General features: G+C 35.4%; 81 protein-coding genes (2 of these 81 cut by a window edge). 59 read left to right on the top strand and 22 right to left on the bottom strand.

Going from position 1 to position 115,343, the window contains the following annotated elements; genetic code table 11:
- From AC5YGG_RS03885 to AC5YGG_RS03875, 3 genes are all read right to left on the bottom strand, one after another.
- Positions 1 to 1,936, bottom strand: the 5' portion of a protein-coding gene (locus tag AC5YGG_RS03885; protein ID WP_496143132.1) for an alpha-ketoacid dehydrogenase subunit alpha/beta. 137 nt of this gene lie to the left of the window's left edge; only the first 1,936 of its 2,073 coding nucleotides appear in the window; its start codon is at positions 1,934 to 1,936; its stop codon lies beyond the left edge, outside the window.
- A 75-nt stretch (positions 1,937 to 2,011) separates the two neighbouring features.
- Complete coding sequence (locus AC5YGG_RS03880) at positions 2,012 to 4,108, bottom strand: S8 family peptidase (protein ID WP_496143131.1); 2,097 nt, start codon at positions 4,106 to 4,108, stop codon at positions 2,012 to 2,014.
- Positions 4,109 to 4,630: 522 nt separating this feature from the next.
- On the bottom strand, positions 4,631 to 6,784 hold the full coding sequence (locus AC5YGG_RS03875; RefSeq protein ID WP_496143130.1) for a S8 family peptidase: 2,154 nt from the start codon (positions 6,782 to 6,784) through the stop codon (positions 4,631 to 4,633).
- A 269-nt stretch (positions 6,785 to 7,053) separates the two neighbouring features.
- On the opposite strand from AC5YGG_RS03875, the gene dnaE reads away from it, so the two are divergent.
- The 3 genes from dnaE to AC5YGG_RS03860 all read left to right on the top strand — a co-directional run bounded on the left by dnaE (position 7,054) and on the right by AC5YGG_RS03860 (position 18,120).
- Positions 7,054 to 11,733, top strand: coding sequence for a DNA polymerase III subunit alpha (dnaE, locus tag AC5YGG_RS03870; RefSeq protein ID WP_496143129.1), 4,680 nt, complete (start codon positions 7,054 to 7,056; stop codon positions 11,731 to 11,733).
- A gap of 371 nt (positions 11,734 to 12,104) precedes the next feature.
- Positions 12,105 to 15,614, top strand: coding sequence for a T9SS type A sorting domain-containing protein (locus AC5YGG_RS03865; protein ID WP_496143128.1), 3,510 nt, complete (start codon positions 12,105 to 12,107; stop codon positions 15,612 to 15,614).
- Positions 15,615 to 15,738: 124 nt separating this feature from the next.
- Positions 15,739 to 18,120, top strand: a complete 2,382-nt coding sequence (locus AC5YGG_RS03860) for a T9SS type A sorting domain-containing protein (RefSeq protein WP_496143126.1) — start codon at positions 15,739 to 15,741, stop codon at positions 18,118 to 18,120.
- A gap of 205 nt (positions 18,121 to 18,325) precedes the next feature.
- On the opposite strand, the gene AC5YGG_RS03855 is transcribed toward AC5YGG_RS03860, so the two are convergent.
- Both AC5YGG_RS03855 and AC5YGG_RS03850 read right to left on the bottom strand, forming a co-directional pair.
- Positions 18,326 to 18,484: a hypothetical protein gene (locus tag AC5YGG_RS03855; RefSeq protein WP_496143125.1), complete on the bottom strand. Its 159-nt coding sequence runs from the start codon at positions 18,482 to 18,484 to the stop codon at positions 18,326 to 18,328.
- 43 nt (positions 18,485 to 18,527) lie between these two features.
- The gene (locus AC5YGG_RS03850; RefSeq protein WP_496143124.1) at positions 18,528 to 19,355 is read right to left on the bottom strand and encodes an ion transporter; all 828 of its coding nucleotides are present in this window, start codon (positions 19,353 to 19,355) and stop codon (positions 18,528 to 18,530) included.
- Between the two features lie 249 nt (positions 19,356 to 19,604).
- Here AC5YGG_RS03850 and AC5YGG_RS03845 point away from each other — a divergent pair, with 249 nt between their 5' ends.
- The 3 genes from AC5YGG_RS03845 (at position 19,605) to AC5YGG_RS03835 (ending at position 22,449) form a co-directional block, all read left to right on the top strand.
- Entirely contained in the window at positions 19,605 to 20,453 is an 849-nt protein-coding gene (locus AC5YGG_RS03845; protein WP_496143123.1) for a phage tail-like protein, read from the top strand.
- A 119-nt stretch (positions 20,454 to 20,572) separates the two neighbouring features.
- A complete protein-coding gene (locus tag AC5YGG_RS03840; RefSeq protein ID WP_496143122.1) occupies positions 20,573 to 21,670 on the top strand; it encodes a Nif3-like dinuclear metal center hexameric protein in 1,098 nt (365 codons plus the stop codon).
- 2 nt (positions 21,671 to 21,672) lie between these two features.
- A complete protein-coding gene (locus AC5YGG_RS03835) occupies positions 21,673 to 22,449 on the top strand; it encodes a zinc ribbon domain-containing protein (RefSeq protein ID WP_496143121.1) in 777 nt (258 codons plus the stop codon).
- A 776-nt stretch (positions 22,450 to 23,225) separates the two neighbouring features.
- Here AC5YGG_RS03835 and AC5YGG_RS03830 read toward each other — a convergent pair.
- The gene (locus tag AC5YGG_RS03830; RefSeq protein ID WP_496143119.1) at positions 23,226 to 25,004 is read right to left on the bottom strand and encodes an AMP-dependent synthetase/ligase; all 1,779 of its coding nucleotides are present in this window, start codon (positions 25,002 to 25,004) and stop codon (positions 23,226 to 23,228) included.
- Between the two features lie 355 nt (positions 25,005 to 25,359).
- Here AC5YGG_RS03830 and AC5YGG_RS03825 point away from each other — a divergent pair, with 355 nt between their 5' ends.
- Positions 25,360 to 26,499 carry an acyl-CoA dehydrogenase gene (locus tag AC5YGG_RS03825; protein WP_496143118.1) on the top strand — a complete coding sequence of 380 codons (1,140 nt, stop codon included), beginning with the start codon at positions 25,360 to 25,362 and terminating at the stop codon, positions 26,497 to 26,499.
- A gap of 22 nt (positions 26,500 to 26,521) precedes the next feature.
- Positions 26,522 to 26,887, top strand: coding sequence for a hypothetical protein (locus AC5YGG_RS03820; RefSeq protein ID WP_076552860.1), 366 nt, complete (start codon positions 26,522 to 26,524; stop codon positions 26,885 to 26,887).
- Positions 26,888 to 27,254: 367 nt separating this feature from the next.
- Here AC5YGG_RS03820 and AC5YGG_RS03815 read toward each other — a convergent pair whose 3' ends face one another.
- The 4 genes from AC5YGG_RS03815 to AC5YGG_RS03800 all read right to left on the bottom strand — a co-directional run bounded on the left by AC5YGG_RS03815 (position 27,255) and on the right by AC5YGG_RS03800 (position 31,645).
- On the bottom strand, positions 27,255 to 28,190 hold the full coding sequence (locus AC5YGG_RS03815) for a DUF4349 domain-containing protein (protein WP_496143117.1): 936 nt from the start codon (positions 28,188 to 28,190) through the stop codon (positions 27,255 to 27,257).
- A 241-nt stretch (positions 28,191 to 28,431) separates the two neighbouring features.
- Entirely contained in the window at positions 28,432 to 30,027 is a 1,596-nt protein-coding gene (locus tag AC5YGG_RS03810) for a peptide chain release factor 3 (RefSeq protein ID WP_496143116.1), read from the bottom strand.
- 192 nt (positions 30,028 to 30,219) lie between these two features.
- Entirely contained in the window at positions 30,220 to 30,924 is a 705-nt protein-coding gene (locus AC5YGG_RS03805; protein WP_496143115.1) for a hypothetical protein, read from the bottom strand.
- A gap of 7 nt (positions 30,925 to 30,931) precedes the next feature.
- On the bottom strand, positions 30,932 to 31,645 hold the full coding sequence (locus tag AC5YGG_RS03800; protein WP_496143114.1) for a hypothetical protein: 714 nt from the start codon (positions 31,643 to 31,645) through the stop codon (positions 30,932 to 30,934).
- A 96-nt stretch (positions 31,646 to 31,741) separates the two neighbouring features.
- Here AC5YGG_RS03800 and AC5YGG_RS03795 point away from each other — a divergent pair, with 96 nt between their 5' ends.
- The 8 genes from AC5YGG_RS03795 to AC5YGG_RS03760 all read left to right on the top strand — a co-directional run bounded on the left by AC5YGG_RS03795 (position 31,742) and on the right by AC5YGG_RS03760 (position 44,628).
- Positions 31,742 to 32,572, top strand: coding sequence for a CPBP family intramembrane glutamic endopeptidase (locus tag AC5YGG_RS03795; protein WP_496143113.1), 831 nt, complete (start codon positions 31,742 to 31,744; stop codon positions 32,570 to 32,572).
- Positions 32,573 to 32,603: 31 nt separating this feature from the next.
- Entirely contained in the window at positions 32,604 to 33,191 is a 588-nt protein-coding gene (rdgB, locus tag AC5YGG_RS03790) for an RdgB/HAM1 family non-canonical purine NTP pyrophosphatase (RefSeq protein WP_496143111.1), read from the top strand.
- A 130-nt stretch (positions 33,192 to 33,321) separates the two neighbouring features.
- On the top strand, positions 33,322 to 34,236 hold the full coding sequence (locus AC5YGG_RS03785) for a ribonuclease Z (protein WP_496143109.1): 915 nt from the start codon (positions 33,322 to 33,324) through the stop codon (positions 34,234 to 34,236).
- Between the two features lie 6 nt (positions 34,237 to 34,242).
- Positions 34,243 to 35,013, top strand: a complete 771-nt coding sequence (locus AC5YGG_RS03780) for a TIGR02757 family protein (RefSeq protein ID WP_496143108.1) — start codon at positions 34,243 to 34,245, stop codon at positions 35,011 to 35,013.
- Between the two features lie 13 nt (positions 35,014 to 35,026).
- Positions 35,027 to 35,581 carry a DUF1003 domain-containing protein gene (locus tag AC5YGG_RS03775; RefSeq protein WP_496143107.1) on the top strand — a complete coding sequence of 185 codons (555 nt, stop codon included), beginning with the start codon at positions 35,027 to 35,029 and terminating at the stop codon, positions 35,579 to 35,581.
- 203 nt (positions 35,582 to 35,784) lie between these two features.
- Complete coding sequence (locus AC5YGG_RS03770; protein ID WP_496143105.1) at positions 35,785 to 38,151, top strand: choice-of-anchor L domain-containing protein; 2,367 nt, start codon at positions 35,785 to 35,787, stop codon at positions 38,149 to 38,151.
- Between the two features lie 169 nt (positions 38,152 to 38,320).
- Positions 38,321 to 41,914 (top strand): choice-of-anchor L domain-containing protein, encoded by a 3,594-nt coding sequence (locus tag AC5YGG_RS03765; protein WP_496143104.1) that lies wholly within the window; start codon positions 38,321 to 38,323, stop codon positions 41,912 to 41,914.
- 347 nt (positions 41,915 to 42,261) lie between these two features.
- Positions 42,262 to 44,628 carry a choice-of-anchor L domain-containing protein gene (locus AC5YGG_RS03760; RefSeq protein ID WP_496143102.1) on the top strand — a complete coding sequence of 789 codons (2,367 nt, stop codon included), beginning with the start codon at positions 42,262 to 42,264 and terminating at the stop codon, positions 44,626 to 44,628.
- A 98-nt stretch (positions 44,629 to 44,726) separates the two neighbouring features.
- On the opposite strand, the gene rsmA is transcribed toward AC5YGG_RS03760, so the two are convergent.
- The gene (gene rsmA, locus AC5YGG_RS03755; protein ID WP_496143101.1) at positions 44,727 to 45,497 is read right to left on the bottom strand and encodes a 16S rRNA (adenine(1518)-N(6)/adenine(1519)-N(6))-dimethyltransferase RsmA; all 771 of its coding nucleotides are present in this window, start codon (positions 45,495 to 45,497) and stop codon (positions 44,727 to 44,729) included.
- A 91-nt stretch (positions 45,498 to 45,588) separates the two neighbouring features.
- Between rsmA and AC5YGG_RS03750 the strand changes: the two genes are divergently transcribed.
- From AC5YGG_RS03750 to AC5YGG_RS03720, 7 genes are all read left to right on the top strand, one after another.
- The gene (locus tag AC5YGG_RS03750) at positions 45,589 to 46,488 is read left to right on the top strand and encodes a cell division protein FtsX (protein WP_496143100.1); all 900 of its coding nucleotides are present in this window, start codon (positions 45,589 to 45,591) and stop codon (positions 46,486 to 46,488) included.
- A gap of 2 nt (positions 46,489 to 46,490) precedes the next feature.
- Positions 46,491 to 46,787, top strand: coding sequence for a DUF3098 domain-containing protein (locus tag AC5YGG_RS03745; protein ID WP_185116869.1), 297 nt, complete (start codon positions 46,491 to 46,493; stop codon positions 46,785 to 46,787).
- A 171-nt stretch (positions 46,788 to 46,958) separates the two neighbouring features.
- Positions 46,959 to 47,777: an undecaprenyl-diphosphate phosphatase gene (locus AC5YGG_RS03740; protein ID WP_496143099.1), complete on the top strand. Its 819-nt coding sequence runs from the start codon at positions 46,959 to 46,961 to the stop codon at positions 47,775 to 47,777.
- An 18-nt stretch (positions 47,778 to 47,795) separates the two neighbouring features.
- Positions 47,796 to 48,494, top strand: coding sequence for a tRNA pseudouridine(55) synthase TruB (gene truB, locus AC5YGG_RS03735; protein ID WP_496143098.1), 699 nt, complete (start codon positions 47,796 to 47,798; stop codon positions 48,492 to 48,494).
- Positions 48,491 to 49,066, top strand: a complete 576-nt coding sequence (locus AC5YGG_RS03730; RefSeq protein ID WP_496143097.1) for a hypothetical protein — start codon at positions 48,491 to 48,493, stop codon at positions 49,064 to 49,066. The genes truB and AC5YGG_RS03730 overlap by 4 nt, the downstream gene beginning before the upstream one ends.
- On the top strand, positions 49,066 to 49,788 hold the full coding sequence (rluF, locus tag AC5YGG_RS03725; protein WP_496143096.1) for a 23S rRNA pseudouridine(2604) synthase RluF: 723 nt from the start codon (positions 49,066 to 49,068) through the stop codon (positions 49,786 to 49,788). Before AC5YGG_RS03730 ends, rluF begins: the two co-directional genes overlap by 1 nt.
- A 186-nt stretch (positions 49,789 to 49,974) precedes the next feature.
- Positions 49,975 to 51,198, top strand: coding sequence for a YncE family protein (locus tag AC5YGG_RS03720; RefSeq protein WP_496143095.1), 1,224 nt, complete (start codon positions 49,975 to 49,977; stop codon positions 51,196 to 51,198).
- Positions 51,199 to 51,283: 85 nt separating this feature from the next.
- On the opposite strand, the gene AC5YGG_RS03715 is transcribed toward AC5YGG_RS03720, so the two are convergent.
- Both AC5YGG_RS03715 and AC5YGG_RS03710 read right to left on the bottom strand, forming a co-directional pair.
- Positions 51,284 to 52,564, bottom strand: coding sequence for a helix-hairpin-helix domain-containing protein (locus tag AC5YGG_RS03715; protein WP_496143094.1), 1,281 nt, complete (start codon positions 52,562 to 52,564; stop codon positions 51,284 to 51,286).
- A 375-nt stretch (positions 52,565 to 52,939) separates the two neighbouring features.
- The gene (locus tag AC5YGG_RS03710) at positions 52,940 to 53,281 is read right to left on the bottom strand and encodes a MerR family transcriptional regulator (RefSeq protein WP_065393769.1); all 342 of its coding nucleotides are present in this window, start codon (positions 53,279 to 53,281) and stop codon (positions 52,940 to 52,942) included.
- Between the two features lie 178 nt (positions 53,282 to 53,459).
- On the opposite strand from AC5YGG_RS03710, the gene AC5YGG_RS03705 reads away from it, so the two are divergent.
- Both AC5YGG_RS03705 and AC5YGG_RS03700 read left to right on the top strand, forming a co-directional pair.
- Entirely contained in the window at positions 53,460 to 56,135 is a 2,676-nt protein-coding gene (locus tag AC5YGG_RS03705) for a zinc-dependent metalloprotease (protein WP_496143093.1), read from the top strand.
- Positions 56,136 to 56,253: 118 nt separating this feature from the next.
- Complete coding sequence (locus AC5YGG_RS03700) at positions 56,254 to 57,135, top strand: AraC family transcriptional regulator (RefSeq protein WP_496143092.1); 882 nt, start codon at positions 56,254 to 56,256, stop codon at positions 57,133 to 57,135.
- Positions 57,136 to 57,165: 30 nt separating this feature from the next.
- Here AC5YGG_RS03700 and ccoG read toward each other — a convergent pair whose 3' ends face one another.
- Positions 57,166 to 58,608: a cytochrome c oxidase accessory protein CcoG gene (gene ccoG, locus AC5YGG_RS03695; RefSeq protein ID WP_496143091.1), complete on the bottom strand. Its 1,443-nt coding sequence runs from the start codon at positions 58,606 to 58,608 to the stop codon at positions 57,166 to 57,168.
- A gap of 256 nt (positions 58,609 to 58,864) precedes the next feature.
- Here ccoG and AC5YGG_RS03690 point away from each other — a divergent pair, with 256 nt between their 5' ends.
- On the top strand, positions 58,865 to 59,758 hold the full coding sequence (locus tag AC5YGG_RS03690) for an SMP-30/gluconolactonase/LRE family protein (protein WP_496143090.1): 894 nt from the start codon (positions 58,865 to 58,867) through the stop codon (positions 59,756 to 59,758).
- 99 nt (positions 59,759 to 59,857) lie between these two features.
- On the opposite strand, the gene AC5YGG_RS03685 is transcribed toward AC5YGG_RS03690, so the two are convergent.
- A complete protein-coding gene (locus tag AC5YGG_RS03685) occupies positions 59,858 to 61,165 on the bottom strand; it encodes a DEAD/DEAH box helicase (protein ID WP_496143089.1) in 1,308 nt (435 codons plus the stop codon).
- A 359-nt stretch (positions 61,166 to 61,524) separates the two neighbouring features.
- Between AC5YGG_RS03685 and AC5YGG_RS03680 the strand changes: the two genes are divergently transcribed.
- From AC5YGG_RS03680 to AC5YGG_RS03630, 11 genes are all read left to right on the top strand, one after another.
- Positions 61,525 to 62,526 carry a hypothetical protein gene (locus tag AC5YGG_RS03680; protein ID WP_496143088.1) on the top strand — a complete coding sequence of 334 codons (1,002 nt, stop codon included), beginning with the start codon at positions 61,525 to 61,527 and terminating at the stop codon, positions 62,524 to 62,526.
- A gap of 122 nt (positions 62,527 to 62,648) precedes the next feature.
- Complete coding sequence (locus tag AC5YGG_RS03675; RefSeq protein ID WP_496143087.1) at positions 62,649 to 63,380, top strand: DUF4280 domain-containing protein; 732 nt, start codon at positions 62,649 to 62,651, stop codon at positions 63,378 to 63,380.
- 27 nt (positions 63,381 to 63,407) lie between these two features.
- Entirely contained in the window at positions 63,408 to 65,861 is a 2,454-nt protein-coding gene (locus tag AC5YGG_RS03670) for a hypothetical protein (RefSeq protein ID WP_496143086.1), read from the top strand.
- Positions 65,842 to 67,056, top strand: a complete 1,215-nt coding sequence (locus AC5YGG_RS03665; RefSeq protein ID WP_496143084.1) for a hypothetical protein — start codon at positions 65,842 to 65,844, stop codon at positions 67,054 to 67,056. Before AC5YGG_RS03670 ends, AC5YGG_RS03665 begins: the two co-directional genes overlap by 20 nt.
- A gap of 476 nt (positions 67,057 to 67,532) precedes the next feature.
- Entirely contained in the window at positions 67,533 to 69,323 is a 1,791-nt protein-coding gene (gene rpsA, locus AC5YGG_RS03660) for a 30S ribosomal protein S1 (protein ID WP_068942351.1), read from the top strand.
- 202 nt (positions 69,324 to 69,525) lie between these two features.
- Entirely contained in the window at positions 69,526 to 70,941 is a 1,416-nt protein-coding gene (locus AC5YGG_RS03655) for a T9SS type A sorting domain-containing protein (RefSeq protein ID WP_496143083.1), read from the top strand.
- 258 nt (positions 70,942 to 71,199) lie between these two features.
- Entirely contained in the window at positions 71,200 to 73,839 is a 2,640-nt protein-coding gene (locus tag AC5YGG_RS03650; protein WP_496143082.1) for a T9SS-dependent M36 family metallopeptidase, read from the top strand.
- 127 nt (positions 73,840 to 73,966) lie between these two features.
- Positions 73,967 to 74,953 (top strand): EamA family transporter, encoded by a 987-nt coding sequence (locus AC5YGG_RS03645; RefSeq protein ID WP_496143081.1) that lies wholly within the window; start codon positions 73,967 to 73,969, stop codon positions 74,951 to 74,953.
- Between the two features lie 84 nt (positions 74,954 to 75,037).
- Positions 75,038 to 76,033 (top strand): alpha/beta fold hydrolase, encoded by a 996-nt coding sequence (locus AC5YGG_RS03640; RefSeq protein WP_496143080.1) that lies wholly within the window; start codon positions 75,038 to 75,040, stop codon positions 76,031 to 76,033.
- 2 nt (positions 76,034 to 76,035) lie between these two features.
- Positions 76,036 to 76,539, top strand: coding sequence for a DUF3592 domain-containing protein (locus tag AC5YGG_RS03635; RefSeq protein ID WP_496143079.1), 504 nt, complete (start codon positions 76,036 to 76,038; stop codon positions 76,537 to 76,539).
- A 286-nt stretch (positions 76,540 to 76,825) separates the two neighbouring features.
- Positions 76,826 to 78,913, top strand: a complete 2,088-nt coding sequence (locus tag AC5YGG_RS03630) for a M4 family metallopeptidase (RefSeq protein WP_496143078.1) — start codon at positions 76,826 to 76,828, stop codon at positions 78,911 to 78,913.
- Between the two features lie 66 nt (positions 78,914 to 78,979).
- Here the strand turns inward: AC5YGG_RS03630 and AC5YGG_RS03625 are convergent, their stop codons facing one another.
- On the bottom strand, positions 78,980 to 80,128 hold the full coding sequence (locus AC5YGG_RS03625) for a multidrug effflux MFS transporter (protein ID WP_496143077.1): 1,149 nt from the start codon (positions 80,126 to 80,128) through the stop codon (positions 78,980 to 78,982).
- A gap of 75 nt (positions 80,129 to 80,203) precedes the next feature.
- Between AC5YGG_RS03625 and AC5YGG_RS03620 the strand changes: the two genes are divergently transcribed.
- Together AC5YGG_RS03620 and AC5YGG_RS03615 are read left to right on the top strand one after the other, a co-directional pair.
- Complete coding sequence (locus AC5YGG_RS03620; protein ID WP_496143076.1) at positions 80,204 to 80,986, top strand: AraC family transcriptional regulator; 783 nt, start codon at positions 80,204 to 80,206, stop codon at positions 80,984 to 80,986.
- Positions 80,987 to 81,131: 145 nt separating this feature from the next.
- Entirely contained in the window at positions 81,132 to 81,635 is a 504-nt protein-coding gene (locus AC5YGG_RS03615) for an SRPBCC family protein (RefSeq protein ID WP_496143075.1), read from the top strand.
- 95 nt (positions 81,636 to 81,730) lie between these two features.
- On the opposite strand, the gene rplS is transcribed toward AC5YGG_RS03615, so the two are convergent.
- Positions 81,731 to 82,087: a 50S ribosomal protein L19 gene (rplS, locus tag AC5YGG_RS03610; protein WP_002980648.1), complete on the bottom strand. Its 357-nt coding sequence runs from the start codon at positions 82,085 to 82,087 to the stop codon at positions 81,731 to 81,733.
- 294 nt (positions 82,088 to 82,381) lie between these two features.
- Between rplS and AC5YGG_RS03605 the strand changes: the two genes are divergently transcribed.
- Positions 82,382 to 85,120 carry a fibronectin type III domain-containing protein gene (locus AC5YGG_RS03605; protein ID WP_496143074.1) on the top strand — a complete coding sequence of 913 codons (2,739 nt, stop codon included), beginning with the start codon at positions 82,382 to 82,384 and terminating at the stop codon, positions 85,118 to 85,120.
- 218 nt (positions 85,121 to 85,338) lie between these two features.
- Here the strand turns inward: AC5YGG_RS03605 and AC5YGG_RS03600 are convergent, their stop codons facing one another.
- The gene (locus tag AC5YGG_RS03600) at positions 85,339 to 86,877 is read right to left on the bottom strand and encodes a toxin-antitoxin system YwqK family antitoxin (RefSeq protein WP_496143073.1); all 1,539 of its coding nucleotides are present in this window, start codon (positions 86,875 to 86,877) and stop codon (positions 85,339 to 85,341) included.
- A gap of 365 nt (positions 86,878 to 87,242) precedes the next feature.
- Here AC5YGG_RS03600 and AC5YGG_RS03595 point away from each other — a divergent pair, with 365 nt between their 5' ends.
- Complete coding sequence (locus tag AC5YGG_RS03595; RefSeq protein ID WP_496143072.1) at positions 87,243 to 87,941, top strand: CoA transferase subunit A; 699 nt, start codon at positions 87,243 to 87,245, stop codon at positions 87,939 to 87,941.
- 5 nt (positions 87,942 to 87,946) lie between these two features.
- Complete coding sequence (locus AC5YGG_RS03590; protein ID WP_496143071.1) at positions 87,947 to 88,600, top strand: CoA transferase subunit B; 654 nt, start codon at positions 87,947 to 87,949, stop codon at positions 88,598 to 88,600.
- Between the two features lie 379 nt (positions 88,601 to 88,979).
- Here the strand turns inward: AC5YGG_RS03590 and AC5YGG_RS03585 are convergent, their stop codons facing one another.
- Positions 88,980 to 89,798 (bottom strand): DUF4197 domain-containing protein, encoded by an 819-nt coding sequence (locus AC5YGG_RS03585; RefSeq protein ID WP_496143070.1) that lies wholly within the window; start codon positions 89,796 to 89,798, stop codon positions 88,980 to 88,982.
- A gap of 244 nt (positions 89,799 to 90,042) precedes the next feature.
- On the opposite strand from AC5YGG_RS03585, the gene AC5YGG_RS03580 reads away from it, so the two are divergent.
- The 11 genes from AC5YGG_RS03580 (at position 90,043) to AC5YGG_RS03530 (ending at position 102,971) form a co-directional block, all read left to right on the top strand.
- Positions 90,043 to 92,292 carry a glycoside hydrolase family 20 protein gene (locus AC5YGG_RS03580; protein ID WP_496143069.1) on the top strand — a complete coding sequence of 750 codons (2,250 nt, stop codon included), beginning with the start codon at positions 90,043 to 90,045 and terminating at the stop codon, positions 92,290 to 92,292.
- Positions 92,293 to 92,310: 18 nt separating this feature from the next.
- Positions 92,311 to 92,949, top strand: coding sequence for a Crp/Fnr family transcriptional regulator (locus AC5YGG_RS03575; protein ID WP_496143068.1), 639 nt, complete (start codon positions 92,311 to 92,313; stop codon positions 92,947 to 92,949).
- Positions 92,950 to 93,122: 173 nt separating this feature from the next.
- On the top strand, positions 93,123 to 93,917 hold the full coding sequence (locus AC5YGG_RS03570; protein ID WP_496143067.1) for a sulfite exporter TauE/SafE family protein: 795 nt from the start codon (positions 93,123 to 93,125) through the stop codon (positions 93,915 to 93,917).
- A 141-nt stretch (positions 93,918 to 94,058) separates the two neighbouring features.
- Positions 94,059 to 95,474 carry an MBL fold metallo-hydrolase gene (locus AC5YGG_RS03565; protein WP_496143065.1) on the top strand — a complete coding sequence of 472 codons (1,416 nt, stop codon included), beginning with the start codon at positions 94,059 to 94,061 and terminating at the stop codon, positions 95,472 to 95,474.
- 11 nt (positions 95,475 to 95,485) lie between these two features.
- Entirely contained in the window at positions 95,486 to 96,049 is a 564-nt protein-coding gene (locus AC5YGG_RS03560; RefSeq protein WP_496143064.1) for a YeeE/YedE family protein, read from the top strand.
- Positions 96,050 to 96,071: 22 nt separating this feature from the next.
- Positions 96,072 to 96,548 carry a YeeE/YedE family protein gene (locus AC5YGG_RS03555; protein WP_496143063.1) on the top strand — a complete coding sequence of 159 codons (477 nt, stop codon included), beginning with the start codon at positions 96,072 to 96,074 and terminating at the stop codon, positions 96,546 to 96,548.
- A 98-nt stretch (positions 96,549 to 96,646) separates the two neighbouring features.
- The gene (locus AC5YGG_RS03550) at positions 96,647 to 97,651 is read left to right on the top strand and encodes an isoaspartyl peptidase/L-asparaginase family protein (RefSeq protein ID WP_496143062.1); all 1,005 of its coding nucleotides are present in this window, start codon (positions 96,647 to 96,649) and stop codon (positions 97,649 to 97,651) included.
- A gap of 149 nt (positions 97,652 to 97,800) precedes the next feature.
- Entirely contained in the window at positions 97,801 to 98,364 is a 564-nt protein-coding gene (locus AC5YGG_RS03545; RefSeq protein WP_496143060.1) for a hypothetical protein, read from the top strand.
- A gap of 13 nt (positions 98,365 to 98,377) precedes the next feature.
- Positions 98,378 to 99,040, top strand: coding sequence for a copper homeostasis protein CutC (locus tag AC5YGG_RS03540; RefSeq protein WP_496143058.1), 663 nt, complete (start codon positions 98,378 to 98,380; stop codon positions 99,038 to 99,040).
- 1,071 nt (positions 99,041 to 100,111) lie between these two features.
- Positions 100,112 to 100,498, top strand: coding sequence for a GxxExxY protein (locus AC5YGG_RS03535; RefSeq protein WP_496143057.1), 387 nt, complete (start codon positions 100,112 to 100,114; stop codon positions 100,496 to 100,498).
- Positions 100,491 to 102,971: a beta-mannosidase gene (locus tag AC5YGG_RS03530; protein WP_496143056.1), complete on the top strand. Its 2,481-nt coding sequence runs from the start codon at positions 100,491 to 100,493 to the stop codon at positions 102,969 to 102,971. Before AC5YGG_RS03535 ends, AC5YGG_RS03530 begins: the two co-directional genes overlap by 8 nt.
- A 186-nt stretch (positions 102,972 to 103,157) precedes the next feature.
- Here AC5YGG_RS03530 and AC5YGG_RS03525 read toward each other — a convergent pair whose 3' ends face one another.
- Both AC5YGG_RS03525 and AC5YGG_RS03520 read right to left on the bottom strand, forming a co-directional pair.
- On the bottom strand, positions 103,158 to 103,922 hold the full coding sequence (locus tag AC5YGG_RS03525) for a DJ-1/PfpI/YhbO family deglycase/protease (protein ID WP_496143055.1): 765 nt from the start codon (positions 103,920 to 103,922) through the stop codon (positions 103,158 to 103,160).
- Positions 103,923 to 103,949: 27 nt separating this feature from the next.
- Positions 103,950 to 105,047, bottom strand: a complete 1,098-nt coding sequence (locus tag AC5YGG_RS03520) for an alkene reductase (RefSeq protein ID WP_496143054.1) — start codon at positions 105,045 to 105,047, stop codon at positions 103,950 to 103,952.
- Positions 105,048 to 105,414: 367 nt separating this feature from the next.
- Here AC5YGG_RS03520 and AC5YGG_RS03515 point away from each other — a divergent pair, with 367 nt between their 5' ends.
- The 4 genes from AC5YGG_RS03515 to AC5YGG_RS03500 all read left to right on the top strand — a co-directional run bounded on the left by AC5YGG_RS03515 (position 105,415) and on the right by AC5YGG_RS03500 (position 112,510).
- Positions 105,415 to 106,323 (top strand): AEC family transporter, encoded by a 909-nt coding sequence (locus AC5YGG_RS03515; protein ID WP_496143053.1) that lies wholly within the window; start codon positions 105,415 to 105,417, stop codon positions 106,321 to 106,323.
- Between the two features lie 84 nt (positions 106,324 to 106,407).
- Positions 106,408 to 108,855, top strand: coding sequence for a replication restart helicase PriA (gene priA, locus AC5YGG_RS03510; protein WP_496143052.1), 2,448 nt, complete (start codon positions 106,408 to 106,410; stop codon positions 108,853 to 108,855).
- A 160-nt stretch (positions 108,856 to 109,015) separates the two neighbouring features.
- On the top strand, positions 109,016 to 110,485 hold the full coding sequence (dacB, locus tag AC5YGG_RS03505; RefSeq protein ID WP_496143050.1) for a D-alanyl-D-alanine carboxypeptidase/D-alanyl-D-alanine endopeptidase: 1,470 nt from the start codon (positions 109,016 to 109,018) through the stop codon (positions 110,483 to 110,485).
- 84 nt (positions 110,486 to 110,569) lie between these two features.
- Entirely contained in the window at positions 110,570 to 112,510 is a 1,941-nt protein-coding gene (locus AC5YGG_RS03500; RefSeq protein ID WP_496143049.1) for a M1 family metallopeptidase, read from the top strand.
- A 16-nt stretch (positions 112,511 to 112,526) separates the two neighbouring features.
- Here the strand turns inward: AC5YGG_RS03500 and AC5YGG_RS03495 are convergent, their stop codons facing one another.
- The gene (locus tag AC5YGG_RS03495; RefSeq protein ID WP_496143047.1) at positions 112,527 to 113,405 is read right to left on the bottom strand and encodes a cupin-like domain-containing protein; all 879 of its coding nucleotides are present in this window, start codon (positions 113,403 to 113,405) and stop codon (positions 112,527 to 112,529) included.
- Positions 113,406 to 113,552: 147 nt separating this feature from the next.
- Here AC5YGG_RS03495 and kbl point away from each other — a divergent pair, with 147 nt between their 5' ends.
- Both kbl and AC5YGG_RS03485 read left to right on the top strand, forming a co-directional pair.
- Complete coding sequence (gene kbl / locus AC5YGG_RS03490; RefSeq protein ID WP_496143046.1) at positions 113,553 to 114,749, top strand: glycine C-acetyltransferase; 1,197 nt, start codon at positions 113,553 to 113,555, stop codon at positions 114,747 to 114,749.
- A gap of 312 nt (positions 114,750 to 115,061) precedes the next feature.
- Positions 115,062 to 115,343 carry the 5' portion of a hypothetical protein gene (locus tag AC5YGG_RS03485; RefSeq protein WP_496143044.1) on the top strand. 369 nt of this gene lie beyond the right edge of the window, so 282 of the gene's 651 nt are visible here — the first part of the coding sequence; the start codon lies at positions 115,062 to 115,064; its stop codon lies beyond the right edge, outside the window.

The raw sequence follows: 115,343 nt of genomic DNA, 5'->3' as shown, positions 1-115,343 counted from the left end.
GGAAGCAGTTTTTAGAAATTCTGTGAGCAAATGCTTCAGCAAAAGAGTTGTTAAGCTGTTCTTCTGTCAGTACGATACATTTACCATGCGCTTTTACTCTTTCAAAAACCAATTCTTCATCTAAAGGAATTAAAGTTCTTAAATCAATAACTTCAACTCTTCCATTGAAATTTTTTGCAGCTTCTTTAGCCCAGTAAACCCCCATTCCGTAAGTAACGATTAATAAGGTTCTACCTTTTTCAGTTTCATTTTTTTCGGCTTCTATCACTACTTTACCTTTTCCAAACGGAAGGATATAATCTTCTGCCGGCTCGATAGTTTTAGCATCTTCTGTTCCCGGAACTTTGCTCCAGTACAATCCTTTGTGTTCCAGCATTACAACTGGATTCGGATCGTAATAAGCCGCTTTTAATAATCCTTTGAAATCAGCGGCATTACTTGGGTAAGCAATTTTAATCCCTTTGATATTGGCTAAAATACTCTCAACACTTCCACTGTGGTAAGGACCACCACCTCCGTAGGCTCCAATTGGAACGCGGATGATATTGCTTACAGGGAATTTTCCCTGACTTAAATAGCTTGATTTTGAAATTTCAGTAATCAATTGGTTGATTCCCGGATAAATATAGTCAGCAAATTGTACTTCCACGATAGGTTTTAATCCTACAGCGCTCATTCCAGCTGTGGAGCCAATGATATAAGCTTCCTGAATTGCCGTATTGAAAACGCGTTTGCTTCCGAATTTTTTTCCTAGCGTTACTGTTTCACGGAAAACACCACCAATTCTTTCTCCTACATCCTGTCCGTAAAGAAGAGCTTCCGGATGTTTCCACATCAATTCCTGTATCGCATGAATGGCAGCATCTACCATTACAATTTTTTCTCCGTTGGCAGGTTCTCTCGTTCCTGTTTCCTCCGTGATTGAGGTAGGAGCAAAAACATGCTGCATTACTGTTTCAGGCTTTGGATCTTCTGCATTTTTAGCTCTTTCAAAAGCTTCTTCAGCATCAAGACGTGCCTTTTTTGTAATTTGTTTTAAAAGATCTTCGTCAACGCCTGCTTCAAGCAATTGTTTTCTAAGGATTTCTCCCGGATCTTTAGCTCTATGTTTTGTTAAATCTTCTTCATCTCTATAGAATTCTCTTCTTACTCCTGAGGTATGATGCCCTATTAGTACTGTTTTTGCACAAACAACCAAAGGTTTTCTTTCTGTTCTTACAAAATCAACGGCTTTTTTCATTGCCTCAAAACTTTCAGCGAAGTCAGTTCCGTCCACTCTCATTCTGCTTAATCCTGAAAATCCTGCTACGAAATCATAAGCATCGCAAGTTCTTGCTTCTTCTTTGGTTACGGAAATTCCCCATTCATTATCCTGTACAAGGAAAATAATAGGAAGTTGATGCAATGCTGCGAACTGTAGAGCTTCGCTTACTTCACCTTCTGTTACAGAATTGTCCCCAAGACTGCAAACTACGACAGGATTATTTTCAAAATTCTGAAGTTCGAAGTCCTGAATGTATTTTATCCCCTGTGCAACTCCGGTAGTAGGAATAGTTTGCATTCCGGTAGCGGAACTCTGATGGATGATCTTTGGTTTGTTCTCATCTCTGCTTGAAGGGTGAGAGTAATAGGATCTACCTCCGGAAAAAGGATCTTCAGCTTTAGCCAATAACTGAAGCATCAGCTGGTACGGTTCAAACCCGATTCCTAAAAGGATGCTTTCATCTCTGTAATAAGGAGATACCCAGTCTTCTTTTTTTAACTGGTAGGCTGTTGCTAATTGGATGGCTTCGTGGCCTCTTGAAGTACTGTGAACGTATTTACAGATGTTTCTGTTTTCTTCGTAAATGTCGGCCATTGCTTTAGCCAGCATCATATGATTGTACGCTTTAAGTAAAATATCCTGAGAAACTTTTTCGTGAAGTGTATTTTCCATAGAAAGCAAATATACATAAAAAAACAAAATACTAACAACTGTTAGTATTTTGTAAGAAAATTATGGTTTTGATGATTATTCCTTAATCACTTTTTTAGTGATAATGTCTTTGTCTGTTTTTACTTCAATGATATAAATTCCTTTTGTATATGTCGATAAATCAATAGTTTCCTTTTCATTGCTGACTGTTCCGCTATGTAATTTTTTACCGGTCATATCATAAACTGTGAATGTAGATTTTTTAGGTGCTTTCAGGAGGTTTGTGACATCTTTTGTAACTGTAGGAGCTATGGAAAGACTGCCTAAAGATCCCGCTTTTGACTCTTGGGTAGCTAATACTTCATTATGACCTGTGACAATGATGGAATATCCTTGTGATGCTGCAGTCCCTAAGTCATTGACTAAATTCCCTTTGTTACTCACTTCAATTCGATATTGTCTTCCTGCTGTAGGAGTATTGATGATGATTTGTTCAACATTGTCTACCGTATTGTCGCCTGTAGTAGCAGGTGTCATTGGATTATTTGCATCAAGTCTCCAAGGCATGTAGGTTGTGTTGTTTGAAGTGTCTGTAATTCTAAGGTCAAGATCATTGATCAGCCTGGAAGCTCTTACATTATAACCTGCTAAATCTGTAGCAGGAAGATTGGTAAATGCAGGATCGGTCCAAACTATTGTTACTTTTAAAGGTTCGTTTCCTGAAGCAGATACATTTAAAGTATTAGGAATACCATTAGCAAGAATCAGGTCATCAAATATTACAGTATGATTAGATTTGCCAACAAGAAGTTCAGCTCCTTTCTGAGCGTTAATCAATCCCCATCCATACCAAGGATCTGGACCAATATTTCCGGCTTCCAGAGCGGAATGGATCATTAGATTTTTTGCAGAAGCAGCATTAAGGGAAGCATTGTTGAAAAGCTGTCTGTTGATTTGTGTCCATAAACCAATAATTCCCGTAACGGTAGGTGCAGAATAGGAAGTGCCGCTTCCATAGGAAATTCCAGCCTGTCCGAGGGCGTTTGTAGCTGCTGATACGACATTTGTACCTGTGGCAGTGATATCAGGTTTGATTCCGCCATCATCTCTTGGTCCGGCGCTGCTGTATTCAGAGTGAACTACGTTAGCAGCGGTAGAATATCGCCCGTCATTGGCTGTGATGACATCATTAGCTCCTACAACAATAATATTTTTTGCTAATGATCCGGCACCTATACAATCATAACCATTGGAACAGTTTTGTGGAGGGAAAGTGTCTGTCTCTGTAAATTCAACCCAGCGATAATTACCTGGACCTGCTGGTAAAGCTGGATTGAAGTTAATGTTAGGATAGATTTTGTCATCACCAGCCTCAGGACGATCACCAAAAGTATTTCCTGATGATTTTACAATAATATATGAGGGATTGCTGTAGATAATTTTGTCATAATCTCTGTCTTCAGCCTGATAAGTACCTTCTAAAGTGGTAGCAGTAGCAGGGCTTGTAAATGTTCCACTCCATATCCATATTCCCGTTGCTTCGTCTTGTCGCCAGCCTTGAGGGATTCCATATGAATGGTTGGATAGATTTGGAGCTGCAATCAGAATTTTCTGAAAAACATTGCTCCTTGTTGTATTTCCGGGTAATGTAGTGTCATCAAATGAATAGGAGTTCATTGTAGAATTTCGCGCTACACCCTGAAGGTTGAGGTTTGTAAATGTGGCTAATACAATACCTGCATTGTTTGTAAATGTACCGGTATAGTTGTATGGTCTTGATCCGATAAACCCTGCTACAGCTGTTGAATGTGAACTGTAACTGACACTGTCCGCAATCTCTCTGTTGGTGATTCTATTGGCAATATTATTGAAGAAAGGATGGGTTGCCAGTATTCTTCCGCCGTCAAATACTGTGATGTCAATATTTTCTCCATTAAATGAGCCTGCTAATCCTGTGATTTGTCCGCTTTGTATAAAATCAGCATTGGAGTTTATAGATTGCCTGTGGTCATTGGATGAATAAAATAAGGGGATTCCACTTGGTGTAAAGCCTGCCAGACTTCTTTTTTGTTCTCTAAAATCCTGTAAAATTCTATCCAGAGGATTTTTACTTTTTTCGTTTCGGATTTGCTTGCCGAAATAACTGTCAAATTTTTTGTTTTTTTCTATTCTCTGTTTTTCAAACTCTTTCATCAGAGTTTCTTTTTTCTGTTGTGAATTTGATAGTATTACAACAAATGCACTAATCGAAATAAAGATTTTTTTCATAATGTTTATAAAATATGTAAAGGTTGTGTGTTTTTATCAAATGTATGGATAATGTTGTTTGGTTTCTGATTCTGTGTTGATTATTTGCATTTTAAAGGAAATTGTTATTTAAAAACTATTTATGTGTTCATAATTTTATGTTATTTGTAAAAAATATAATTTATTTTTTTGATCAGGTTGGTATCAGTAATTATGAAATTGAAGATTTTTGTTTCGTTTTTAATGAATTAAATGAAAGGTAAAGAGAGATTTGATTGAATTGTAAGAGTGGAATGTTTTGATTACCAATATTTGATTTTTTTAAGTTGATAAATCAATAGTAATTGTTCTTGCTAGTGATGCCGTGTGTAATTTTAATGAGAATTAATAGAGTAAGGGAATTAATTTAAATGCAAAAAAAAGACACTGATTTCTCAGTGCCTTTATATAGGTTTCACGGTGATAAGATTACTCTTTAATCACTTTTTTAGTTACTACATCTTTATCGGTTTTTATTTCAATGATGTAAATTCCTTTTGTGTAAGCAGATAAGTCTACAGCTTCTTTTTCACTGTTGATGCTTCCGTTATGTAGCTTTTTACCAGAAAGGTCATAAATTGTGAATGTAGATTTTTTAGGAGCATTTAAGATATTAGTTATATCTTTAGTAATAGAAGGTGCGATAGCAAGCTCGCTTACAGCTCTACTGCCTTCTTTAGTTCCTAATGAACCTGTAGTATGACCTGTTACAATGATTGAGTAATTTTGAGGAGTTGCAACACCTGGAGTAGCGTTGTTTACCAATGTTCCTTTGTGAAGGATTTCAATCTTGTAGTCTCTTCCTGCCACAGGAGCGTCAATAATTACTTGCTCTATATTGTCAACAGTGTTGTCTCCTTTAGTTGCAGGAGCTGTTGGATTAATAGGATTAAGCTTCCATGGCATATATACTGTATTCGTAGAGGTGTCGGTAATTCTTAGATCTAGATCATTTATAAGCCTGGTGTTTCGGTTATTGTATGCTGCTTCCCAACTCAGATTTGCAGGAAGTTTAAATTCTGGGTCAATCCAGGAAATCGTTACTTTAAGAGGTTCACTTCCTGAAGCTTTTACGATTTTGGTATTTGTACTTGCATTGTTTAGAGTCTCTTCATTGAAAATTACAGTATTATTAGACTTTCCAACTAAAAGTTCAGCCCCTTTTTTCGCGTTGATGTATCCCCAGCCATACCATGCATCAGGACCTACAGTTCCTGCTTCAGACGCTGAATGTACCATCAGTGTTTTAGCTGTAGCAGCGGTCATATCTGCATTATTAAACATTGATTTATATATTTGCATCCAAAGTCCGATAATTCCTGTTACTTGCGGGGCAGCCATTGAAGTTCCACTGTTGATTTGCCAAGTAACGCTTCCTGTAGTGTTTTCTGCAGTTGATGCCATCCAAATATCTGATCCCGGAGCTGCAATGTCTGGTTTAATACCTCCGTCATCTCTCGGTCCGGCACTACTATAATCAGCTTTTACAACATCTGTTGGAGCGGTATATCTAAAGTTATTAGTAGTGATAACTTCTGTAGCAGCTACGACAATAATGTTTTTAGCTAGAGAGCCTGGTCCTATACAGTCTCCACCGTTGCCACAGTTTGTTGCTGGAAGAGTATCTGTTGCTGTAAATAAAGTAAGAGCTCCATTTTCGTTTGTGTAATATTTAGGAGCTGCTGATGCACCTGGTAAGGCAGGTCCCATACCAAAATAATTACCTGCAGATTTTACAATAACATTTGTAGGGTTGGTATATACAATGTTATCATAGTTTTGATCATTGGAAAAATAGGTGCCTTGCAGATCAAAAGTAGCATAAGGTTCAGTAGCAGTAGCAGGATAGTAATCACCATTCCAAACCAGAGCGGTTGCACCGGAAACTGTCGCGATATTCCATCCTGAATTACTACCGTAAGAGTGATTGGAAATTTTCGGCTGAGCTATGACTATTTTTTGAAATACATTACTTGTAGTTGTATTACCAGGTAGGGTAGTTGTAGCAAATCTATAAGAATTCATTGTTGAATTTAATGCTATTCCCATTGCATTTCCGGTAGTCGTTGTCCCATTAGGTGCTGTTGCAGTTAGGGGGGATGATTTTGCACCTATAATACTGGCAACACCAGTAGAATGTGCACTGTATAAATTTGTATCAGCTTCTTTGTTAGTGATTCTGCCAGCTGTATTGCTAAATGCAGGGTGTGCAGCATAAATTCTTCCTCCATCAAATACGGTATAAAGTATTCCTTCTCCATTGAAAGACCCTGCCAATCCAGCAACGCCACCCGCTGTAGTTAAAGCATCTACATTATTATTCAAAATTTGATTTTGATCATCTGCTTGGTAGAAATAAGGTTTGTTACGGAAAAATCCTGCAAGGTTAGCTCTTTCTTCTTCGATTTTTTTCTGAATGTCAGCTGACTTTGCAGCGCTTCCATACTTTTTAGCAACATAAGAGTCAAACTTAGCGCTGTTCTCTTTGTTTTGTCTTTCAAACTCTCTTTTTAATCCTTCATTGTTTTGCGCACTTAGCATTGAAATCGCTAAAGTACCGACCAAAAGTAAATGTTTCTTCATAATGGTTAGTAAAATATTAAAAATTGTAATTGTTCAAATATATGTTAAAATTATTTAATTTTTAATATTTTGTGTAATTAATTTATTTTTTTGCTTTGTAATAAGTGAATTTTATTATTGATGTAAAGTATTTATTTATAATTTTATATATGTTTTTGTTTTGTGAATTTGTAAAATATTAATCATTGTTTGCATTGGTGTTTTACATCAGTTATTGAAAAAAATGAAGTAACTTTACATTCTCTTTTTTATAAAAGTTAGAAAATTATATGTATTTAATTTTTGACACAGAAACAACCGGTTTACCAAAAAATTTCAACGCTCCGCTTTCAGATTCTGATAACTGGCCAAGAATGGTACAGATTGCATGGCAGGTGCATGATGATGATGGTAATTTAATTGAAAATCAGGATTATATAATAAAACCTGAAGGATACGATATTCCCTTCAATGCAGCTAGAATTCACGGGATAACGACGAAGATTGCCAATGAAGAAGGACGAGATCTTCAGGAAGTTTTAGAAGAATTTTCTAAAGTTCTTGAAAAGATAAGAGTCGTTTCCGGACACAATGTAGAGTTTGATTATAATATTGTAGGGGCAGAATTCTACAGAAAAAATATAAAGGATAACTTACAGGAAAAACCTAAGGCAGATACCATGATCTTAGGAACCGACTTCTGTCAACTGGGAGGAGGAAGAGGAGGAAGATTTAAGCCACCCAAACTTGAAGAACTTTACGAAAAACTATACGGTAATAAATTCGATGAAGCCCATAATGCAGCAGCCGACGTAAATGCCACGGCAAGGGCTTTCTTTGAAATGGTAAGGATAGGAGTGGTTCCTGCTGATGTATTGAAGATTTCAGAAGATCAGTTAAGTTACTTCAGAAGCCTTTATCCGGACCCGATCAAGCCTTTCAATATTGTTATCAGAAGGCAAGTTGCTGATTTTCACAATAAGAAAAAACAACAGGATTTCGGAAGTATTGATGAGATAGATCTAGGTAAATACTTCAATTTTAACAATCACAGTGTCTTTTCTACATTGATGGCAACTTCAAGTATTAATGACCTGATTAAAAAAGCTTCTGAAGAAAATTTCCCTGCTGTCGGAATGGTAGATCTTGGGAATATGATGGGGGCTTTCAAATTTGTTTCAGCGGTAGAAGGAGCGAATAGTGATCGTGCGAAAAAACATAAAGAATATTTAGCAAAAAAACAGGAAGCAGAAGAAAACGGAACTGAATTTAATGAACAGGAACCGATTGCTGACCCTTTAATTCCTGTGGTGGGCTGTGAGTTTTATATCTCAGAACGTTATGAGCAAAAACAGTTTACCAAAGATGATCCGGATAGAAGGACTCAGGTAGTTCTTTTGGCAAAAGATTTTAATGGGTATAAAAACCTGGCAAAACTTTCCAGTATAGGTTTCCTCAAAGGATTTTATTTCGGAGTTCCTAGGATAAGCCGAGAGCTGATTGCTGAATATAAAGATGGCTTAATTGCTTTAACATCGGGTATTTTCGGAGATATTCCGGATGCGGTCCTGAATACGGGGGAGCAAAAAGGTGAGGAGCTTTTCAAGTGGTGGAAAGATACTTTTGAGGATGATTTCTATGTACAGCTTCAAAACCACAAACTGCCTGAAGAAGAGCATTTAAACGAAGTTTTATTATATTTTGCTGATAAGTATAATGTTAAAATTCTGGCTCAGAACGAAACATTCTATACTAATAAGGATGATTCCAACATTCAGGATATTGTAAGTTGTATCAAAGATGGTGAAAAACTGTCAACCCCTATTGGAAAGGGATTTGGTAAGAGAAGAGGACTTTCAACCGGAGAATATTATATTAAGAATTCTGATGAAATTAAGGAAGCGTTTCTGGCGTATCCTGATGCATTTGAAGCTTACGAAGAATTCTTTGCAAAGTTTAAACCTTATACCTTAAAAAGAGATGTACTTCTTCCAAAATTTGATATTCCTGAAGAATTTATTCATCCAGAGGACGATATAGACGGAGGAAAACGTGGTGAGATGGCTTATCTTACACATTTGACATATGAAGGAGCAAAAAGGAGATATGTTGATTCAGGGATTATGACTGAAATTTCTGAGGAAATTAAAGAACGTCTTGATTTCGAATTGGAAGTAATTGCCAATACAGGATATCCCGGATATTTCCTTATTGTACAGGACTTCTGTAATGAAGCCCGTAATATGGGGGTTTGGGTAGGTCCGGGAAGAGGATCAGCTGCTGGATCAGCAGTAGCTTATTGTATTGGAATTACCAATGTAGACCCCATTAAATATGACCTCCTTTTTGAGAGATTCCTGAATCCGGAAAGGGTTTCAATGCCTGATATTGATATTGACTTTGATGACGAAGGTAGAGACAGAATTATCAAATGGGTAGTTGAAAAATATGGAAAAACTCAGGTGGCACAGATCATTACTTATTCGGTGTTAGGTGGAAAATCTGCCATTAAAGATGCCGGAAGGGTTTTGGATGTACCTATTCCTGATACAAATAATATTGCCAAGCTGATACCTCCGAGCCCGGGGATGAACATTGCAAAAGCTTTAGCTAAATATGATAAATTAAAACCGGAAGAACAGATGCTCGTTGATGAAATGAGATATGTTCTTGACAGTCCTGATGATGCGCGACATGGAGTATTAGCAAGTGCTAAAAAAATGGAAGGCTGTATCAGAAATACCGGAATTCATGCCTGTGGTGTAATTATTACCCCGGAAGATGTGAGTAACCTGGTACCAGTGACGATTGCTGCAAAAGATGCTGATATCTTAGTTTCGCAGTTTGATAACTCGGTGGCTGAAAGTGCAGGTCTTCTGAAAATGGACTTCCTTGGACTGAGAACGCTTACCATCATTAAAGATGCATTAAAGCTCGTAAAGGCAAGATATGATATAGATATTGATCCGGATCTTATTCCACTGGATGATACCAAAACTTATCAACTATTTAAAGAAGGACGTACAGTAGGGATTTTTCAATATGAAAGTCCCGGGATGCAAAAATATATGAGGGAGCTGAAGCCTACGGTTTTCGCCGACCTTATTGCAATGAACGCATTATACAGACCTGGTCCTATTAAATATATTCCAAACTTTATTAACAGAAAGCATGGAATTGAAGAGATTGTTTATGACTTACCGGAAACAGAGGAATATTTAAAGGAAACCTACGGAATTACCGTTTATCAGGAGCAGGTAATGCTTTTGTCCCAAAAACTGGCAAACTTTACAAAGGGTGAAGCAGATACCTTGAGAAAGGCAATGGGTAAGAAGCAGATCGACGTTCTTAATAAAATGTACCCTAAATTCATTGAAGGCGGAAGAAAAAATAATCTGAATGAAGAAAGACTAGAGAAAATCTGGAATGACTGGAAAGCCTTCGCTGAATATGCATTTAATAAGTCTCACTCTACCTGTTATGCATTTATTGCTTATCAGACAGCCTATTTAAAAGCGAATTATCCTGCCGAATATATGGCGAGTGTAATGAGTAATAACATTAACAATACGGACTCAATCACCATGTTTATGGAAGATTGTAAAAGTATGGGAGTGGATGTTTTAGGACCTGATGTAAATGAATCCCAATATAAATTCTCTGTAAACGAAAAAGGACAAATCCGTTTTGGTCTAGGTGCAATAAAGGGAATTGGGGAAGGACCAAGTGAGGCAATTACAAGAGAAAGACAAAATGGAAGATTTAAAAATATCTATGATTTCTTTGAAAGGATTTTACCTTCTCAAATGAATAAAAGAGTAGCGGAAAGTTTAGTGCTTGCCGGAGCTTTTGATGAATTGGATGTTTTCCACAGAGGTCAGTATTTTGATATTGATATGGCGGGTAGAACAAATCTTGAAAGACTGATCAGATACGGACAGAGTTTCCAGGAAAGTAAAAATGAAATGGAGCATTCATTATTTGCAGATTTTGCAGATGAAGTTCAGATTGAGCAGCCAAAATTACCTCCTTGTCCGGAATGGCCCAATATGCATAAGCTGAATAAAGAAAAAGAAATCATTGGATTCTATCTTTCTGCTCACCCGTTGGATGAATTTAAATATCAATTCCAGTTCATGCAGGGTAGACTTTCCAAAAAAAATGTGCTGGAAAAGGAAGAAGAAGAAAAAGCAGTGTCGGATGATGCTCCTGTTTTAGAAGTTGATTCTCAGGATGAGGCAGCGGATATTACAGAAATTATCTCAGATGATATTGTTGCTGGAGAAGAAGAGGTAGTAGAAGAAACTACGAAAAAAGCAGAACCAAAAGGAGCTTTTGGATTTTTGAATCTCGATGAGGTGGATGCTTATAAAGAACAGGCTTTTGCCAATAAGCCGGATGAACTCTTTGAAGAGAAGAAGAAAGACTGGAAAACGCTTCAGAAAGAAAGAGAAAATGGTGGTGGCGGTAAAGAATATACTGTTGCAGGTTTAATTACCGAATATAGAGTTCAGGATGGGCTCAGAAGTGGTGAAAAAGTAGCTTTTGTGACATTGGAGGATTATTCGGGTTCTTATTCTTTCAGATTGGGAGACCGGGATTATATGAGGTTGAAGGAAAAACTGGAGGTTCAGAGGTTTGTGATCTTCAAGATTAAATTTGCTCAGGTGAAAGACGGAAGAGTATTCGTGAATGTGAATGATGTGATTGAGCTTCAGGAAGCATTTGAAAGATTTGCAAAAAGTATCTCTCTTGTCATGGATGTTATGGATGTAAGACCTGAGGATCTGGATTTCTTCAGAACGGTTCTTGATAGAAATAAAGGTAATCAGAAATTAAAATTCTTTATCAAAAATATTGAAGATGACTCTCATATTGAAGTGCAGTCTATGAAGCATTCTGTGGACCTCAACGGGGACCTGATCAAGGAAATTCAATTGCTTAATAAATATGAATTCTATTTAAATTAAACAATACAACATCTTTGTTTTAAAAAGTGGCTTTTTGCCACTTTTTTTGTTTTAGTATGTAATCAATTGTATGTTCAATAAGATCAAGTGTAAAAGTTGGGAACTATTACCAAATTTATACTTTTTATTGGATCAATAAGGTGTTTTATAGATGACAGCTAGGGGTTGGTTTTATTATGTATCTATTTGATTCATATCAGGTTATTTATATTGTTTTTGAATTGTTTGATATGTGTTAAAATTAAATATATGTTTAATTTTATGTAATAATAATATTGTTTTTTAATTTCTTAATTAATAAATTTTAATAATTTATGATATTGTGTTAAATATTTTATACATTTATCGCCTAACTATTATTATTACTATTTATGAAAAAAATTCTACTCATGTGCTTGTTGTCTCTCGGAGTAGGGGCTTCAGCACAGATCCAGGTCAATGATGGCTTTGAGGGAAGTTCTTCGTTGCCTTCGGGATGGACTTATTCTGCGCTGCCGTCATCCGCAACACAAAATGGTACTGTCGGAATGTGGTCAAGTGGTACCGCTTGTGCCGGAACAAATATGGTATACAGAAATATTTATTCCGGTGTTACCTCTCAAAGTATTATCTATTCTACAACTTTTTCAAACGGTTTAGCACTTGATTACTCTTTCCAATATGCTGCGAAGGGATTTGGAACAGCAGGTGTTATCAAGGGTAGTGTGACTGCGGAATATTCAATTGATGGTGGTTCAACGTGGGTGCCATTAATGAACCCTGTAGTTCTTGATAGCCCGAACGCAACTCCGGTTCCGTGTACCACTGTATCGGGAACACTTCCGGCGGGAGCTGTTCCGGCTGGAGCTAATTTTAAATTAAAACTTACTGGTAGCTACACATCACCGGCAGATTTTTATATTGGCTTTGATGAGGTAAAATTAAATCAACCTGTGGTAAGTATTCCAAATTGTACAACATTAACTGCCCCGGTAAATGCTGCAACAGGTGTTTCCAGAACTCCAGTGCTTAAATGGAATCCTACAGCAGGAGTTTCAGCTTATATAATTAATGTAGGAACTACCCCTGGCGGAACTGATATAATCAATAATTTAAATGTCGGAAATGTTGTTACTTATACAATTCCTGCTGCAAATACTTTGAACTATTCCACTACTTATTATGTAAAAGTTATTCCTACAAATAATTTCGGTAATGCTATCAACTGTACAGAAAGCAGTTTTACTACTGCGGTTATAGCTTGTCCTAGCGTTTCTTCACCTACGAATAATGCTACGGCTACGGGAATTACACCTGCTATAAGCTGGTCTGCTGTTTCCGGTGCTACGGGATATAGATTAACTGTAGGGACAACTTCCGGAGGAACGGAGATTCTTAATAATGTTGATTTAGGTGATGTATTAACATATACTTTTCCTTCAAGTCTAAATTACAATACATCTTATTATTATACTGTAAATTCATATCAGGGTACAAACAGTACGTCTGCATCATGTACGGTAAGAAAATTTACAACAAAATATCCTTCGCCTGCCAATGATGACTGTGCAAATGCTATTCCTTTAGGAGTAAATCCTGATATGAGCAGCTGTGCAATTAAAGGAACAGGAAATACAGCCGGGGCAATATCTTCTTCAGGTATGCCAACTTGTTCTGGTCTTAGTGGTACGCCTGATGACGATGTTTGGTATAGTTTTGTAGCTACCAAGGCGACGCATACGGTTACTTTATCTAATATTGTATCAACAGGAGCTAGCACTACAACGGATATGTATTTTCAGGTATTAAGTGGGACTTGTGGAAACTTTACCAATTTAGTCTGCAGTGATCCAAATAGTACTACCGTTACGGGATTAACTCCTGGACAAACTTATTATGTAAGGGTTTATACCTATAGTTCTGGTAGTGATTATACAGCTAGTTTTGATATTTGTATTGGAACATTGCCTGCTGCACCTGCTAATGATGACTGCGCAAATGCTGTACCTTTGATGGTAAGTGCTGGTTCATTATGTACAAATCCAATAGCAGGAACTACCCTGGGGGCTACCGAGTCAGTTGTCGCAATTGCTCCGTGTACAGGCACTGCTGATGATGATGTTTGGTATTCGTTTGTGGCAACTTCTGCATCTCATGTTGTTGCTTTAACAGATGTGGTGTCGGTAGGAACATCTTTATCTACAAATTTATATCTACAAGTATTAAGCGGTGCTTGCGGTTCTATGACAAGTGTTTTATGTGATACGAGTTATGGGTCACCAGCTATATTGACCGGCTTGACACCAGGGACTACTTACTATGCAAGAGTTTATAACTCTAATACAGGACCTGCAAATGCTAATACATTTAGTATTTGTGTAACAACACCGGTAGCGCCATCTAATGATGATTGTGCGGGTGCTATTGCTTTAACGGTAAATCCAACTACGAACTGTGCTGTAGTAACTGCGGGAACTACTCATAGTGCTACCAATTCAAACGTGGCGATATCTCCGTGTACAGGAACCGCCGATGATGATGTTTGGTATACTTTTACAGCGACTAATCCTTCTCATATAATTACTCTGTCTAATGTGGTTTCTACAGGAAATAACTCTTCTACGAGCTTATATATGCAAATAATGAGTGGAGCGTGTGGTACATTGACCAGTGTTAAATGTTCAACGGTAAATGCGACCATGGCTGAAGGACTTACAGTGGGGCAGACTTATTATGTAAGAGTTTATAATTCAAATGGCTCAGGATATTCAAATAGCTTTAATATCTGTGTAGGAACGCCACCACCGCCACCTGCCAATGATGATTGTGCAAATGCGGTACCTTTAACGGTAAATCCTACTCTAACATGTACAACGGTAACAGCGGGAACTACAACAAGTGCAACGAATTCCAATGTGTCAACGGGTTCATGCTCAGGAACTCCGGATGATGATGTTTGGTATACGTTCACAGCTACAGGAGTTTCACATGTGATTACATTATCTGATATCGTTTCTACAGGAATCTATTCTTCTACAAGTTTATATTTACAGGTATTTAGCGGAGCTTGTGGAACAATGACAAGCGTTAAATGTTCCACTTCAGGTACTGCTTTAGTTGAAGGATTAACGGCAGGGCAAACTTATTACGTTAGAGTTTACAATTCAAACGGTTCAGGATATTCAAATAACTTTAAGATTTGCGTGGGCACACCACCGCCGCCACCTGTTAATGACGAATGCTCGGGAGCTATAGCATTGACTCCTGGTGCTAATTTTAATGCAAATGCAATTATAGCAAGCAATGCTTCCGCTACTACAAATGGAACTTCTTCATGTGTAAGCACGGCATCTAACAATGTGAATAATGTTTGGTTCTCGGTTGTTGTTCCGCCGTCAGGAAGTATTACAATTGAGACTGGTGCAGCACCGGGTTCATCATTCAATGATTCTATTATGGAAGTGTACAGCGGAACTTGCGGATCATTAACTTCTTTAGGATGTAATGACGATATTGTTACCACGACTAATATTTTCTCTAAAGTTTCTGTTACAGGGCAAACGCCGGGTTCAGTCATTTATATAAGTGTTTGGAGATACGGATCAAAGCCGGATGGTGATTTTAAAATCTCAGCTTATGATGCATCTTTGTCAACGTCTGAAACTTCAGTCGTTAAAAGCGATATCAAAGCTTATCCGAATCCATTTACCGATGTTCTGAATATTTCGGATTCATCTAAAGTACAATCGGTATCCGTTGTAGATCTTGCAGGAAGAGTAGTGAAAACAATCAATACTCCTTCATCAGTTCTTCAATTGGGAGACTTAAAGCAAGGAATGTATCTGATAATATTAAATATGAAAGATGGTTCCAGACAGGTGATAAAATCAATTAAGAAATAAACCTATCAATATAATTATTTGAAGCGACAACTTAACGGTTGTCGCTTTTTTTTAATATTTTTTTAATGTTGTATTAAAAATATTATTAAATTGGTAATCTAATAACTCCTTAAATAAATTGTATATGAAGAAAATCTTACTTTTCTGCTTGCTGTCAGTAAGCATGATTCTTAGTGCTCAAATTACTTTAGGTGACGGAAGCACAAGCACGGGAATTGCACCCGTAAATACATTTTATGGGTATTCCTATACCCAACAGATTTTTACAAAACAGGAAATCAATGCCAATGCAGCCGGTAATATTACCGGTCTTAAGTTTTACATGAAGCCTAACGAAAACATTGATGATTCTGATGAATGGGTTGTTTATCTTGGACATGCCTCAACGTCTAATTTTACCTCCACTTCCAGTTGGCTGCCTCTTAGTGAATTAACGGAAGTGTACTCAGGAAACGTTACTAACGAAAATGGAGTGGTGGAAGTAACATTTACAACACCATTTCCGTATAATAACACTCAGAACTTAGTAGTTGCAATAGATGAAAATGCTCCAGGATATGATAGTAATAATATATTCTATGTATTTGGCACAAGTTCAGGACAGAATAAGACACTTGCATACAGAAGTGATGATAATGACCCTGATCCCGCTAGCCCTCCTACAGGCAGTTTCATAGGCTACAGATCAGTGATTGCTTTTACAGGGCTTACGCCTAACCCTATTCCTTTGTGTGCTACTATAACTTATCCTGTGAATAATTCAAGTACAGTACCAGTGTCACCAGAAATTAAATGGTCTTCGGTGTCTGGTGCTACAGGTTATAAGATTTCGATAGGAACAACGCCAGGTGGAACGGATGTTGTTAATCAACAATTAATATCAACAACAACCTTTACTCCATCTGCACCACTTGCACTTAATACAACCTATTATGTAAGAGTGATTTCAGTGGGTACAGGAGGAGATTCCTCAAGCTGTACAGAAGTGAAATTTAAAACATTACCTCCTCCGCCTGCAAACGACGAATGTACGGCTGCTGTAAATTTAACAGTGAATCCTGGTATGAATTGCGTCAGCTCTGTTGCCGGATCTACACTTTCTGCAACAGATTCAGGCTTGGATCCGGATCCTTGCTACGGTGAAGCAGATGATGATGTATGGTATAAATTTACAGCTACCCAAGCCGCTCATATTATATCGCTTAGCAATATTACCTCAGTAGGAGCAGAAAGCAGCACATATCTTAATATGCAACTTTTAAGTGGAGGCTGTGACGGCTTAGCAAGTGTTGCTTGTGGTGATAGTGAATCTTTAGTGGCTTCAAACCTTACAGTTGGTGAAACTTATTATGTAAGAGTATACAGTTATTTTGGTCAGGGATATGCCCAAAGCTTTACTATATGTGTAGGAACATTGCCGCCACCTCCTACCAATGATGATTGTACCAGTGCGGTAACACTTACTGTTAATCAGGATATGAATTGTGGAGTCAAAACATCAGGACATACATTGGGGGCAACAGATTCAGGAATAGATGCGTCCCCTTGTTATGGTGAAGCTGATGATGATGTATGGTATAAATTTACAGCAACTGCAACTTCGCATTTTATTTCATTAAGCAATTTAGTTTCTATTGGAGAAGAATATGGCTATGGAGCAGCATTCCAGGTATTTAGTGGTGATTGTACAGGTTTGGCAAACGTTGATTGTGTGCCATCTTATGAAGGATCTAAAATGATTTCTGATCTTACGGTAGGAGAAACATACTATGTAAGAGTATTTACACAGTATGCTGATGAAGCTCAAAGTTTTGATATCTGTATTGGCACAATACCTCCGCCTCCTGCAAATGATGACTGTGGAAGCGCTTTAGTGGCATCCGTATTCCCTTACACATATACTCAATCTGATGCAGCGGGAGCAACTAATAATAACGGATTTATCACGGCTTGTACTGACGATGGAATGAATGATGGAACATGGTTTACTTTTACAGGTGACGGTTCTACTTATGATATTGCGATATCAATGCCGACAGATAGTTATTTTGATGCTAAAATTGGAGTATTCTCAGGCAGCTGTGATAACCTTACTTGTGTAGGAAGTGTTGATGATGGTTCTACGGCAGAAGGAGAAGCTATATCGGTTTCAACAGTTGCCGGAACAGTATATTATGTAAATGTAGGGGGGTATGCTGATGATGAAGATCAAGTAGAAGGAACCTTTACCATTACAATTAATAGAGAAACGCTTGGAACTTCAGAAACTTCTAAGATTAAAAAAGAAATAAAAGTTTATCCGAATCCATTCGTTGAGTTTTTAAATATTTCAAAAGTAGAGGATGTGAAATCTATTTACATTGTTGATGTTTCCGGAAGAGTGGTGAAAACTATAGACAAACCTTCTTCATCTCTTTATCTAGGAGACCTAAAACAAGGAATGTATATTGTAGTACTGAATATGAAAGACGGATCTAAACAAACCGTAAAAACAATTAAAAAATAGTTAGTAATTCATAAAAGACGGATCCAGATCCGTCTTTTTGTTTTTTGAATACTGAAGTCGTCTCGCCTTGGAAAAAAGGTTTGAAAAAATCGATGTTGGAAAACATAGACTCTTTATAAAATCAAGATGACTTGACTATAAAAAAGATGATCAGAGAATTCTCTGATCATCTTTTTATTCTAAGTAATATCTATCAATGATCACTTTATTTATTCGGTACAGGTTGTATGTCACCTGTATTCATCAGATCGAAAACAGTAGGGAAGAACGTGACAAGGATAAAGTAAATGATAATCATAAGCACGATAAGTACAAAGAGAATGATGACTAAGCTATTCGGTTTGTTTTTCTTTTTTGGTTCCATGATTTTGTGGTATTTGGTGAATAGATTAAACTAATACCAAATATTAAGCTAATTTCTTGCCACATTGTTTGCAGTACCTTGCATCATCATCAATATCTTCGTTGCCACAACGGTCACAAACCTTTTCAAGATTCTGTCTTTTGTTTCTCATCTCAGCCGTTACAATTCCCGTAGGAACAGCAATAATGGAATAACCAGCCAGCATCAGAATAACCGCAAAAAACTTTCCCAATGGAGTAATAGGGGAAACGTCTCCGTATCCAACAGTTGTTACCGTTACTACAGCCCAGTAAATAGACTGTGGAATCGTTTCAAACCCTTGTCTTCCTCCTTCTACCATAAACATTAAAGAACCTACAATCACGGAGAAAATGATTAAAAATAAAAGAAATATATAAATCTTTCTTGAGCTGTTTTTTAATGCCCTTACAATAAGATATCCATCGTTCATAAAATCCAGCAAATTGAAGATTCTAAAAATCCTCAACATTCTCAACATTCTGAATATCAGGAAATATTTTGTGATAGGAAAGAAGAAGCTTAGATAAAAAGGGACCAAAGCCAGAAAATCTATGATTCCGAAGAAACTGAAAATATAGCTCCGTTTATTTTTTACCACTGCAATCCTCATAGAATACTCAATAGTAAAGAAAATAGAAATCACCCATTCTAAAATAAGAAAAGTATAATGGTATCTTTTGTCCAGAAGCGGTACACTTTCCATCATAATAATGGCGGTACTTGCGAGAATTAAAGATAATAATATAATATCAAATAATTTTCCGAGTCTCGTATCGGAGCGGTAAATGATTCGATAAAGGAATCTTTTCCAAAGTTTGTCTTCAGGAACAAGGTTATGTTCTCTTTCCATTTAAATTAAGTTATTTCACAGCGAAGTTAATAATTTTAGCGAAGTATAGGTTAAATAGTTGACTGTTAAAAGAAAGTTTAAAATGTTAAAAGTTTTTCTGTCATTAAAAAGTGAATTATTACAATTAAATATCATGGTTTTCAGTGAGTTAGCTTATTTAATTTACAAATAAAATATAACAAATAAAAATTTATTTTTTAACATATTCTTAAATGGAGTTTGTAATTTTATACTACAAAAAGTACGATCATGAGAAAATTATTAACCACGTTTATTCCGATTTTAGTATATGGTCTTTCGTATGCTCAGGTTGGGATTAATACAACATCTCCTAATGGAGCTACAATACTAGATATCGTATCCAATCAGAAAGGTATTCTTATTCCCCGTCTTACCGATGCAGACAGAGATACCAACCTTGCTGATAATGACGTTTTAACAGTGCCGCCTGCAGGTGTTGTCAATGCTAATCTTACCGCAGGAACCCTTATTTTTAATACGACAACTAATAACTTCCAGTATTGGGACGGTACCCTCTGGAGACAGCTTTTTGTTCCCACATCCTCTCAGGCTGGTAATGACGGTGTCGTTAAAGTGAATTCTGGAAACGCAAATGCAAAACCTTCCCTCAATTTAGTGGCGTCAGGAAATACATACGGTCCAAGACAGCAGGTACTTTACGCAACACCATTGATGTTTGCAGCAAGCCCTACTACAAGCTGGCCTGAAACAACAGTCCCTTTTCCTGGGCTTACTGCAAATATCTATGATAATACATCCGGAAAATGGAGGGAAAATGAAATTTCAGGGCAGGTACATGTTTGGAGACTCATTGCCAATGTCATTCCCGGATCCAATTCATCAGGATCAGTTAAGGCTACATTTTTGAATCCCGATTCAGGGTTTGAAGTAAATTCAATTCAGCTTCTTCCAAGCGGTTCCAGTGGTTCCGGAAAGCTGCTAACATTTTATTTCTATACCATTGCAGACCCTGCCAGTTTAGCACCAGGAAAGGGATATCAGCTTTTTTTAGAATCAGACACAGGCTGTAATGTCATTGTAGAATCTTTTACGAGAGTATCCCTGTTCAAAGACTAGAACAATTTTTTATGATTAAGATTAAGTCGGTCCGCAAGGTCCGGCTTTTTTATTACCAGATAAATTTTTATGAATATTCGTAAAATTAATATCTTCGCCGTACTGTAAAATATAGAGTAATGAAGCTAAAAACTGTAATTTCAAAAATAGAAGAGGAAATAAGCATCAGGCAGGCAGAAGATTTTGATAATGTAGGATTATTATGCGGGGTTCGGGACCGCGAGGTATCCGGAATTCTGGTTTGTCATGATGCATTGGAAAATGTAGTAGAAGAAGCCATTGAGAAAGGATGCAATCTGATTGTATGTTTTCATCCTATCATATTTTCCGGGCTGAAATCTTTAACAGGAAAAAATTATGTAGAAAGAGCCGTTTTAAAAGCTATTGAAAATAAAATTGCGATCTATGCCATTCATACTGCTTTTGATAATGATTTTTTCGGGGTAAACCATGGAATATGCAGTCAGCTGGGGCTAAAGAATATGAAAATTCTACAGCCAAAAGAGAATAACTTAAAACAACTGACAGTCTTTGTACCTAAAGATTATTCCGAAAAAGTAAAAGAAGCGATGTTTTCTGCAGGAGCGGGAAGTATAGGTTTTTATGATGAATGCAGTTTTACAGTCAATGGAAATGGAACATTCAGACCAATTGAAGGCTCAAATCCATTTTCAGGACAGCAGAATATTCGGGAAAATGCCGATGAAGATATGATCTCTGTAATTTTTGAAACTCCTAAAGAAGGACAGATCATCGGTGTAATGAAAGCTGTCCATCCCTATGAAGAAGTCGCTTATCAGGTGTATAGCCTTGATAACAAGAATCATCATGCCGGTTTGGGAATGTATGGCGAATTGGAAGTAGAAATGGAAGAACAGGATTTCCTGAAATTTGTGAAGGAAAAATTTGGTTTGAAAGTTATTAAACACTCGGCTTTTAATAACAAAAAAATTAAAAGAGTAGGGGTTCTTGGAGGTTCTGGTGCCAGTGGAATCCGATCTGCAGTTGCCAAGAAATGTGATGCTTACCTTACCGGAGATCTTAAATACCACGACTATTTTCTTGCCGAGTCTAAAATGCTAATCTGCGATATAGGACATTATGAATCAGAACAATTTGTAAGTCAACAATTATTTGAAATTTTATCACAAAAATTTAGTACATTTGCAATTTCAAAATCTATTGAAAAAACAAACCCAGTAAATTATTTCATTTAAATATGGCAAAAACCAACGATATTTCAGTTGAAGAAAAATTAAGAGCTTTATACGATTTACAGATCATTGATTCAAGATTGGATGAAATCCGAAATACTAGAGGAGAATTGCCAATTGAAGTTGAAGATCTTGAAATCGAGATTGAAGGTCTTGAAAAAAGAGCTGAAAAATTTCATGCAGATATCAAAGATCAGGAAGATCAGATCAAAACAAAGCATGAAGTTATTAACCATGCAAAAACTTTAATTGAGAAATACAAGTCTCAGCAGGATAACGTAAGAAACAATAAAGAGTTTGAAGCATTAGGGAAAGAAATCGAATTCCAGGATCTGGAAATCCAACTTGCTGAAAAGAGAATTAAAGAATTCGGAGCTAAAATTGCTCACAAAAATGAAACTTTAAGCGAGCTGAATGGAAAAATCAACGATTTAAAAAGCCACTTGAAATTCAAGAAAGAAGAACTAGATGGTCTTATCTCTGAAACTCAAAAAGAAGAAGAATATTTATTAGAGCAATCTAAAGAATTCGCTGGTAAAATCGACGAAAGATTATTAGCTTCTTACAACAGAATCAGAACAAACTCTATCAACGGTCTTGCGGTAGTAGGATTAGAAAGAGGAGCTCCAAAAGGATCTTTCTTCACAATTCCACCACAAAAGCAAATGGAAATTGCTCAGAGAAAGAAAATCATTATTGATGAGCACTCTGGAAAAATCCTTGTTGACGATGAGTTGGTAATGGAAGAAAACGAAAGAATGAAATCCGTAATTAAATTCTAATTATTGATTTTCAACAATACAAAAGCTGTTTCATATTGAGACAGCTTTTTTTATTTTTATTCAACACAGATTATAAAAATATTATTAGCAAATAGCGGTATTCATTGATAAAAATAGCATGTGCTTTTTGTTATTCCGTAGGAATCTAAACCTCGTTATAAATAATATATTTTAAATTTTGAATGATAACAATGTTAATAGCAAATAAATATTGTCTAAAACCAATCCAATAAATGGGGTGATTGTATTAATAAGAGAACTACGGATCAGGAGCAAAAGTTGAGGGCTACGCAAAAAGTTTTGTTAATCTGAAGAAAAAAACAAATTATCTTTTTACTCCTCTAAGCTTTATACTTAATTTCTATAAACGCAAAGACATGATGGAATTGATTATTGATAAGAGAGCTAAGGAAGCGACAAAAGTCGCTGATGAAGCGATGTAGATACGCGTACGCTTAGAAAGAATCAATACAATTGATATCAACCTTTGCTTCCTAAAATATAACACCAGATAGTAGAAATCCTTTGCGTTAAATTTTAAAATTAAAATGATCTAAATATTCTAAGCCCCACAACTTTTGCGTTTGATCCAGAACTACTTTGTCATAGCAATGAAAATGAAAAATATTAAAACCAACAAGAAAATAAATTCAATAGAAATGGGCTTTAGTCCATTATAACAATAAGAAACTCCATCGGCTTTAGCCAAAATTTAATATCATTAAAAGTCAAAAACCACAAAAAAACCGCTTCACAATTTGAAGCGGTTTTTTATTTTATTCATGATGATCATACATTTTATTGTAAAGCGCAATAAACTTCTCTTTCACTGCTTTTCTCTTCAGTTTCAATGTAGGAGTAAGAAGTCCGGATTCAATACTCCAAACTTCAGGAGTCAATTCTATCTTTTTAATCTTTTCCCAGTTTCCAAGATGTTCATTGATGCCATCCATTTCCTTTTCAATTCTTTGCTTCAGTTCAGGACTTTTTGCAATTTCTTGTGGTGTGGAACCAATAGAAAGATTATTTCTCATTGCCCAGCTTTTTGCGAATTCAAAATCAGGTTGTACGAGTGCACAAGGCATTTTTTCGCCATCACCTACTACCATGATCTGTTCGATGAACTTCGAAGCTTTTGCCAGATTTTCAATGGTTTGAGGAGCTATGTATTTTCCACCTGAAGTTTTAAACATTTCTTTTTTACGGTCAGTGATCTGTAAAAATCCGTCACTGTCGATATGTCCGATATCTCCTGTTTTAAAGAATCCGTCACTTGTAAATGCTTCTTTTGTCATCTCGTCGTTTTGGAAATAGCCTTTGAAAACAGATGGACCTTTAACAGTGATTTCACCATCTTCCTGAATTTTGACCTGTAAGTTATCTAACGGAACACCTACCGTTCCTACTCTCATTTTTTCAAAACTGTTCACTGCAATTACAGGAGAAGTTTCTGTTAATCCATAACCTTCCAAAATCGGGATTCCTGCGTTCTGAAACATTAAATTCAGTCTTGTAGATAATGCCGCTGATCCGGAAACCAAAGTGATAATTTCTCCTCCTAAACCCTCTCTCCATTTAGAAAATACAAGCTTATCTGCAATCAGTTCCTGAATTCCGGATGGTTTTGAAATGGTTTTCTTTTTACTGATTAAGTTGAGTGCCCAGAAGAATATTTTAGACTTTAAACCTCCCGCAGAAGAACCTGTATTATAAATTTTATCATATACTTTTTCCACCAGTCTTGGAACTACGGTCATGTAGTGGGGCTTTACTTCTTTTACGTTTTCACCCATTTTTTCGATGCTTTCAGCGAAATAAAGAGAAAAACCATTGTATTGATAAAGGTAGAAAAGCATCCTTTCAAAAATATGACAGATAGGGAGGAAGCTTAATGCTCTTGTTTCCTTATAATCAAGGCTTTTTTTCTTAGGAATTCTAGGAATTGATCCCAATACATTGGAAACAATATTATTGTGAGTAAGCATAACTCCTTTTGGTCTTCCGGTAGTTCCGGAGGTATAGATAATAGTGGCAAGATCTTCTGTATTGATCGCATTGGAAAGGTCTTCCACCTCAATCTGGGTAGATTCATCTTCACCAAGATCAATAATTTCGCTCCAGTTGGCAGCCCCGCTTATTTTATCAAAAGTAAATATTCCCTGTAAGCTAGGGATATTATGCTTTACTTTCATCACTTTATTAAGAAGCTCTTTGTCTGAAACAAAGCAATACTGTATTTCTGCATTATTGAATATAAATTCATAGTCTTCCGGAGAAATACTTGGATAAACCGGTACTGAAACCACTCCGATCTGTGAAAGCCCGAAATCCATAATTGCCCATTCCGTACGGGAATTGGTAGTAATCAAAGCAATCTTATCACCAGGTTTTATTCCTAGCTTCAATAATCCTCTGGATATCTTATTTCCCTCATTAATAAACTCCTGAGTAGAAGTTTTTTTCCATTCACCCTGATACTTTGTTACAAACATATCCGTTTTAGGATATTTTTCTAAAGCGTAGTGCGGAATATCGAATAATCTCTTGATCGTCATGATTTTTTAAATAATTTATAAAGAAATTTAAATATAAGCATTTTTTTTAATTTTAGACCTCTGAATGCAATAATTAGAAATAAGTTCAATGTCTACCATAATATATTGTATCATAAGGGGTGCCACACAGTGCAAAACATAAGAATAATTAGATTCCTTTTTTTAGAGATATTCTCTGTTTTTTATTAAATAAGACGAATTATATAGTTGATATTTTATCTTAATATCCTGAATCTTTTATATCGAATTCTATATATTTCCATGTTCCTTTATTACAGCCATTTTACGCATTCTAATTTATTTTTTCAGATTTGCTTAAAAAGTGTAAATTTACGGCTATCTAATTATTTTTTTTATGGACTTTAATTTATCGGAAGAACAGCTGATGATTCAGCAGGCGGCAAGAGATTTTGCACAAAACGAACTATTACCTGGAGTTATTGAAAGAGACCGTGACCAGAAATTCCCTGTTGAGCAGGTGAAGAAAATGGGTGAAATGGGACTGTTAGGTATGATGGTTGACCCAAAATACGGAGGAGCAGGTATGGACAGCGTTTCTTACGTGCTGGCAATGGAGGAGATTGCAAAAGTAGATGCATCTGCTGCGGTTGTAATGTCTGTAAACAACTCATTGGTTTGTGCCGGTCTTGAAAAGTTTGCTTCAGAAGAACAAAAAGTAAAATATCTTACTCCATTGGCAAGCGGACAAGTGATCGGAGCATTTGCTTTATCTGAGCCGGAAGCTGGTTCTGATGCAACTTCTCAGAAAACAACTGCTGAAGACAAAGGAGATTATTACCTTTTAAATGGGATCAAAAACTGGATTACGAATGGAGGAACTGCTTCTTACTATATCGTAATTGCACAGACAGATCCTGAGAAAAAGCATAAAGGAATCAATGCTTTCATCGTAGAAAGAGGATGGGAAGGTTTTGAAATCGGACCAAAAGAAGATAAATTGGGAATCAGAGGAAGTGATACACACTCTTTGATCTTCAACAACGTAAAAGTTCCAAAAGAAAACAGAATTGGTGCTGACGGATTTGGTTTCAATTTTGCAATGGCTGTATTGAACGGAGGAAGAATCGGTATTGCTTCTCAGGCTTTAGGTATCGCTTCTGGTGCTTATGAATTGGCTTTGAAATATGCTAAGACAAGAAAAGCATTTAAAACTGAAATCATCAACCACCAGGCTATCGCATTCAAATTAGCAGATATGGCTACTCAGATCACGGCAGCAAGAATGCTATGTTTCAAAGCAGCTTGTGAGAAAGATGCAGGAAAAGATATCTCTGAAAGCGGAGCTATGGCAAAATTATATTCTTCTCAAGTTGCAATGGATACTACTATTGAAGCTGTTCAGATTCACGGTGGATATGGATATGTGAAAGAATACCACGTAGAAAGATTAATGAGAGATGCAAAAATCACTCAGATCTACGAAGGAACTTCTGAAATCCAGAAAATCGTGATCTCCAGAAGTATCGCAAAATAAAAATTAACAAAACACACTCCCTATGAAAAAATCTTTGTGGATTACCCTCGGTGTCGTACTGCTATTGTTAGGAGTATTTGTATGGTATAAGTACTTCTTCGTTTTCGGAGAAGGCGTAAAATCCGGATACCTGAACTATGCCATGAAAAAAGGCTACGTCTTCAAAACCTATGAAGGTAAATTGATTCAGGAAGGATTTGGAAAAGGTAAAACAGGAACTATTACAAGCTATGAGTTTGAATTTTCTGTAGATGACCCGGAAGTTTTCAAACAATTGGAAACAAACAGTGGTAAAACCTTTGATCTCCATTACAAAGAATACAATGGCGCACTTCCATGGAGAGGAAACACAAAATTTGTTGTAGACAAAGTAGTGAATATGAAATAATTTGAAAGGCTTCCAATTTTATTGGAAGCCTTTTTTATGAGTAATAAGTAATGAATAATAAGCAATAAAGGGTGTTTCTGTTAAATTTCAATATCTCTATATCAATTAAAGGCTTCTCTCTATCATAGGTTTATATTACCCGATTTTGTCATCCTGTAAGAATCTCATCCATGCATTTTTTCAAATACCAATTTTCTATTTGATCTCAACATCAATAGGAGTGAGCTTTAGCCTGCTCAAAATAAATTATCTGAATCCATAGGCTTTAGCCGGAATTTATTTTCCATCATCATTACCTATCACATTCCTTATTCTTAGAAACAAAAAATCCACCCTCAGGATGGACTTTGAAATCTATTGAAAATCTTTATTTCGAAACATTGCTTTTTTTCTTTTGATAGAAGTAATATCCCGCTCCTCCAATTATAAATACAGGCCATAGAGGAAGAAGAAAAAGAAAAACAGATGTAATAACATCCCATCCTGATTCTATTGCAGCCAGTGATTTTCCACCAAAGGTTTTAGGCTCTTTTTCAATTTCAGTTTTATCGGTGATGTTCACACTAATATTACAAATTGTATTATCAGCATAAGTACGTCCGGAAACCTGTACGTCTTTAGTTTCAATATCTCCTACATTCGAATTGATAGCTTCCATTAAACCATCAAAATGCTGAATCGGAACTTTGATATCGATGCTGTAAATTTTTTGGTTTTCTTCACGGTAGCTTGCCGATTCAATATAAGATTGATTTTCACTTTTAATATAGCCATTATTCTTAAGAGCTTCGTCTTTAATGATTTCCTTTACAGTTTCTGCATTGTCTGCACGGATGACAAGATATCCTGTTTTTACCATTTTATCTTTAGGAACATTCAGTTCGTAGCTGTCGTTTTTAGGCTTTTCTTTATAAACTACTTTAGTTTCTTTAATGACTTTAGGAGCTGGAACATTGACAACAATTTTTTCAGATTTTTCAGCTGCTGTAGAATCTTTTTTCTCAATTTTTGACTCCAGTTTAGCAGATGCAATCTTTTCTGATAAGGAATCTACCATTTTAGAAGTACTTTCTATCTTATCCTGAATATCGTTTTTAGCCCCTTCAATATCCTTTATTCTGATACCTGCAGAATCAAGAACTTGATTAGCTGTTTTCGTAGCGTTATCAACTGCGTCTGTGGTTGCAGTTGCTGTACTGTCTAAATTGTGAAGGGCTCCTTCTATCTCAGATTTTGAAGAATTACCTTTTTGACACATGATAAATGTGCTTGATATAGCAATGAGTAATATGAACTTTTTCATAACGTTTATTTTTTGATGAAGTAAAATTAGTTATGAAGTCTTTGTACTGCTTGTAAATGGAATGTATTATAATCGTAAAATTGTAATTGATAGATTTTCAGTTGTTTGTATTTGTTTTACAAGAGTTTTACAAATCGTTTTTTATACAGCATTTGTTTGTTTACTGACCATAGATCATAAAAAAATCCGCAGAAAAAATCTGCGGATCTGTATTTTTAGCAATTTAACTTTTTTGCTTTAATTAATGCTCTCTGAATTCACTGATAAAGTGAAGCTTCACATTCGGGAATTTCTCCTGAGTCATGTGAATCGTGAAAGAAGAATCTGCTAAGAATACCAATTGGTTGTATTTATCTCTGGCAAGGAATCTTTGTTTCAATCTTGCAAACTCTTTAAATTCTTCTGATTTCTCATCAGCTTCTACCCAACATGCCTTGTGCATAGAAAGAGGTTCATAAGTACATTTTGCACCATATTCGTGCTCTAAACGATATTGAATAACTTCATACTGAAGCGCTCCAACAGTTCCGATGATCTTTCTTCCGTTCATTTCAAGGGTGAATAACTGAGCAACTCCTTCATCCATCAGCTGATCAATACCTTTTGCCAATTGCTTAGCTTTAAGCGGGTCATTATTATTGATATAACGGAAGTGCTCCGGAGAGAAGCTTGGAATACCTTTGAAACTTAGCTTTTCACCACCTGTCAAAGTATCACCGATTCTGAAACTTCCCGTATCATGAAGTCCTACAATGTCTCCAGGGAAACTTTCTTCCACAACTTCTTTTTTATCAGCAAAGAAAGCATTTGGAGAAGAAAATTTCATCTTTTTATTTTCTCTTACCAATAGGTAGTTTTCATTTCTTCTGAATGTTCCGGAAACAATTTTTACGAAAGCTAATCTGTCTCTGTGTTTAGGGTCCATATTCGCATGGATCTTGAAAACAAATCCTGTGAAAGTATTTTCTTCAGGTTTTACCATACGAAGATCACTCTCTTTTGGTTGTGGCATCGGAGCAATATCAATGAAAGCATCCAATAATTCACGAACTCCAAAATTATTCAGGGCAGAACCAAAGAAAACCGGCTGAAGATCACCTTTCATATAATCATCACGATTAAATTCAGGATATACAGACTGGATTAAGTCAAGCTCTTCTCTTAAAGTTGCTGCTGCTTTTTCACCAATTACATCATCTATTGAAGTGTCATTGATATCATCAAACTTAATAGAATCTCCAACTTTCTGCTTTTTTTCTTCCAGGAATAGCTGGATGTTATTTTCCCAGATATTATAGATCCCCTGAAAGTCACTTCCCATTCCAATTGGTAGAGAAAGCGGACAAACCGTTAACCCTAATTTCTGCTCCACTTCATCCAAAAGATCGAAAGCATCTTTACCCTCACGGTCAAGTTTATTGATGAATACTAACATCGGAATGTTTCTCATTCTACAAACCTGAACCAATTTCTCAGTCTGTTCCTCAACCCCTTTTGCAACGTCAATAACAACAATTACCGAGTCTACAGCCGTTAAAGTTCTGTAAGTATCTTCAGCAAAGTCTTTGTGACCGGGAGTATCGAGGATATTTATTTTATGGTCTCTATATTCAAAAGCCAATACGGAAGTTGCCACGGAGATTCCTCTCTGTCTTTCAATTTCCATAAAGTCGGAGGTAGCCCCTTTTTTTATTTTGTTGGATTTTACCGCACCCGCTTCCTGGATTGCCCCCCCGAAAAGAAGAAGCTTTTCCGTAAGAGTCGTTTTTCCGGCATCCGGGTGGGAAATGATCCCGAAGGTCTTTCTTTTTTGTATTTCTTTGATTAAGTCTGACATATCGTATTTTGAATTTGCAAAAATCGTGATTTTTTATGAGGTTTTCAAATTTAAATGAAGACAATATTAATCAAGGGAAAAAGAGAGATTGATAATAGCAGGTAAAAGAAGAAATGATAAGGAGATTTTCCCTTTTATCGCGGTCTGTTTTACTTTGTAAATAGAATTGTACAACGAGCTTCTCTATATTGTTTAACGCCATATGAGCAGCGAAATAGAATAAATTAACGCAACAATGGCAAACGTAAAAAGAATGGCTACAAGATATTCAAACAGACGATTATCTTTTACCGGCGGAAAGTCAGGAGTAAGGCTATAGTGTTCAATCGTTTGCGGGCTTATCCTCAGATCGGGTCGGAAGCACTGGATTCCCCTTAAAAACTGGCGGTACATTTCAAACTGATTACTCAGAATAACATACTCAAAGTTGAAATCTATAGGAGTCATTACCGTTTCACCCGATGGATTTTTAAGATATATGTTCAAATACGTTTTGGGATATTTTACTCCTACGCTGTAGATATAAGCGTCATATGATCCATTTTTAGCCCGTTGGAGATCATAATATAAAATAGTATCGATAATATTGCCTGAATTACTATAAAAAGTGATCCCTCGTTTATCTATAACGGCTTTTCGGATGTGTTCTTTTTTCCGGTAGGTTAAACCCATGACCAGAGCTGCAAAACAAAAAACTAATAAAAGCTGGGCAAAAATAAGGATGCACAAAATACCGGGCTCATTTTGTAAATAGCCTTTAAAGTGGCTATATATATTTTCGGAAATAACTCCAATGATGACAACAATAATGAGGACAACCACCCATATCATTCCCATCAGAAGATAAGTGATTGTTTTATTAATTTTAGAGGTGACCGTCTGGAACTTTTCTACCATATCTATGCTATTTGGATAATAAAAATGGAATTCCTATAATAATACCACTAATAATAAGGGCGGTAAGAATTAAAACCCAGCCACCTGATGAAATCCCTTTTCTTTTATTAACTTTCCATGTCTCGGGATCAATAGAGAAACTTCTGAGCGCCATCGGATCTATTTTTAAATCCGGACGAAAAATTGATATCCCGTGCATAAAGTGGGCGTGTAAGGTAAATTTATTTTTTACAACATGAAGAGGCAGATTAATATCAATACGTTGGGTTTCTAGACTTTTTTTCTCTTGCTGCACAGTAACTTCCAATAAAGGAATCATACTTGAACCTATTGGTGTTACGGTATAAATATCAAAATTCTGCTTTGAAGGCTGAAGCTCTGTATATAATATCTGCCGTACGATTTCATTTTTTGAATTGTAAAATAAAAGTCCGGAGCTGTCTACTACAATTTTATTGGTAATATTCTTTCTTCTGATGATATAATGCCGGATAACGGGAATTAAAACCAAGAGTGAAATACTCCAACAGATCAATGCGGTGGCAAGGATGTCTTCCAGTCCTCTTTTATAAATTCCATAAATGGGTCCAAGTACAAAAAGACAGAAAAAGGAAAAAACGATTCCAAAAAATATGATCTGCAGCACAAAAGTAGAGAATCTGTTAATTTTAGATTCAATGCTTGGAAATATAGCTTCTGTATTGGTTTTTGTGATATTCATGGCAAAGAAGGGCTAATTTAAGTATTTTCTTTTTTAGTTGCCTGTAGCAATCAAAAAAATTATCTTTGTTTCAATAAACTTTTACAGAACATAAGAATGGAAAAAAGCAGGTATCCGAAGTTTACTTTCACATGGTGGGGTGCTGTTACTTTAGTGGTAGGATTATTGGTAGGAACAATGGCTGTTTCTTTATTCAGTGCTTTTTGGAAAGTAGTTTTTAGGGAAAATATTGAGCTTAAAGATTGGTTTCTGATGGTTGCCAATTCTGTAGGTTTCGTTACAGCAATTGCTTTCTTCGATTTCTTTATTGTAAGAAGAACAACTCAAAAGAAACTTAATTTTAACCTTTCTTCAGTTAATTTTTATACCTATCTTCTCATTTTCCCAATGATGGCGGGAATGATGTTTATTTCAGAGTTTATTACCTCCTTAATCCCGACTTCAGGACCGTTCTTCGGTGATTTTTATGAATATTTTACCCAATTAATGAGCCAATTGACGGATGATCCTGTTATTATGATCATTATGACCGTAATTTTGGCACCTGTTTTTGAGGAAGTTATATTCAGAGGAATCATTCAGAAAGGATTGATCAATAAAGGAACCGAACCCTGGAAAGCTATTTTATATGCTGCCATTATCTTTGGAATAGTACATGGAAATCCTTGGCAGTTCATCAGCGCTGTCATGCTGGGATGTGTTCTGGGATTGGTGTATCATAAAACAAAATCTTTACTGATGCCTATATTACTGCACGCGTTTAACAACCTTACGTTGTCATTGCTGGTGCTGTATGGTAAGGAAGAGAGTTTTGCAAAAGTTTTTAATGTTTCAGAATGGCTTATATTGGCAGCAGGATTAATACTTTTTTCCCTGTTTTACTATCTTTTTATGAAGAAATATAAAGTGCATTACTCTGAAATTTAAGTGAATATCAGCTAAAAAAGTAAAATTGAAAATGAATATAGACATGGAATTATTGGTAGCCACACACAACGAACATAAAAAAGAAGAGATTCAACAGATTTTAGGAAATGATTGTATCGTGAAAAGCCTTACGGACTACAATATTCATGAGGAGATTGTAGAAGATGGAGATTCTTTTCATGCCAATGCTTTAATCAAGGCAAAATATTGTTTTGAAAAAACAGGAGTTCCAAGTTTAGGGGATGACAGTGGTTTAGTAGTGGAGTCTTTAGATGGAAGACCGGGAATTTTCTCGGCACGTTATGCAGGAGACCATGATTTTGCTAAAAATATCGAAAAGGTATTGGAGGAAATGACTGGGATAGAGAACAGAAAAGCTTATTTTGTGACCGTTTTATGTTATTATGACGAAAACGGAGCCCAATACTTTGAAGGTAGAGTTCATGGAAATCTGCTGACTGAAAATAAAGGTTTCAAAGGATTCGGATATGATCCTATTTTTGTTCCTGAAGGGCATGAAAAAACCTTCGCAGAAATGAATCCTGAAGATAAAAATAAAATCAGCCACCGTAAGCAGGCATTAGATCTGTTTATGGATTTTTTAAAGGTTGCTGAATAACAGAAGCAGATTATACAAAACCATTTCTTTAAGAAGAGAAGTGGCTTTGTATGCTTATCCTTTTAAATCTGAAGGTAAAATATACGTTTTCAATTTTCTGTCGTACATTTGTTTATCATAAATTATTGATTTGAGTACTTATTTAACAATACTAGGTTTTAACTCGGCGATTCCTACCATCAATTCTTCACCAACGGCTCAGCTGCTGGAAATGGAAGAAAGACACTTCCTGATTGATTGCGGAGAAGGTACACAGGTACAGCTGAGAAAAGCAAAGGCAAGATTTTCAAAAATCAACCATATTTTTATTTCGCATCTTCATGGGGATCATTGCTTCGGGCTTCCCGGGCTTATTGCTTCGTTTCGTCTTTTAGGAAGAGAAAATCCATTGCATGTATATGGTCCGAAAGGAATAAAAAAAATGATGGAAACGATATTTCAGATCACAGAAACACATCGCGGTTTTGAAGTGGTGTATCATGAGCTGGATAAAGATTATTCCGAAAAAATTTACGAAGATAATAGAGTAGAAGTATATACTATTCCTTTGGATCACAGGATTTACTGTAACGGTTATCTTTTTAAGGAAAAGCCGAAAGACAGACATCTTAATATGAAGGAAATTGCTAAATACAGCGAAATTGAAAGCTGTGATTATCACAACATCAAAGCTGGAAAAGACTTTGTATTAAGTGATGGCTATGTTCTGAAAAATGAAATTCTGACGATTGATCCGGCTCCGTCTGTATCTTATGCATTTTGTAGTGATACCAGATATCTTGAATCGGTAATTCCGATCATTAAAAATGCAACGGTTCTCTATCACGAGTCCACATTTTTGCATGATTTAAAAGAAATGGCAGATTACACAGGACATACTACTGCACTGGAAGCTGCAACAATTGCTCAGAAAGCTCAGGTGGGAAAACTGATCCTTGGGCATTTTTCAAACAGATATGCAGATTTAACCGTATTTACCGATGAAGCGAGAAATATCTTTCCAAATTCATTCTTACCGAAGGCTTTGGAAAGTGTAAAAATTTAGATAAATATGCTGAAATTTGAAGAATTAAGAAGTTTTCTTGATGAAAAGGCTGATCAGTATAATGCTCCCGATTTTATTGAGAATGATCCGATACAGATTCCACACCGTTTTTCAGTAAAGCAGGACATTGAAATTGCAGGATTTCTTGCTGCAACCATTTCCTGGGGAAATAGAAAATCGATCATTAATTCTGCTAATAAAATGCTCGAAATCATGGGCAATTCACCCTATGATTTTGTGCTGAACTATTCTGAAAAAGATTTGAAAGATATTCAGGATAAAAGCATTCACAGAACCTTTAACGGACAGGATTTTTCTTATTTTATTAAACAATTTAACAGGATCTATAAAGAAAATGAAAGTCTGGAGAACCTGTTTGAAGTAAAAGATTCAGAAATTAATTTTCTCCATGCTATAGAAAGGTTTAGGACTGGTTTTCTGGAAACTGAAAAGCACAGAAGCCACAAACATATCAGCTCGCCTTATAAAAATTCATCCGCGAAAAGAATTATCATGTTCCTGAGATGGATGGTAAGAAAAGATAAACGTGGCGTAGATTTTGGAATCTGGGAAAATATTGATCAAAAATACCTGTCTATTCCATTGGATGTGCATACCGGTAATATTTCAAGAAAGCTGGGGCTTGTTTCAAGGACACAGAATGACTGGAAAACGGTAGAAGAATTAGATATTGCTATTAGAAAATTTGATGAAAAAGACCCGGCAAAATATGATTTCGCCTTGTTCGGATTAGGAGTAACCAAAGAGCTTATGTAAAAAAACTTAAAGGATGAAAAAATATAACGAAAAAACAGAGCTTCTTGAGAAAATAGCAGACAGTATTACTTCCTGGATCGGGTCTATTCAGTCCCTGATTGTGCATACTCTGCTGTTTATTACTTCGTTTTTGCTTCCGATGCTGAATATTGTAGATTTTGATAAAATGCTTCTTATTCTTACAACGGTACTTTCTCTGGAAGCTATTTATCTTGCTATTTTTATTCAGATGTCTGTTAATAAAAGTCATGAGAAAATTGAAGATATCCAGGAAGATATTGAGGAGATCAGTGAGGATATTGAAGATATTCAGGAAGATATTGAAGAAATCAGTGAGGATATTGAGGAAATTAGTGAAGACATTGAGGAAATCAATGAAGATATCGAGGATATTCAGGAAGATATTGAAGAGATCAATGAGGAAGAAGAAGATGAAGATCATAATGAAAGAGCAAGAAATGTCATGCTGAAAAGCAATGTAAGTTCAAACAAAAATGAAATAAAAGCTTTAAAGGATATCATTTCTCAGCTTAAAGATGAAATCAAAGAGCTGAAGAAAGACGAATAGTCTATAAAAAGTACAATTTATATAGTGAAAAACAGATCCGTTTAACAGATCTGTTTTTTTATGGCTGAAATTTTATTTTTTTTACGGAAAACATAAAAATAAAAAATATTTATTATGAATATGTTGGGTTAATTGATGAATAATTGTCTGTGAAACAGGATTTGTATAGATGTTTTTGTTATATTTGAAGAAATGAAATTAAAATGTTGAACTATAGATTAAAAAACTACTTTTTTCTTTTAGCGTTTTTATTGGCTTCTGTTCCTGCATTTTCACAACAAAAATCTGGTCGGAATGATAGGAATGCAGCAGATGCAAGACCTTCAAGAGCAAATTTGAGAGCAGGTGCTTTTATTGATGTGAATGTACCCTCTTATACTGAATCCGGCTATACACCTGAGCAGCTTGTAAAAGATATTTTGATCAATGGCGGAACCTCCTGTACGGCTGCTAATGTTTCAAACGTTACAGTAAGCCCTAATAATGCGGTGTCTGATGAAAATAGATTTTGGGGCTATTTTAACAAAGGAACTACTAATTTTCCCTTTAAAGATGGAATTGTATTAAGTACGGGTTATGCTAAAGAAGCTGGAAACGAATTCATCTCTTTGCTAAGTCAGAATGTAAATACCGGAAGTGACCCTGATCTTGTAGCGGCTACCAATCCGACTGTAACGCTGAAAAATGCTGTAGCCCTTGAATTTGATTTTATTCCCAATTCTACCCAGGTAAAATTTAATTATATATTCGCCTCAGAAGAATATACTTCGGATTTTCCTTGTTCAGATTATTCAGATGCTTTTGCATTATTGCTGAAGAAGGTAGGAGATCCTACTTATGTAAACCTGGCTGTATTACCAGGAACAGCAGGTCCGGTAAGTGCAACCAATATTGTCCCTGCAGGTAATGGATTCAGCTGTGGTCCGATCAATGAAGCTTACTTTGGAGGGATGAATAAACCTCACTTAGGTATTAACTTTTACGGGAGAACTATTCCATTGACGGCAACAGCTGATGTAATTCCGGGACAGATTTATCATTTTAAAATGGTTCTTGCTGATGCACAGGATACAGGTCATGATTCTGCCGTTTTCCTTGAAGGTGGATCGTTTGATATAGGAATTAAAATCGTGGACGAAGCTGGAGTAGGCTTACCGGGAACTATCAATGTTTGTGATAACCAACCTAAAGTATTGAAAGCTCAGGTAGCTACAATTCCGGGAATGACATTCCAATGGTACAAAGATGGCGTTGCAATTCCCGGGGCAACCAACGCTACCTATATTGCTACCGAACCTGGCGTTTACACCGTAAAAGTAATGATCCCTGGAAATCAATGTCCGGGAGAAGCTACGATTAAAATTATTGGCGGAACAAGTCCTACTGTTCAAGCAGCTGTATTAAAGCTTTGTACAACTCCTACAGTGACGACATTTAATTTAGAAGATGCCAAACCATTGATCAGTACAACTCAGGGAGCGGTATTCCGTTTTTATGCTAATCTGACAGATGCGCAGGCTCAAAATAATAACTATATTACCAATCTTACGAATTATAATGGAACAGACGGGCAAGTACTGCATGTTTGGGTTTCTAATGGAGTATTCTGTAGCAGAATAACCACTTTAACTTTAAGAAAAGAGGCAACTCCTATAGTAACACTTACTGCTCCAAGATTAAAAATCTGTGAAGGAGAATCTTTACTGCTAACGGCATCAGGCGGGGTAACTTACGAATGGAGCGATTCTTCCTCTACCAATGGAATCAGAACAGTAAATCCTACTCAAACTACAACTTATACCGTGTATGCTATCGGAGCGCAGGGATGTAAATCTTTAGTTCCGGCAACTATTACGGTTGAAGTGGTTCCAGCTATTGTTTCTACTTTAAAAGGTGGTCATATCTGTCAGGGAGATAAAATTCTTCTGAATGCAGGTTCGGGTCCTTCATATACTTACCAGTGGAGTACCGGTGAGACAACTCAGTCAATTACAGTGGATACTCCGGGAGAATACAGCGTTACAATCAGTAATGGAGTATGTTCCAAAGAGTTTAAAACGAAGGTTATTAAAGCCGTTGTTCCCGAAGTAATCAATGTAGATTATAATGATAAGGGAACAATGATTCTTACAGCGAGTAATCCTAGTAACGGAGTATTGGAATATTCCGTGGATAATGGAATTACCTGGCAGGCTTCCAATGTATTTACAGACGTTCCGAAAAACAAAATAATATCTATCCGTGTAAGAGTAAAATATACAAGCTGTGAAGGCTTCCTTGAGTTCTTTACTTTTGTCATGAAAAATGTGATTACTCCAAACGGTGATAATATTAATGATATTATTGATTTCAGAGGAATAAGTAGCTATAAAGATTTCAGTGGTAAAGTTTTTGATCGCTACGGAAGAGAAGTATTTAAGGCAGAGAAGATCAGACCCTATTGGGACGGATATTTCCAAGGTAAAAGATTGCCTACTGCGTCATACTGGTATCAGGTTACCTATGAAGACCCTGCAAGTAAGCTCCTTACGGTGAAAACAGGATGGATACTCCTTAAAAATATAGAGTAATTTTAAACTATACATAAAAGACTGGCAAATATGTCAGTCTTTTTTTATGATTATCAAATAAATAAAATTGATATTCTACCATAAATAAATTTGAATTAGTAATAATGTAAAATGAGTTAAGTTGAATTTTAATTAAAAAAAATAGTATTTTTGTTTAAAACAATATAAAATGTTAAATAGGAGGACGGGGAATTTATTTTTAGCGTTATTTTTTGCTTTTATTGGAAACATTGTTTTTGCTCAAAACAGAGGGAGAACACAGGAAGTTAGGAGACCTAATCCTGCCACATTGAGAGCAGGAGCATTTATAGACGTAAACGCAGCCAGCTATCCTGAATCCGGTTATACTATTACTCAGCTGGTAAAAGACGTGCTTATATCAGGAGGAGCCTGCGCTAACTCTAATATAACCAATGTATCTGTTTCTCCGAATTTATCAGCAAGTAGTTCAAATAGAAGCTGGGGCTTTTTTAGTAAAGGAAATACAAATTTTCCCTTCAGCAGGGGAGTTCTTCTTTCTACGGGATTTGCAAATAAAGCAGGAAACATATCCCAAGGTGATTTGAATGATGTTCTCGGAACTGGAGGAGATAATGACCTTGCAGCAGCATTAGGGCTTGCTCCTACTGATTTAAAAGATGCTACTTATATTGAATTTGACTTCGTAGCTGTTTCAACAGAAATTACATTCAGATATTTATTTGCTTCCAAAGAATACCAAAATGGCTTCCCATGTACCATTAGTGACGGTTTTGCATTGTTATTGAAAAAAGTAGGTGATCCTACTTATACAAATATGGCTGTTCTTCCAGGAGGTGCCGGACCGGTAAGTATTACAAATATTCACCCTGCCATTAATGTGGACCCTTATTGTAGTGCTGTAAATGAACAATACTTCGGAGGATACAACCCTAATAATATTGAAACAAATTTTAGCGGAAGAACAGTTCCGCTTGTTGCAAAAGCAGCAGTAATTCCTGGACAAACCTATCATTTTAAAATGGTGCTTTCTGATTATCAGGATACAAGTTTTGATTCCGCCGTGTTTTTAGAAGCAGGATCGTTTGATATTGGAGTAAAGATTTTAGGGGAAGGGGGTGTTCAGCTTCCGAACTCTGTAAACATGTGTGATAACAGTCCGCAGACCTTTACTGCCTCTGTTCAGGTCCCTAATGTAACTTATCAGTGGTTTTTAAATAATAATCCTATCCCGGGTGCAAATCAGGCAAGTTATACCGCAACACAGCCAGGGGTGTACACTGTTAAAGTATATATTCAAGGAAGTTCCTGTCCCGGAGAAGCTTCTGTTACTGTTGTAGGTGGAACATCGCCTACGGTTCAGAATTCAACATTAACAGCCTGTTATACTGCGGGAAATGCAATATTTAACTTACCTTCAGCACAATCAGCTATAAGTACAACACCAGGAGCTGTTTTTTCATATTATACAACATTTGCTGATGCTAATGCCGGAAATAACAGTACAATACCAAGTCCTGCAACATATTCAAGTGCGGGAGGACAGACCGTATATGTGAGAGTGAGCAATGGGTTCTGTTCAAAAGTTGCAGAACTGCAGCTTGTTAAAGCTCCGCAGATGACAGCTACTATTGCACCTCCAACGGTATTGACATGCGCTAATTCTCAGATCACGCTGGATGCATCTGCTTCAGTTTCCCCTGCAGGATCTACGTTTGCCTGGACTACTACGGGTGGTTTTATTGTTTCAGGAGGAAATACTTTAAATCCTGTCATCAACGCTCCGGGAACATATACTTTGACAATTTCAAAAACTTATCAGCCGGGCAATATAAATTGTACAGCTGTAGCAAACGTTGTGGTAACAGGAAACAGTGCCCCTCCGATGACAACACTTACATCGCCTAAGCTGAAGATCTGTAAAGGTGAATCCGTAGTGTTAACGGCTTCGGGAGGAGTTACTTATAATTGGGGGAATGGGCTTTCCGGAAATGGAAATACACAAACGGTATCTCCTACCACTACCACTACCTATACAGTAACAGCAGTAGGTTCCAATGGTTGTGCTTCTCAGAATCCGGGTACTTTGACGATTGAAGTATCAGAACCATTTACCCCACAGAATGCGACATTGCACAAATGTTATCAGCCGGGGCTTACTTTTGACCTTACAGAAGCACAGCCGCAGATTACAAATATTCCAGGAATTACTTTTACTTATTATGTGAATCAGGCAGACGCCAATGCAGCTAACGGGAGCTTTATTGCAACGCCTACAACATATACTGCTCCAGGAAATCAAACCATTTATGTTTTAGTAAGTAACGGCGGATGTAGCTATGTTGTCTCTTTACAATTAATAAAAACTGATGAAACTACTTTAACTATAAATGCTCCTCAAACAATTACCTGTACAACACCTCAGGTTACTTTGAATGCTAATACCTCCGTTATTCCGGCAGGATCTACCATTGCCTGGACTACTACTGGAGGAACTATTGTTTCGGGTGGTAATACGCTTACCCCTGTAGTAAGTGCAGGAGGAACTTATACACTCACGGTTACTAATGTATCCCAACCAGGAAATTTAAGCTGTTCATATACTTCAACGGTAACTGTAACACAGGATACCGTAGTACCAACATCAGCATTGGTATCGTCGCAACCACGTATCTGTGAAGGAGAATCCGTAACCCTGACAGCTTCAGGAGGAGCTACTTATATCTGGGGAAATGGACTGACAGGAAATGGAAGCACCCAAGTAGTATCACCTACCAATACTACTGTTTACACAGTAACCGCTGTAGGAGCTAACGGATGTGTATCTGCTACTCCTGCAACAGTGACAGTTCAGGTAGGACCACCTATCGCAGGGCTTACAGCATCTAAAATAAAGATTTGTGAAGGAGAATCTGTAACATTAACGGCTTCAGGAGGTTTTACTTACAGCTGGGGAAATGGTCTTACTGGAAATGGTAATACTCAGGTAGTGACACCTGCGATAACTACTACATATTCTGTGCATGCATTAGGAGGAAACGGATGTAGTTCTATAAATCCTGCCACTGTGCAAATTGAAGTAGTTCCTGCTATTGTCTCTACATTACAAGATGTTTTCGTGTGTGCCGGAGATAGTGGAACTCTTGATGCCGGACCAGGGGTTAATTATACTTATCTTTGGAATACAGGAGCTACAACCCGAACGATTACAACAAATCTCCCGGGAACTTATTCTGTGACAATCAGCAATGGAGTATGCTCAAAGGTTTTCACAGCTCAGTTGATCAATCCTGATCTTCCTCAAATTATCAATGTTGTTTATGAAAAGAATGTACTTACTCTTACAGCAAGTAATCCTAGCGGAGGAACTTTAGAGTATTCAGCAGATGGCGGTACAACATGGCAGTCTTCAAACGTATTTTATAATATTTTAAATAATGCCATGTATCATTTAATGGTTCGTGTGAAAGATGCAAAATGTGGTACTTCTATAGATTATTATACATTGATAATAAGCAATGCAATTACTCCTAATATGGACGGCATAAACGATACTATTGATTTCTCAGGAATCAGTGGGTATAAAGATTTTGCAGCATCAATTTTTGACAGATATGGCGCTGAGGTCTTTAAAGCAACAAAGAATGAAGCTATATGGAGAGGATCTCTGAAAGGAATAAATCTGCCTACAGGTACTTATTGGTACAGAGCTCAGTGGGAAAACCCTGCCAGCAAAAAACTGGAAGAACGTTCCGGTTGGATCCTGTTGAAAAATAGAAACTAAACAGTTAATAAAATAATAATTAGCAAAGCCTTCCAGATTCGGAGGGCTTTGTCTTTTTTATAGGAATTAGTCTTTACTCTTAAAAATAATGTAGAATATCATATTTAATATATAGTAATGGTAAAAGTAATTGTATGTTTTTTTATAAATTATTAATTTTCAAAAAGATATAGATGCAAAGGTTTAAGAAGACTTCTTTATAAGTATAAATATTAAAAGCTATTTAAAATTGTATAATGAGGAAATTAACTATAAGATGTATGTTTTTTTATATTTTTATTGTAAAAAATATAAATATGTATATGGTATGTTTAAAAAAAAATTAAATTTGTTGAAACAAAAATATTATGAGAAGATATCTACCGCTTTGTTTACTTTTTCTGGTCGTCTCGACCTTTTTATTTTCACAAACCCAAACCCCGCCACCCAGAAAAGGGGTGAGGGAAACCCTTACCGCAGCATCCAGAAGAGCAGGAGCTTTTATTGATGTAAATGCTCCAGGGTACACAGAATCCGCTTTTGATATAGAAAAATTAGTAAAAGATGTTTTAATTTCATCAGGGACTAATACCTGTGTTACTCCGAATGTGACCAATGTAAAGATCACTCCAAATCACGCGGTAGGAAATGCAAACAGATCATGGGGGTATTTTCATAAAGGAACAACCAATTTCCCTTTCAAAGATGGAATCGTACTTTCTACAGGATTTGCAAAAAATGCTGGAAACACAGGGATAGCAGCAACTCTTGAAGATATAAACGGTGGAGGTACAGATGCTGACCTTGCACAAGCAATAGGGGTAACATCAAGTAATTTAAAAGATGCTGTACTTTTAGAATTTGATTTTGTTCCTACAACTTCGCAGATTAAGTTTAATTACTTATTAGCGTCTGAAGAATATACTTTAAGCTTTCCTTGTAATTTTGCAGATGCTTTTGCGATATTATTAAAACCTACATCTGGAGGTCCTTATGTGAATATGGCTGTGCTTCCTGGAGGAGCAGGGCCGGTAAGTATTACCAATATTCACCCGGCAATTCCTGGAGGGTGTCCAGCAGTGAATGAAATGTATTTTGGAGGGTATAATAACGCTAATATTGAAACAAATTTTAACGGTAGAACAATACCTCTTACTGCTGTAGCTAATGTAACGGCAGGACAGGAATATCACTTTAAAATGGTAGTGGCAGATTACACTGACTATAGATATGATACTGCCGTATTCCTTGAAGGAGGATCTTTCAATATCGGAGTGGAACTTTTAGACCCAAGTGGTGCAAAGTTACCATCTGATATTAATGTTTGTGACAACGTTCCTCAAGTAATAACAGCTTCTGTAAGTGATCCTAATTTATTATACAAATGGTATCATAACGGAGTAGTAGTACCAAACGCTAACACTAATAGTATTACAGCTACACAACCAGGAACTTATACCATTGAAGTTAGTTTACCTGGAAATCCTTGTCCCGGAACTGCCTCAATAGAAATTCATGGTGGAACAACACCACAGGCAAATAATGCTACATTATTGCTTTGTACCACACCCGATATCACAACTTTTGATTTAAGTACAATTAAACCATCCATTAGTACCACCCCTGGAGCGGTCTTCAAATTTTATGAAGATCAGGACGATGCTATTGCACAAAACAATGATTATATACAAAATATCCTTAATTATAATGGTAATGACGGACAGATATTGTATGTATTAGTTTCAAATGGTGCGTTCTGTAGTAAAATTGTTGAATTAACACTATTAAAAGAAACAACACCTACAGCTAAAGTAAAATCTTCCAGAATAAAAATCTGTCCGGGAGAATCTGTGACATTAAGTGCAGAAGGAGGAGATACTTACCAATGGGTAAACTTTCCCGGAACTGGAAATGCGCAAACTGTTACTTTATACCAGACGACGATATTTACAGTATACGCTGTTGGAGCAAAAGGATGTAGATCATTAAATCCTGCAACAATAAGAATTGAAGTTACCCCTGAAATTACCTCACCTTTAGCAGATGTCGAAATGTGTCGTGATGATCGTGTTACTTTAGATGCAGGTGCCGGTACTAACTATAAATATCTATGGAGTACAGGTGCTAAAACACAAAAGATCGATGTAGATGAGTGGGGGATTTATACCGTAGAAATAGACAATGGAACTTGTAAGAAAGTATTTTCTGCAAATGTAATGGGAGCTGCCAAACCTTATGTAATAGGATTGAATTACGAAAGTATTAAAAAGACTCTTACTGTTACAGCTGAAAACCCACCTATGAATAATTTGCCAAGTACCTTGGAATATTCTATCGATAACGGAATTACATGGCAGTCGTCAAATGTATTTACCAACCTTCTGGATAATACAAACTATATGATTATGGTAAGAAGAGTAGGGACTCATTGTGTAGGCACATTAGAATTCTTTACATTACAGATCAATAATATCATTACTCCTAATGAAGATGGAATTAACGATGTTCTGGATCTTACGGCACTTACAGGGTTTAAAAACTTTACAGGCTCTATTCATGACAGATACGGAGTTGAAATATTCAAATTCTCCAAAGAAACGCCAATCTGGAATGGTACAGTAGGCGGGAAGAGATTACCTTCTGCAACGTACTGGTATAAGTTTAATTTTGAATATCCAAAATCAAAAGCTCAGATGGATTGGTCCGGATGGATCATGTTGAAAAACAGAGAATAAACTTTAAATATGTAAAAAGCCTTTCAGTTTTACTGAAAGGCTTTTTTTGAACCGAAAAAATAAAGCTTCTGATATCAGAAGCTTTATTTATATCTATCTTATTGATTTTCTTTCCAAAGATTCGCAAAAGAAATGAAATCAGAAACGCTGAGTTCTTCCGCTCTTTTATCTAAAAATTCATGACCTTTTAAAGCTTCAGGAATATTTAAGGTTTTTAAAGCATTAGACAGTTTTTTCCTTCTTTGATTGAAACCAGTCTTTACGATTTGTTTGAAAAGAATCTCGTTACCAGCCAAACCTTCCTTCGGATTTCTTGTAAGTCTGATAACACCGGACTTTACCTTTGGTGGCGGATTAAAGACATTTTCATGAACGGTAAACATATATGATACATCATAATATGCCTGGATCAGGACTGAAAGGATACCATAATCCTTGGTTCTCGGTACAGCTGCTGTTCTTTCAGCAACCTCTTTCTGAAACATTCCTACCATCTCAGGAATCAGTTCATAGTGATCTACAATCTGGAATAGTATCTGTGAAGAGATATTGTAAGGGAAATTACCAATAATGGCAATCTGATCATCTTTAATAAAATTAAAGTCCTGTTTCAGGAAATCACCTACAAAAGTATCTTCTGTAACCTTGGAATAATTGTTTTTTAGATATTCAATAGATTCCGTGTCGATCTCGGCAAGATAGATCTTTTGGTCTTTTTCAAGAAGATATTTAGTAAGTACACCCATTCCCGGACCTACCTCCATGATATTATTATAGTTCTCAAAACTAAGACCTTCTACGATTTTTCTTGCGATGTTTTCATCTGTCAGGAAGTGCTGCCCAAGATGTTTTTTTGCTTTTACACTCAAAGTTTTTTATGATTTTATTAACAATGATTTTCTTTTTTTCGTCCCAAATTTCGGAAGTTTTTTTCTATTTTAGCCAAAAATTTTAATATTAATGGCTAAATCTGTAGATGAGTTTAATAAGAAAAGGCTTCGGTCCAGCAATATTACAGTAGTGATAAGTATTGCCTTAGTGTTATTTTTGTTGGGATTAATGGGGCTTATTTTAATTAATGCTCAAAAGTATTCTGACTATATCAAAGAACAGTTGGTGGTGAACGCCTACTTTGATGAAAATTATGACGCAAAAGATTCTGTAAAAATTGCAAAACTAGAGGAAGAAACTTTTAAAAAGGTACAGACGTTAGCTCCTGTAAAAAAAGCGACCTATATCTCAAGAAGTATGGCTGCGAAAGAGGCAAAGAAAAGCATGGGAATTGATAGTGATGCATTGTTTGAAGAAAATATCTTCCCTTCATCTATCGAAGTAGCTTTGAAGCCTGAATATGTAGATCCTGCAAAAATTGATGAGGCGATTAAGGTGATCAAGTCTGTTCCTGGAATTATTGATGTGAAAAACGACAGTACCTTGATGGTAGACGTTTACAATAACCTGAGCAGAATTTTAAAGTGGATTTTCGGATTCTCAATATTATTTTTAGTATTGGCTGTTGTATTGATCAACAACTCTATCCGTCTGAAAATATTCTCTAAGAGATTTATCATTAAAACAATGCAGCTGGTAGGAGCAAAAAGAAGATTTATCCTTAAGCCGTTTATCATTGAAGCCATTATTTTAGGAGCTATAGGCTCTGTAATTGGTCTTATTGCATTAGGTGGTGTATGGTATTACTTCACAAGTCAGATCGGTTCAGCTTTCGTACAGGACAACAATCAGTACTTCTGGTTAGTGATCCTGGTATTGGGAGTAGGAATTTTTATTTCTGTCTTAAGTACAATTTTCGCTACATGGAGATTCTTAAAATCAAACGTTGACGATTTATATTACTCTTAAAAATGAGCAAAAAAACAAATAAAATTTCCGCTTCAAACTTTGGAAATGAAGCAGAAGTGCCACAGGAAAATACATTCTATTTCGGACAGCAGAACTTCAAATGGATGCTGATAGGATTAGCATTTATTGTAGTAGGATTCCTATTGATGATGGGACCGGATGCCAATACCGTAGACGGAAAATTTGATCCGAATGTATGGAATGATGATATCTTTTCTATCAGAAGAATCAGAATTGCACCTTTATTTGTTGTTATAGGTTTTGTCATAGAAGTTTATGCAATCTTAAAGAGAAAATAAATAAAATAATTTTATTTAAGGATTAAAAAATTTAAGAATTAAAAGATTAAATATTAATTTGAAAATGTTGTAGGTAATGCACCTTCATTTATCAATTGATTAATATTTATTTAGGCATATCGCCAGTCTTTCAATTCTTAAATCTTTTAATCTTTTAATTTTTAAAGGAATATGGATTTAATTAAAGCAATTATTATTGCCATTGTAGAAGGGTTAACGGAGTATCTTCCGATTTCATCTACAGCACACATGGGATTCACTGCCAATTTATTGGGAATGCCGGATGATGAATTTTTAAAAATGTTTCAGGTTTCCATCCAGTTTGGGGCAATTTTGTCTGTAGTGGTAGCTTACTGGAAAAAGTTTTTTGATTTAAATAATATTCAGTTTTATTTCAAACTGGCTTTTGCAGTAGTTCCTGCATTGGTTTTAGGATATTTATTCGATGATAAAATTGAAGCCGTTCTTGGAAATCAGATTGCAATTTCTTCTGTATTGGTGCTCGGGGGAGTTGTTTTACTCTTTGCCGATAAATGGTTTAAAAACCCTACAATTGATGACGAAAAAGGAATTACGATAAAAAAAGCGGTTACCATCGGTTTCTGGCAATGTCTGGCGATGATGCCGGGAACGAGCCGTAGTGCAGCCTCTATAATTGGAGGAATGACGCAGGGGCTTACCAGAAAGGCAGCAGCTGAGTTCTCTTTCTTCCTTGCAGTTCCTACCATGCTTGCTGTAACCGTATATTCTGTTTTTGTGAAGACTTGGGGAAAAGAAACTCCGAACCCGCAAAAAGGATATGAAATGATCATGGCATCACAGGATCACATTATGATTTTCATTATTGGAAATGTGGTGGCATTTGTAGTTGCACTTATCGCAATCAAAGCTTTCATTGGAGTTCTTAATAAGTATGGTTTCAAACCTTGGGGATGGTACCGAATCTTTGTAGGAATCGCTTTACTAATTTATTTTTATTTCTTTAAATAAAAAATATAATCTCCATTCATGACGGCGGAAGAACTGAAATCAGGATACATATTTTTATTGGATAAGCCTTTGGATTGGACTTCCTTCCAGGCTGTCAATAAAATGAAATATAAACTTAAAAGGGAATTTGATCTTCCTAAAAAGTTTAAAATAGGGCACGCAGGAACCCTTGATCCAAGAGCTACAGGGCTTTTGATCGTTTGCTGCGGAAAATTTACCAAGAAAATTCCTGAAATTCAGGATGCTCCAAAAGAATATTGGACAGAGATCAAGATAGGAGTGCAAACAGAATCCTATGACACTGAAAAGCCGGAAATCCTGCAACAGGAAATCTCACATATTACAGAAGAACAGGTAAAAGAAGTTTTAGAAAAATTCGTTGGAGAAATAGAACAGAAACCACCCGTTTATTCTGCTATAAAAATTGATGGTGAAAGAGCTTATAATCTTGCCAGAGCAGGAGAAGAAGTGGAAATGAAGTCAAGGAAAACAACCATTCATTACCTGAAAGATATTAAAATAGAATTTCCTTTAATAAGCTTTACCGTTGGATGTTCAAAAGGAACGTACATCAGAAGTTTAGCTCATGATATCGGACAGGAATTGGGAGTGGGAGCGTATCTTACGCAATTGAGACGAACAAAAATTGGAGATTATAAAATTGAAGATGCTACAGATCAGTTTTTAAATAACGATTTTAGATTTCAGGAACCATGAAAAAACTTCTATCCCTTTTAGTTGTATTTACATTTCTAAATGCTTTCTCTCAGGATACTGAAAAAAAACAGAAAATGGATTTTTATTTCAATCCATCTTTGAATGCAGGTTTTAATATTAATAATAAGTCTCATAAAAATAATGATTCACAGTATATTGAAACCCGTTCAGCTTTAGGAAAGTTTACCTATGGAATTACAGCTATTGGAGGATATAATTTTCTTCCTAACTTTGCACTAGGAACTGGACTTAAATACAGTTTTGCTCAGGATAATTACCATTTGATTTATTGGGTTATTCAACCGAAATTTATTTTTTCTCCCGGAGACCGCCCCTTTTATATTGATGTGAACTATGGAAAGCAAATTAATAATTCTGCTGTTTCTGGTACCGAATTCTGGGGAGCGAGATTTGGAATGCAGGTTTCTTATTCAAAACGCCTGAGCCAGGAAGGAGGAATTGTTTTTGAATCACATAAGCTGAAAGAAGGGCATGATGGTTTTTTCATCGGATTAAGCTATGGAATCAGCATTTTCAGCAATAAAAATTATACCGTTTACGGAATAGACTAATGGAAAAGACACGTATCAATAAATATTTATCAGAAGTAGGCTACTGTTCAAGAAGAGCTGCCGATAAGCTGTTGGAAGAAGGGAGAATAAAGATTAATGGTAAAATTCCAGAGTTGGGAACTAAAGTTTCTGATGAAGATCTGGTGGAAGTAGACGGAAAACCTATCAGAGAGCCACAAGATAAACCTGTTTATATTGTTTTTAATAAACCGGTAGGAATTGTTTGTACTACAGACACAAAACGTGAGAAAAATAATATTGTAGATTATATCAATCACCCCAAAAGAATTTTCCCGATTGGACGACTGGATAAACCCAGTGAAGGACTGATTTTATTAACCAGTGATGGCGATATTGTAAATAAAATACTTCGTGCAAGAAATAACCACGAAAAAGAATATATTGTTCGGGTAGATAAGCCAATTACTCCAAGGTTTCTTGAAAAAATGAGAAACGGAGTTCCTATTCTGGATACGGTAACCAAGAAATGTGAGGTTGAAAAGATTGATGAAATGAACTTTAGAATCATTCTTACACAAGGTCTGAACAGACAGATCCGAAGAATGTGTGAATACCTTGGCTATGAAGTAAAAAAGCTGAAAAGAATACGCATTATGAATATCAAACTTGATCTCCCAATCGGAAAATGGAGAGATTTAACAGATGAGGAATTGAATGCATTAAACGATTTACTTACAGACTCAAGTAAAACAATTGATTAAGATTATTATTTGAATATAAATGACAAGCAGGAGGTTTCTCCTGCTTTTTTTATGCATTATTGTGAATCACATTCTTGTATAAAGTTGTAATTAGTATTATAAAATTCACATATTGGTGTAATATTTTAAGTTTTTTATTGAAATTGTATTATATTTATAATATAAACAACCAAACAATTGAAAACCATGAAATTAAAATTTAATCACATTCCCTCGCTTATCATGATTCTAATGATATTTTCAAATTGTCAACACGATAATCATCCAGAAATTCCCCACGATACCGCTTTTTATATTGATTACAGAAGTCTGACAGGACAATCAGATGGAATTGCTGTTATAGAGCTCGATCCCGAAGCTCCGGATTTTGGAAATATAAGCAGTAAACTGGAATTAGGCGTTGGGGTCCTGCCTCATCATCTCTATTATAATCAAAGTGCAAACAAGTTATATACAACTGCATTGGGCGGAAGCTATCTTTATGAAATCAAAACAGAGAAAGATAAAATCGGACAACCTAAATTAGTAAGTTCAAAACCTATCGATACAGGAGAAAATACAGTAGGAGAGAATTTATTTTTCACCAATGACGGGCGATTTTTTATGACTTTCATGGGAGGAGCAGGAGGGCTGAAAGATGGCAGCGTAGGTGTTTTTAATGCTAATAACAATCAGCTTATTAAAACGATCAAAGCACCTATTCAGGAAAATCCAAATAAATTTATAATGTATCCGCATGGCATTTCTGTTAATGAAGAAAAAGGACTGATGATGGTGACCTCAACTATCCACCCCGACCTTACAAGTGGCTTTGGAAACACCTGTACCTTATTGGATCTAAATACGTACGAGGTAAAAGAAACGTATCAGGTTGCAGACTCGCCAACAGATATGTCAAGCCCGGTAGAAGTGCTGTTACTTCGCGGTAAATTTCCACAATATGCCCTTGCGACTACCATGCTGGGTGGAGATATCTGGATTGCACCCTACAATACTACAACCAAAAAATATGATGCTTTTACCAAAATATTTGATGGAAGTACACAAGGATTAGGCTGGACTCTCGAAATGTATATTGATGATAATAACAGGCTTTACGTAAGCTTTGCAGATCCTGGAAAAGTGTTGATTTTTGATATTAGCAATCTGCCACAATTAAAACTTATAAAAACCCTTACTGCAGATAAAGGAGCACATCATATGGTTTTCTTTAAAACTAAAAAAGGAAAAGAAGTGGTAGCTGTACAAAATAATCTGTTGAATATTCCCAACTTAAATTCCGGTACCATCAGTGTCATAGAAATCGAATCCGGAAAAACGCTGGGTACAGTAGATTTACGGGGTAAATACGGCATACTTCCTGAATCAATTGAAGGAACCAATGGTCCCACCAGTTATATGCATCATTAAAGTACAACCTAACTTTGAATATGAAAACTCCCCAAATGGTATCATTATTTTGGGGAGTTTATAAAAATTTTTAATCTCAGGGCTGTTATTTTATGTATAACTTCATTCTTTCTTCATATTCTGGCTTTAATTTCAAAAACTTCCATATTTTCTTATCATCAGGATACGTCGTACGATAGAAAATAATTTTGTCGGCAGAATATTTAAAGTAAGGATGATCCTTTAACCATTCTTCAGGAGCGTCAGTTAAAGTATATCTTGGAACATTGGAATTGTCAAGAAGTGCTGTAGAAAGTAACTTCTGTACAAGCTCTTTGTCGATATTATAAGTGCTTAATATCTGTTCCTTATTCATAAAACCTCCCAGTTTTTTCCTGAAGCCAATCATAGAACCTGCACTTCTTTCATCCAGCCCAAATTCAATAAGCTGTTTAAATGTAATAACATTGAGATCCGTTTTTGAAAAATCTGTTTTTTCCTGCCTGATTTCCTCTTTTTTAAACGTTTCAGGACTGAGTTTTATATAAGGTTGCAGCTCTTTAAATTTTTCAGCAGAAATGACAAAGCACTTTTGTATATCTTCAAGATTTTTAAAACTGCCACGTAGATTTCTGTCACGGTAATTCACTATGATGTTAGCTTGCTTATCTGAAAAACCTAATGCCTTCCAACCGTCAATATTTAATATATTAGGATCAAAGGTGTGATATTTTATTATTGTCTTTGTTGAAGAACCGGAGGCAAAAGATTTGAAATTTTCCGGTGTTTTTGCAGGTAAAATTAAATAAGGTTCCAGTTTATTATAACTTTCCGGAGAAATAATAAAACATTCCTTGAATTTCTCTTTACTCACGAAACTTCCGCCTAAATAATTTTTATATTTTAAAATAGCTTCAGATTGCTTTTCACTGAAGCCCATTTTCATCCAATCACCTGTAGAAAGCTGGTCAGGATTAAATTTTCCCGATACAATTATTTCCTTCTTTGCAAAACTGCTAAAGTCCTTGTATTTGTCTCTATCACTGCTTGCAGGAAGCAAAATAAAGGATTCAAGTTCTCCAAATTTTTCTTCAGAAATAGCATAACATTTTTTCAATTGCTCTTTTGACGTGAAGGTTCCGCCAATAATATCTTTATACTTGAGAATAGTAGATACCTGCTTTTCAGAAAAACCCAGTTTCTTCCACTGTTCTTCATTTAAAATATTAGGATCAAAGTCTGATAGATTAGCTGAAACGGAAGTAGTAATAAACTTTATATCAGGAAAAGGCTCTCTGCTCTTACTGGTGTATTTTTGAAAGGCTAATAAAATAGTCAGTACAATAACCATTAATGCCAGTTTCTGGTAATAGTTTTTTCTCATCATGCAGTAAACATATTAATAAAAACAAAATGGGGCAATGATGAACGGTTAAATGGTTAAGTTTAAGATATATAATGTCTGTATCTCCTTTTAAATTAAAGAAATACAAGTTTTCTGTAGAAATATTTAAACTTGTCACATTCTTATTGGATATACATTTGCTTAGAAGGAATCAATTTCATTGATTCCATCCTTCATCCTTGAAAATATGAGATAAGAGGCTGAAAACTTTGCGTTAAATTAAATAACTACAATATTATCCCTAGATTTTGAGACTGGTCCATAATAATTTAATCAAAATCAGTTGCATGATATATTTATTCAATACAATCAAGTATTAAATAAAAGTAAGTTTATAAAGCGGATGAAGCTGGTGAATTATTCAGGACTATCTCCTAAAGACTCTTTCAGTTTTAATAGCTCAGCCTTTACAAATTCAAGACGATCAATAATGGTAATTGTTTCCGAAATTTTACTATTGGTAGTCAAAGCAACACGTGCACCATCCAAAGTATAGCCTTTTTCTTTTACCAGATGGTATATCATCTGCAAGTTTTTAATATCTTCCGGAGTGAAATATCGGTTTCCTTTTTTATTTTTTTTAGGCTTGATGATAGGGAATTCCTGTTCCCAATAACGTATTAATGAAGTGTTTACATCGAATGCTTTGGCTACTTCTCCTATCGAATAATACAGTTTATCAGGTAAATTTATTTTCATTTTACGGCACTAAAGTTCAAAGATAAAAATTTTTTAAAGTTTCATCCAAATATATTTTCTAAAGGATTTATTATGTTTTAAGTGATAATAATTAAATTTTTTATTCTTTATTCTGTGAAAAATAATTATGAAATGCTTTTTTTATGTAATTTAGTGAAATACAAAAAGCTATAATGATATGAAACGTTATTTCTACATTTTAACATTTCTGGTTCCTTTTTTAGGATATTCACAGTGGACCAGGACTGAAATTAAATATCAAAAAGTAAAAAAATCACAGGAAAATCTTGAATTCTCAGGGCTGTATTCATTGAATACAGATGAACTTAAGCAGGCATTGAAAAATGCACCTCAACGTTTTTCAAATGAAAAAGGCGCTATTGTTTCGCTGCCTACAGCCAAAGGAAAGATAGAACGATTTCAGGTTTGGGAGTTTTCCAATATGGCACCGGAATTACAGGCTAAATTTCCTGATATTAAATCCTATGTCGGAACGAGTTTAGAAGATCCGAGTGTTTATTTGAGATTCAGCATGTCTCCTGTAGGATTCTCTTCAATGATTACCCGTTCAGGAATATCAGAATTTATTGAACCTTATACTGAAGACAGAACTGTTTATGCCGTTTTTGATTCCAATGCAAAACGAGGACAGGATAAAGAACCATTTGAATGTTCTACTATTGATCACATAGAAAAAAGTGCTGCGGAAAAAAAAAGCAACGCCGCCACCGGTAGAAGAACAGCAGGATTTAATGTTTTCAGAATGGCACTTTCCTGTACCGGAGAATATGCAGAATATCATTTAACAGCTGCCGGAATTCCTTCAACAGCAACTGATATTCAGAAGAAAGCTGTTGTTCTTTCTGCAATGAATGCTACTTTAACAAGGTTAAATGGGGTTTTCGAAAAAGAATTATCACTTCATTTTAATCTAATCGCCAATAATGATGCTGTAATATTTTTAGATGCAGCTTCAGATCCTTACATAACAGCCGTAGGTCCGGATCAGGCTAATACAGGTATAATTTCTGTTATTCCTGCATCAAATTTCGATATGGGACATCTTCTTGATAAGAAAAATGGTAATGGAGCTGCTTATCTTGATGCTTTATGCGGAAGTAGACCCGGCAGAGGTTGGACCGCTCATAATTTTCCTGAAGGAGATAAGTTTGATATTGATTATGTAGCGCATGAAATGGGACACCAAATGGGGGCTAATCATACATTTTCTAATTATTTAGATGGTAATGGAACTTCAGAAGTAGAACCCGGAGGAGGAAGTACTATTATGGCTTATACAGGGATTATGGGTGGATCATATGATATTCAGTATAATTCTAATGACTATTACCATAGTTATAATTTAACGGAAATAAAGAACAGAATAAGTAATGTTAGTTGTGGGATAACAACACCTTTTGGGGTTGCTGCTCCTACCGTAAATGCAGGTTCAGATTATATTATTCCAAAATCTACTCCGTATATATTAAAAGGAACAACTGATGATACTAACAGCTCGTCATACACCTATGTTTGGGAGCAAATGGATAATGCACCTAATTCTCAAACAGGACTGAATTCACTTGCTTACCCAGCAAAGCCTTCAGGACCTAATTTCAGATCTGTTCCTCCAAAAAGTACTCCTGTAAGATATTTACCTGAATTCAATAAAGTATTGGCTGGAGCTTTATCTACCCGCTGGGAATCTGTTTCAAGTGTGGGAAGAAACCTGAATTTCAGATTAACGGTCAGAAATAACAATCCATTGGCTCCACAGACCAATAATGATAATATGCTGGTAACGGTAAATGCCGGAGCAGGACCTTTCCAGATAACAGCACCTTCATTCGGGCAATCCGCAAGCTCAGGAAGTGCATTTAATGTAACCTGGGATGTGGCTAATACCAATCAGGCACCTATTAATACAGCAAATGTTAATATCAAGTTATCTACAGATGGGGGACAGACATTTACAACACTTGCAGCTAATACACCTAATGATGGTTCAGAACAAGTGACAATTCCTGCGGGATCTACTTCTGCCAATGCATTTATTATGGTAGAAGCAGTTGGAAATATCTATTATACGGTAAGCCCAAGCTTTGTTATTGATTATTCTGTGACAGGTGAAAGCTGTACTACTTATACATATAATGCAGGTGCAGTTGCCATTCCTGATGGACCTGGAGGTAACGGAATTTCAGCTCCGAGAATAAATATTCCTTTAACAGTAAACAATGTCGGAACAATTACTAAGATTAAAGTAACACCAAATGTAACTCATTCAAACGTTGCTCAAGTTGCAATTGGAATTGAAAGCCCGGTAGGAACTTCTGCTTTGCTTTGGAATAGACAATGCTCTGGAGTATCCGGGATAACGGGAAGTTTCAGTGATACAGGAAATGCTGTAGGGTGTACATCACCTGTTCAGGGAGAAGTAAAATCTAATGAGCCTTTAAATGTATTCAAAGGACATGCTGCTCAGGGAGTATGGAATCTTTATGCTACAGATAACATGAAAGGAACAACCGGAAGCATAAACAATTGGTCGCTTGAGGTCTGTACACAGGAAACTCAGAATTTGGGTACTAAAGATGCCACTTCTCCATTAGCTGATGATATTAAAATCTATCCTAATCCAAGTGACGGAAACTTCTTTATCAAATCCCAAAATATAAAAGGAGATATAAAGGTGACCATGCTTGATGCCAGCGGAAGATTGATTTATTCTTCATCATATAAAAGTGAAGGAAATAATACGAAAGAATTTAATGTAAATGTACCTAAAGGAGTATATGTGATCAGCATTAACTCTCAAAAAGGAGTTTATAACACTAAATTGATTATCAAATAAAGTGATAAAGATTTTATAATGATCAAAGGGCTGGCATTTATGTCAGTCCTTTTTGTATCTATATTTGTTGTATGGCTTTATTTATAGTACTTTTATAGACTGTTATCAATTTTAAGTGATGAATTCTATTTCTGTCCTTCATATCGATCTTTTTCAGGCAGGTAAAAATCCCTCAGATTTTTATTTTAATACCATGAAAAATCATTTGGTAGTAGGGCATAGACATATAGAAAAGCCACATAGACATGATTTTTATGCCGCAGTACTTTTCACCCAAGGGAATGGAATTCATGAAATTGATTTTCAAAAGTATGATGTTTCGAAAGGCAGCCTTTTCTTTCTATCACCGGGGCAGATTCATAGCTGGGAATTATCAGAAGATATAGACGGATATATTTTTTTCTGTTCGCAGGAATATTATGAAATGCATTATGTGAATCAGAAACTTCGAAATTTTCCTTTTTTCGGCTCTGTATCATTTCCTAGAAAACTTCAGCTTGATAACGAGGAATTGCAGAAGAACATTCACTTATTTCAACAGCTGGGAAAAGAACATGAGAGAAAAGAGATTATGAAAGATGGTTTGATCCTGTCATTGATGTCTCAGGTTTTTATCAACTCTACCCGTTTATTCACAAAAGATTTTGATGTTCATACTTCTTCCGCTGGTCTTTCATATTTTAAGCACTATCAGGATTTCGAAAATTTTGTTGAACAGCATTTTACAGAACAAAAATCAATTGCCTATTATGCCGCATTATTAGGGATCTCATCGAAGCACCTCAATCGTATTGTACAAACAATAGTTCAAAAGACAGCTACAGAAGTAATTACTGAAAGAGTAGTGCTGGAAGCCAAAAGAATGCTGATGTACCTTAACGAAAGTCTGGTTGAAATTGCTTTCAGACTAGGATACGAAGAATATTCCTACTTTGTAAGAGTCTTCCGAAAAAGTTCCGGAATGACTCCTACGCAGTTTATGAGGAAATATAAGGCTTAAGGTTTAATGTTTATTTATTGATGAGTATTCTTATAACGCCAGTTTAAATGGTCCTTCAAAAGTTGTTTCAAAAGAATCTACCAGCTTACCATCTTCATCAAAAACTCCAATGGTCATATTTTGTTTTGAGAACTTGATTTTATCTTCCGGAAATGAGATATTAATATTTCCTTTCAGGATCTGATCACCTTTTAAAATAATTTTTTCTGTTCCGAAGTAGTTGATTTCTGCATTGTCAGGAGTGATAACTTTAATAGTCAAAACCTTTTTCTCATTAGATTTATTCAAAAGAGTATAGATAAAAGTATTGGTAATTTTACCCTCTTTAATAAAAAATGTAGAGCCGGCTGGTTTGATGAACTTAGCTTCCATAGAACCACGATCATACATTAAAAACCCAAGAAAACCGACTAATAAAGCTAAAATAACGGTTGTAGCCTTCATTCTTGAAGTAAACCTGAACTTCTCGCTATTCTCAATCTCAGATTCCGTAGCATAGCGAATCAGCCCTTTGGGAAGACCTACTTTATCCATGATCTCGTCACAGGCATCAATACATGCGGTACAGTTTACACACTCCAATTGCTGTCCGTTTCTGATATCAATCCCCGTAGGGCAGACTACCACGCATTGATTACAATCAATACAATCTCCTTTTCCAGCCGCTTTTCTGTCTTCATTATTTCTCCATTTTGAACGACCTTCGCCTCTTTTAAAATCATAATATACATTGATAGTCTGTTTATCTATTAAAACTCCCTGAAGTCTTCCGTATGGGCAAACCAAGGTACAAACCTGCTCCCGTAGCCAAGCAAAAACAAAATAGAAGGTCAGGGTAAAAAAGATCATGGTGATAAACTTTAAAGGATGTTCCGACGGACCTTCAAGCATAATCTGTAAAACCTGCTCATAGCCTACAATATACATGAACATGAAAGTAGATATAACCATTGAAATCAACAGAAAGACAAACCATTTTGTTACTCTTTTTCTGATTTTTTCAGTATCCCATTCCTGTCTGTCGAGTTTCATCTGCTTGTTTCTGTCCCCTTCGATCCAATATTCTATTTTACGGAAAACCATTTCCATAAATAAAGTTTGGGGACAAAGCCAGCCACAAAATATTCTTCCGAAAACTACAGTGAAGAGCATCACGAAAATAACAGAAGTAACCGCTCCTAATGCAAGAATAAAAAAATCCTGAAGGTAGAAAGGCTGTCCGAGGATAAAGAATTTTCTATCAATAACATTAAATAGAAAAAAAGGATTGTTATTGATCTTTACGAAAGGCAATCCGAAGAATAAAGCAAGTAAGGCATAGCTGGTGTAATTCCTGTAATTGGTATATTTTCCTTTGGGTTTTCTCGGGAATACCCATTTTCTTTTACCGGTTTCATCCATTGTTCCCACGGAGTTTCTAAACTCTTCATTTTCAATTTCTAAGGATTTGATGTTGTTAGACTCTGCGCTCATTGTCGTATGCTATAAAAGTATTTTGGTAATATTTTCCATCCTGATCAATGCTGTTTTTCCATCCTTTTTTAGCTGGAGAAATCTTATTGATTCTGTTACTGCAAAGCTCCGGATTATATCAATGAACTACTAATATGATCTACTTCAAAAATAGTACAATTAAGACATTTTGCTTTTTGAATAATAATAAGTTAAACGGATAAAATATTTTTAAAACCCATAAGCTTATCGTAAATTGCAGCTTTAAAAGTGAGGAATGAAGAATATCTGTAAAATAGGAATGATTGGTTTGGTTTTAGCATTAGTAAACTGCCAATCAGTAAATACAAGTAAAATGTTTTATGAAGGAGTAAAACCGGAAAGGGTTTCAGATAAATTTAGTTTTACCGAAGGTCCATCTGCAGATCATGAAGGAAATGTTTACTTTACGGATCAGCCTAATGACAAAATTTATTACTGGGACTGGAAAACCAATCAAGTGATAGAATTTTTGGATAAAACAGGAAGAGCCAATGGTACTCACTTTGATAAGGAAGGTTTTCTGATTACCTGTTCAGATGACAACGGAGAGATGTGGAAGATTTCAAAAGATAAAAAAGTTGAAATTTTATTTAGCGGTTTTGAAGGAAAAAGGCTTAATGGACCTAATGATGTTTGGAATGATACTTTTGGAGGAATGTATTTTACAGATCCATTATATGAAAGAGACTACTGGACGAATTTTAAACAGGAGATTCCCAATAAAAGCCTTTATTACAGAAATAAAGAAGGGAAGATTATTAAATTGGATACCTTCACACAACCCAACGGAATTGTAGGAAGTGAGACATTAAAAAAACTTTATGTTTCGGATATTGATGCCGGAAAAACTTATGTTTATGATATGTTAGGAGAAGGGAAATTATCTGAGAAAAAACTGTTTTGTGAAATGGGTTCAGATGGGATGACTTTGGATAAGCATGGAAATCTTTATTTAACGGGAGACGGAATACATGTTTTTGATCGAGATGGAAAAAAAATATATCATATTTCAATTCCTGAGAAATGGACATCTAATGTAACTTTTGGAGGAGAGAATAATGATGTACTTTTCATCACTGCTTCAAAATCAGTATATACTTTTACAACCAGAGTAAGAGGTATAAAATAATTTTTGCCACGAATTCACTCCTATTATTAGTGCATTCGTGGCAGTTAAAATATCTTTATCGGCTGTAGTGAATGTCTTAGAACAATCTTCAGCTTTTTTTTAATAAGCAACCTCCATTTTTACCTTTTTACCCTTCAGTTTTTCATTCTGAAGTTTCCTTAAGAGACTGTTTACCTTATTTCTGGCAACTGCAACATAAGAAGTGGTATCTTTTACTTCAATAATTCCTACATCTTCTTTCTGTAATTCTCCTTTTTTTAGTAAATATCCTACAATATCCACTTTATTGACTTTGTCCTTTTTTCCTGCACTGATGTAAATCGTTTGGAAAGGTGTTTTTTGTGGAACTTTAGTAAAGCCGGAAACATTTTCTTCCGGGACATCATTTTTGATGAAAGGAAAATTATCATCCTCATTCATAATCAGATAAACAAAACCTTTGGCATTCATTCTTGCGGTACGTCCGTTTCTGTGAATAAAAGCATCTTCTTTCGGAGGTAGCTGATAATGAATGATAGATTCCACTTCCGGAACATCTAATCCACGCGCAGCAAGATCAGTTGTAATAAGAATCCTTGCTGAATCATTCCTGAATTTCAGTAATGCACGCTCTCTTTCATCCTGTTCCATTCCGCCATGGAAGGTTTCTCTCTCGATTCCCATTTGGTGAAGAAGTTCAGAAATACGGTCAACAGCATCACGGTGATTGCAGAAGATCAATGTTCTTTTGTTTCCAATTTTACAAACAAGATTGAAAAGAGTATCCAGTTTTTCTTCCGGAATTGTCATTACCTTTCTCATTTGAATATCAGGTTTTACTTCATTTTCTTTAAGGAAACTGATGATTTTTTCATCCTTCAAGCCAGTGAATGGAGGGATTTCATCCATTGCTGTTGCAGAGGTTAAAATTCTTTGAGAAAGTCCTTTTAAAGAATTACAGATAAACTCCATATCATCATGGAACCCTAGTTCTAATGCTTTGTCAAACTCATCCAGAACCAGTGTTTTGATGGTTTTAGGATCAAAATTATTATTTCTTACGTGATAAGTAACTCTTCCCGGAGTTCCGATTAACACCGCCGGAGCTTCAATTAAATTATTGACTTCAATCTTTTTATCATGTCCACCATAGCAAACAGAAACCTTAAAATCTGTTCCCATAGATTTGAAAACCTGCTCAATCTGTAACGCCAATTCTCTTGCCGGAACTAATATCAATGCCTGAACACCCTGAACATTTTTCTTAAGATTTCTAAGCACCGGAAACAAAAAAGCCAGAGTTTTCCCAGATCCGGTAGGAGAGAGCAGAACAATATCCGTATTGTTCTCAGACGCTTTATAAGTAGATTTCTGCATCTGATTCATATCCTGAATCTGCAGCTTTTGATAAATTGATTGTAGTTCCATGGTGCAAAGGTAGTGAATTTTGTGTTTGAGGGTAGGGGAGTTTGGAATGAAGAATCTCAAAATTAGCAATGGCCTGCAAGACTATCTACACTTATTTTCTGTTCATTTTTATTGAACTGATTTTTCTCTTCATATAAAAAGAGGCTGAAGGTATTTATTTTCATAGTATTGCATTGAGGTATTGGAAAACAGAGAGGAATTGTTATATTTTTTATTACAAAATCATTGAGTTTACTGTGGGGCTAGTTAAGATTTTTTAAAATCTGTTGTCGTAGTTTTACTACAATTTTTAAAACTTAACTCTCAAAATGAATTTTCGATACAGTTATTTAATAAATTTACCAGATAACTCACATTTAATGGAAATCGATTATTTAGAATATAGAATACGTAACGGTGATACGCTGAAATCCGTTGCTTCACGGATAGGTATAACCAGTGAGGAACTTAAACTGTTTCATAATTCCATTTGTCAGAAAATGGACAGAGTCTGGTTTGAAAACCTTAATGAAGTCAAAATCCTGCTTGTTCCAACGAATTTCAAAACTGAAAAAGAAAAGGAACAGGAAAGAAAAAACAATCTTCCTTCTACTGTGCTATCAGATTCATTCTTTGCAAAGACTTATAATGTCTATGAAACTATTGAAGGATCACTTCAGCCAAATGTAAGGATTAATTATGCGATCGATTTGAATCTGCGCAAGAGTCAAACGATTCTTTCCTATGCACAGAAGGATTTTAGGTCTGGCGGAAATATCCCTGACGATAAAGTAAGTGATCTTTCCATTGCCTGTATGAAAAGTATTATGCCTATTGACTTTACGCTCGATCATCAAGGCAGGGTCTGCGGATTTTCAGATCATAAGAAATTAATTGCAGCCTTTGCCGGCCAACGTAAAGAACTTGAAGATTTTTATATCGGAGAGATCACTACAAATTATATGAATTCATTTGAGAATAGAATCTCAGACGAAAATTTTCTTTTGCGGCAATTTCAGAGTACTTTGCTCTTCCAGACCTTATTCCCTAAAATAGAATGGTTTCACAAAAAAACGGACTGGACAGAAGTATTTTATTTTTTCCAAAACTCCTTTCCCACACAATGCAATATGGAAATTGAGCAGGAGAATGAAAATGATCATCTTGTTATCACTACCATAAAAGGTAAAATAACAGATTGGTGCAGTTCACATGAAATCACCCGGGGAATAAGACTCGATGAACTGTCATCAGGAGATCTTATATTAAAATACACCACTCATAAGATAAATAAAAACCTGTTTCATGCCAAAGCTTCCTTGTTAATCAAGTATGGGGAAGAACTTATTCATCAACACAATATCACTATAACACAAGGATAATATGAAAAATTATGTCATACAAAAGGGTGATACCTTCAGTTCAATCGCCCGGCAATTTAAAATAAAAAATGAGGGCATTTTAAAAAACCTATCATAATCTCCATTGTCCATCAGAAGACGTTATGCAGGAGCCGGTTCCGGGAAAAAAGATCTTTATTCCCGAGGATCCAAGGCTGATGGCTGATGAAACTGAATCTCAAGATCTCACCCTTATTAATTCTTCTGAAGATGAAGGAACTCAGGATTCTGCTATTCAGGATACACAAGATTCTTCAGAACCGGAGCACAATGAAGAACAATCTCCCGGAACATCAGAGAAAAAAAAGAATGATGAAGAAAAAATGGGAAATAGCAGCTCAAGTTCTCACGAAGGAAAATATTTCATCATACAGAAAGGAACCGTGCAATGTAATCAAGGATTCAAATTTCCAAAATTTGAAGTAACAAGCCACCAGAAACATTACTGGAATGATGCTGAGGGAGAAGCAGATTACCTGGCCGTAACAGAAGATGACCTTACTTTTGACCCTCCGGCGATGCCTTTTGGAAATTGTAAGCTTAAGCCAACATCTGGTGGTTACCTGCCTTGTGCGTATGCTCCAGCCGGGAAATGGCAAAAACCTTATGAAAAAGTAAAAGTAATGGGAAAAAGCTGTCTTACGGAAATTTCTAAACTGATGTGCAGTACAGGAGGAAAAATCACCATCCTGAAACATGGACAACAGAGTGAAATTGGTAAATCTCATGTTGAGAATGCCAACTCTATGGAGCAGCACATTTATAATCCTGTTGTGAATTTTGATGAGTTTAAGGAAAAGATTCTGGGAAAAGATTTCTCTGATGATTATCAATAGTATTTATTAAATTTAAATATTAGCATTATGATTATCGGATCTCAAAATCCTATTGCAGGAAAAGACGAAATGTATACGTTGGCAGATTATAGTTTAGGGTTAGCGTATTTGGATACAAACCCTAAATATACATGGTCTATTAAAAGGTTATACAAAGGAAAATGGATAGACATCACTAAAAAACCACAGAAAACGGGTCTATCAGTACCCTTTAACTTTGGACCTCAGGTGGTAGGAGAAAAATTTTTGCTGGAAGTTTATAAAGAAACCAAGAATATTTTTACACAGAAAAATGAAACCCATAAAATGGGAGAATTACAGGTAATTCCTGCTTCAGGTAAAGTTCTTAAAATTACCAAAGTAGTTCTTTTTAATCGTGGAGCAAGGGATGTGAACAAAGCCAGCTACACCGATAAATTAATTGCCAGAGCGTATTGTGTGGGAATGTTCAACAAAACCATTAATTTTCATTTATGGGAAGATGATGCACCAGGGGGTGGACATAATGCTGAAATCAATAAAAACAACCGTATCAACAAGGCTTATCCTGCAAGGGTAAATGTGAATGGAATTGCAGAAGCGGAAATATCATTAAGTGCAGATCAAAACGTAATGAAACAGGTTGCCAATCGCTTTATGATGCGTGGTGACACCAATGAAGGAGCTTTTCATGAGTTTTACGTTACCGCAAGTTATGATCATAAAATATTAGGAGCCAGCCAAACCAATGTAAATGTAACTAACCCGGATTACAAAAAGCCACAACCTAAACCCAGCACACCACAAAGAACAAATATACCTCCGCCAAAGCAACCACAACAAGAAGAAAATTTACTAGCCAAGTCTATTAATTTTATTGTTGATAATGTAATCAATACTTTTACTCCTGAAAAAACAAAAACTGCTACTAATGTTGGGAAAACGAAAACACCTCAACAAAGTGGAATTTGCCCTCGTTGTACAAATGAATTTACATATGTAGAACTGAAAGAAATTTTTAAAAATGCAGAGAAAAAGGATTTAGAAGAATTATTAATTTCGTTGAATGATTACAGAGCAAAATTTAGCTTAAATACTTGTGCCAAAAAAGCTCATTTTTTTGCTCAATGTATTGAAGAGTCGGGTAGAGACTTGAAAGGTGCGTTAGTAGGTGAAGGTTTACAATACACTCCAGATCAACTTGTATTACAATTTGATAATTTTAGAAGTAAACATGTAAAGGGTTCTAAAATGGAAAATACCATTTATATGGGTTATAATGGAGAACGTTTAAGTTATGCAGATAGGAAAAAATCAAAACCTACACCAGAAGCATATAAGTATGGAAAAACAAACAATCAGAAAGCTAATGAGAAGATGATTGCAACTATAGCTTATGGAAATAGAAATGGAAATAAAACTCCTGAAGATGCATGGAATTTTAGAGGAAGAGGCTTGTTACAAATAACAGGTAGGGGAAACTATTCTTTAATTCAAGCTAAAATTGATGAAATTGCTCCTCAAAGTAAAGTTAATGTATTTGAAGAAGTTCCAGAGCACGGCTATACACCACATAAAGCAGCTATAACTGGTATGGCTGAATGGGTTCTTAAATCCTTAAATACAATTGCTTTAAATGCTACCAAAGACAACGATGATACTATAGTTAATCAAATAGTTGATAAGTTAAATGATGCTACTAATTCAAGAGCAAAGCGAATTGTACACTATCGTGGTGGAACAGCTAATGCTAAAAACTCCAAAGAATATACAGTTGAAAAAGATAAAAATGGTAATCCAAAATATAAACCTACAAAAGAAATTTTTAAAGTTGGTGAATGTGTTTTACTTACAGGTGAAAAAAAGGAGCAGCAGCCTAAAAATGAAAAGAGAACTCCATGGATGGAAGTAGCAATAATAGAAGCAAAATCATATGGTGGAAAAAAAGAATGGCTTATTGATGAGAGAATAAAAAAATATCACGAAGAGGGAGGTAGTTTAAAAGCCGGAAGTGACACAGCATGGTGTGCTTCTTTTGTATGCTGGTGTATTGAACAAAAGGACTATAAAACACCTCATTCTGCTGGCTCAAGAATGTTTTTAACAAGTTCCAATGCTGAAAAATGTGATGTGTTTTATGGTGCTGTTGCAATTTTTTCAGATTGTGATGCAAGTGGAACAAAAATACAAACGACAGGACATGCAACTTTCATATTGGGTAAATTAAGTGATGGGAGATATGCTTGTTTGGGTGGAAATCAAGGTGATATGTTAAAAGTTTCACCATATGATTGTAGTGGAAATGTATTTGTTTCATGGACTACAAAAAAAGGAATAAATCATTATAAAATTTTCCGAGGGTTTTATAAACCAAAAGGATATACAATACGTAATGAAGATAAATTAAAATCAACTGATAATTATTCAAATGCTGATCAAGCTAGCAATGCTATTTTAAAACTTAATATTAAATCAAGTTCAGATGGAGAAAGTTCAAGATAAAATTCAAATTATGAAAATATTATTCTTTTTATTATTAATTAGTCCATTTATTATGGCTTGTAAGAAAGAAAACATTAAAGAACACTATAAAACTACTGAAATGAAAAATGATAGTATAAAGCAGATATTAGAAAAACAAATTAAATCGGGAGCTGCTGAAGAATATGGCAGTTATGATGATTATGGTAAAGGTGACTTAGATGCTTTGGTTGAGATTGAAAATAATATTTTAATTCAAAAAGGTTATAGGCCACTTAATGATGAAGAATTTGTGAAACGAGTAGAAATGATTTTTAAGAGAAAAATTGATATTTCATCATCAACCGAATACCTTAGGCTTGACGTAAATAATAAATGTAATAAAGAATTACAATATAATCCATATACCGCAGATAATCAAGATTTATATATATCTAAAAAAAATAAATTTATTACCAATTTTTTTCCTATTCCAAAAGTAGTTGATTATTTGAAACTTTTTCCTGAACTTCAAAATTTAGAAAAGGAGCCAATAGAAGTAAAATCTGATGAAGAGAGTTTAAAAATAACAAGATGGAAGGATGTTCCAAATCTTTCACAAATACGTTATCAAAATGAGTTGGTACTTACTTCTAGAAACAAATACTTATTTAATGATGATAAAGCAAGTTTTGCTTGGCTAAAATCTAATGATGAATATTTTTTAGAATCATTAGTTAAGATATTTGGATATACAAAGGATAAAGATTTACTAGGATGGGTAATGAAAAGAAGTGAATCTAAAGCAAATGATTTTGTTAACCAGTTTCTTTTTGTGAGAAATTGCAAAGGTGAATTAGAAATACGAGAAGGCATCTTAAAATATATAGAAGACAATACAACAGAAAATGAAAAAACTCAAAATTACGTAAATGCCATTGCATCATATGATGTAAATGATAAAAATAATAATTGGAACGAAAAAGAAATCATTAAAATAAGAGCTTATATAGCCAATACTTATGATTTTTTATTTATAAAATATCAAAATATAGGTAATACTAATATTGGACGATTTAGCTATTTAGGGCTTATTTTTTATAATTCAAATAAAGAAAATAGTAAGGATTGGCAACAAATTGAAGAAAATTTTAAGCAGAATAATTATTATAATTTGCCACACTTAAAAAATGCTTCCAGCTTTGCATTAGAGTTTGAGTCAGGTGCTTCTTACTAATGTTTAATATAATAAAAGACTTCTTCCCAATATTGTTTGTATTTCAAATATTCTCTTGTCAAAAGAAAAGTTCTTAATGAAATTATTAAAATAATAGAATAGTTTTAATTGATACATTTTTTGACACAAATGGAATTATTGCCTTGTAATTATTCGAAAAATCAGTTAATTAAAATTGATTTATTTCAATACGTTCAGTCTATACCTTGTAACGCTGAACGAAGTCGAAGACTTTTAGTATAATACAAAGGAACTTCTCTATAGTAATCGTGAATCTTATTGATAACCATGTCTTTAAAACATTGGAAGGGAAATACAAAACTATTGCTTATCTCAAATAAAAATCATATCTTTGCACCCACTTTTTGTGCTAAAGGTCTAAGAAAGTAAAATATTAAATATTAATAACTTCCGTATTTTTCAATCACATTTGTTAAGACCGTTGAAAGAGAAGGAATACAAATTTATTTAGAATTATGTCAAAAGAGACAAATTCAGCAGAATTATTATTAAACCAAAACGTAGCACCTGAACAATTTGACTGGGATTCTTTCGAATCTGGTCTTGATGCTGATGCTAGAAAAGAGAAAAGTGATTTAGAAGAGATCTACAACGGATCATTAAACAACCTAGACGATAATGACGTTTTAGTTGGTAAAGTTGTAAGATTAACTGATAAAGAAGCTATCGTAGACATCAACTTCAAATCTGAAGGTGTTATTTCTCTTAACGAATTCCGTTACAACCAAGGTCTTAAAGTAGGTGATGAGGTAGAAGTAATGGTTGACAAGAGAGAAGACAAAACTGGTCAGTTACAATTATCTCACAGAAAAGCTAGAACGCTTAAAGCTTGGGATAAAGTAAACGAACTTCACGAAACTGGAGAAATCGTTAACGGTTTTGTTAAGTCTAGAACTAAAGGTGGTATGATCGTTGACGTTCACGGAATCGAAGCATTCTTACCTGGTTCTCAAATTGACGTTAAGCCAATTAAAGATTACGATCAGTTTGTAGGAAAAACTATGGAGTTCAAAGTTGTGAAAATCAACCCTGAGTTCAAAAACGTAGTAGTTTCTCACAAAGCATTGATCGAAGCAGATATCGAAGGTCAGAAAAAAGAAATCATCGCTCAACTTGAGAAAGGTCAAGTTCTTGAAGGAACTGTTAAGAACATCACTTCTTACGGTGTATTCATTGACTTAGGTGGTGTAGATGGATTGATCCACATTACAGACCTTTCTTGGTCTAGAGTGAACCACCCATCTGAAATCCTTGAGGACGGACAAACTGTAAAAGTTGTAATCCTTGATTTCGATGACGAGAAAACAAGAATCCAATTAGGTATGAAGCAATTAGAAGCTCATCCTTGGGATGCTCTTTCTGCTGACTTGAAAGTAGGTGACAAAGTAAAAGGAAAAGTAGTAGTTCTTGCTGACTATGGTGCATTCGTAGAAATCGCTCCAGGTGTTGAAGGATTAATCCACGTTTCTGAAATGTCTTGGTCTACTCACTTAAGATCTGCTGGAGATTTCGTAAAAGTAGGTGATGAAGTGGAAGCTGAAGTATTAACTTTAGACAGAGAAGAAAGAAAAATTTCTCTTGGTATCAAGCAATTATCTAAAGATCCATGGGAAAACATCGAAGCTAAGTATCCAGTAGGATCTCAGCATGTAGGAACTGTAAGAAACTTCACTAACTTTGGTGTATTCGTAGAGTTAGAAGAAGGTATCGACGGATTAATCTACATCTCTGATCTTTCTTGGACTAAGAAAATCAAGCACCCATCTGAGTTCTGCGCAGTAGGTGATAAATTAGATGTTGTAGTTCTTGAATTAGATATCCAAGCTAGAAGATTATCTCTAGGTCACAAGCAATTGACTGAAAACCCATGGGATAAATTCGAAACTAAATATGCTGAAGGAACTATCCACGCTGGTAAAGCGGTAGAAGTTCACGATAAGGGAGCTTCTGTACAATTCGAAGATGCTGAGGTTGAAGCTTTCTGCCCTTCAAGATTATTAGAGAAAGAAGATGGATCTAAAATCAAAAAAGGTGAAGATGCTCAATTCAAAGTAATTGAATTCAACAAAGAATTCAAGAGAGTTGTAGTTTCTCACACAGGGATCTTCAGAGACGAAGAAAAGAAAAACGTTAAAGAATCTTCTTCTAGAAACGTATCTTCTTCTTCAAACAACGAAGAAAGATCTACTCTTGGAGACATCGATGCATTAGCAGAGTTGAAAAGAAAAATGGAAGAAGGTAAATAATCTTTGAATCCATTTATAAATAAGGAGCCGCTCATTTGAGCGGCTTTTTTTGTTTTTTAAACCCAAATCTTTTCTGTTGCTAAAATATTGTCATATTGGTGTCTGTATTGATAATATCAAAAAATAATTTAATTTTTATTAAATTATTTCACTTCATAAGGAAATTATGTTATTTTTGATTAGCTAAAACAAAATTTTAACTATGAAAAAAACATTTTTATTTTTCTTCATGGCACTCATGATGTCGTGGAGCAGTCTTAAAGCACAGTCAGATTACATTATTATGCTGGATAATGGGAATTCTACTACCGACGCTGAATACGATAATATGAAACGGGGAGCCATTAAACTGATGGAGCAGCTTTTGGCTTGTAATACAAGAAACAGGGTTGCTGTAGTGCAATACGGAACCGGAAAATATGGTGATACTAGTGGATCCGGAAAAGCCCTGATCTATATTGAATCTGACTTTACCAATGATTATTTTACCGCTCAGAATTTTAAGAGACGACTAGACTTTGGAGATCTTTTTCATGAATCACTTGGATTAATTGCAGGTGCTTTAAGTGGAGGAGGAAGTCCTGATATTATAAGTCCGCAAACAGCATTGAATAATGTGCAGTCGCTGAAATTTGTAGTATTTACAGATGCAGAAAGAAATGCTGGAGGTCTAAACGGATCTTATCTGGTGAATTATAATAATACCAACTATAGTGATCCTGCCGCATTTGAGTATGCAGTGAAATTTAAAATGATGGGAGCACAGTTTACAATGATCCATGCTAATACAAATGCTGCAGCAGTAGGTGCGGCGGCATCTATTGCAAGTGCAGGCGGTTCTTATACCGGAGCATTGGAGCCTAATGTTGCGGATCCTGATTTTGGCACACTGCCAAGGTTATATTATAACAGACCGAATGGGTTTGCTGTAGGGCAGCCGGAAATGGATTACTGGATAAATCTTGCAGCGAACATATGCAATACCAACGGGATGGGAACGATAGATGTCAGATATGAACCGGGCGCATGTATACAGGGTCCGGCAGGAATTGGAGGATATTATAACCTTCCAGCTGGTGCCACTTTGGTAAACCTTAGAGTAGAGCTGATAGGATTACAGGATGGTACTGTATTTCCTGTAAATTTCACTCCTAATTTTGGACCTGGAAACTTTTATAATTATTATTTCCAGCCTTCAGATTTTGATAATGCTGTGAACGGAGGAGCAACAGGTGAGCAAAAATTCAGAGTGTCTATGGTATATCTTTATAATGGTAGCTATAGAATTGCTTATGCGTGGAACAATTATCCGTTCTTTGATTATGATATTCTGATGAAGTGCCCAGTTTTAAGAGCTGCAAAACCTCAGACAGAAAAGAAAATTTTCAAACTGACACCTAATCCTACCAACGGACTGTTTAAAGTGATTATGGATAAAGAAGTTAAATCCGGAACGCTGGAAATCAGAGATCTGAGCGGTTATACAATATATAGTAAATTGCTGCGCGGTGAAAAAGAAGTAGAATTAGATTTAAGTACAAGAAAAGAAGGTATTTATATAGTGAATGTGACAACAGATAAAAATGAAGTATATTCTGAGAAGATTATTAAAAAATAGTAAAACGAAAAACTGTCCATTTGGGCAGTTTTTTTTATCAATGTTATTTTGTAGAAAATTGATAATAGGAATTATGATAATTCTTACTAAACACAGTATTGTAGGGAAAAATAAAATTTTATTTGTATTTTTTAAATAATATTTAAAATGATTTTATTGTTATTTTTTTTATTCTTGTTTTGTTATTTTTTGATTTAATCATTTAAAAACAGGTTTTGTATGTGAATTATTTGTAGATTAGCGACTTTAATAATGGATATGAAAAATAAAACTCTACCTATTTTGTTTGCCGTATTTTCTGTGTTTCCGGCGTTTGTATTTGGACAAGATAACGAAAAGCTTATTAAAGATTATATTTCTCAAAATAAAATAAGAGAATATAAGAAGTCTGATCTCAATAATTTTATTATTGATAATGTAGATCCATCTGCATCATTGAACGGTAATGTTGTGAAGTTTTTACAAACTTATAATGGCTTGCCTGTATTTAGTTCGGTAGGAACAGCTTTAATCAAGGATAATAAAGTAGTTTATTATACCGATAATTTTGTAAAGGATTATACTACGGCTACAGAAAAAAAAGCTTCAATAAACGAGAAATCAGCGCTTCAAAAAATTGCATCTGATTTAAATAATGATAAAGTTTCAAATCTTCCGATAATAAATTTCTTTGAAAAAAATGCTGGTAAATTAACTGCAGCGAAACAGAGACTTGTTTACATTCCTAATAAGAATAATGATCTTCGTTTAGCATATGAATTTTTGGTTAAAGAACCAAATTCTGTTAATTCATGGAATATCTTAATAGATGCTAATACAGGTGAAATTATTAATAAAACGAATCTGAATCTTTCATGTAATTTTCATGACGATGCATATGTACACACAGAAAACTATCAGGTAAGCATGATGCCACAAAATCATGATTTTTATATTCATGATAATATTCAAAAAAGAAATATGCTATTTCTAGCCCCTGATAACGCTTCATATAATGTATTTCCATTGCCAATTGAAGCTCCTACTTTTGGACCGCGATCTGTAGTAAATAATCCTTGGATTCTTACATCTTCACCTGAAGGTTGGCATTCGAATGGAACGAACCATTATACGATTACTAGAGGTAATAACGTATATGCATATGATGATAAAGATGATGATGAAGATACCTTTGGAACTTCTCCTGATGGAGGAGCAACAAGGAATTTTAATTTTGCTTATGATGCAAACGGATTAACATACAATAACTTATCTGCAGCTACTACCAACTTGTTTTATATCAGTAATATGGTTCATGATATATTTTATAAGTTTGGTTTTAATGAAACATCGAAAAATTTTCAAAGTAATAACTTTGGAAAAGGAGGATTAGATGATGATGAAGTTTTTGCTCAATCCCAAGACGGGGGAGGTTTTAATAATGCAAATTTTGCAACTGGTCCTGATAGCTATAATCCTGTAATGCAGATGTATCTTTGGATGGGGTCTAATAGAAAAGCTTGGTATAATGCACCTGCAGACGCAACTTCTCGAGTTGTTGATGGTGGGATTGCTCAGTTTGGAGCTCAGCTTAATGATATAGGAATTACTGGCGATGTGAAGCTAGCAAGTGTTTTAGATGCGTGTACTGCTCTTCCTGCAGGAGAGTTAATTGGTAAAATCGCTTTAGTTGAAAGAGGAACATGTGGTTTTGCTATTAAAGTTAAAAATGCTCAGCTAGCTGGAGCTATAGGAACTATTATCTATAATAATTCTGCAAATGGAGCCAATATAGGTAATATGGCGGGAGATGGTGTTGTTTCTCCAACAGTTACAATTCCTTCAATATTAATTACTGAAGCTGAAGGAACATTTATGAAAAATAAGCTTACAGCAAATATACCTGTCAATACAACTCTGAGAGTTGATACAAGATATGATGGAAGTTTCGATAATGGTATTGTTACACACGAGTATGGTCATGGAATATCCAATAGATTAACGGGAGATGGCTATACCTGCTTAAATGCAAGACCCTATACAGGAAATGCTATCTATTCTAAAGAACAAATGGGTGAAGGTTGGTCAGACTTTTTTGCTTTGATGGTAACTAATAAACCTGGAGATAATGCTTCTGTAGCAAGAGGCATGGGAACTTACCCTATTGGGCAGCCAATAACAGGAGATGGTATCAGACCATTCAAATATTCTCCGGATTTTACGGTAAACGGAGCTACTTATGGTGATACAAACGGGTTAGAATATAACAATAATGGTACTATGGTAGCAGATTCTCACTCGATTGGATTTATATGGGCGACGATGCTATGGGATCTTCATTGGAAATATGTTGAAAAATACGGATACTCATCTGATGTAACAGCTAATACTACAAATGGAAGTTCTAAAGTACTACAATTGGTTGTTGACGGACTTAAGCTACAGCCTTGTGATCCTACGTTTATTGAGGGAAGAGATGCTATATTAGCTGCTGAGATGGCAAGTACTCATGGTAATGATAAATGTATGATTTGGAAAACTTTTGCTAAAAGAGGATTGGGAGTAAATGCTTCTGCTGGAGATAAAACAAATATTAATGACCAGGTAGAAAGCTTTGATGTTCCTGCTGACTGCGCTACATTAGGTACTGACGAAGTGAAGTCTGTAAAAGAAAACAAAATTTCTATTTATCCAAACCCGGCTAAAGACGAATTCTTTATCAACTTCCCAAGCAATACTATTGGAAAAGTAAGCGTAGAGCTTTATGATATGTCTGGTAAAATGATTTCTTCAGAAGATAAAATTTCACCGGAAACTAAAAAATCAATCTCTACCAACAAGCTTGTCAACGGAACTTATATGGTAAAAGTGAAAGGACTTGGTTTTGAATTTACTTCAAAAGTGATTGTAAATAAATAACAGACTTATATAATCAATTCTAAAAATCGCCACAAGCTTGCTTGTGGCGATTTTATTTATCTATCATCATCACACCTCTGGAGACTTTAAATTATATGTTGTACCTTTGCAGGCTGTTAAAAAAATTATGAAGAAGCAAAATATACTAAAAGGTGTTTTATTTGTAGGGATTGGTGCTAGTATATATGGTATGTTAGCCACTTTTGTGAAATTGGCGTATCATGACGGTTTTACAACTTCTGAAGTGACTACTTCCCAGTTTGTACTTGGTCTTGCAGGACTTTTGATCCTGAATATTATTCAGACGTTAACCTCAAAAAAGAAATTATCTCTGCCAAGTTCTAAAGAAGCAAGAATGTTGATGCTTGCCGGAACTTCACTGGGAGGAACCAGTTTGTTTTATTATATAGCCGTACAATATATCAACGTATCCATTGCTATTGTATTATTGATGCAATCGGTATGGTTCAGTGTAGTTGTGGAAAGCATCCTGACCAGAAAATTACCCAATGCGAGAAAAGTAGTTTCTGTGATCATTGTATTATTGGGAACTGTTTTAGCTACAAACCTTATCAATATGGAAATAGAGCTGGACTGGCATGGAGTATTCTGGGGGCTGGTGGCAGCAGGTTCATATACACTCACAATGTTTACTTCTAATACATTAGCGACTCATTTACCTGTTTTCAGGAAAAGTATTATAATGCTTACGGGGGGGGCTATCGTAGTTTTTGCATTTTTATTCTTTGCTCAGATAGGTCCAATGTATTTTGATGGGTTAAAATCATTTTACCTCAATTTTACAGAAAACACAGAACATATTCACCCGTTTAATTATTCTATTTTCTTGACATATGGGTTTGTTCTTGCCTTATTTGGAACCATTATTCCTCCGATTTTATTCAATATAGGTTTCCCGAATGCAGGATTAGGTTTAGGAAGTATTGTGTCATCACTGGAACTTCCGGTTTCTGTAACTATGGCATTTGTTCTGTTAGGAGAAAAAGTATTGCTTATACAATGGGTAGGAATCGTTCTGATTCTTTTTGCAATTGTTTTAATGAACCTGCCTTCCAAAAAAGAAAAAGAAGTTTCAATGGCAGAAATGTCTTAAAAAATAATATTTAATAAATAAAATCTTACTTAAAACCGTTTCCTTTAGAGCGGTTTTTTTATTTTTAAACTTTAAATAAAGCTTATGAACTATTTCCGAAATATAATAACAGCTTTGATATTAGCAACCGCATCCGGTACTATGTCTTCTCAGATAAGACCCCTGGATGAAATGTTATCTGATTATCAGTATCCTTTTGAAGTTCATTTTATGAATTTTAAATCTCAGGATAACCAATTAAAGATGGCTTATATGGATATCAAGCCACAGAAGTCCAATGGAAAAACGATCATGCTCCTTCATGGTAAAAATTTTAATGGAGCCTACTGGGAGAAAACAGCAAAAGATTTATCCTCGAAAGGATTTAGGGTTATTATTCCTGATCAGATCGGATTTGGGAAGTCCTCAAAGCCTCATCAGTATCAGTTTTCATTTTCACAACTGGCGGAAAATACAAAAGCTGTTCTGGATGAACTTCATATTGATAAAACCATTGTTCTCGGACATTCAATGGGGGGAATGGTTGCTGCCAGATTTACATTATTGTATCCCGAAAAAGTAGAAAAACTTATTCTTGAAAATCCTATCGGTCTTGAAGATTATAAAACATTTGCATCTTATCAGACCATTGATCAGGCATACCAGTCGGAATTAAAAAATACTTCTGAAACCTATAAAAATTATCAGTTAAAATTTTATTATGATAATAAATGGAAAGAAGAGTATCAGCCTTGGCTTGATCTGATTGCCGGATGGACGCTTCATAAAGACTATCCGCAAGTAGCGTGGGATGCTGCACTTACTTCTGATATGATCTATAATCAGCCGGTATCTTATGAATTTAAAAATATAAAAGTGCCCACTTTACTCATCATTGGAACAAGAGACAGAACAGCAATTGGAAAAGATAGAGCTCCAAAAGAACTCCAACCCAAAATGGGACAGTACCAGGAACTAGGGAAAAAAACACAGCTTGAAATTAAAGGTTCAAAATTGGTAGAACTTGAAAATGTAGGGCATCTTCCCCACATTGAAGTTTACCCCAAATTCTTTGAAGCCCTTTATAATTTTATTAAATAAAAATGGAGAAATTTGTTCAACCAAAACAAAAAGGCGGTTGTCTGGAGATATCATTTTCATTATTATTCATTTTTTTACTCCTGGGAATGGGAGTTGGAGGCGCCTACTATAGTTTAGATAAATTTCAAAGTCGTATCAACCTGGTCTCAAATGGCATTAAAACCGATGGTGTTATCACGAGTTATGAAGAACATTGGTCAAAAGATGATGATGGAATATCCAGAAAGATGTATTCTCCTGTAATTTCCTATTATGATTCTTCCAATCACTCACATACACTTTATTCCGATTACAGCAGTAGTACTAGAGCATGGTCTAAAGACGTTACCGTATATTTTGATAAAAAAGATCCATCAAAAGCGATTCGTGGTGGATTTTGGCATCTGTGGTTCTGGCCTTTTGTAATCTTTTGTTTATCGATGATTCCGATGGCGATAGGCTTATTTATTATTAAATATTGTATTGATTTTTTATTCAAAAAGAATCGTAATAATAAAATAATATGATTTAGTGAATTTAAGCTTAAATTATCTTTGATATTGTTAAAAAAATATTTTATTATCTGCCTTTATTTTTAATATCAAGGTTTTCTTTTTCTTTGAAATGCTTTTTTAAGGGTTTTAAGACTTTTAATTTATTTTTTTATTAAATGTTTATTTTATGCTTAATTTAAATGTTAAATATTTTATTTTTAGGTTTAATATTTAAATTAAATTTATTTATTTGTTAATTTTATGTTTGTTTTGTTAATTATTTTATTAATTTGCTATCGAATTAATAATTTAATTTTATATGAAAAAAACACTTACTATTATTAAAACTTTATGTTTCACATTATCTGTTGGTCTGGTACCTTCAACTTTCGTACAGGCACAGGAGAAAAACATAGAAGTTTCAACAAAGGATTTGCCAAGAATTTCAAAATCTTCTGCGATGGGAAATTTCTATGCAAATTTTAATGGAAAAAAAGTTTCGACTGATTTTTTAATTCCAAACCTTAATAAATGGTTTGGTGTAGACGGTAATCATACCTTTGAATTTATAAGTGCTAAAACAGATGATTTAGGAATAAAACATTCTGTTTATCAGCATTATTATAAAAAAGTAAAAGTTGCAGATGAATTGATCCTGGTTCATGAAAGAGATGGAAATGTAACATATGTAAATGGTGAGCTTACAGACAGTATTAATTTGGAAGTAGATAATCTCCTTGCAAAAGAGCGAATTGAAGGTATTGTCAGTAAAGATATGGGGACCTCGGATATAAGTTTTGCTGATTATGAGCAGGTTATTACGAAAGTATACGAAGGTGAAGGAATACAATTGTATGCTGCTTCTCAAATCAATGCTATGTCCAAGAAGGGATTGAAATCTTATATATTTTATATTGATAATAAAAGCGGGAAAATTGTCAAAAAACTGGATAAAATTTATCATGAAAATCTAAAGCCTTCCATTAAATCTATTTCTGTTGAACAAAAAAAGACTGTTGGAATTTTACCTGTTATAGCTCCACTATTGGATACACCTTCTACAAGCACTACGTATTATAAAGGTAATAGGAATATCACAGTTGATTCCTATAATGAACAATTTCGTCTTAAGGATCTAGCGCGTAATATTCATACCCGCGATGCGACTGGATGGGATAGAGGAGGATATAGTGATACAGGTGAGCTTTCGGGTATTATCAATGAGTATACTAGTAATACACCTAATTTTACTGCATCGGCTACAAAACCGGCAGTAGAAGTTCATTGGGCGATGGAAATTGCTCATGATTATTACGTAAATAGGCATAATAGAAACTCTTATGATGGTAACGGTTCTATAATAAGAAATTACTATAATGTTAATTTTTCGGATGCAGGTGAACCTTATTATGGAGCCAATGCAGCAGCACTGGATACACAAGGAATTGTTGCAATGTTATATGGAAATGGAAATGTTGATAACAACGGTCAATTAATTCCTTTGTTTAATCCTGTGGTTGGGATAGATGTTGCTGGTCATGAGTATTCACACTTGATCGTAAGTAGAACCGCTAATCTTGCTTATCAGAAGGAATCGGGAGCTCTAAATGAATCATTTGCAGATATGTTCGGGACATCAATTGAATTTTACTCCGGAGTGAACCCAAATTGGACTATAGGCGAAGGGATCCCGCACCCAGCTCTTGGCGCTTTTATGAGAAGTATGTCCAATCCTAATAATGGACCTGCTTCTTTGGGGATTCAGCAGCCAGATACCTATAAAGGAACTTATTGGAAAAATAGTTCGGCTTCATGTACACCAATAAAAGATAATGATTATTGTGGGGTACATACCAATAGTGGCGTAGGTAATTATTGGTTTTATTTACTGTCGCAAGGAGGTTCTGGTACTAATGATATAGGCACAGCATTTAATGTTACAGGTATTACAATACAAAAGGCGGAAAAAATTGCTTTCAGAACTTTAACTACTTATCTAACTGCAAATAGTGCATATACTGATGCTTACACTGGTTCAATACAGGCTGTTATAGATCTGTATGGTGCAGGTTCTAATGAACATCAGCAAGTAGAAAATGCCTGGTGTGCTGTAGGATTAGGAAACTGTGCAAAGATTTTAGCAGTAAATGAAGCTGCCAAGCCTACTGTTCAGGAGTTTAAAATTTATCCTAATCCAATTAATAATGGACGATTTACCATTGAGTCCGATATCAGAGGAAATGCAGAATATGAGATTTTTGATCTTTCAGGGAAGTTAATCAAGGCGTCTGAAAAACTAGAAAAAGGAGTGAATGATATAAATATTAATAATGTTCAATCAGGGGTGTATTTAGTGAAAGTAAATGCTGATGGAAAAATTATTTCGAAAAAGATAGTTGTTAAATAGTTTAAAATTATTTATCAGGTTCTTAGAAATAGCCTTTTATCAGAATCAAAGAAAAGACCGTTTTCATTAAACGGTCTTTCTCTTTTTTTGAAACATCAGTAAAGCAAGAGTAGCAATTCCGGAAAAAACAATACATGAAATTCCCAGATTCTGAATAAAGCCTACACTTATCAATCCAAGCCCGATCAATATATAATACATAAGTCCCAATAAAGCTCCAGCACTTCCTGTTTCATTTTTATAATTAATCAAAGCCGTGCTTAGAATATTTGGGATGGCAATACTGAAAGCCATGACAATAAAAAAGTAAGGGATTAGGAAATATATTCCATGGTGTAGTAAGATCCATACGAAAACAGAAGCTATAAATGCGCTCAAAGTACTTACTTTGATCAATGTATTTGGAACCATATTTTTTAATAATAAGAATCTGTTAAGCTTTGCTCCTATAAATGTTCCGGCTGCCAGTACAATACTACTGTATCCGAAAACATAAGAAGAATAATGCTGTTCCTTAAAGATAAAAGGAGCCAGTGAATAATAAGAAAACAATAATACATTAAAACCCGTGATCAATAAGCAGCATCTGATGATTTCATGATCCCTGATCATTCGTTTTAATAAAATAAACAAAGATTGAGCGTTTGTTCCCTTGCTGGAGGTAATAGTCTCAGAAACTTTTTTTCTCGACAGAATATAAAATAATACTGCTAAAAGGTATAAAGTAATAAAAACCCCCTGATGACCTGCGTAGGATGCGAGTACAGAACCTGTTGTCATTCCGATAATAGGGCTGATAGATAAACCAATGCCAATCCAGGAAAACACTTTGCTGATATTATCCTTATCATAAGTATCACGTAAAATAGTCTGAGTAACAATGGATCCTACAGCAATTCCGAAAGCTGAAAGAACTCTGGCTGCCAACAAAATCGTAAAGCTGGGAGCAAAAATAGCGGCAAAGGTTCCGATTCCATAAGTGATTAATCCATATTCCAATGATTTTTTTCTTCCTATTCTGTCACTCTGAATACCCCAAAAAGCAACCCCTAAGGCAAATGCTATAAAATATAAACTAATAGTTAATGTTGTCGCTTCTTCATTCACCCCGAATTTTTCCTGCACGATGGGTAACACAGGACTGTAAATAGTTTCTACGAATTGTGGTAGCATAACTAATAACGTTAACAGCCAGAGTGGATTTGTCTTTTTCATTTTTTTCTGCAAAGATTCGAAAAATTCACGCTATATTTATAATGATAAAAAAACAAAAAATATCAAAAATAGGACATGGCTATATTGAATCAGAATGATGAATTTGATGCAGATTCTCTTAAGGAAAAAGTAATTGGAATTGCTTCTGATATGGCGATGCATGATTCCGGATTTCATTTGCATAAAACTAAAGCCCAATTGCTATATGCTCCGTCAGGATGTATGACGGTAACCATTTCTGATACTCAGTTTGTTTTGCCTCCGTTCAGCATGCTTTGGATTCCTGCAAATAAAGCGCATAGGGTGAATTTTCGAAATATGGTTGCTTACAGATCTGTTTATTTCGATACAGATTATGCAGAAAAATATATAAGTTCAAGCCTTAAAGTGTTGCATGTGAATTCTTTATTAAAAGAAATTATCGAAAGAATGTGTTTTTGGGAATGGCAGAGCTTAAGTGAAAGACAGGAAAATATTTTAAATGTATTCTGGGATGAGATAAATGAAGCTCCCGAAGAAAAGCTTGCCCTGAAAATGCCTCAAGACAAACGTTTGACGAAAGTAGCAGAAGAATGGACCTTACGTTTTTCAATACCACCCATGCTGAAAAAACTTGCGGATGAAACCGGAGCGGTAGAAAAAACAATCACCAGAATTTTTAAAAGAGAAACAGGATTGTCTTATCAGGAATGGCGACAGCAGTGGAGGTTACAAAGATCCATTGAGCTTTTGGTAGAAGGGAATTCAATAGGAGAGGTGGCTCACATTTTAGACTTCTCTTCTGATAGTGCTTTTATCGAGTTTTTTAAAAAACATACAGGTTCTACGCCTTTACAGTATTTAATGAAAAATGAATAAAATTTCCAGCGTATATTTTATAGAATAAACACAAATATTTCATTTGAAGACCATAAGCATCTCTTTGTTTTAAGGTGGCAAAAATTCATATAATTTTTAATGGGGTGGTTAAAATTAAAATCAAGCTCTATATAAAACTTGTCCTATGAAAAGTCTAATAAAGAGTAATTTGCATAAAATTGTAGAACCAAACAAAATTGATTTTATGGACAATTATACAAACATAATAGAAGTAAAAACGAATGCAGATAAAGCATATAAAGCATTGACCCGGGAAATTCCTCTTTGGTGGACGGAAATGTTTGAAGGATCATCCTCTGAAACGGATGATGTTTTTACAATAAGATTTGGAGAGAACATTCACAAAACGATGAGAGTGAAAGAAATGATCACGGATTCAAAAGTAATCTGGTATGTTGAAGATTCATTGATAGCCCTTCCTGAATTAAAAAATCAGACAGAATGGATTGGTACTACGATCATCTGGGAAATAGAGAAGAAAGACAATATAACTTTACTGCATCTTACTCATATGGGCTTGAAACCCTCTGTAGAATGTTATGAAATATGTTCCAACGGATGGCTTCAATTTCTAAGCAGTCTGAAACTATTTCTGGAAACCGGAAAAGGAACTCCGTATACAGAATAATATACATTAAAAACTGTATATTACCTTATTACTCATAAAAAAGAAGCTGTCCACATATTGCGAACAGCCTCTTTTTGCATTTATTGTTGTCTGAATTATTTCTTCTTGTAAGCAGCGTCTTTAATTCTCGCTTTTTTACCTCTAAGATCTCTGAAGTAGTAGATTCTAGCTCTTCTAACTCTACCTCTTCTGTCAACCTCGATTTTTTGAAGTGCAGGCATGTTGATAGGGAATACTCTTTCTACACCTACATCACCAGACATTTTTCTGATTGTGAAAGTTTTTGTAGAACCAGTACCTCTTAATTGGATAACTGTCCCTTTGAAGAACTGAGTTCTAGTTTTTTGTCCTTCTTTAATTTCGTAATACACAGTAATTGTATCACCTGCTTTGAATTCAGGGAATTCTTTTTTCGCAATGTACTTGTCTTGTACGTACTTTAATAAATCCATTATTAATAAAATAAAATGTTAAAGCTAAGCAACTTACACGTTTATCGTCAGAGGTTGAATAACAGGTTGCAAATGTACAAAATAGTTTTTGAATACACCAAATAATTAATGTGCTAAAAACTATAATTTTTTCATTTTGATTTTGCTAAAGATTTAACAGTTTCTTTAAGATTCCATCAGGCAGGGTTTATATGGGAAACATACTTTTGCCCGAAATAAAAATCTGAGTAATGATTTTTTAATTTATTGATTCACAAATTATAAGTCTATATGTCATTTTAAAACTAAGCTATTATGAAACATTATTTCTTCTTTTTTTGTTTCGCGGTCCAGATGGCTTTCGGACAGGTTTTGTTCCCCTATCTTCAAAACCCGACTCCGAATTCCATGATCGTCAACTGGAAGACTGCTTCCGATAATGAAACAACTGTAATCTACGGGAGCTCACCCACAAATCTGAATGTGACGGTAACCGGCACTACCAATATCTTTTCAGATACAGGATATAATAACAATTACTATTACCACACAGCAAAAATTGCCAACCTACAACCTAATACCAAATATTATTATAAAATAAAAACAGGTGCCAGTGAGTCTGCAGTATACAATTTCAGAACATTGCCATTACCCGGACAACCCGTAACAGCTGATGGAAAGATCCGTTTTCTGATCATGGGAGATAATCAGATCAAAGCAGAACCCAGATACGACAGCCTTACCTTAAATGCTTTTAAAAAATTAAAACAAAAGTTCGGTGCCAATGCTGATCCATCTGATAATATTGTGCTTACCTTTATGGTGGGAGATCAGGTAGACGTCGGTACTTTGGACCATTATGAAAATGTTCACTTCAAAAAGAATATAAAGCTATCGCCTTACCTGCCTATCCAGACAACGGTAGGAAATCATGAAACATACGGAACTTTAGGAATGAATTCATATTATGCGCACTTTTATATAGATGAAATTAAATATAAGAATATCAGTTCTGGAAATGAAAATTATTATGCCCAGCAGGCAGGAAATGTTTTATTTGTGAGTTTAAGTTCTGAGCACACAGGATCCGCACAGCAGATGTGGCTTCAGCAAATTTTGAATGAAGCGAATAATGATCCTACGGTAGACTGGATTATTTCTTTAAGCCACAGACCTTATCAGGCGGAACAATATGTAGGAGATATTTCTCAATGGGTAAGAGATAGTGCGGTACCTCTTTTAGTAACTTCCAATAAATACCTGATGCATGTAGGAGCTCACCATCACCTTTATCACAGAGGACAGCTGAAAAATACGCCTAATTATCAGATTATTTCAGGGGGAACAGCCTGGGATCAGTATTGGGGAATGTCTAATGAGAAAGATTTTGATGATGTTCAGAAAACATTGACGGATTGGACCTATCAGATTGTTGAAGTAGATATTCCAACCGGAAAAGTAGATATTGAATGCTACTCAATCGGGGGAGTTTATACAAAGAAAAATAATGAATTGGTAGATTCATTCCACCGATATAAAAATCAGCCCAAACCTGCAAAACCCTCTATTACCAATACCTTTGCCGGACCAATTAATCTGCCTTTAACATTGGATGGAAGTGTATTTTCATCTTCAAACGGAGAATTACTAAACACAACACAGTTTCTGATAAGCAAAGCCTCTGATTTTTCTGTGATTGAAAAAGAAGTATACCGTGATTTTGAAAACTGGTTTGGAAAAGATGGAAACGGCAATCCTGATAAAACTAAAAACCTGAATGAAGGAGTAGATATTACAAAAGTAACATTGGCTGCGAACTCCATTCCAAACGGAGTTTATTATGTGAAAACCCGTTACAGAGACAGAAATCTGGAGTGGAGTGAATGGAGTGATGTGAAGCAGTTCGAAATTGTAGGAAGTGTGGTTTCAAACCCGACTTTTACATTAGATAAAACTGAGTACACTCAAAATGAGCCTATTGTAGGAACTTTCACCGGAGGTCCCGGAAATCAGCAGGATTGGATAGGAATTTATAAAAAAGGACAAACGCCAACTACTACCACTTCACAAGTATATACTTATACGAACGGACAAACGGCAGGAACGGTTACTTTCAACAATGGTTTACCAAATAAAGGACAATACTTTGCAGGATTTTTCGCCAATGGAGGGTATACTGAAATTACCCCAAGGAAAAACTTTTATGTAGGACCGAAAGTTCAGCTACAGGCAACAGCAGACACTTATCCGGTAGGAGGAACTGTTACGATTAATTACTCAAATGGTCCGAATTTACAGAAAGACTGGATCGGAATTTATAAAATGGGGCAGACTGCAGGAACAACTGCTTCCATCAAATGGAGCTATGTGACAACATCTTCCGGAACGCTTAATTTTACAGGTCTTCCAAAAGGATATTATTATGCTCAGTATCTATTGGAAGACGGATATAATGGTATTGGCGAAAAAGTATTCTTTAAAGTAGGGGATATCGTTACCGAGCTATGGATCAACAAACCTGTTTATTCATTGGGCGAAAATATTACGGCTTCATGGACGGATTCTCCGGGAATTATCAAAGACTGGTTAGGAATTTATCCTCAGAATGTCCAGACGCCGGATGATAACTTCATTTCTTATACTTATTTTGACGGCGTTACACAGGGAACGAAGACAATCCAGGGAACAGCAGTACCTACTACACCAGGAAATTATTATATGGTAATGTTTACCAATGATTCCTATACAGAAGTATCAAACAGGGTACAATTCCAGGTGAGTTCAGCTTCTTTAGGAGTGGATGAAGCGAAAAGCACAGAGAAAAATGTAATTCTTTATCCAAATCCAACAAAACCGGGTGAACCAACCTTCATCAAAAGTGATTACCCGATAGAAAAAATCGAATTGGTATCAGCAGCAGGAGAATTACTGTATGAATCTAAAAATATTCATAACCAACGTTTCTCTTTAGTGAATGAAAATCTTCCGAAAGGAGTCTATTTCGTAAAAGTTCACGCAAGGAAATTATTTACTTTAAAACTGATCATTCAGTAATATAAATCAAATATAAAGATCCATTAAAAATAAAATCGGCTGTCAGAAATGACAGCCGATTTTTACATATAAAATGTCCGCTTTATCAGAATCGATTGAAATTCGATTACGTCCCTTAAAAACTGTAATCGTTTAATTTTCTTCATCTGTAAAATCTGTTTAATCAGTATTAAAAAAGCAGTTCCAAAATCTGAAACTGCTTTTCAATTGATATATTGTTAATCCAGATCAGGCTGCAATTGCTCTTCCTGAATGATTGTCTGACTATCAGTAGCGAAATAATCATCACCCGTATCAGCTAAAACTTTAGTGTCCTGAACAAGTTTACCTTCAGCATTATAAATTTTTAATAAAATCCATTTTCCGTTACGTTCAAGTTCTTTAGCACCGCTGTAAGTTTTTATTTTAATTTTTCCGCTCTGTAGAACACCCGCTTTTACCGAAGATTTGCTTGCTGGCTTCCCTTTTACATATTGTACAATCTGAGCTGTGAAAGAATAATCATCATCTCCATCCTCACTTAAGGGTTGATTATATGTATACAAAATGGCTCCGTTACTGTCATACACAGTGGCATCATAAGCCGTTTGTTTAGCATTTAATTTTTTCTCAATTCTAAGCTTATTCTCTTCATAATATCCTTTAGAATTTACGATCACTCCATCTTTGTATTGCTTTTCGCTAAGCCCTTCGTAAGTAGTACCATTATATGGCAAATCATCTTTATACGTTAATGTTGATTTTAATTTTCCTTCAGGAGAATAGTATTTAATCTCTTGTGTAGAGCCGTCTTTTAAAAAAGTTTCAGTGGAAAGTTTTCCTTCCTCATCAAATATTTTATTCACTGTAGCTTCTCCGTTTTTATAAATATCTACAGTTGAAATATATTCATTATCATAACCAAACTGATAATCTTCACCATCCATCGGTTTATATATATCATTTTCTTTATCATACAGATAAGTTAAATGAGCTATTTTTTTACCGTTCTCATCGTAAGTGGTTTTGTAGCCGTCTTTCTTATTTCTTTTCTGCTCCTGTAGAACTTTACCGTTTTTTCCATAGGTAATGCCTTCTTTTATAGTACCGTCGCTTTTATACTTTTCAAGCTTGGCAATTCTCATTGGGTTATAATAATAATCTACCTGAGTATTTTCACTGCCGGATTCAGAAGTTGAGCTCCCTAAATATTTCCCTTTATCCCCGTAATATTTATTTTCATACTCCCCACTTTTATTTCTGATGGTCTCAGATCTGATTCCCTTGATATCATCATCAAAAATAATCGTTTGCGTAGGGTCTGAGTTCTCATATATCGTAAGAGTGTTGTAGTAATAAGCATTTTCCGGATCTTTATAACTAAAGCTTTTCCCTGAAAAAGTACCATCAGCCTTATAAACCATATCTTCCATTAATCTTCCGGTTGCATCATAAGTTTGAGATACCCCCACTTGTTTACCCTTAGAATAAGTAACAATGCTCATTACCTTTCCTTCAGGAGTGTACCAGGTTACTTTACCGTCAAAAACTTCATTGCTTGGAGTAGTATCAGAAGCAAGACCTTCCATTTGAAGAGTTCCGTTCTTATAAAAATCTTTGATGAGGGTAAGCTTACCTTTTGAGGTTGTTTCACGGTAATATTCCATGTTTTCCTTGGTCGTTTTATCCCAGTTTTCATCAAAATAAGTTCTTTCCTGTGCATATACGTTAATGCTAAGTACTAATGCAAGCAAAGCTGACGTAAATAGTTTTTTCATGTTTTTTATTAATAAGTTTTGATTTTAATTTAAGATTAGTGCGATTGTAAACACCCATTTGAAATATCAGTAATAGATAAGGCAATTGAAGAGACAGTCATTATTCTGTCTGAAATAATTTTTACATGGAAACTGTGTTTAAATCAATTATATCCGAAGATTTAAAACCCCAAATATAAATCAATTTTATGAGATGTATAAAAAAATGAACCGATTTGTTCGCTTTTATCTGTAAAAAACTGATTATAATTACTTTAAATGTTTAAAATTATTCTTTGAAAGAGAACGAAAGCTATGAGATTGTCCCTTCATAGGATATACAATAAAATTTATTAAATTTAGCCAACAGAAAAATCTAATATTTCATGATAGATAAAAGAGTAAAAAATGCAAAGGAAGCCATCGAAGGAATTAAAGATGGAATGACGCTGATGTTGGGCGGATTTGGACTTTGTGGAATCCCTGAAAATTCAATTAATGCTTTGGTAGAAAGTGATGTTAAAGATTTGACATGCATTTCAAACAATGCCGGTGTAGATGATTTCGGGCTAGGATTATTACTTCACAAAAGACAGATTAAAAAGATGATCTCCTCTTATGTAGGAGAAAATGCTGAATTTGAAAGACAAATGCTTTCAGGAGAACTTGATGTAGAGCTTACTCCACAAGGTACTTTAGCAGAAAAATGCAGAGCCGCACAAGCTGGAATCCCTGCATTCTACACCCCTGCAGGGTACGGAACTGAAATAGCAGAAGGAAAAGAAGTGAAAGAATTTCACGGAAAACCTCATATTTTAGAACATGCTTACGAAGCAGATTATTCTATTGTAAAAGCATGGAAAGGTGATCATGCCGGAAACCTTATCTTCAAAGGATCTGCAAGAAACTTTAACCATCCTATGGCGGGTGCAGCAAAAATTACCATTGCTGAAGTAGAAGAATTGGTAGAACCGGGAGAATTGGACCCTAATCAAATTCATATTCCGGGAATTCTGATCCAGAGAATTTTCCAGGGTGAAAAATTTGAAAAAAGAATCGAACAACGTACAACCAGAAAAAAATAAGAAGAATGTTATCAAAAGAAGATATCGCAAAACGTATTTCCAAAGAAGTTAAAGACGGTTATTACGTAAACTTGGGAATAGGAATTCCAACGCTGGTTGCCAACTATGTTCCCGAAAATATTTCCGTAGAATTCCAAAGTGAAAACGGAGTTCTTGGAATGGGACCTTTCCCTTTTGAAGGCGAAGAAGATGCAGACATCATCAATGCCGGAAAACAAACCATCACTATTTTGCCGGGTGGCTCTTTCTTTGATTCTGCTTTCAGCTTCGGGATGATCCGCGGTCAGAAAGTAGACCTTACCATTCTTGGAGCAATGGAAGTTTCTGAAAACGGAGATATTGCCAACTGGAAAATCCCAGGAAAAATGGTAAAAGGAATGGGAGGAGCTATGGACCTTGTTGCTTCCGCTGAAAATATTATCGTTGCTATGATGCACGTAAACAAAGCAGGAGAAAGTAAGATCCTAAAAAAATGTACACTTCCTTTAACAGGAGTAAGCTGTGTAAAAAAAGTAGTAACCGAATTAGCGGTGCTGGAAGTCACTCCAAAAGGATTCAAACTGCTGGAAAGAGCACCGGGAGTTTCGGTAGAAGACATCATTAAAGCTACAGAAGCAGATCTGATCATTGAAGGTGAAATTCCTGAAATGCAGTTCTAAATACAATATAAACCTTGCCCACCGCAAGGTTTTTTTATTTCAATCCCCTAATGCTCATAGGAATAAAAAAGAATTTGAATCAGGAGTATTTCTTTCATTCTGAATGAAGCTTTGCATAATGAAGAATCTCTTTTAAGCCACATTTTCTCTCGCAGATTCTGGAGATTACGCAGATTTTTAATCGCCACAAATGCACGAATTATTTAATTACTTATGCTCTTAAAAACATAAAAACATAGGATTTAAGGATAAAATAAAGCTTTATTTTAATACAGAAAATAATTATTCGCTAAAAAAAATCCGTGCATTCGTGGCAAAATAAAAAAGGCTGCTTCATGTGTGAAACAACCTTTTATATTATTTTGAATTAAGTTCAAATCTATCTGTTAGCATCCTGTGCTCCGAAAACTTTCTGCAATATGCTCGTTGTTCTCATTGCCGGAGTGTTTCTGATTCCGGTTTCCTTATCGGCTACCATTTTAAAAACTCCGTTGATTGTTTCTGTAGTAACATATTCATTAAGATCGGTTGTTACAGATTGTCCGGTGAAAGTATTGTATTTTGAGATCAGATTTTTCCAAACGGCATCAGCACCTACTTTTCCAAGAGAAGCTTTTACTTTTGGCTGAAAAGCTGTAAATAGCTGGCTTTGCGTTTTGCTTTGCAGATAACTGGTGGCAGCATTATTATTACCTAAAAGTATATTTTTAGCATCCGTGATCGTCATGGAAGTGATGGCATTGGTAAAAATAGGAGCCGCTTCCGTTACAGCATCCTCTGCTGCTCTGTTAAGTAATTTTACCCCTTCATCAGCAAGGCTTCCCATACCGATAGAGCGTAGAGTATTGTCTATTTTTCTTAGCTTTTCAGGCATAAGGATTTTTACAGCTTCATTTTTGAAAAAACCGTCTGTTAAAGCTAGTTTTTTCACACCATCCGTTACTCCAATGTTTAAAGCTTCCTTCAATCCTAATGAAATCTGTGTAGAGGTAAGATTTCCAAGATTGGCTGTAGATGGGGTTGAAGTAGGAGTAGTGGAAGGAATTACTGTTGTGGATGTGGAACCTTTGGTAGCTGGCGGAGTAGTAAGGTCAATACCTGTTTTATCTTTTACTGTAGACTTGATCATATCAAGAAGCTGAGCTTGAGTAGATATTGAAAGTAATAATCCTGCTGCTATGAAAATGCTTTTTCTCATTGTATTTTTTTACAAATTTAGATGTTTATCTTTTAAGTGACCTAAGGTTATCAAAAAATAAACCATAAATTTTATGTGTTTGTAGAATACCATTTTAATTATTGTATGTTTTTGATTTATAAATTGTTATAAGCCTTGGTTTTTTTTAATGTTTTTCGAATTATACGATTCTTTTTATGGACAAAGCGTATCATGAAAAAGTTTTGAAAAATAAGTATATTAGCTACCATCTTAATCCAATCTAATGATCCGTGTATTTTTAGCATTATTGCTTATCTTTTCGAATATTATGTATGCTCAGAAAAAGCTTAACTTAATTCCTTATCCTCAAAATATACAAACTCATGACGGAAGTTTTACAGTTCCGGAAGTTTTAAAATTGAGTAATGATTTACTTAAAAAGGAAACAGAATATTTAAAAAAGAGATGTAATACAGTCCTCAGATTCCAGGATACCAAAAAAGCGGACGCTCACTTGGTTTACACTCGTTTACCGGAAAAAACAGGTGAAAACAAAGAGTCTTACATTCTGACTGTAACTCCAAAGCAAATTCAAATACAGTCTTCCACTCAGCAGGGATATTTTCTGGCGCTTCAGACATTGATCCAATTGCTGGAAGAATATAAAACAGGTGGAAAAATTCCGGCGATGAAAATTGAAGATCAGCCGAAATTTGCGTGGCGTGGAATGCATTTAGATGTGTGCCGACACTTTTTCACGGTGGATGAGGTAAAGCAGTATATCGATTATCTAGCTATGTACAAGTTGAATACTTTTCACTGGCATTTAACCGATGATCAGGGTTGGAGAATTGAAATTAAAAAATATCCGAAGCTTACAGAAATCGGTTCAAAACGTAAAGAATCAATGATTGGAGCTTACGTTGATAGTACCTTTGACGGTAAACCTTATGGTCCTTATTTTTATACCCAGGAACAGATCAAAGATGTGGTAAAATATGCTCAGGAAAGACATATTACAGTTGTTCCTGAGATTGAAATGCCAGGACATGCTTTGGCTGCCTTATCTGCGTATCCGGAACTTGCGTGCACAAAAGGACCTTTTGAATCTGCTACAAAATGGGGCGTTTTTGATGATGTTTTCTGTCCTAAAGATGAAACATTTAAGTTCCTTGAAAACGTTTTGGATGAAGTGATACAGTTATTTCCATCACAATATATTCATATCGGAGGAGATGAATGTCCGAAAACAAGATGGAAAGAATGTGAACATTGTCAGGAATTAATCAGGAAAAATAATTTAAAAGATGAACATGGGCTTCAAAGTTATTTCATCCAGAGGATTGAAAAATATATCAACAGCAAAGGAAGAAAAATTATCGGTTGGGACGAGATTCTTGAAGGCGGACTTGCTCCAAATGCTGCGGTAATGAGCTGGACAGGTGTAAATGGAGGAATTGAAGCTGCAAAATCAAAACATTTCGCTGTGATGACACCTGGAGCATTCTGTTATTTTGACCATTATCAGGGAGATCCGCAATCTGAGCCTAATGCTTTCGGTGGATTTACACCATTGGATAAAATATATTCCTACAATCCGATTCCTGAAGAACTGAATGCAGAACAGGCAAAATATATTCTGGGAGTTCAGGCAAATTTATGGACAGAGTATATTCTGGATTTCAAACAGGTTCAATATATGATTTTCCCAAGATTGATGGCACTTTCAGAAGTAGCATGGGGAACTTCGGACTCTAAAAATTATAAAGAATTTGAAGGAAGAGTAATCAATCAGTTCAAAGTTTTGGATAAAATGAACGTAAATTATGCGAAAAGTATTTATAATATTTCAGGAAAAGTAATTCCTGCCAATGGTGGCATTGCTTATGAACTTTCAACTTCGCAAAATTCAAGCGGAATCAGATATACACTGGATGGGAGCGTTCCGACAATCAGTTCCAAAACATATCAGAATCCGGTTGCTATTCCCAATTCTTTAACTGTTCAATCAGCTTATTTTGAAGACGGACAACTGAAAAGTGCTGTTTCTTCACAACCGTTTACAATTTCAAAAACAACAGGGAAAACGATCACTCTTGAGCAGCAGCCGAGCGAAAATTACTCATTCGGAGGAGCTTTTACACTGGTAGACGGAATTATCGGAAACGTAAGACAGCTTGGTAAAACGTGGCTTGGATTTCAGGGAAAAGATGTAGTAGCAACCATCGATTTTGGAACCAAAACACCTTTTACAGAAGTTTATTTTAATACCCTTGAAAACAAAGGAAGCTGGATTCATCTTGCAAAATCTGCTCAGATCTATGTTTCAGATGACAATAAAAACTTTACCAAGATAAGGGAAATAAGTAAAGAAGAAATACAGAAAGCAAAAGGAAAAATCCTTCTTAACGTTGGAAAACAGAACGCAAAATACCTGAAAGTTTTTATTGAGAATGCTGGAATTATTCCAGCCGGAAATCCGGGAGCAGACTCAAAAGCATGGCTGTTTGTTGATGAAATTGGCGTAAATTAGTCCTGTTAATTAAAAAAAATGCAGGAAACGATACTTTCTTCAGAATTTTGCTCTTCACCGGAACTGGTTGAAAAGCTCTATCAATATGGAATTACTAAAAATTATCAGGAGGGAGATATTATTTTAGACGAAAATGCTTCTATACGTTCCATTCCGATTGTCATGAAAGGAATGCTGAAAGTCATAAGAACCGAGGCTGATGGGCGGGAAATTCTCTTATACTATATCAAAGCGGGAGAAAGCTGCATCATGTCTTTTCTGGGCGGAATGCATAATGAAAAAAGTATTGTAAGAGCAGAAATAGAAGAAGATGCTGAAATCCTTTTTCTTCCTGTAGATAAAGTTTCCCTGTTCATTAAGGAACATCCGGAATGGCTGGATTATATTTTCAGACTGTACCACAAAAGATTCGAAGAATTATTGGATATCATTAACGCTATTGCCTTTAAAAAAGTAGATGAAAGACTACTGAACCTTCTTAATAAAAAAGCTGAACTTACCGCTTCCGACACTATTAATACCACCCATGAGCAGCTTGCCAATGAACTGGGGACGGCAAGAGTAGTGGTATCAAGACTTTTAAAACAGCTTGAAGAAGAAGGAAAGCTAAAACTCGGCAGAAATAAAATTACGCTTCTGAAAACAATCACACCATAATATCATAACTCTACAAGTTAATCGATAGTACTCAAATTCCCATACTTTGTAGGGGGGAATAAACTTTTATAAAAAAACAATGAGCCGCTATTTCAAACCTCTTATGTAACAAAAGTAGCTGTAGCTTTTTCTGAGCCTTCCCATTTTTGCAATTAGAATTATTGAATAAAAAAATGGAAATTATAGGATATACAGCATCTGTTTTAATTGGTATTTCTCTGGGATTGATCGGAGGTGGCGGAAGTATTCTTACCGTTCCGGTATTGGTGTATCTCTTTGGGATGGATGTCTTTCTTGCAATAGAATATTCACTATTTATTGTAGGCGTAAGCAGTACGGTAGGATCAGTATCTTACTTTAAAAATGGATGGGTTAATTTCAAAATAGCATTGATCTTTGGTGTGCCCTCGATTATTTCTATCTTTTTAACAAGAACCTATCTGCTGCCATTAATCCCCGACGAACTGCTTACTGTAAAAGGTATTACAATCACTAAAAACATTTTTTTACTATTGGTATTTGCCATCTTAATGATCTTTGCTTCTTATAAAATGATCAGAAGCAATACATCAAAGGGCATTTCAGAAAAGAACTCAAACCAAAGTAATATTGCATTAGCTGTGGGACAAGGAACAATTGTTGGAATTTTAACAGGGCTGGTAGGTGCCGGAGGGGGATTTATGATTATTCCTGCGTTGGTCAATCTATTGAAATTGCCGATGAAAACAGCAATAGGAACATCATTGGTCATTATTGCTTTAAATTCTTTAATTGGGTTTTCATCATCTATGACTAATGTGAATATAGAATGGACAATGCTCCTTTCCGTTGCGGCAATTGCTATCGCCGGAATTATTATCGGATCACATTTATCAAAAAAAATTGACGGCAAAAAACTGAAACCTGCCTTTGGATGGTTTGTTCTGATAATGGGAATTTACATTATCACCCGGGAAATATTTCTGTAAGGAAAATCTGTGTTGTTGATCTTCTGTGAACTTTTCACAAAAATATCAGTTTCAAAATACTGCTATGTAACAAAAGTAACTGTAGAGAAAAAAAGCAAACCGGAGATTTGTATCAGCAAACAAAATCAAAAAATAGATACAATGAAAATAGAACAGATTTATACAGGATGTCTGGCTCAGGGAGCATACTATATCACTTCAGGTGGTGAAGCAGCAATCATTGATCCCTTAAGAGAAACAAAGCCTTATATTGAAAGACTGGAAAAAGATGGAGCCTCATTAAAATACATTTTTGAAACTCACTTTCATGCAGACTTCGTCAGCGGACACATGGATTTAAGCAAAAAAACGAAAGCGCCAATTGTATACGGTCCTACAGCAAATCCGGAATTTGAAGCCATTATTGCAAAAGATAATCAGATATTCAGGATAGGAAATATTCAGATTAAAGTTCTTCATACCCCGGGGCACACATTGGAAAGCTCGTCTTACCTTTTGATTGACGAAAATGGAACTGAAACCGCATTGTTCAGTGGAGATACTTTGTTTCTTGGAGATGTAGGACGTCCGGATCTGGCTCAGAAAGCAGCAGATATGACACAGGAAGAGCTTGCCGGATTATTATATGACAGTTTATATCATAAAATTTTACCTTTAAATGATGAAATTACAGTATATCCCGCTCATGGTGCCGGCTCAGCATGTGGCAAAAATATGCAGAAAGAAACCGTTGATACCCTTGGAAACCAGAAGAAAACCAATTATGCTTTAAATCAAAAAGATAAAGAAAGTTTCATTAAAGAAGTCACAGACGGACTTTTGCCTCCGCCGGCTTATTTCGGGATGAATGTAATGATGAATAAAAATGGATATCATAGCTTTGATGAGGTACTTTCAAACGGAATGCAGGCTCTGGTTCCGGAACAATTTGAGGAAATAGCGGAAGCTTCGGGAGCTTTGATCTTAGATGTAAGAAACAATGCCGGTTTTGCTAAAGGCTTTATTCCGCAATCTGTTAATATTGGTTTAAATGGTGATTTTGCTCCCTGGGTAGGCGCTCTTATTGCAGAAGTAAATCAGCCCATTCTTCTGGTGACTGAACCCGGTGATGAAGAAGAAGCCGTGACCAGATTAAGCAGAGTAGGGTTTGATCATGTTTTAGGATTTTTAAAAGGAGGTTTTAATGCATGGAAGAACAGTGGTAAAGAAGTAGATGCTGTTAACCGTATTTCTGCTGAACAATTTGAGAACGAAATAAAAGATAAAGACCCTAAAATTATAGATGTAAGAAAAGAAAGCGAGTATGCCGCAGAACATGTAAACGGTGCTTACAGTAAGCCTTTAGCTTATATTAATGAATGGATTCATTCCTTACAGCCCGAAGAACATTTTTATCTTCATTGTGCCGGAGGTTACCGAAGCATGATGGCAGCCGCAATTCTTCAGGCACGAGGATACAGAAATTTTACAGAAATTGAAGGAGGGTTTAAAGCTATTGCTTTTACAGCTATTCCGAAAAGTGACTTTGTATGTCAGACTAAAATTTTAAATAATTAAAAAATAAATATATGTTAGAAATGATAAAAGAACCCTGGGCATGGTATATTGCGGGTCCGTTGATTGGGCTTACTGTGCCAGCCTTATTAATTTTAGGAAATAAACACTTTGGAATCAGTTCCTCATTAAGACATATGTGCGCTGCATGTGTTCCCGCTAATATTAATTTCTTTAAATACGATTGGAAAAAAGAATCCTGGAATCTGTTCTTTGTACTCGGAATTTTCTTCGGAGGAATGATCACCGCTAATTTTATGCTTAATCCATCCGAAATTACAGTAAATCCAACCCTTAAAGCAGAACTGGCAGGTTATGGAATTACAGATTATACCAACCTTGTTCCCACCCAGCTTATGAATTTTGAAAGTTTATTTACACTCAGAGGGTTCATCATGATGGTGGTAGGTGGATTTTTGGTAGGATTCGGAACACGATATGCCGGTGGATGTACCAGCGGACATGCCATCATGGGACTTTCCAATCTGCAGTTACCATCTTTAATAGCTACCATCTGTTTTTTGATCGGAGGATTTGTAATGGCAAACTTTATTCTGCCTATTATTCTTTCGCTATAATCTAATTTTAAAATCAAACTAAATGATAAAAGAACAAAACCATTGTGAATATACCGTTTATAATGAAGAAAATACAAACCAGAAATGGTATAACAATCTGAAATATCTTGCCGCAGGAATTATATTTGGAATTATTTTCGTGAAAGCAGAAGTCATCAGCTGGTTCAGAATACAGGAAATGTTTCGCTTTCAGTCTTTCCATATGTACGGAATCATCGGAAGTGCGGTGCTTGTGGGAGCAGCTTCAGTATGGCTGATCAAGAAGTTCAATATAAAAACAATTTCCGGTGATCCCATTACATTTGCTCCTAAAAAATTCAATAAAGGACAGATTTATGGCGGATTGATATTCGGTTTTGGTTGGGCGATTACCGGAGCCTGTCCCGGTCCTCTTTTTGCTCAGATCGGAACCGGAGCCTTAGCGGTGTCTGTTACACTTCTGAGTGCCCTTGCCGGAACTTGGATGTATGGATATTTCAGGGATCAATTACCGCATTGATCCAAGCAGATAATAGTAAACATATATTAATTTAACAGGCTTGAGGATTTCATGGAAGTTTTTTTTAGATTTGTTGAGTATTATAATTTTGAGATACAATGAACAATAACCGAAGAAGTTTTATCAAAAAATTGGGAATAGCAACAGCCGCACTTGCTGTAAATCCGTTAGAAATAATGGCAAATGATCTTTCCCAAAATAATCTTAATCATAAAGTTACCAATAAGCCTATCGTTCTTTCAACCTGGAATTTCGGATTAAAAGCTAATGAAGAAGCCTGGACCATCCTTGGAAAGGGAGGAAAAGCACTGGATGCCGTGGAAAAAGGAGTTCGTCTCGTAGAGCTGGATCCAAAAGAAAGAAGTGTAGGTTATGGAGGTAGACCGGACAGGGACGGAAGGGTAACGCTGGATGCCTGCATTATGGATGATAATTACAATATCGGTTCAGTAGCGTGTCTGGAACATATAAAAAATCCGATCTCTGTGGCAAGAGCAGTTATGGAAAAAACACCTCACGTAATGTTGGTAGGAGACGGAGCGCTGCAATTTGCCCTTTCACAAGGCTTTAAAAAAGAAAATCTTCTCACCCCTGAATCAGAAAAAGAATGGAAAGAATGGCTGAAAACCAGTCAATATAAACCTATTGCCAATATTGAAAACCATGATACCATTGGAATGATTGCTTTAGACGCTCAGGGTAATCTTTCCGGAGCATGCACAACCAGCGGAATGGCTTTTAAAATGCATGGCAGAGTAGGTGATTCTCCAATTATCGGCGCAGGGCTGTTTGTAGATAATGAAGTGGGAGCGGCAACGGCAACCGGACATGGTGAAGAAGTCATAAGAACTGTAGGAACGCATCTTGTTGTGGAACTGATGAGACAGGGAAGAAATCCTCAGGAAGCCTGTAAAGAAGCGGTGGAAAGGATTGTAAAGATCAACCAGAGAAGAAACAAAAATCTGAAAGATATACAGGTAGGTTTTATTGCTATTAATAAAAAAGGAGAATATGGCTCTTACTGTATTCAGGATGGATTTAACTTTGCGGTATACGATCAGAAAGGAAACCGTCTCGAAACACCTGAATTTGCAATAAAATAACATACAGATTTTTATCGTCAGGAGTTCACAGATAATTTTACTGTTCATTAAAACCTATATGGTTAAAAATAATTTCACCACATAGAATGAAAACGTAGAATTTAATCTTTGAATTCTTGGTAAAAAATAAGAAATATTTAATACAAAATATGAAAAGAACGATTATCGCTTCCCTGTTTGTAATAATAGGATGTAAAGAAGAGAAAAAAGATGCCGGAGTACAACCTGAACCCCAACAGACAGAAAAAATAGCACAGGAAATAAAACCTGAGGTTAATGAATCCGAAGAAGCGAAAAAATGGCTGGAAAAGAGCATAGAAGACTACTTTAATTCAGATCTTTCCAAATTGGATAAGAATATGCAGAAAATGACAACCAACGACTATTACGACTACAAAGGTGATGCTATGAATGTTGATATGGATGTGGATGGAAGTCTTACCGAGAAAGAATTTAATGATAAATGGAAAGGGAAATTTGATACTAAAAAAGCAGGGGTTGGCGTTGGATTCCTAATTTCAGGTCAGGATTGGGATAAAATAGAAACTACAAAATGTCAGCTGATTTCTGAAAATGAAAACAGTTATCTGTTTGATGTTGTTCTTACCGATAAATCAATGAAAGAAGTATATCCTATTAAAATAAAGGTGATCAAAGAAAATGGTTCATTTTTAATTGCAGATGTATTACAGGATGTTCCTGAATTTAATTAAAATATAAGGTTACATGTCAAAAATAGAAATAGCATGCTTTAATCCCGAATCAGCATTGATAGCTTTTGAAAATGGAGCTGACAGAATAGAACTGTGTGCCGGGCTAAGCGAAGGAGGAACAACTCCCGATTTTGAAACTACAAAAGAGCTTAGAGAAAAAATAAATATTCCAATTTATGTGATGATCCGCCCAAGAGGTGGAGACTTTACTTACTCGGATGCTGAATTTGAACAGATGAAAACGGATTTAGCAGCACTAAAGACATTAAATGTTGACGGTTTTGTATTCGGCATTCTTGATGAAAATGATAAGGTGAATGTAGAGCAAAATAAAGCTTTAGTAAATCTTGCCTTGCCACTTTCTTGCACTTTTCATCGCGCATTCGACAGGGCAGCAGATCTGGAAGACTCTCTGGAAAAAGTGATTGAGTGTGGTTTTACAACCATTCTTACTTCCGGACAGAAACCGAATGTCTCTGAAGGAAAAGAAAACCTACAAAAACTGGTTCATCTTTCTGACGGAAGAATCGAAATTCTAGTAGGCGGAGGGCTTCGTTCTTCGAATATTGAAGAAATAAGAAGCTTTACAAAAGCCGGATATTTTCATTCTTCAGCTATTACAGATGGTAGTGCTTTTGCCAATCCTGATGAGGTAGTTGCTTTGAAGGATAAATAATATTAGAATTATTTTAAACGCAAAGTTTTTATTTTCTAAATGTAGTATTTAAGCAAGCAAAGTAACGCGGCGAAGCCGCTGATTAAGCGATAGTATAAAGTACGCTTCATCAAAATCAATTTTGGATCGATTACCTCTTAGCTCCCTTAAAATAAGAAACAATGAGATAAAAAACTTTACGTTTAAATAAAAAGTAATCGCATTTAATTAATAAAAAACGCAAAGTTTTTATTTTTTTAATGTAGTATTTAAGTAAGCAAAGTAATGCGGCAAAGCCGCTGATTAAGCGATAGTATAAAGTACGCTTCATCAAAATCGATTTTAGATCGATTATGTCTTAGCTCCCTTAAAATAAGAAACAATGAGATAAAAGCTTTGCGTTTAAATAAGAACTAATCGCATTGAATTAATAAAAATACGCAATTTTTTATTTTCTAAATGTAGTATTTAAGTAAGCAAAGTAATGCGGCAAAGCCGCTGATTAAGCGATAGTATAAAGTACGCTTCATCAAAATCGATTTTAGATCGATTATGTCTTAGCTCCCTTAAAATAAGAAACAATGAGATAAAAGCTTTGCGTTTAAATAAGAACTAATCGCATTGAATTAATAAAAATACGCAATTTTTTATTTTCTAAATGTAGTATTTAAGCAAGCAAAGTAACGCAGCGAAGTCGCTGATTAAGCGATAGTATAAAGTACGCTTCATCAAAATCGATATTGATCGATTATGTCTTAGCTCCCTTAAAATAAGAAACAATGAGATAAAAAACTTTGCGTTTAAATAAAACTAATCGCATTTAATAAAAAACGCAAAGGTTTTTATTTTCTAAATATAATATTTAAGCAAGCAAAGTAATGCGGCAAAGCCGCTGATTAAGCGATAGTATAAAGTACGCTTCATCAAAATCGATATTGATCGATTACGTCTTAGCTCCCTTAAAATAAGAAACAATGAGATAAAACCTTTGCGTTTAAATAAAAACTAATCAAAATGAATTAATAAAAAAACTAGAAGAATAATAGAAATCGTAAAGACAACTAGTATTTAAAATAAAAATAAAACACACAAATGACAGAAAATGAATTATCCTACAAAATAATAGGATCTGCTTTGGAAGTACATAAAAACTTAGGAGTAGGATTATTGGAACATACTTATGAAACTGCCTTAGTTTATGAAATGAGAATGCAGGGGCTTGAAGTAAAGCAACAGGTATCTTTACCTCTAAAGTATAAGAATATCTCAATAGAAAATGCATATAAAGTTGATCTTATTGTAGAAAATAAAGTAATTGTTGAAGTAAAATCTGTATTAGAATTACACCCTGTATTTCATGCACAATTACTGACTTATTTAAAACAAAGCAATATAAAGCTAGGGCTTTTGATTAACTTCAATAGCGAACTTATTAAATACGGAATCCATAGAATTGTAAATAAACTTATTGATGAATAAAACTTTCCTTTTTTGCTTCCTTTTTCTTCAGGGTATACTCTCTGCACAATTTTTAGAAAGAAGCTTATCTCCGTCCAATTGGCAGTTTAAAAACTCAAAAGATCAAAACTGGCTGCCGGCAAAAGTTCCTGGGACCGTTCATCTTGATCTGATGACCAATAAACTTATCCCTGATCCTTTTAAGGATGAAAATGAGAAAAAAGTACAATGGGTAGAAAATGAAGATTGGGATTATCAAACCACTTTTGAGATCTCCTCAAGAGAATTTGCCTATAATAATATTGACCTTGTCTTTAATGGATTAGATACATTTTCAGAAATTTATCTTAATGGCAAACTGTTGAAGAAGACAGATAATATGTTCAGAAAATGGGAGATTCCTGCGAAAGAATATATAAAACTGGGAAGTAATCTGTTGCAGGTTAAGTTTAAATCTGCTGTTAATACAGGAAAAGAGCTGGCAAAGAAAGTACCGTTTACCATGCCGGAATCACCGAGAAGCTTTGTAAGAAAAGCACAGTATCAGTTTGGCTGGGATTGGGGTCCGAGATTGGTAACAGCAGGAATCTGGAAAGATGTAAAAATTGAGTTTTGGCAAAAAGCAAAAATTAATACTATTCAGGTTCAGCAGAAATCATTGACAGATACTTTAGCTGAGGTTTCTTTTAATATGAATGTTTATGCTGAAGAAGAAGGAGAATATTACAGCTGGTTTAATTTTAACAGAGGACAACGTCGTTTTCACCTTAAAAAGGGGATGAATACCATTCAGTTACCTTACGAAATTAAAAATCCAAAGATATGGCAGCCTAATGGAAGAGGAAAACCGGATCAGTACACAACCAGAATTACGCTATATACCAAACATGGGATGGTTATTCGCGATACAAGTGTTTCCTATGGCTTAAAAAATGTTGAGCTTATTCAAGAAAAAGATGAGAAAGGGAAATCTTTTTATTTTAAGGTCAACGGAAACCCTTTATATATCAAAGGAACAAACTGGATTCCGGCGGACAGCTTTTCTCCAAGAATTACCAAGGAAAAATACCAGAAACTGATTAAAGCAGCAAAAGATGCTAATATGAACATGATCAGAATCTGGGGCGGTGGCATCTATGAAGACGAAGAATTCTATAAAGCTTGTGATGAAAACGGAATTCTGGTGTGGCAGGATTTTATGTTTGCAGGAAGTTTTTACCCCGCTGATAATGACTTTTTGAATAACGTAAAAGAAGAAGTAAAAGATCAGGTCAATAGGCTTCAGAACCATCCTTCCATAGCTTTATGGTGTGGAAACAATGAAATAGACGAAGCTATTGTTAATTGGGGATATCAGAAACAGTTTAAATATTCAAAAGAAGATTCCTTACAAGTCTGGAGAGACTATAAAAAGCTTTTTCATGAAGTAATTCCTGAAACATTAAAAGAAAACCTGGCACCGGAAAAAAATATTTATTGGGAAAGTTCACCGTCAATAGGATGGGGACACAAAGAAAGCCTTACAGAAGGAGATTCTCATTATTGGGGAGTTTGGTGGGGAGAACAGCCTTTTGAGATTTATGACGAAAAAGTAGGACGTTTCATGTCTGAATACGGTTTTCAGGGGATGCCAACTTTAGCCACTACAAAATCAATGTTTTCAGGAGTTTCAGATTTGGATTTGCAAAATCCAACGATCAAAGCACATGAAAAGCATGCCAGAGGTTGGGATATTATCAATGAATATATGAAACGTGATTATCCGATTCCTACAGGCTTTGTGAAATACAATTACATTTCCCAATTGTTACAGGCAAGAGGAATGCAGATCGCGATTGAAGCCCACCGCCGCGCGAAACCTTATAATATGGGAACCTTATACTGGCAGCTTAATGATTGCTGGCCCGTAGTTTCATGGTCTTCTATTGATTATCTTGGAAATTGGAAGGCGTTTCACTATCAGGCAAAAAGAAGTTTTGAACCTGTACTGGTTTCCGTTGCTGAGACAGATAAAGCTTATGATATTTACTTCATAAGTGATTTGCTGAAAGAAATAAATGCAGATACAAAATTTGAACTTATTGATTTTGATGGAAAACAACTCTGGAAATCAAATAGTACTCAATTGATTAAAGCCGATGTAAGTGATAAGATTTTCAGTATTAAAAAAACAGATTTACCAAAGGTTGATTTTTCTAAAACCGTATTAAAAATCACTTCTGACTATGGCGGAGAAAGAGTAGATAAACTTTTCTTTTTAGTAAAGCCTAAGGACTTACAACTACAAAAGCCCAATATCATAATAAAAAAAATATCACCGACTGAAATTGAAATATCAACTGATGTTTTAGCAAAAGATGTTTATCTGATGGGAGATGCGCATTTCAGTGATAACTTTTTTGATCTGTTGCCAAAAACCTCAAAGAAAATTACATTTTCTAAAGCCCTGGAAAAAGTTGAAGTGATGAGCTTATTTGATACATTGAAAAATTAGAGCTTATACATAATATGAGTTGAATTACCAAAAATTGACAACTTTGTTATATTGTCTTTAAATCAAACCTTATAGGTTTCCAAAACCTAGTTTTTTTTGCAAACAGAAACAATAGTAAAAAAGCTGCCCCTAAAGGCAGCTTTCGTCAATAGTATAGAAAATTTAAACAGTATTTAATACAATTTCTTAGTTCTCAATCAGCCAGTTTTCTACGGCTTTTGAGAAATCTGCAATATCAATAGGGTGTCTGCTGGTAACAAGATTACCATCTACTACAACAGGTACATCAGATACAATTCCACCAGCGTTTTTTAGATCGATCTGAATATTCCAGTATCCGGTTAATTTTTTACCTTTAATGATCTCTGCATTGATTAATACTACTGTAGCATGACAAATCGCCGCAACCAGTTTTCCTGTTGCACTGAAATCTTTCACAAACTGTACTACTTCAGGATCATGACGCAGGTTATCCGGATTCCATGCTCCACCAGGGATGAAGATTGCATCATAATCATCTGCACTGATCTTATCTACCGTATGATCTACTTTAATCCAGCCCACAGGCAATAAATATTGTATTGCCATAATATGAGTTTTCGACATCTCTTCAGGCATGCTCAGTCCAAAATTAGCAGGCACAGGTTTGTATTTAGGAGCTACGATATCTACCTGAGCGCCCAATTCACGGAAATACCAAGCCGGACCTGTTAATTCAATTTCTTCAAAACCATCTGATGAAATGATGGCAATTCTTTTTCCTGCCAGAGTCTTTTCAGTAACAGGAGTAAAGAAGAAATCTTTCACTTTTTCGTTGCCGGGTGCATTCAGGAACTGAGCCAAAGGAAAACTTCCCACAGCAGTTTGTGATGACAGCTTACTTAATATTTCTAATTGATTCACACCAGTTTTTGCTGTTGCTCCGTTTTGAGCATTTGTATTTGTTTCCATTTTTAATAATGTAAAATGTTAATTTGATTATTTTTGATAAACCTCCCAGTCAAGGTAACCCTTCATCGTTAATCCGTAGTGAAGTTCTCTTTTAGGAGGAGTTAAAGGAAAGTCGTTTTCAAGACGGCTTACAAGATCCGGATTCGAAATAAATGCTTCCCCAAAGGCTGCAATATCAATAATTCCTTCATTGATCAGTTTTTCAGATCTTTCCTTATCCATCCCGCCGGCAAGAATGATAATTCCGTCATACCAGGTACGAAAACGTTTCATGAAATCCTCAGGCAAAGCAAAACTTCCTCTCGATTTCTGATCCATAATGTGGATATAAACGATTTTTCTTTTAGAAAGTTCTTTAGCCAGATATTCATAAGTAGCTTCAATCTCGTCATAATGAGGCATTTCATACAGACCACCATAAGGAGTTAATCGGATTGCTACTTTATCGGCTCCGATTGCTGCAATTACAGAATCTACGATTTCCAATAAAAAACGGGAACGGTTTTCCATGCTTCCTCCATATTCATCAGTTCTGTTATTCACAAAAGGATTAAGAAACTGTTCAATAAGATAGCCATTTGCCCCATGAAGCTCTATGCCGTCAAAACCTGCCTTTATTGCATTTTCAGCAGCAAGGGTAAAGTCCCGGATCACCTGTTTTACTTCATCGGTTTCAAGAGCTCTTGGTTTTGAGTTGATTACAAAACCTTCCTTTCCGTTTTCATCATAACCCCATGCATGCGTTTCTCCTGCCTGAATATCAGAGGAAGACACCGGAGCCTGTCCGTCAGGTTGATTGGTAACGTGGGAAACACGTCCTACGTGCCATAATTGAGTGAATATTTTACTTCCTTTTTTGTGAACAGCATCCGTTACCAGTTTCCAGCCTTCAGTCTGCTCAGGCGTATATAACCCTGGAATATGCAGTACACCTTTTGAAGTTGGAGAAATAGCTGTTCCCTCAGTAATGATCAGCCCTGTATCTGCACGTTGGGCATAATATTCAGCATTGAAATCCTTTGGAATTCCATCCTCGTTTCTTGCTCTGGTCATTGGAGCCATTGCAATTCTGTTTTTAAGTTGTAAAGAACCTAATATTGCTTCTTTAAAAATATTAATATTCATAACTGTTCATTTTAAGTATTAATAATATGATTGATGATTGTAAATATATAACTTTAGAAATTATAATAATTAACTTAACTGTATTTGTTATTTTTTCGTTAAATACTTTGTTTATAATTGATGGTACAAATTTCTATCATATTTAGTTATTATAAAAATTATATAAATAATATTTAACTATAATAAAAATAATATGTTTTGTTTAATGTTAGGTATGAAATTTCATTTGCTCTATTTTTTGTGAAGCAGGTTTTCATTTTCGATAGAATTCGTATGATGAATGAAGCGGAAGGTCAAAAAAAGACATTTTTCCATTCTTACCTCAAAAATCAGCCGTAACTTTGCGCTACATTATTTCTTTACAGTTATGGTAAATTTTGTTCTGATTGCAGTGTGCATTATTGCAGGAATGATATTCAAAGCAACAAAATCTATCCACCCGGATGCCCACAAGGGTATTAATACCTGGATTCTTTATCTTGCTCTGCCGGCAGTTTCATTTAAATATCTGCCAAAAGTACAATGGACAACGGAAATGCTTTTCCCGATTGCCGCAACATTTCTGGTCTCTGTATTCTGCTTCATTTATATGATGTTTTACAGTAAAAATCGTGGCTATTCAAGGCGGTCAAGAAGTACTTTGGAATTGGCAAGCGGTTACAGTAATACCTCTTTCATAGGATTTCCGCTGATTAGTGCTTTTTATGGAGAAGGGTTGCTAAGTATTGCCATTATCTGTGATCAGACCATGTTCTTTGCCCTTTCAACATTAGGAATTATCGCAGCTGTAAAAGGAGGAAGTAAGTCAGGAAAAGTAAGTGCAGTATTCATTTTAAAACGTCTTATCACATTTCCACCATTGATAGGCTGTATTTCAGCTTTAGTATTATCACAATTCATCGATTTTACCGCCGCAGAACCATTTTTTGATAAATTGGCTGCTACGGTGAGTCCTTTAGCTTTGTTCTCAGTAGGGTTACAATTAAAATTTAATGGCTGGAAGAAATTGATTCCTCAGATGTCTGCTTCCATGCTTTATAAACTGATTCTTGCGCCGGCAATTGTTTTAGGAATGGCTTTATTATTGGGAATCAAAGGAGATGTTGCAAAAATCACTGTATTTGAAGCCGCCATGCCAACACTGGTTACTTCAAGCATTATTGCAGAACAATTCAGGCTCAATACAAAACTGACCAATCTTATCATCGGAGTCAGTATCATTGTAGGATTTTTTACATCGGCAATGTGGTATGAGATCACAGAATTCTTCTTTTAAATTTTCGGTTTAGTGAGTATTGAAATACTTCAAAAGTTGCAGTTCTCTCAGGAAAAATCTAATTTTACACTTTAAATATTTCCCTTGCAATACGCTCAAATTGTTTTACCACTGAATTTAAAAGGTTCCTTTACATACAAGGTTCCGGAAGAACTGATGTCTCAGATTCAGTTGGGAATGCGGGTCTTGGTACCGTTTGGAGGTAAAAAGATTTACACAGGAATTGTTTTTGAGCTTCATGATAATGCCCCGGAAAACTTTGTAGCGAAAGACGTAATCAGTATTTTGGATGATAAACCCATACTTCCTGAAGAGCAGATCCGTTTCTGGAACTGGCTTTCCGATTACTATTTGTGCAATCTTGGGGAGATTTACAGGCTGGCTTTTCCTTCCTCTTTAAAACTGGAAAGTGAAACCTATCTGAAATTGAAACCCGGTGTTGTCGTTGATTTCGAGAATCTCGATGTCAATGAAATGTATCTCGTTCAGGCGTTGGAAGTAAGACAGCTGGTAAATCTTACAGATATTGAAGCGTTTATTCCCAAAAAGGAAATCATCAAAACCATCAATTCCCTTATAGATCTGCAATATATAGAGATTGATGAGAAAATTGCTGAAAAATATAAAGCAAAAGAAGTTGCCTATATAAAGATTAATGATGAGGTTCTTGGGAATCAGAATCTTACAGAAATTCTTTTAAAACTTAATAAGGCTCCTAAGCAGAAAGATCTTTTTCTTTTTATTTTAGAAAAACAGACAGAAAGACCTGATCTTCATATTAAAAAAGCAGAATTGTTTGAAGATGGTTATTTCGGAAGTTCTCATTTCAAAGCATTGGCAGACAAAGGTCTGGTGGAAGAATATTACATGCAGAAAGACAGGATCGATAGCTATGAGGGAGAAATTGAAGACATTGAAGAACTTTCGGAAGAACAGAAAACAGCAAAATCTGAAATAGATGAAGCTTTTGAAGAAGGAAAAAATGTCCTGCTTCACGGAGTGACATCATCAGGAAAAACTCATATTTATTTAGAAAAGATTGATGAATGTGTGAGAAGTGGTAAAAATGTTCTGTTTTTGCTCCCTGAAATTTCTTTGACCAAGCAAATTACACAGAGACTTGAAAAAAAATATGGCAGGCAACTAGGCTTTTATCATCAGAAACTGACGGATTTTGAAAGAGTAGAAGTGTGGCGGAGAATTAAGCAAAATGATATTCGTATCCTTGTGGGAACACGAAATGCTTTGTTTTTACCTTATCAGAATTTAGGATTGATTGTGGTGGATGAAGAACATGATTCCGCTTATAAACCAAGAGAAGTTTCTCCCTATTTCAATGCAAGAGACGCGGCTTTGGTTTTGGGGAACCTGTATAAGACGGGAGTGATTCTGGGATCTGCAACCCCTTCTGTTGAAAGCTATTACCGCGCCAGAAAAGATAAAATGAAATACATCTTCCTGGAAGAAAGATTCGGGAAGGTAAGCTTACCTGAATATGAACTGATCAATTTCAAAGAAGCCCAGGAATCTAAAAATGTATCAGGAAACTTTTCAACCAGACTTATTGATGCAATAAAGACAACAATTGATGATAAAAACCAGGCGATAGTTCTTCACAACAGACGTGGTTATGCCAATGTTGTGGAATGTGAGACTTGTGGCTATGTTAATTATTGCTCCAATTGCGATGTTGTAATGACGTATCACAAGGCTGCCAATGAAATGAAATGCCATTACTGCGGTCAGAGAGCATCAAAACCGAAAACCTGTCCGAAATGCAATTCTGAAAACCTTAATGAAAGAGGAGTTGGGGTAGAGCAGATTCACGAAGAAGTTTCCAAACTGTTTCCTGAAAATGAGGTAGATAGAATGGATGTAGATTCTATGCGCAAGAAATTTGCTTACGAAAAACTTTATGAGAAGATTGAGGACAGAGAAACAGATATTGTGGTAGGAACGCAGATGATTTCCAAAGGGCTGGATTTTGATCATATTGAACTTGTTGCTATTCCAAAAGCTGATTCCTTATTATATGTACAGGATTTCCGGGCAGAAGAACGTGCCTATCAATTGATAACTCAGGTTTCCGGAAGAGCAGGAAGGGTTTCCGGAAAAGGAAAAATCCTGATTCAGACCTACAATCCTGATCATTCTGTATTTCAGCTGATCAAGATGAACAATCCTGCTAAGATCTATAAATATATCCTTACAGAACGTCAGAAGTTTCATTATCCGCCGTTTACTAAGCTCATTATGATTGAGCTGAAACACCGAAGAGATGATAAGGCAGACCGTGCTTCTCAGTTTTTGGGTTCTATCCTGAGAAAATATCTTCCTGAAGATTGTGTATTAGGACCTGAAAGGGCTCAGATCGCAAGGCTTAATAATTTATATCAGTTTCAGATTCTCCTCAAATTACCCCGGGGAAAAAACTATGAAAAGTACAAGCAAATGGTTTTGATAAGTTTGAAAGAATTTGATGAAATTACTGCTTATCAAAGCATTAAAAAGGATGTTTTTGTTGATTTTTAACAATTTTTAACAAACTTTAGCCTCTTTTATAAGACGGCTGTAGCCCGTTGTATGACAATAATTTCTACTTTTGGACGTTGATTAAGTGTTTGGCTCTTTTATTGAATGATTTAACTTATCATTTTCTATTAGCTCCAACTATAGAACAAAAAAAGGATAGATGGTAAATTTCAGAAAATATATTTCAAGTGCAGCGGTGTTGGCTTCCGGTCTTTTCCTGGCTCAATCTACCGTTTCTACTGTTCTTTACTCTCAAAATTACGACAATCAGAAAAGCAGTTTGAACCTTCCTTCACCCGTAAGCTCGGTGGTGGAAAAAACGATGTTGTCGGCTAAAGAACTTGTAGACATTAATGTAAACACAATGATGGCGGACCCTGTATTGAAAAATGCAAACTGGGGATTCGTAGTGTATGATCCGAAAACAAAGAAGGTGATTTCTTCATACAATGAGAGCACACCATTAGTTCCGGCTTCTACCACAAAATTGCTGACAACAGAAACAGCATTGCATCTGTTGGGAGAAAATTATCGTTGGATGACTCAATTGGAGTATTCTGGGACGGTAGATGAAAATGGTACTTTAAATGGTAACCTTTATATTGTAGGAAGCGGAGATCCGTCTTTGGGAACAAACAAAGCAGGAGCGTGGTCTTACAGAGACATTATTTCAGATTTCATAGGAGGGCTTTCACGCGAGGGAATCAGAAAGGTAAACGGTGATATTATTATTCAGACAGCGCTTTTCAAAGGCAATATTTCAATGCTTCCGGAAAATGTTGTATGGCTAGAAAACAATAATTACTATCTGCCTGTAGGTACAACCAGCGGAATAAACCCGGCAAATGAAAAGCTGATCGTAAAGAAAGGAAGCTTCTCTACCGATAAGAAATTCTTCTACGTTTCACCTTATGCCCATCAGATGGTATATGCTGAAAAGTATGATGGAGACGGTGTTTTAACAACAAAACTTCCTGATGCACCTGCTTATTTGGCAAACAGCTTCAGAACTACACTGGTAAAAAGTGGAATTCCTGTAACAGGAAAAGTAACGCCTAAAATGACAGATGCTGCTCCCGAAAGCAGAAAAATGATTTCAGCTTATAAATCCCCGACGTTGAGTGATATCATATATTATACTAATCAGCGTAGTGATAATTCATTGGCTGAAGCTTTACTGAAAACAGTAGGGTTTCAAAAATTAGGTGACCAGACTTCGGAAACGGGAAGAGGTGTGGTTACGGAACATCTTAAAGAAGCGGGCTTTGATATGATTGGACTTAATTATATCGATGGAAGCGGGCTTTCAAGAAGTAATAATGTAACGCCTATTTCTCAGGTGAAATTTTTAACCTCTTTAATGGATGAAAAATATTACAGAACTTATTTAACTTCTCTTCCGATTGGCGGACAATCCGGTACGTTGAAGAGAATGTTTCTGGGGGAAGGAAACGGACAGATTTTTGCTAAAACAGGAACTCTGAATAAAGTAAAAACATTAGCAGGATATCTGAAAACAAACTCAGGGAAGACTTTAGTTTTCTCCCTGATGGTTAATAATTATTCCGGATCTGTGGATATGGTAAAGAAAAGAATGGAAAAAATTCTGGAGCCCGCTCTGGAACTTTAAATGTTTATTTTATATATTATAAGAACCTTTTAATCAACGATTAAAAGGTTTTTTTTATATTTGAATGATACAATATTTCTGTATATGAAAAAAATTTACTTACTCATAATAAGCGTATTAATTGCCCAGCAGTACTATAGTCAGAAAACAGATTATAATATTGAAATGAAAGGGCTGAGAGAAAAAGAAATGAAGTCCTTTGCCAATAGAATGGGAATAGGGAGTGTAAATCCTAATACCCTGAATTATGATCTGCGTTATCAAAGGATGGATGTAAGCTTAGATCCGGCAGTTAACAGCATTTCAGGATCTGTAACTTCTCATTTTAAGCCTAATCAGAATATGGGCAGCATTTATTTTGATCTTACCAATGTACTAACGGTTTCACAGGTGCAATATCATGGAAACAGCATTCCTTTCCAACAGCTTGCTACCAAAGAGATTAAAATAGATTTTCCTGTAGCTATTCCTGCCAATACCCTGGATTCACTTACTATTCATTATTCAGGTACTCCTGATCCGGCAAATGGTACGGTAAAAACAGGAACACAGGGATCAGGAGTGAGTACTCCGGTACTTTCAACTTTAAATGAACCTTATGGAGCTCAGGATTGGTTTCCTACCAAGCAAAGTTTAAATGATAAAATTGAAAGATTTGATTTTAAGATTACGACTCCCTCACAATATAATGTTGCGGCAAATGGTAGATTGATGTCAGAAACCATTACTCCGGCAACAGGAAAGAAACTTACTTTCTGGAGAACAATGTATCCTACACCTGCTTACCTTATTGCGTTGGGGATTACAACTTATACGAAGATCAATGATGTGATTGGAAATCCGCCGTTCCCGTTTGTTAATTATGTTTATCCGGCAACGGCTGCTGATCCGGTGAAAATGTCCAATATCGACCAGACAAAACAAATAATGAATGTCTTTGAGAACTATTTCGGTCCATATCCGTTCCGGGATGAAAAATACGGGCACATGGAATACCTTAACGGTGGCGGAATGGAACATCAAACGATGTCATCAATGGGAGGTTTTGCAAAAAGTCTTATCGCCCATGAACTTGCACATCAATGGTTTGGAGATAAAGTAACGTGTGGAGCATGGAATGATATCTGGCTTAACGAAGGATTTGCCACTCTCGGAGAACATGTAGCCAATGAGAAACTGCTTATGAATAATGCTGAGTTCATGAATTACCTTTCCGGACAGATCAGTATGATTACGGGTAGTGTAGGAGGTACAACGTATGTTCCTGATTCAGGGCTTAATAATATTTACCGGATTTTTGATAGCAGACTTACTTATGCAAAAGGCGGGTACCTATTAAGAATGATCAAATGGATACTTGGCGATGATGTTTTTTATCAGGCACTTAAAGATTATCATGGAAAACCTGACTTGGCTTATAATTATGTGAGAACTTCTGATTTTAATGCCTCTTTGCTTCAGTCTACGGGAAAAGATTTTACAGAATTTTTTAATGATTGGCTGTATGGGGAAGGATATCCTACCTATACCATCAAATGGAAACAAGCCGGAAATCAACTGGTTTTTAATATTTCCCAAACCCAAAGTATGCCTTCTGTAAGCTTTTTTGAAATGCCTTTGCCTATTAAAGTAAACGGGACAGGCGGACAAACAGCGTATTTTGCGCTTAATAATACTTCAAACAACCAATACTTTTCTGAAACAGTTCCTTTTCCGGTTTCAAGCATTCAGTTTAATTATGACTATCAGATATTGCATAAAAATTCTACTGTAGTTCAGGATAATACATTGAGTATTTCTTCGGTGGAGAAAGACCATTTTGGCTTATATCCAAATCCTGCAAAGAATGAACTTTACCTTAAAGGAATTGATAAATCTACAGAATATTCCATTCATGGGGTAGACGGAAGATTAATAAGGACATCCGTTTATGAACCAGGAAAAGCAATAGGAATATCAGACCTGATTCCAGGAACATATGTTTTCACGGTGAAAGAGAAAAATATTAAGTTTATTAAACATTAAATAATAAAAGAAGCTTTCAAATTTGAAAGCTTCTTTGTTTTTTTGCTGCTTTTGTTCCACGTTCTTTGGCTTTTTTTATCTTATAATTAAACCATTTCTCTTTAAAGATATTCCTCATAAGATTGTCAAAATTTCTTGTCACCACCAGATTTTTGAAACCCCGCCATTTTTCAAGAAAGCTAGAAGGAAGTGCCCGTACAGAAACAGAATATCCTCCGGTTTCATATTGTATATAATGCCACCATCCGGATGGAATGTATAACGTTTCACCGGGTTGAAGAATAGCTTCATATCCTTGTAAATAAAGAAGAGCAGGATACGATCTATAATCCGGGTCTTTTATATTGGGTAAGCTGTGGAAATTGTAAGGTAATTTATACATCAGGTCAGATTGTTCCCAGGGAAAAAGCCAGATCCTTTTAATTCCATGAAACTGAGTGATGAAAACATGAGACATATCAATATCAATATGATTTCGCGTAGCTGAACCCTCTCCTCCGAAAAACATAAAAGGAAGCCATTTCAATATTTTCCCGTTTGTGACATCGTTATAAATAAGATCGTCTTTAAGCTCTGGTTTGATACTTAATAAATTAAATAAAAAAAGGCGGTGTTCCGTAGGAGTAGAATCTATCAGGTCCAGATATTCTGAGAATGTACTTTGCGCAATAGGCTGGCTGGCAACTCTGTTCAGCGAATCAATTTCATTCCCATAAATATTCACCTTTTGGTCCCCTGCAATTTCCTTAAAATATTCAAAGTTCCATTTTTTAAAAGCAGGGCTTTCAGGATCTACAAAATCCTCAAGAATAATAGGAATGCGTGGTTTCATATGATCATTGAGGAATCTTCTTGAATTGATGTTATTTGTTTTCTGTACCGGAATCAGTTTCATGCTCTGAAATTTTAAACAAATATAAATATTATCCTACTAAATTAGTAGACTAATTGTGTTAAAAACTGAAATTTTAGAATTAAGCTTATAAAAGGTTTTATTTTACTGCCTTTTTAGTAAATTAGCACATCTAAAAAATTACTAAAAATGATTTCTGAAAAATACCTTCAACATTTACAGAACGAACTTCAAAATATTGAGAACGACGGACTTTACAAAAGAGAAAGAATCATCACCTCTCAGCAGAGTGCTGAAATAGAAGCAAACGGAAAAAAGCTTTTGAACTTTTGTGCTAACAATTACCTTGGATTATCAAACCATCCGGAAGTAATGAAAGCCTCTCAGGATATGATCCAGTCTCATGGTTACGGAATGTCTTCTGTACGTTTCATCTGTGGAACGCAGGATATTCATAAAGATTTAGAGAAGAAAATTGCAGAATTCTTAGGTCTTGAAGATACTATTCTTTACGCAGCTGCTTTTGATGCGAACGGTGGAGTTTTTGAACCGTTATTCACTGATGAAGATGCTATTATTTCAGATGAATTGAACCATGCTTCTATCATTGACGGTGTTCGTCTTTGTAAAGCGGCGAGATACCGTTACAAAAACAATGATATGGCTGATCTTGAAGCACAATTGATCGCTGCTTCAGAAAAGAACCACCGTTTCAAAATTATCGTAACGGACGGAGTTTTCTCAATGGATGGTATCGTTGCAGATCTTAAAGGTGTTTGTGACCTTGCAGATAAATATGATGCATTGGTAATGGTGGATGATTCTCACGCGACTGGTTTCATCGGAAAAACAGGTCGTGGAACCCACGAAGCCAATGAAGTAATGGGTAGAGTAGATATTATCACGTCTACTTTAGGAAAAGCTCTTGGGGGTGCTTTAGGAGGTTTTACTTCCGGTAAAAAAGAAATCATCGATATGCTGAGACAACGCTCTCGTCCTTACTTATTCTCCAATTCACTGGCTCCTGGAATCGTAGGTGCTGCACTGAAAGTCTTGGATATGATTTCTGACGATACTACATTACGCGATAAAGTAATGGAAAATGCAGAATACTTCAGAACAGAAATGAAAGCTAAAGGTTTTGATATTCCTGACGGTGATGCTGCTATCGTTCCTGTAATGCTGTATGATGCTCCACTTTCTCAGAAAATGGCTGAAAAATTAATGGACGAAGGAATCTATGTAATTGGATTCTTCTATCCTGTAGTACCAAAAGGAAAAGCAAGAATCAGAGTTCAGTTATCTGCTGCTCATACGAAAGAGCATTTGGATAAAGCCATTGCTGCTTTTGAAAAAGTAGGAAAAGAATTAGGCGTTATTTCTTAAGATAAAAAAATCTACGTTTGTAGAGTAAAAAACAGGGTTTCTGGAATATCAGAAATCCTGTTTTTTTATGAAAAATATTCATTAATTTCATGGAGAAAGAAAAGGCTTTTAAATTTCTCGAGGTCAAATTATTCAGAGGATTGGAAGTAGTATGAAAATCATGAGAAATTTAAGGATATTAAAAAAAAAATTCACTAATAAAGTGGTTATTGGAATTTATTTTTAGTTACTAAATAAATTCAGTTAAAAAATATTATTGCTGAATACATGATAATATAATATATTTGAAACATTCATTCTAATAACCGTTTTGTGAAAAAATATTTACTTATTTCTATCTTTTTTAGCTTTTTTGAAACGATTTATGCTCAATCTTATGATTATAAATCAATAGTTACCGTAAGCGCTTTTGCCCCTTTTCGCGACCAGCGTTATAATATAGGCTATATGCGGAAAATAAATGAAAGATGGTGGGTGGGAACCGAATTGGCATACGGAACCAGTAAAATAACTCCCCTAAGCATTGATGATTTTGAAGGGAAAAACAGAGTTTTTGAGATAAAACCAGAAGTTTTTTACAGCCTGGCTCCACAA

The organism is Chryseobacterium sp. CS2K3 (assembly GCF_059515185.1).
The sequence above is the reverse complement of the archived record's forward strand: the minus strand, read 5'-3'. Positions and strand labels throughout refer to the sequence as shown.

Bases quoted from the DNA above. Each gene is read 5' to 3' on its own strand.
- AC5YGG_RS03880 (WP_496143131.1), bottom strand. From the start codon at position 4,108: ATGAAAGAGTTTGAAAAACAGAGAATAGAAAAAAACAAAAAATTTGAC.
- AC5YGG_RS03875 (WP_496143130.1), bottom strand. From the start codon at position 6,784: ATGAAGAAACATTTACTTTTGGTCGGTACTTTAGCGATTTCAATGCTA.
- dnaE (WP_496143129.1), top strand. From the start codon at position 7,054: ATGTATTTAATTTTTGACACAGAAACAACCGGTTTACCAAAAAATTTC.
- AC5YGG_RS03865 (WP_496143128.1), top strand. From the start codon at position 12,105: ATGAAAAAAATTCTACTCATGTGCTTGTTGTCTCTCGGAGTAGGGGCT.
- AC5YGG_RS03860 (WP_496143126.1), top strand. From the start codon at position 15,739: ATGAAGAAAATCTTACTTTTCTGCTTGCTGTCAGTAAGCATGATTCTT.
- AC5YGG_RS03855 (WP_496143125.1), bottom strand. From the start codon at position 18,484: ATGGAACCAAAAAAGAAAAACAAACCGAATAGCTTAGTCATCATTCTC.
- AC5YGG_RS03850 (WP_496143124.1), bottom strand. From the start codon at position 19,355: ATGGAAAGAGAACATAACCTTGTTCCTGAAGACAAACTTTGGAAAAGA.
- AC5YGG_RS03845 (WP_496143123.1), top strand. From the start codon at position 19,605: ATGAGAAAATTATTAACCACGTTTATTCCGATTTTAGTATATGGTCTT.
- AC5YGG_RS03840 (WP_496143122.1), top strand. From the start codon at position 20,573: ATGAAGCTAAAAACTGTAATTTCAAAAATAGAAGAGGAAATAAGCATC.
- AC5YGG_RS03835 (WP_496143121.1), top strand. From the start codon at position 21,673: ATGGCAAAAACCAACGATATTTCAGTTGAAGAAAAATTAAGAGCTTTA.
- AC5YGG_RS03830 (WP_496143119.1), bottom strand. From the start codon at position 25,004: ATGACGATCAAGAGATTATTCGATATTCCGCACTACGCTTTAGAAAAA.
- AC5YGG_RS03825 (WP_496143118.1), top strand. From the start codon at position 25,360: ATGGACTTTAATTTATCGGAAGAACAGCTGATGATTCAGCAGGCGGCA.
- AC5YGG_RS03820 (WP_076552860.1), top strand. From the start codon at position 26,522: ATGAAAAAATCTTTGTGGATTACCCTCGGTGTCGTACTGCTATTGTTA.
- AC5YGG_RS03815 (WP_496143117.1), bottom strand. From the start codon at position 28,190: ATGAAAAAGTTCATATTACTCATTGCTATATCAAGCACATTTATCATG.
- AC5YGG_RS03810 (WP_496143116.1), bottom strand. From the start codon at position 30,027: ATGTCAGACTTAATCAAAGAAATACAAAAAAGAAAGACCTTCGGGATC.
- AC5YGG_RS03805 (WP_496143115.1), bottom strand. From the start codon at position 30,924: ATGGTAGAAAAGTTCCAGACGGTCACCTCTAAAATTAATAAAACAATC.
- AC5YGG_RS03800 (WP_496143114.1), bottom strand. From the start codon at position 31,645: ATGAATATCACAAAAACCAATACAGAAGCTATATTTCCAAGCATTGAA.
- AC5YGG_RS03795 (WP_496143113.1), top strand. From the start codon at position 31,742: ATGGAAAAAAGCAGGTATCCGAAGTTTACTTTCACATGGTGGGGTGCT.
- rdgB (WP_496143111.1), top strand. From the start codon at position 32,604: ATGAATATAGACATGGAATTATTGGTAGCCACACACAACGAACATAAA.
- AC5YGG_RS03780 (WP_496143108.1), top strand. From the start codon at position 34,243: ATGCTGAAATTTGAAGAATTAAGAAGTTTTCTTGATGAAAAGGCTGAT.
- AC5YGG_RS03775 (WP_496143107.1), top strand. From the start codon at position 35,027: ATGAAAAAATATAACGAAAAAACAGAGCTTCTTGAGAAAATAGCAGAC.
- AC5YGG_RS03770 (WP_496143105.1), top strand. From the start codon at position 35,785: ATGTTGAACTATAGATTAAAAAACTACTTTTTTCTTTTAGCGTTTTTA.
- AC5YGG_RS03765 (WP_496143104.1), top strand. From the start codon at position 38,321: ATGTTAAATAGGAGGACGGGGAATTTATTTTTAGCGTTATTTTTTGCT.
- AC5YGG_RS03760 (WP_496143102.1), top strand. From the start codon at position 42,262: ATGAGAAGATATCTACCGCTTTGTTTACTTTTTCTGGTCGTCTCGACC.
- AC5YGG_RS03750 (WP_496143100.1), top strand. From the start codon at position 45,589: ATGGCTAAATCTGTAGATGAGTTTAATAAGAAAAGGCTTCGGTCCAGC.
- AC5YGG_RS03745 (WP_185116869.1), top strand. From the start codon at position 46,491: ATGAGCAAAAAAACAAATAAAATTTCCGCTTCAAACTTTGGAAATGAA.
- AC5YGG_RS03740 (WP_496143099.1), top strand. From the start codon at position 46,959: ATGGATTTAATTAAAGCAATTATTATTGCCATTGTAGAAGGGTTAACG.
- truB (WP_496143098.1), top strand. From the start codon at position 47,796: ATGACGGCGGAAGAACTGAAATCAGGATACATATTTTTATTGGATAAG.
- AC5YGG_RS03730 (WP_496143097.1), top strand. From the start codon at position 48,491: ATGAAAAAACTTCTATCCCTTTTAGTTGTATTTACATTTCTAAATGCT.
- rluF (WP_496143096.1), top strand. From the start codon at position 49,066: ATGGAAAAGACACGTATCAATAAATATTTATCAGAAGTAGGCTACTGT.
- AC5YGG_RS03720 (WP_496143095.1), top strand. From the start codon at position 49,975: ATGAAATTAAAATTTAATCACATTCCCTCGCTTATCATGATTCTAATG.
- AC5YGG_RS03715 (WP_496143094.1), bottom strand. From the start codon at position 52,564: ATGATGAGAAAAAACTATTACCAGAAACTGGCATTAATGGTTATTGTA.
- AC5YGG_RS03710 (WP_065393769.1), bottom strand. From the start codon at position 53,281: ATGAAAATAAATTTACCTGATAAACTGTATTATTCGATAGGAGAAGTA.
- AC5YGG_RS03705 (WP_496143093.1), top strand. From the start codon at position 53,460: ATGAAACGTTATTTCTACATTTTAACATTTCTGGTTCCTTTTTTAGGA.
- AC5YGG_RS03700 (WP_496143092.1), top strand. From the start codon at position 56,254: ATGAATTCTATTTCTGTCCTTCATATCGATCTTTTTCAGGCAGGTAAA.
- ccoG (WP_496143091.1), bottom strand. From the start codon at position 58,608: ATGAGCGCAGAGTCTAACAACATCAAATCCTTAGAAATTGAAAATGAA.
- AC5YGG_RS03690 (WP_496143090.1), top strand. From the start codon at position 58,865: ATGAAGAATATCTGTAAAATAGGAATGATTGGTTTGGTTTTAGCATTA.
- AC5YGG_RS03685 (WP_496143089.1), bottom strand. From the start codon at position 61,165: ATGGAACTACAATCAATTTATCAAAAGCTGCAGATTCAGGATATGAAT.
- AC5YGG_RS03680 (WP_496143088.1), top strand. From the start codon at position 61,525: ATGGAAATCGATTATTTAGAATATAGAATACGTAACGGTGATACGCTG.
- AC5YGG_RS03675 (WP_496143087.1), top strand. From the start codon at position 62,649: ATGCAGGAGCCGGTTCCGGGAAAAAAGATCTTTATTCCCGAGGATCCA.
- AC5YGG_RS03670 (WP_496143086.1), top strand. From the start codon at position 63,408: ATGATTATCGGATCTCAAAATCCTATTGCAGGAAAAGACGAAATGTAT.
- AC5YGG_RS03665 (WP_496143084.1), top strand. From the start codon at position 65,842: ATGGAGAAAGTTCAAGATAAAATTCAAATTATGAAAATATTATTCTTT.
- rpsA (WP_068942351.1), top strand. From the start codon at position 67,533: ATGTCAAAAGAGACAAATTCAGCAGAATTATTATTAAACCAAAACGTA.
- AC5YGG_RS03655 (WP_496143083.1), top strand. From the start codon at position 69,526: ATGAAAAAAACATTTTTATTTTTCTTCATGGCACTCATGATGTCGTGG.
- AC5YGG_RS03650 (WP_496143082.1), top strand. From the start codon at position 71,200: ATGAAAAATAAAACTCTACCTATTTTGTTTGCCGTATTTTCTGTGTTT.
- AC5YGG_RS03645 (WP_496143081.1), top strand. From the start codon at position 73,967: ATGAAGAAGCAAAATATACTAAAAGGTGTTTTATTTGTAGGGATTGGT.
- AC5YGG_RS03640 (WP_496143080.1), top strand. From the start codon at position 75,038: ATGAACTATTTCCGAAATATAATAACAGCTTTGATATTAGCAACCGCA.
- AC5YGG_RS03635 (WP_496143079.1), top strand. From the start codon at position 76,036: ATGGAGAAATTTGTTCAACCAAAACAAAAAGGCGGTTGTCTGGAGATA.
- AC5YGG_RS03630 (WP_496143078.1), top strand. From the start codon at position 76,826: ATGAAAAAAACACTTACTATTATTAAAACTTTATGTTTCACATTATCT.
- AC5YGG_RS03625 (WP_496143077.1), bottom strand. From the start codon at position 80,128: ATGAAAAAGACAAATCCACTCTGGCTGTTAACGTTATTAGTTATGCTA.
- AC5YGG_RS03620 (WP_496143076.1), top strand. From the start codon at position 80,204: ATGGCTATATTGAATCAGAATGATGAATTTGATGCAGATTCTCTTAAG.
- AC5YGG_RS03615 (WP_496143075.1), top strand. From the start codon at position 81,132: ATGAAAAGTCTAATAAAGAGTAATTTGCATAAAATTGTAGAACCAAAC.
- rplS (WP_002980648.1), bottom strand. From the start codon at position 82,087: ATGGATTTATTAAAGTACGTACAAGACAAGTACATTGCGAAAAAAGAA.
- AC5YGG_RS03605 (WP_496143074.1), top strand. From the start codon at position 82,382: ATGAAACATTATTTCTTCTTTTTTTGTTTCGCGGTCCAGATGGCTTTC.
- AC5YGG_RS03600 (WP_496143073.1), bottom strand. From the start codon at position 86,877: ATGAAAAAACTATTTACGTCAGCTTTGCTTGCATTAGTACTTAGCATT.
- AC5YGG_RS03595 (WP_496143072.1), top strand. From the start codon at position 87,243: ATGATAGATAAAAGAGTAAAAAATGCAAAGGAAGCCATCGAAGGAATT.
- AC5YGG_RS03590 (WP_496143071.1), top strand. From the start codon at position 87,947: ATGTTATCAAAAGAAGATATCGCAAAACGTATTTCCAAAGAAGTTAAA.
- AC5YGG_RS03585 (WP_496143070.1), bottom strand. From the start codon at position 89,798: ATGAGAAAAAGCATTTTCATAGCAGCAGGATTATTACTTTCAATATCT.
- AC5YGG_RS03580 (WP_496143069.1), top strand. From the start codon at position 90,043: ATGATCCGTGTATTTTTAGCATTATTGCTTATCTTTTCGAATATTATG.
- AC5YGG_RS03575 (WP_496143068.1), top strand. From the start codon at position 92,311: ATGCAGGAAACGATACTTTCTTCAGAATTTTGCTCTTCACCGGAACTG.
- AC5YGG_RS03570 (WP_496143067.1), top strand. From the start codon at position 93,123: ATGGAAATTATAGGATATACAGCATCTGTTTTAATTGGTATTTCTCTG.
- AC5YGG_RS03565 (WP_496143065.1), top strand. From the start codon at position 94,059: ATGAAAATAGAACAGATTTATACAGGATGTCTGGCTCAGGGAGCATAC.
- AC5YGG_RS03560 (WP_496143064.1), top strand. From the start codon at position 95,486: ATGTTAGAAATGATAAAAGAACCCTGGGCATGGTATATTGCGGGTCCG.
- AC5YGG_RS03555 (WP_496143063.1), top strand. From the start codon at position 96,072: ATGATAAAAGAACAAAACCATTGTGAATATACCGTTTATAATGAAGAA.
- AC5YGG_RS03550 (WP_496143062.1), top strand. From the start codon at position 96,647: ATGAACAATAACCGAAGAAGTTTTATCAAAAAATTGGGAATAGCAACA.
- AC5YGG_RS03545 (WP_496143060.1), top strand. From the start codon at position 97,801: ATGAAAAGAACGATTATCGCTTCCCTGTTTGTAATAATAGGATGTAAA.
- AC5YGG_RS03540 (WP_496143058.1), top strand. From the start codon at position 98,378: ATGTCAAAAATAGAAATAGCATGCTTTAATCCCGAATCAGCATTGATA.
- AC5YGG_RS03535 (WP_496143057.1), top strand. From the start codon at position 100,112: ATGACAGAAAATGAATTATCCTACAAAATAATAGGATCTGCTTTGGAA.
- AC5YGG_RS03530 (WP_496143056.1), top strand. From the start codon at position 100,491: ATGAATAAAACTTTCCTTTTTTGCTTCCTTTTTCTTCAGGGTATACTC.
- AC5YGG_RS03525 (WP_496143055.1), bottom strand. From the start codon at position 103,922: ATGGAAACAAATACAAATGCTCAAAACGGAGCAACAGCAAAAACTGGT.
- AC5YGG_RS03520 (WP_496143054.1), bottom strand. From the start codon at position 105,047: ATGAATATTAATATTTTTAAAGAAGCAATATTAGGTTCTTTACAACTT.
- AC5YGG_RS03515 (WP_496143053.1), top strand. From the start codon at position 105,415: ATGGTAAATTTTGTTCTGATTGCAGTGTGCATTATTGCAGGAATGATA.
- dacB (WP_496143050.1), top strand. From the start codon at position 109,016: ATGGTAAATTTCAGAAAATATATTTCAAGTGCAGCGGTGTTGGCTTCC.
- AC5YGG_RS03500 (WP_496143049.1), top strand. From the start codon at position 110,570: ATGAAAAAAATTTACTTACTCATAATAAGCGTATTAATTGCCCAGCAG.
- AC5YGG_RS03495 (WP_496143047.1), bottom strand. From the start codon at position 113,405: ATGAAACTGATTCCGGTACAGAAAACAAATAACATCAATTCAAGAAGA.
- kbl (WP_496143046.1), top strand. From the start codon at position 113,553: ATGATTTCTGAAAAATACCTTCAACATTTACAGAACGAACTTCAAAAT.